Annotated in this window: 112 protein-coding genes, 2 tRNA genes and 4 other annotated features (1 of these 118 running past the window's edge); of the genes, 100 read left to right on the top strand and 14 right to left on the bottom strand. The window is 36.4% G+C overall.

Going from position 1 to position 115,343, the window contains the following annotated elements; translation table 11 throughout:
• From thiI to AHA02nite_RS08350, 7 genes are all read left to right on the top strand, one after another.
• A protein-coding gene (gene thiI / locus AHA02nite_RS08380; RefSeq protein ID WP_146816261.1) for a tRNA uracil 4-sulfurtransferase ThiI crosses the window boundary here: on the top strand, positions 1–94 show its final stretch. It extends 1,109 nt beyond the left edge of the window; 94 of the gene's 1,203 nt are visible here — the last part of the coding sequence; its start codon lies beyond the left edge, outside the window; the stop codon is at positions 92–94.
• 78 nt (positions 95–172) lie between these two features.
• A complete protein-coding gene (locus AHA02nite_RS08375; RefSeq protein ID WP_017186443.1) occupies positions 173–361 on the top strand; it encodes an alpha/beta-type small acid-soluble spore protein in 189 nt (62 codons plus the stop codon).
• A gap of 172 nt (positions 362–533) precedes the next feature.
• Positions 534–2,135, top strand: a complete 1,602-nt coding sequence (locus AHA02nite_RS08370) for an amidohydrolase (RefSeq protein WP_146816259.1) — start codon at positions 534–536, stop codon at positions 2,133–2,135.
• Between the two features lie 143 nt (positions 2,136–2,278).
• On the top strand, positions 2,279–2,938 hold the full coding sequence (locus AHA02nite_RS08365; RefSeq protein WP_146816257.1) for a DUF2953 domain-containing protein: 660 nt from the start codon (positions 2,279–2,281) through the stop codon (positions 2,936–2,938).
• Complete coding sequence (ytfJ, locus tag AHA02nite_RS08360; RefSeq protein WP_146816255.1) at positions 2,916–3,347, top strand: GerW family sporulation protein; 432 nt, start codon at positions 2,916–2,918, stop codon at positions 3,345–3,347. Before AHA02nite_RS08365 ends, ytfJ begins: the two co-directional genes overlap by 23 nt.
• A 74-nt stretch (positions 3,348–3,421) precedes the next feature.
• Positions 3,422–4,402, top strand: coding sequence for a class I SAM-dependent methyltransferase (locus AHA02nite_RS08355; RefSeq protein ID WP_146816253.1), 981 nt, complete (start codon positions 3,422–3,424; stop codon positions 4,400–4,402).
• A 15-nt stretch (positions 4,403–4,417) separates the two neighbouring features.
• Complete coding sequence (locus AHA02nite_RS08350) at positions 4,418–5,233, top strand: EcsC family protein (protein ID WP_146816251.1); 816 nt, start codon at positions 4,418–4,420, stop codon at positions 5,231–5,233.
• Positions 5,234–5,261: 28 nt separating this feature from the next.
• Here AHA02nite_RS08350 and AHA02nite_RS08345 read toward each other — a convergent pair whose 3' ends face one another.
• Positions 5,262–5,711, bottom strand: a complete 450-nt coding sequence (locus tag AHA02nite_RS08345) for a universal stress protein (protein ID WP_146816249.1) — start codon at positions 5,709–5,711, stop codon at positions 5,262–5,264.
• Between the two features lie 153 nt (positions 5,712–5,864).
• Between AHA02nite_RS08345 and AHA02nite_RS08340 the strand changes: the two genes are divergently transcribed.
• The 4 genes from AHA02nite_RS08340 (at position 5,865) to AHA02nite_RS08325 (ending at position 10,704) form a co-directional block, all read left to right on the top strand.
• On the top strand, positions 5,865–6,623 hold the full coding sequence (locus tag AHA02nite_RS08340) for an SDR family oxidoreductase (RefSeq protein ID WP_146816247.1): 759 nt from the start codon (positions 5,865–5,867) through the stop codon (positions 6,621–6,623).
• 83 nt (positions 6,624–6,706) lie between these two features.
• The gene (gene ald, locus AHA02nite_RS08335) at positions 6,707–7,819 is read left to right on the top strand and encodes an alanine dehydrogenase (protein WP_146816245.1); all 1,113 of its coding nucleotides are present in this window, start codon (positions 6,707–6,709) and stop codon (positions 7,817–7,819) included.
• A gap of 175 nt (positions 7,820–7,994) precedes the next feature.
• The gene (locus AHA02nite_RS08330) at positions 7,995–9,299 is read left to right on the top strand and encodes an aspartate aminotransferase family protein (RefSeq protein WP_146816243.1); all 1,305 of its coding nucleotides are present in this window, start codon (positions 7,995–7,997) and stop codon (positions 9,297–9,299) included.
• A gap of 13 nt (positions 9,300–9,312) precedes the next feature.
• Positions 9,313–10,704, top strand: a complete 1,392-nt coding sequence (locus AHA02nite_RS08325; protein ID WP_174758187.1) for a YjiH family protein — start codon at positions 9,313–9,315, stop codon at positions 10,702–10,704.
• A gap of 38 nt (positions 10,705–10,742) precedes the next feature.
• On the opposite strand, the gene AHA02nite_RS08320 is transcribed toward AHA02nite_RS08325, so the two are convergent.
• Complete coding sequence (locus AHA02nite_RS08320) at positions 10,743–11,837, bottom strand: M24 family metallopeptidase (protein ID WP_146816241.1); 1,095 nt, start codon at positions 11,835–11,837, stop codon at positions 10,743–10,745.
• A 120-nt stretch (positions 11,838–11,957) separates the two neighbouring features.
• Here AHA02nite_RS08320 and AHA02nite_RS08315 point away from each other — a divergent pair, with 120 nt between their 5' ends.
• Entirely contained in the window at positions 11,958–12,638 is a 681-nt protein-coding gene (locus tag AHA02nite_RS08315) for a metal-dependent hydrolase (protein WP_146816239.1), read from the top strand.
• A 123-nt stretch (positions 12,639–12,761) separates the two neighbouring features.
• On the top strand, positions 12,762–14,066 hold the full coding sequence (locus AHA02nite_RS08310; protein ID WP_146816237.1) for a DRTGG domain-containing protein: 1,305 nt from the start codon (positions 12,762–12,764) through the stop codon (positions 14,064–14,066).
• On the opposite strand, the gene AHA02nite_RS08305 is transcribed toward AHA02nite_RS08310, so the two are convergent.
• Positions 14,067–14,366, bottom strand: coding sequence for a YtpI family protein (locus AHA02nite_RS08305; protein ID WP_146816236.1), 300 nt, complete (start codon positions 14,364–14,366; stop codon positions 14,067–14,069).
• A 91-nt stretch (positions 14,367–14,457) separates the two neighbouring features.
• On the opposite strand from AHA02nite_RS08305, the gene AHA02nite_RS08300 reads away from it, so the two are divergent.
• Positions 14,458–15,402 (top strand): DHH family phosphoesterase, encoded by a 945-nt coding sequence (locus tag AHA02nite_RS08300; protein WP_146816234.1) that lies wholly within the window; start codon positions 14,458–14,460, stop codon positions 15,400–15,402.
• Positions 15,403–15,446: 44 nt separating this feature from the next.
• Here AHA02nite_RS08300 and AHA02nite_RS08295 read toward each other — a convergent pair whose 3' ends face one another.
• The 3 genes from AHA02nite_RS08295 to AHA02nite_RS08285 all read right to left on the bottom strand — a co-directional run bounded on the left by AHA02nite_RS08295 (position 15,447) and on the right by AHA02nite_RS08285 (position 16,603).
• Positions 15,447–15,629 carry a hypothetical protein gene (locus tag AHA02nite_RS08295; RefSeq protein WP_146816232.1) on the bottom strand — a complete coding sequence of 61 codons (183 nt, stop codon included), beginning with the start codon at positions 15,627–15,629 and terminating at the stop codon, positions 15,447–15,449.
• A 136-nt stretch (positions 15,630–15,765) separates the two neighbouring features.
• The gene (gene ytrI / locus AHA02nite_RS08290; RefSeq protein ID WP_146816230.1) at positions 15,766–16,272 is read right to left on the bottom strand and encodes a sporulation membrane protein YtrI; all 507 of its coding nucleotides are present in this window, start codon (positions 16,270–16,272) and stop codon (positions 15,766–15,768) included.
• 1 nt (position 16,273) lies between these two features.
• Positions 16,274–16,603 (bottom strand): YtrH family sporulation protein, encoded by a 330-nt coding sequence (locus AHA02nite_RS08285; protein WP_146816228.1) that lies wholly within the window; start codon positions 16,601–16,603, stop codon positions 16,274–16,276.
• A gap of 138 nt (positions 16,604–16,741) precedes the next feature.
• Between AHA02nite_RS08285 and dnaE the strand changes: the two genes are divergently transcribed.
• From dnaE to AHA02nite_RS08245, 8 genes are all read left to right on the top strand, one after another.
• Positions 16,742–20,074: a DNA polymerase III subunit alpha gene (gene dnaE / locus AHA02nite_RS08280; RefSeq protein ID WP_146816226.1), complete on the top strand. Its 3,333-nt coding sequence runs from the start codon at positions 16,742–16,744 to the stop codon at positions 20,072–20,074.
• Between the two features lie 132 nt (positions 20,075–20,206).
• Entirely contained in the window at positions 20,207–21,436 is a 1,230-nt protein-coding gene (locus AHA02nite_RS08275; RefSeq protein ID WP_146816224.1) for an NAD(P)-dependent malic enzyme, read from the top strand.
• Between the two features lie 22 nt (positions 21,437–21,458).
• On the top strand, positions 21,459–22,070 hold the full coding sequence (locus AHA02nite_RS08270) for a FadR/GntR family transcriptional regulator (RefSeq protein WP_146816222.1): 612 nt from the start codon (positions 21,459–21,461) through the stop codon (positions 22,068–22,070).
• 90 nt (positions 22,071–22,160) lie between these two features.
• Positions 22,161–23,018: an acetyl-CoA carboxylase, carboxyltransferase subunit beta gene (gene accD / locus AHA02nite_RS08265; RefSeq protein ID WP_146816220.1), complete on the top strand. Its 858-nt coding sequence runs from the start codon at positions 22,161–22,163 to the stop codon at positions 23,016–23,018.
• The gene (gene accA, locus AHA02nite_RS08260; protein ID WP_146816218.1) at positions 23,018–23,983 is read left to right on the top strand and encodes an acetyl-CoA carboxylase carboxyl transferase subunit alpha; all 966 of its coding nucleotides are present in this window, start codon (positions 23,018–23,020) and stop codon (positions 23,981–23,983) included. Before accD ends, accA begins: the two co-directional genes overlap by 1 nt.
• A 179-nt stretch (positions 23,984–24,162) precedes the next feature.
• On the top strand, positions 24,163–25,122 hold the full coding sequence (gene pfkA / locus AHA02nite_RS08255; protein ID WP_146816216.1) for a 6-phosphofructokinase: 960 nt from the start codon (positions 24,163–24,165) through the stop codon (positions 25,120–25,122).
• A gap of 32 nt (positions 25,123–25,154) precedes the next feature.
• Entirely contained in the window at positions 25,155–26,915 is a 1,761-nt protein-coding gene (gene pyk / locus AHA02nite_RS08250; protein WP_146816214.1) for a pyruvate kinase, read from the top strand.
• Positions 26,916–26,947: 32 nt separating this feature from the next.
• The gene (locus tag AHA02nite_RS08245; RefSeq protein ID WP_146816212.1) at positions 26,948–27,340 is read left to right on the top strand and encodes an FxsA family protein; all 393 of its coding nucleotides are present in this window, start codon (positions 26,948–26,950) and stop codon (positions 27,338–27,340) included.
• 47 nt (positions 27,341–27,387) lie between these two features.
• Here the strand turns inward: AHA02nite_RS08245 and ytvI are convergent, their stop codons facing one another.
• Positions 27,388–28,479 carry a sporulation integral membrane protein YtvI gene (ytvI, locus tag AHA02nite_RS08240; RefSeq protein WP_146816210.1) on the bottom strand — a complete coding sequence of 364 codons (1,092 nt, stop codon included), beginning with the start codon at positions 28,477–28,479 and terminating at the stop codon, positions 27,388–27,390.
• 79 nt (positions 28,480–28,558) lie between these two features.
• Here ytvI and AHA02nite_RS08235 point away from each other — a divergent pair, with 79 nt between their 5' ends.
• From AHA02nite_RS08235 to AHA02nite_RS08110, 26 genes are all read left to right on the top strand, one after another.
• Positions 28,559–29,029, top strand: coding sequence for a DUF441 domain-containing protein (locus tag AHA02nite_RS08235; RefSeq protein WP_407642734.1), 471 nt, complete (start codon positions 28,559–28,561; stop codon positions 29,027–29,029).
• Between the two features lie 212 nt (positions 29,030–29,241).
• Positions 29,242–30,357, top strand: coding sequence for a citrate synthase (citZ, locus tag AHA02nite_RS08230; protein ID WP_146816206.1), 1,116 nt, complete (start codon positions 29,242–29,244; stop codon positions 30,355–30,357).
• An 87-nt stretch (positions 30,358–30,444) separates the two neighbouring features.
• Positions 30,445–31,716, top strand: coding sequence for an NADP-dependent isocitrate dehydrogenase (gene icd / locus AHA02nite_RS08225; RefSeq protein WP_146816204.1), 1,272 nt, complete (start codon positions 30,445–30,447; stop codon positions 31,714–31,716).
• A 36-nt stretch (positions 31,717–31,752) separates the two neighbouring features.
• The gene (gene mdh / locus AHA02nite_RS08220; protein ID WP_146816203.1) at positions 31,753–32,703 is read left to right on the top strand and encodes a malate dehydrogenase; all 951 of its coding nucleotides are present in this window, start codon (positions 31,753–31,755) and stop codon (positions 32,701–32,703) included.
• A gap of 179 nt (positions 32,704–32,882) precedes the next feature.
• On the top strand, positions 32,883–33,107 hold the full coding sequence (locus AHA02nite_RS15115; protein ID WP_218025410.1) for a hypothetical protein: 225 nt from the start codon (positions 32,883–32,885) through the stop codon (positions 33,105–33,107).
• 102 nt (positions 33,108–33,209) lie between these two features.
• Positions 33,210–33,467 carry a transcriptional regulator SplA domain-containing protein gene (locus AHA02nite_RS08210; RefSeq protein ID WP_146816199.1) on the top strand — a complete coding sequence of 86 codons (258 nt, stop codon included), beginning with the start codon at positions 33,210–33,212 and terminating at the stop codon, positions 33,465–33,467.
• Entirely contained in the window at positions 33,460–34,488 is a 1,029-nt protein-coding gene (gene splB / locus AHA02nite_RS08205) for a spore photoproduct lyase (protein ID WP_146816197.1), read from the top strand. The genes AHA02nite_RS08210 and splB overlap by 8 nt, the downstream gene beginning before the upstream one ends.
• Positions 34,489–34,737: 249 nt before the next feature.
• On the top strand, positions 34,738–35,430 hold the full coding sequence (locus AHA02nite_RS08200; RefSeq protein ID WP_146816196.1) for a response regulator transcription factor: 693 nt from the start codon (positions 34,738–34,740) through the stop codon (positions 35,428–35,430).
• Positions 35,427–37,133: a two-component system histidine kinase PnpS gene (pnpS, locus tag AHA02nite_RS08195; RefSeq protein WP_146816194.1), complete on the top strand. Its 1,707-nt coding sequence runs from the start codon at positions 35,427–35,429 to the stop codon at positions 37,131–37,133. The genes AHA02nite_RS08200 and pnpS overlap by 4 nt, the downstream gene beginning before the upstream one ends.
• A gap of 51 nt (positions 37,134–37,184) precedes the next feature.
• Positions 37,185–39,809, top strand: a complete 2,625-nt coding sequence (gene polA / locus AHA02nite_RS08190; protein WP_146816192.1) for a DNA polymerase I — start codon at positions 37,185–37,187, stop codon at positions 39,807–39,809.
• A gap of 17 nt (positions 39,810–39,826) precedes the next feature.
• Positions 39,827–40,660: a DNA-formamidopyrimidine glycosylase gene (mutM, locus tag AHA02nite_RS08185; protein WP_146816190.1), complete on the top strand. Its 834-nt coding sequence runs from the start codon at positions 39,827–39,829 to the stop codon at positions 40,658–40,660.
• Between the two features lie 61 nt (positions 40,661–40,721).
• Complete coding sequence (ytaF, locus tag AHA02nite_RS08180) at positions 40,722–41,354, top strand: sporulation membrane protein YtaF (protein WP_170236023.1); 633 nt, start codon at positions 40,722–40,724, stop codon at positions 41,352–41,354.
• A gap of 10 nt (positions 41,355–41,364) precedes the next feature.
• A complete protein-coding gene (gene coaE, locus AHA02nite_RS08175; protein WP_146816186.1) occupies positions 41,365–41,973 on the top strand; it encodes a dephospho-CoA kinase in 609 nt (202 codons plus the stop codon).
• 110 nt (positions 41,974–42,083) lie between these two features.
• Positions 42,084–43,103 carry a glyceraldehyde-3-phosphate dehydrogenase gene (locus AHA02nite_RS08170; protein WP_146816184.1) on the top strand — a complete coding sequence of 340 codons (1,020 nt, stop codon included), beginning with the start codon at positions 42,084–42,086 and terminating at the stop codon, positions 43,101–43,103.
• A 209-nt stretch (positions 43,104–43,312) separates the two neighbouring features.
• Complete coding sequence (gene nrdR / locus AHA02nite_RS08165) at positions 43,313–43,777, top strand: transcriptional regulator NrdR (protein WP_017187430.1); 465 nt, start codon at positions 43,313–43,315, stop codon at positions 43,775–43,777.
• Positions 43,778–43,800: 23 nt separating this feature from the next.
• Positions 43,801–45,174, top strand: coding sequence for a replication initiation and membrane attachment family protein (locus tag AHA02nite_RS08160; protein WP_146816183.1), 1,374 nt, complete (start codon positions 43,801–43,803; stop codon positions 45,172–45,174).
• Between the two features lie 16 nt (positions 45,175–45,190).
• The gene (gene dnaI, locus AHA02nite_RS08155) at positions 45,191–46,126 is read left to right on the top strand and encodes a primosomal protein DnaI (protein WP_146816181.1); all 936 of its coding nucleotides are present in this window, start codon (positions 45,191–45,193) and stop codon (positions 46,124–46,126) included.
• Positions 46,127–46,203: 77 nt separating this feature from the next.
• Entirely contained in the window at positions 46,204–47,019 is an 816-nt protein-coding gene (gene ytxC / locus AHA02nite_RS08150) for a sporulation protein YtxC (protein ID WP_170236022.1), read from the top strand.
• Positions 47,020–47,103: 84 nt separating this feature from the next.
• Positions 47,104–47,326: a binding site (T-box leader), on the top strand.
• 66 nt (positions 47,327–47,392) lie between these two features.
• Complete coding sequence (gene thrS, locus AHA02nite_RS08145; protein ID WP_146816177.1) at positions 47,393–49,336, top strand: threonine--tRNA ligase; 1,944 nt, start codon at positions 47,393–47,395, stop codon at positions 49,334–49,336.
• A gap of 96 nt (positions 49,337–49,432) precedes the next feature.
• Positions 49,433–49,585: a sequence feature (ribosomal protein L20 leader region), on the top strand.
• A gap of 90 nt (positions 49,586–49,675) precedes the next feature.
• Positions 49,676–50,179 carry a translation initiation factor IF-3 gene (gene infC / locus AHA02nite_RS08140; protein ID WP_017187021.1) on the top strand — a complete coding sequence of 168 codons (504 nt, stop codon included), beginning with the start codon at positions 49,676–49,678 and terminating at the stop codon, positions 50,177–50,179.
• 36 nt (positions 50,180–50,215) lie between these two features.
• The gene (gene rpmI / locus AHA02nite_RS08135; protein ID WP_146816175.1) at positions 50,216–50,413 is read left to right on the top strand and encodes a 50S ribosomal protein L35; all 198 of its coding nucleotides are present in this window, start codon (positions 50,216–50,218) and stop codon (positions 50,411–50,413) included.
• A gap of 38 nt (positions 50,414–50,451) precedes the next feature.
• On the top strand, positions 50,452–50,808 hold the full coding sequence (rplT, locus tag AHA02nite_RS08130) for a 50S ribosomal protein L20 (RefSeq protein WP_017187019.1): 357 nt from the start codon (positions 50,452–50,454) through the stop codon (positions 50,806–50,808).
• A 68-nt stretch (positions 50,809–50,876) separates the two neighbouring features.
• Positions 50,877–51,128, top strand: a complete 252-nt coding sequence (locus AHA02nite_RS08125) for a DUF1294 domain-containing protein (RefSeq protein WP_146816173.1) — start codon at positions 50,877–50,879, stop codon at positions 51,126–51,128.
• A gap of 72 nt (positions 51,129–51,200) precedes the next feature.
• A complete protein-coding gene (locus AHA02nite_RS08120) occupies positions 51,201–51,779 on the top strand; it encodes a TVP38/TMEM64 family protein (RefSeq protein ID WP_146816171.1) in 579 nt (192 codons plus the stop codon).
• Positions 51,780–51,817: 38 nt separating this feature from the next.
• On the top strand, positions 51,818–52,306 hold the full coding sequence (locus AHA02nite_RS08115; protein WP_146816169.1) for a dUTP diphosphatase: 489 nt from the start codon (positions 51,818–51,820) through the stop codon (positions 52,304–52,306).
• Positions 52,307–52,409: 103 nt separating this feature from the next.
• Positions 52,410–53,495, top strand: coding sequence for a M42 family metallopeptidase (locus AHA02nite_RS08110; RefSeq protein WP_146816167.1), 1,086 nt, complete (start codon positions 52,410–52,412; stop codon positions 53,493–53,495).
• An 82-nt stretch (positions 53,496–53,577) separates the two neighbouring features.
• Here AHA02nite_RS08110 and sspI read toward each other — a convergent pair whose 3' ends face one another.
• Positions 53,578–53,790, bottom strand: coding sequence for a small acid-soluble spore protein SspI (sspI, locus tag AHA02nite_RS08105; protein WP_146816165.1), 213 nt, complete (start codon positions 53,788–53,790; stop codon positions 53,578–53,580).
• A 91-nt stretch (positions 53,791–53,881) separates the two neighbouring features.
• Here sspI and AHA02nite_RS08100 point away from each other — a divergent pair, with 91 nt between their 5' ends.
• The 3 genes from AHA02nite_RS08100 to pheT all read left to right on the top strand — a co-directional run bounded on the left by AHA02nite_RS08100 (position 53,882) and on the right by pheT (position 58,462).
• The gene (locus AHA02nite_RS08100; RefSeq protein ID WP_246118835.1) at positions 53,882–54,637 is read left to right on the top strand and encodes a TrmH family RNA methyltransferase; all 756 of its coding nucleotides are present in this window, start codon (positions 53,882–53,884) and stop codon (positions 54,635–54,637) included.
• A gap of 47 nt (positions 54,638–54,684) precedes the next feature.
• Positions 54,685–54,921, top strand: a binding site (T-box leader).
• Between the two features lie 61 nt (positions 54,922–54,982).
• A complete protein-coding gene (pheS, locus tag AHA02nite_RS08095; protein WP_146816161.1) occupies positions 54,983–56,017 on the top strand; it encodes a phenylalanine--tRNA ligase subunit alpha in 1,035 nt (344 codons plus the stop codon).
• Positions 56,018–56,032: 15 nt separating this feature from the next.
• On the top strand, positions 56,033–58,462 hold the full coding sequence (gene pheT, locus AHA02nite_RS08090) for a phenylalanine--tRNA ligase subunit beta (RefSeq protein ID WP_146816159.1): 2,430 nt from the start codon (positions 56,033–56,035) through the stop codon (positions 58,460–58,462).
• A 35-nt stretch (positions 58,463–58,497) separates the two neighbouring features.
• On the opposite strand, the gene rnhC is transcribed toward pheT, so the two are convergent.
• On the bottom strand, positions 58,498–59,415 hold the full coding sequence (gene rnhC / locus AHA02nite_RS08085; protein ID WP_146816157.1) for a ribonuclease HIII: 918 nt from the start codon (positions 59,413–59,415) through the stop codon (positions 58,498–58,500).
• Between the two features lie 136 nt (positions 59,416–59,551).
• Between rnhC and zapA the strand changes: the two genes are divergently transcribed.
• The 22 genes from zapA (at position 59,552) to AHA02nite_RS07975 (ending at position 79,750) form a co-directional block, all read left to right on the top strand.
• On the top strand, positions 59,552–59,815 hold the full coding sequence (gene zapA, locus AHA02nite_RS08080) for a cell division protein ZapA (RefSeq protein WP_146816156.1): 264 nt from the start codon (positions 59,552–59,554) through the stop codon (positions 59,813–59,815).
• Between the two features lie 2 nt (positions 59,816–59,817).
• The gene (locus AHA02nite_RS08075) at positions 59,818–60,351 is read left to right on the top strand and encodes a CvpA family protein (RefSeq protein WP_146816154.1); all 534 of its coding nucleotides are present in this window, start codon (positions 59,818–59,820) and stop codon (positions 60,349–60,351) included.
• An 85-nt stretch (positions 60,352–60,436) separates the two neighbouring features.
• Positions 60,437–62,161: a DNA polymerase/3'-5' exonuclease PolX gene (gene polX / locus AHA02nite_RS08070; protein ID WP_146816152.1), complete on the top strand. Its 1,725-nt coding sequence runs from the start codon at positions 60,437–60,439 to the stop codon at positions 62,159–62,161.
• Positions 62,151–64,505, top strand: coding sequence for an endonuclease MutS2 (locus AHA02nite_RS08065; RefSeq protein WP_146816150.1), 2,355 nt, complete (start codon positions 62,151–62,153; stop codon positions 64,503–64,505). Before polX ends, AHA02nite_RS08065 begins: the two co-directional genes overlap by 11 nt.
• A 401-nt stretch (positions 64,506–64,906) precedes the next feature.
• Positions 64,907–66,607: a long-chain-fatty-acid--CoA ligase gene (locus AHA02nite_RS08060; RefSeq protein WP_146816148.1), complete on the top strand. Its 1,701-nt coding sequence runs from the start codon at positions 64,907–64,909 to the stop codon at positions 66,605–66,607.
• Between the two features lie 106 nt (positions 66,608–66,713).
• Entirely contained in the window at positions 66,714–67,304 is a 591-nt protein-coding gene (locus tag AHA02nite_RS08055; protein WP_146816146.1) for a TetR/AcrR family transcriptional regulator, read from the top strand.
• A gap of 15 nt (positions 67,305–67,319) precedes the next feature.
• Positions 67,320–68,093: an enoyl-CoA hydratase gene (locus AHA02nite_RS08050; protein WP_146816144.1), complete on the top strand. Its 774-nt coding sequence runs from the start codon at positions 67,320–67,322 to the stop codon at positions 68,091–68,093.
• 18 nt (positions 68,094–68,111) lie between these two features.
• Positions 68,112–68,885, top strand: a complete 774-nt coding sequence (locus tag AHA02nite_RS08045; RefSeq protein ID WP_146816142.1) for an electron transfer flavoprotein subunit beta/FixA family protein — start codon at positions 68,112–68,114, stop codon at positions 68,883–68,885.
• 32 nt (positions 68,886–68,917) lie between these two features.
• Positions 68,918–69,889 (top strand): electron transfer flavoprotein subunit alpha/FixB family protein, encoded by a 972-nt coding sequence (locus AHA02nite_RS08040; RefSeq protein ID WP_146816140.1) that lies wholly within the window; start codon positions 68,918–68,920, stop codon positions 69,887–69,889.
• A 142-nt stretch (positions 69,890–70,031) separates the two neighbouring features.
• On the top strand, positions 70,032–70,346 hold the full coding sequence (gene trxA, locus AHA02nite_RS08035) for a thioredoxin (protein WP_146816138.1): 315 nt from the start codon (positions 70,032–70,034) through the stop codon (positions 70,344–70,346).
• 78 nt (positions 70,347–70,424) lie between these two features.
• Complete coding sequence (gene uvrC, locus AHA02nite_RS08030) at positions 70,425–72,221, top strand: excinuclease ABC subunit UvrC (RefSeq protein WP_146816136.1); 1,797 nt, start codon at positions 70,425–70,427, stop codon at positions 72,219–72,221.
• A 168-nt stretch (positions 72,222–72,389) separates the two neighbouring features.
• Positions 72,390–73,004, top strand: coding sequence for a succinate dehydrogenase cytochrome b558 subunit (locus AHA02nite_RS08025; RefSeq protein ID WP_146816134.1), 615 nt, complete (start codon positions 72,390–72,392; stop codon positions 73,002–73,004).
• Between the two features lie 52 nt (positions 73,005–73,056).
• Positions 73,057–74,811: a succinate dehydrogenase flavoprotein subunit gene (sdhA, locus tag AHA02nite_RS08020; protein ID WP_146816132.1), complete on the top strand. Its 1,755-nt coding sequence runs from the start codon at positions 73,057–73,059 to the stop codon at positions 74,809–74,811.
• 20 nt (positions 74,812–74,831) lie between these two features.
• Complete coding sequence (gene sdhB, locus AHA02nite_RS08015; protein ID WP_146816130.1) at positions 74,832–75,599, top strand: succinate dehydrogenase iron-sulfur subunit; 768 nt, start codon at positions 74,832–74,834, stop codon at positions 75,597–75,599.
• A 91-nt stretch (positions 75,600–75,690) separates the two neighbouring features.
• Positions 75,691–76,152 carry an acyl-CoA thioesterase gene (locus tag AHA02nite_RS08010; RefSeq protein WP_146816128.1) on the top strand — a complete coding sequence of 154 codons (462 nt, stop codon included), beginning with the start codon at positions 75,691–75,693 and terminating at the stop codon, positions 76,150–76,152.
• 113 nt (positions 76,153–76,265) lie between these two features.
• Complete coding sequence (locus AHA02nite_RS08005; RefSeq protein WP_017186316.1) at positions 76,266–76,490, top strand: helix-turn-helix domain-containing protein; 225 nt, start codon at positions 76,266–76,268, stop codon at positions 76,488–76,490.
• A 123-nt stretch (positions 76,491–76,613) separates the two neighbouring features.
• Complete coding sequence (locus AHA02nite_RS08000) at positions 76,614–77,093, top strand: MarR family winged helix-turn-helix transcriptional regulator (RefSeq protein WP_146816126.1); 480 nt, start codon at positions 76,614–76,616, stop codon at positions 77,091–77,093.
• A gap of 3 nt (positions 77,094–77,096) precedes the next feature.
• Positions 77,097–77,903: a glutamate racemase gene (gene racE, locus AHA02nite_RS07995; protein ID WP_146816124.1), complete on the top strand. Its 807-nt coding sequence runs from the start codon at positions 77,097–77,099 to the stop codon at positions 77,901–77,903.
• A gap of 180 nt (positions 77,904–78,083) precedes the next feature.
• A complete protein-coding gene (gene rph / locus AHA02nite_RS07990) occupies positions 78,084–78,824 on the top strand; it encodes a ribonuclease PH (protein WP_146816122.1) in 741 nt (246 codons plus the stop codon).
• A 10-nt stretch (positions 78,825–78,834) separates the two neighbouring features.
• Positions 78,835–79,437: an XTP/dITP diphosphatase gene (locus AHA02nite_RS07985; protein WP_146816121.1), complete on the top strand. Its 603-nt coding sequence runs from the start codon at positions 78,835–78,837 to the stop codon at positions 79,435–79,437.
• Between the two features lie 134 nt (positions 79,438–79,571).
• A tRNA-Gly gene (locus AHA02nite_RS07980) sits at positions 79,572–79,645 on the top strand.
• 28 nt (positions 79,646–79,673) lie between these two features.
• Positions 79,674–79,750: transfer RNA gene (locus AHA02nite_RS07975), tRNA-Arg, on the top strand.
• A gap of 152 nt (positions 79,751–79,902) precedes the next feature.
• Here AHA02nite_RS07975 and AHA02nite_RS07970 read toward each other — a convergent pair.
• A complete protein-coding gene (locus tag AHA02nite_RS07970; RefSeq protein ID WP_146816119.1) occupies positions 79,903–80,292 on the bottom strand; it encodes a tyrosine-type recombinase/integrase in 390 nt (129 codons plus the stop codon).
• A gap of 331 nt (positions 80,293–80,623) precedes the next feature.
• A complete protein-coding gene (locus AHA02nite_RS07965; RefSeq protein WP_146816117.1) occupies positions 80,624–80,827 on the bottom strand; it encodes a hypothetical protein in 204 nt (67 codons plus the stop codon).
• A gap of 288 nt (positions 80,828–81,115) precedes the next feature.
• Between AHA02nite_RS07965 and AHA02nite_RS07960 the strand changes: the two genes are divergently transcribed.
• Entirely contained in the window at positions 81,116–81,574 is a 459-nt protein-coding gene (locus AHA02nite_RS07960) for a hypothetical protein (protein ID WP_146816115.1), read from the top strand.
• 70 nt (positions 81,575–81,644) lie between these two features.
• Here the strand turns inward: AHA02nite_RS07960 and AHA02nite_RS07955 are convergent, their stop codons facing one another.
• Entirely contained in the window at positions 81,645–82,001 is a 357-nt protein-coding gene (locus AHA02nite_RS07955) for a hypothetical protein (protein ID WP_146816113.1), read from the bottom strand.
• Positions 82,002–82,286: 285 nt separating this feature from the next.
• Here AHA02nite_RS07955 and AHA02nite_RS07950 point away from each other — a divergent pair, with 285 nt between their 5' ends.
• The 9 genes from AHA02nite_RS07950 (at position 82,287) to AHA02nite_RS07910 (ending at position 94,660) form a co-directional block, all read left to right on the top strand.
• Positions 82,287–83,522: a C40 family peptidase gene (locus AHA02nite_RS07950; RefSeq protein ID WP_146816111.1), complete on the top strand. Its 1,236-nt coding sequence runs from the start codon at positions 82,287–82,289 to the stop codon at positions 83,520–83,522.
• 82 nt (positions 83,523–83,604) lie between these two features.
• Positions 83,605–84,471, top strand: coding sequence for a fructosamine kinase family protein (locus tag AHA02nite_RS07945; protein WP_146816109.1), 867 nt, complete (start codon positions 83,605–83,607; stop codon positions 84,469–84,471).
• Positions 84,472–84,532: 61 nt separating this feature from the next.
• A complete protein-coding gene (locus AHA02nite_RS07940) occupies positions 84,533–85,993 on the top strand; it encodes an aldehyde dehydrogenase family protein (RefSeq protein WP_146816107.1) in 1,461 nt (486 codons plus the stop codon).
• Between the two features lie 201 nt (positions 85,994–86,194).
• Positions 86,195–87,190, top strand: coding sequence for a hypothetical protein (locus AHA02nite_RS07935; protein WP_146816105.1), 996 nt, complete (start codon positions 86,195–86,197; stop codon positions 87,188–87,190).
• A gap of 132 nt (positions 87,191–87,322) precedes the next feature.
• Positions 87,323–88,609 (top strand): trigger factor, encoded by a 1,287-nt coding sequence (tig, locus tag AHA02nite_RS07930; RefSeq protein WP_146816103.1) that lies wholly within the window; start codon positions 87,323–87,325, stop codon positions 88,607–88,609.
• Positions 88,610–88,927: 318 nt separating this feature from the next.
• The gene (gene clpX / locus AHA02nite_RS07925) at positions 88,928–90,205 is read left to right on the top strand and encodes an ATP-dependent protease ATP-binding subunit ClpX (RefSeq protein ID WP_146816101.1); all 1,278 of its coding nucleotides are present in this window, start codon (positions 88,928–88,930) and stop codon (positions 90,203–90,205) included.
• A gap of 279 nt (positions 90,206–90,484) precedes the next feature.
• On the top strand, positions 90,485–92,740 hold the full coding sequence (lon, locus tag AHA02nite_RS07920) for an endopeptidase La (RefSeq protein ID WP_246118836.1): 2,256 nt from the start codon (positions 90,485–90,487) through the stop codon (positions 92,738–92,740).
• 5 nt (positions 92,741–92,745) lie between these two features.
• Positions 92,746–93,327 (top strand): ribosome biogenesis GTP-binding protein YihA/YsxC, encoded by a 582-nt coding sequence (yihA, locus tag AHA02nite_RS07915; protein ID WP_146816097.1) that lies wholly within the window; start codon positions 92,746–92,748, stop codon positions 93,325–93,327.
• Positions 93,328–93,526: 199 nt separating this feature from the next.
• Positions 93,527–94,660, top strand: a complete 1,134-nt coding sequence (locus AHA02nite_RS07910) for an MFS transporter (protein ID WP_146816095.1) — start codon at positions 93,527–93,529, stop codon at positions 94,658–94,660.
• Between the two features lie 56 nt (positions 94,661–94,716).
• Here the strand turns inward: AHA02nite_RS07910 and AHA02nite_RS07905 are convergent, their stop codons facing one another.
• Entirely contained in the window at positions 94,717–95,196 is a 480-nt protein-coding gene (locus tag AHA02nite_RS07905) for a LiaI-LiaF-like domain-containing protein (protein ID WP_146816093.1), read from the bottom strand.
• 201 nt (positions 95,197–95,397) lie between these two features.
• Here AHA02nite_RS07905 and hemA point away from each other — a divergent pair, with 201 nt between their 5' ends.
• The 7 genes from hemA to spoVID all read left to right on the top strand — a co-directional run bounded on the left by hemA (position 95,398) and on the right by spoVID (position 102,896).
• Positions 95,398–96,762 carry a glutamyl-tRNA reductase gene (gene hemA, locus AHA02nite_RS07900; RefSeq protein ID WP_146816091.1) on the top strand — a complete coding sequence of 455 codons (1,365 nt, stop codon included), beginning with the start codon at positions 95,398–95,400 and terminating at the stop codon, positions 96,760–96,762.
• 21 nt (positions 96,763–96,783) lie between these two features.
• Positions 96,784–97,614, top strand: a complete 831-nt coding sequence (locus tag AHA02nite_RS07895; protein ID WP_146816089.1) for a cytochrome C assembly family protein — start codon at positions 96,784–96,786, stop codon at positions 97,612–97,614.
• 10 nt (positions 97,615–97,624) lie between these two features.
• Positions 97,625–98,557, top strand: coding sequence for a hydroxymethylbilane synthase (hemC, locus tag AHA02nite_RS07890; RefSeq protein ID WP_146816087.1), 933 nt, complete (start codon positions 97,625–97,627; stop codon positions 98,555–98,557).
• The gene (locus AHA02nite_RS07885; protein ID WP_146816085.1) at positions 98,557–99,318 is read left to right on the top strand and encodes a uroporphyrinogen-III synthase; all 762 of its coding nucleotides are present in this window, start codon (positions 98,557–98,559) and stop codon (positions 99,316–99,318) included. The genes hemC and AHA02nite_RS07885 overlap by 1 nt, the downstream gene beginning before the upstream one ends.
• A 1-nt stretch (position 99,319) precedes the next feature.
• Complete coding sequence (gene hemB, locus AHA02nite_RS07880) at positions 99,320–100,297, top strand: porphobilinogen synthase (RefSeq protein WP_146816083.1); 978 nt, start codon at positions 99,320–99,322, stop codon at positions 100,295–100,297.
• 13 nt (positions 100,298–100,310) lie between these two features.
• The gene (gene hemL / locus AHA02nite_RS07875; protein WP_146816081.1) at positions 100,311–101,591 is read left to right on the top strand and encodes a glutamate-1-semialdehyde 2,1-aminomutase; all 1,281 of its coding nucleotides are present in this window, start codon (positions 100,311–100,313) and stop codon (positions 101,589–101,591) included.
• A gap of 168 nt (positions 101,592–101,759) precedes the next feature.
• Entirely contained in the window at positions 101,760–102,896 is a 1,137-nt protein-coding gene (gene spoVID, locus AHA02nite_RS07870; protein WP_170236021.1) for a stage VI sporulation protein D, read from the top strand.
• Here spoVID and AHA02nite_RS07865 read toward each other — a convergent pair whose 3' ends face one another.
• Positions 102,897–103,085: a hypothetical protein gene (locus AHA02nite_RS07865; protein WP_146816077.1), complete on the bottom strand. Its 189-nt coding sequence runs from the start codon at positions 103,083–103,085 to the stop codon at positions 102,897–102,899.
• Positions 103,086–103,193: 108 nt separating this feature from the next.
• Positions 103,194–103,430 (top strand) — a binding site (T-box leader).
• A 61-nt stretch (positions 103,431–103,491) separates the two neighbouring features.
• On the opposite strand from AHA02nite_RS07865, the gene AHA02nite_RS07860 reads away from it, so the two are divergent.
• The 10 genes from AHA02nite_RS07860 (at position 103,492) to minD (ending at position 115,310) form a co-directional block, all read left to right on the top strand.
• Positions 103,492–106,143: a valine--tRNA ligase gene (locus AHA02nite_RS07860; protein ID WP_146816075.1), complete on the top strand. Its 2,652-nt coding sequence runs from the start codon at positions 103,492–103,494 to the stop codon at positions 106,141–106,143.
• A gap of 88 nt (positions 106,144–106,231) precedes the next feature.
• Entirely contained in the window at positions 106,232–107,524 is a 1,293-nt protein-coding gene (locus AHA02nite_RS07855; RefSeq protein WP_146816073.1) for a bifunctional folylpolyglutamate synthase/dihydrofolate synthase, read from the top strand.
• 37 nt (positions 107,525–107,561) lie between these two features.
• Positions 107,562–109,286 (top strand): sensor domain-containing diguanylate cyclase, encoded by a 1,725-nt coding sequence (locus tag AHA02nite_RS07850; protein ID WP_170236020.1) that lies wholly within the window; start codon positions 107,562–107,564, stop codon positions 109,284–109,286.
• 177 nt (positions 109,287–109,463) lie between these two features.
• Positions 109,464–110,297 (top strand): hypothetical protein, encoded by an 834-nt coding sequence (locus AHA02nite_RS07845; RefSeq protein ID WP_146816069.1) that lies wholly within the window; start codon positions 109,464–109,466, stop codon positions 110,295–110,297.
• A gap of 157 nt (positions 110,298–110,454) precedes the next feature.
• Positions 110,455–111,141 carry a RadC family protein gene (radC, locus tag AHA02nite_RS07840; protein WP_407642732.1) on the top strand — a complete coding sequence of 229 codons (687 nt, stop codon included), beginning with the start codon at positions 110,455–110,457 and terminating at the stop codon, positions 111,139–111,141.
• Between the two features lie 241 nt (positions 111,142–111,382).
• Positions 111,383–112,408, top strand: a complete 1,026-nt coding sequence (locus AHA02nite_RS07835) for a rod shape-determining protein (protein WP_146816344.1) — start codon at positions 111,383–111,385, stop codon at positions 112,406–112,408.
• A 17-nt stretch (positions 112,409–112,425) separates the two neighbouring features.
• Positions 112,426–113,295 (top strand): rod shape-determining protein MreC, encoded by an 870-nt coding sequence (mreC, locus tag AHA02nite_RS07830; RefSeq protein ID WP_146816065.1) that lies wholly within the window; start codon positions 112,426–112,428, stop codon positions 113,293–113,295.
• Entirely contained in the window at positions 113,295–113,819 is a 525-nt protein-coding gene (gene mreD / locus AHA02nite_RS07825; RefSeq protein ID WP_146816063.1) for a rod shape-determining protein MreD, read from the top strand. Before mreC ends, mreD begins: the two co-directional genes overlap by 1 nt.
• Before the next feature lie 23 nt (positions 113,820–113,842).
• A complete protein-coding gene (gene minC, locus AHA02nite_RS07820; protein ID WP_170236019.1) occupies positions 113,843–114,514 on the top strand; it encodes a septum site-determining protein MinC in 672 nt (223 codons plus the stop codon).
• A 1-nt stretch (position 114,515) separates the two neighbouring features.
• A complete protein-coding gene (gene minD / locus AHA02nite_RS07815) occupies positions 114,516–115,310 on the top strand; it encodes a septum site-determining protein MinD (protein WP_146816059.1) in 795 nt (264 codons plus the stop codon).
• Positions 115,311–115,343: the final 33 nt, after the last annotated feature.

The following is a 115,343-nucleotide window of genomic DNA, read 5'->3' as shown; positions in this document are numbered from 1 at the left end:
CGACGATATCGCAAAAGCTGTTGAAGGTACAGAAACGGTTATGTTTAGTCCATCGAATCCAAGTCAGGAAAGCGAATTTGACGAGTTATTATAGGCTTGTAAAACTTCCATGATTTGCATTGTATGAATCACCCCTAGTTATCTCAAAATAGTTAACGAGGAGGTGAAAGAAATGGCTAACAACAACTCTAACAACTTAGTAGTACCAGGCGTACAAGCTGCATTAGACCAAATGAAAACTGAGATCGCTCAAGAATTTGGTGTACAACTAGGTCCAGATTCTACATCTCGTTCTAACGGTTCTGTAGGTGGCGAGATTACAAAGCGTTTAGTACAACAAGCGCAACAGCAAATGCACTAAGTAGAAAACAATAAATAGTGAATTGAAGCTTTATGACATTCTAATCAGTTGTAAAAACGATGATCACAACTTTTAGATTTAAAAGTGTATGTTTTTACAGCCGGTATAGAATGGTGGAGGGGGCAGTCAATCAAGCTGCCCTTTTCATATGTCTAAAATGGGAGGACTTAATATGGGGAAAATTTGGTATGGTGGTACAATCTATACAATGAATCGTGAAGGGGAAAGTGTTGAAGCTATCTATGAAGTTAATGGAAAAATTGCTGATGTAGGCACAGTTGATCAATTGATGGACCAGTATAAAGAAAAGGTTACAGAGCAAGTGTATTTTGATGGTGTTATGCTGCCCGGATTCATCGATAGTCATTTACATATTATAGGACATGGTGAGCGTTTAATTCGGTTAGATATTACATATGCTCAATCAAGAGAAGAACTTATTAATAAAGTAGAGGAATATTCCCGATCATTAGCCGATCATAAATGGTTGATTGCAGAAGGGTTCAATGAAAACAATTGGGAAGAACCGGACGTGATTCATCGTGATGAATTAGACGCTATTTGTCCAAATCATCCAGTCATTTTAACACGTGTTTGTCGTCATGCAATGGTAGCAAATAGTAGAGCAATGGAGCTTGCAGGGATTGATGAACTGACTGAAGAACCTGATGGTGGTGTAATCGAAAAGGATGACCAAGGACGGTTGACAGGCTATTTTCATGACCAAGCTCAAGAATTGTTAAAAGAAGCAATGCCTGAACCAGACCAAGCCTATTTAGAGCGTGCAATCAATGCTTCGGTTGATGATTTATTATCATATGGTTTAGTCAGCGGTCATAGTGAGGACTTAAGCTATTATGGTGGGTATGAAAAAACAGTACAGGCTTTTCAAAATACTGTTGAAAAGGATCAGCGTTTCCGTGCCCATTTACTAGTCCATCATGAGATTGTAGAGGATTATGTTGAAGATCAAGGAAAGGGTCATACTACTGATGATTGGTTAGAATTTGGGGCTATGAAATTGTTTGTTGATGGAGCATTAGGAGGAAGGACTGCACTTCTTTCTCAAGCTTATCATGATGATCAATCAACAAATGGCGTAGCGATTCATTCTGATGAAGATTTAGACAAGCTGATTCAACAAGCAAGAAGTTATGACATGGCCGTAGCTGTTCATGTTATAGGAGATTTGGCAACAGAGAAAGTGTTAAATGCCATTGCAGCTAATCCTCCTAAACAAGGCTTAAAAGATCGAATAATTCACGCACAAATAATGCGTTCAGATCTTATAGAACGTATGAAGCAGCTACCTATTGTTATTGATATCCAGCCAACATTTGTGTCTTCTGATTTTCCATGGGCAATTGAAAGAGTTGGTTACTCATTGATCAAAACTTCGTATGCTTGGAAAACTTACTTAGAAGAAGGAATATTATGTGCAGGTGGATCTGATGCTCCTATTGAAGAAGTAAATCCGATAAACGGAATTGCTGCATCAGTTAATCGTCGTTCAATGTTCGATGGTAATGTCTACTTAGAAGATGAGTCGTTATCTGTTTACGAGGCGATTAAACTTTATACTGTGAATCCAGCGAAAGTAATAAATAAAGATCATGTTCAAGGCAAGATTAGTCCAGGACATTTTGCAGATTTCGTAGTGTTAGACAAAGATCCGTTTGAAGTTGAGAAGTCAAAACTTGATGAGATAAAAGTAAATCAAACTATTGTCAATGGAAGAGTAGTTTATGACGATCAAGCAGTAAATATAAAATAAATTAATATAATTTAAGTATTGTTACCCTTTTAGCTGTAATTAGCTGAAAGGGTTTTTAATTGAGATTAGACTGTCACAAAAAAATCATATGTATAATTTACCAATTTAAGCTGAATATAAAACTAGAAGGTAGGTGAATTTTGTTGGTTATTGTTGGGGGTATACTAGTCATTATATTAATTACGATTATTTTTATTCTGTTTAGCAAAGTAACCGTTGAATTGATGGCTACATATGCGAACAAGCAGAATGACATCTTTATAACTGTAAAATGGATGAACATAAAAGTGTTTCGTCGATCTATACCAGTTATAGACCTTAACAGTGATTTGTCATTAGATATTGTAGAAAAAGATGAAATGTTAAATCATCAAGTCCCAGATAAAGAGAAACATTACACCCCTCAATACATGGAAGAACAATATCACATCATACAAAAAGTATTTGATACTACAAGAGATGTTGTACCACACGTGTTAAATGTTGTTAGAGCCTTCCGATTACACCACTTTAAGTGGGTGAGTGAATTAGGTGTTAAAGCAGCTAATCAAACAGCTGTTCTAGTTGGGACAGCTTATTCATTAAAAAGTATGGGATGTCACTGGATGGTTGTTCTAATGCAAAGTGATTATAATCCCGAATTTGAAGTTAGACCAAATTATCAAAAACCGACCCTTCAGTCCGAGCTGGAATGCATATTATCAATCAGAATCGGTCAAATTATGCGTAATGCGTTATCTATAGCGTGGCAATATCAAAAATTAAAGAGGTGGAATGGAAATGAGCGAGCATCCAATTCATAATATGATGGAAACAGCAATGGAAAACTTAAAAGAAATGATTGATGTCAATACAATCATTGGAGATCCAATTGAAACACCAGACAAATCTGCGGTTATTTTGACCGTATCTAAAGTCGGTTTCGGTTTTGCTTCTGGTGGTAGTGAATTTAATAACTCAGGAGGAAACCATGACGATTCATCGCAGTCTAATATGCCTTACGGTGGAGGTGCTGGCGGTGGTGTATCTATTACACCAATTGCTTTTTTAATTGTCAGATCACACGATGTAAAAATGGTGCATCTAGATGAAGGGACTCATATTGTTGAGAAGTTAATTGATTTAGCGCCTCAAGCAGTTGAGAAAATTCAACATATGGTCCAGCAGAACAAACATACAAACCATTATGGAACAACAAATACGCCTGACTAAAGCGCTGAAACTATCATAGTCCCGACAAGTTTGCTAAAATGAATAGTGTATAAAATAGTGACGGAGGGACTTTGATGGAGCAACAAATAAACGAGTTGTTCAATTGGTTAGATGAAACAAGTACAATCATTGAGCAGGAAGAAAACACACCTTATATCGAAGCATTAATAGCGAGTAGTAATTTATTATTTGAACAACAGGTCCCTGAAGACCTTGAACCGACTTATCAAAAGCAGTTAACAGATAAGGTCAATCAAATACAATTTAATCAGTATGATCGTGAAGCTAGACGTAAAGCGATGCAGTTAGCTATTTTAAAAGGAATGAAAGGTGCTACTCAACAGCACCACTATATTACTCCTGATACAATTGGCGTATTTGTTGGCTATCTTATTAATAAGTTCTTAGAAGGGGAACAGTCATATCGTTTATTTGACCCTGCTTGTGGTTCGAGTAATCTGTTACTGACCATTTTAAATCAACAAGAACACTTAACTGTAGATACTTACGGAAGTGAAGTGGATCCTACCTTAATTCGCTTAGCATTTAATAATACGAATTTACAAGAACGTCAGATTGAATATTTCCATCAAGATAGCTTGAAACCAATCCTTTTAGAGCCAGTAGATGTTGTAGCATCTGATTTACCAGTTGGCTATTATCCTGATGACCAAACGGCAAGTTCTTACGAGTTAAAAGCAGAAGAAGGACATTCTTTTGCACACCATTTATTTATAGAACAAAGTGTAAAGTATATTAAAGAAGGAGGGTACTTATTCTTTGTTGTACCTAGCTTTCTTTTTGAAAGTGAACAGAAAGAGCAACTACAGGCCTTCTTAAAAGATCAAGTTCACATTGTTGGTGTGTTAGAATTGCCGAAAACAATGTTTAAAGATGAAAAATTCTCAAGAAGCATATTAGTGTTACAAAAGAAGGGTGAAGGTACAAGAGATCCGAAGAAAGTCATGCTAGCACAACTACCTTCATTTAAAGATGTTCATGCAACGAACAATGTTATTAAACAAATCGATCAGTGGTTTAAGAATGACCGATAAAGGAGCCGTGTTTTAATGGGAGAGGAACGCGTCTTAAAGGAGATCGAACGTTGGGAACGTGAAGTGTCTTCCTATGTATCAAATGATTTTGAAAAAGTGTATGAACTGTGGGTGCAAGATCAGTTTAATAAGTTACCGAAACCGGTTCAACGTAAGTTTTTTGAAAGTATTGATCAATGGCTTTTGTATACGTATACGTTTTTACAAGGGACTAATGCACAAGCTGAAGCTTACAACCGTATTCTACAAGTCGGCAGAACTTATGATGAGGATATTCAACAAATTGAAGATTTAAGAAAGTTATCAATTGAGAAGTTAACCTACTTATCAGATCAACAAGTTGCTCGTAATCGTGTATATTCATTTGTTCAAGGTGGAGCAACAGGAGCTGGTGGCTGGTTATTGCTAGGTGTCGACTTACCGATGATGATCGGGTTAAATTTGAGAACAGTGCAATTAGTAGGAACGAGTTATGGGTATAACATGCACAACCCTATTGAAATGGTAGTAGCTCTTAAAGTATTACACGCAGGTGCCTTACCAAAACGACTTCAGTATGAGGCTTGGGAAGAGTTGAAAGGAGATATTGAGCAATATGATCGATTAATGTCACAAGAAAAACAACTCACGAACTCGTCGTGGATTGAGCAACCTTTAAGAAATGTATTTAAGACAATTGCCATTTTAATGTTCCGCAAAAAGCTATTCCAAGGTGTTCCGTTAATTAGTGTTGGGATTGGTGCAACGGTCAATTATAAGACGGCTAAAAGTGTAAGTGACTTTGCTAAACGATTTTATCAATATCGAGCTATTCAAGAACGTCATCATTAAAAAATGGGGGTATCTCACCCCCATTTTTTTATTTAGAATCTTCTGGACGAATAACTAACACATCAACCTTTGAATAGCGTGTAATGTGTTCAGAAACACTGCCAATAAAGAAACGTTCAACGGTGTTCATACCTGTAGCACCGCAAATAATTAAATCGGCATTATGTCGTGGAGCAACTTCTTTAGCAATTTTCACTTTTGGAGAACCATGTTCAAGGTCAGTCACCACATTTTCGACGCCAGCTTCTTCAGCTCGTGTTTGGTAAGTTCGTAAAAGTTCAAGAGCATCATTTTGCACACGATCAGAAACGCTTCGATCGTACGCTTCGATTGTTGAGTATACTCGGGTGTCAACTACGTGAGAAATAATGAGTTTGGCATGGTTTCTTTTGGCGATGTCGATTGCTTTTAAGAAAGCATATTCAGACGCTTTAGACCCATCTACCGCAATGACAATGTCATGATATTCAAATGCCATCAAGACACCTCCTTGTCTAATTAATTGTATTGTACCATTATTATCTGAATATTCATACTAATATTAATATAGACTTTAAAGTTGTTTCGTTCATTTTCCAAAATAATCATGGTAAAATAAAAAGGTAGGCAAAGAATGATTGGAGGCCTTTAAATGAGACATGCAATTGTAACTGCAGGAACAAAAGGCTTAGGCAAAAAGATGACAGAAGCGTTATTAACAAAAGGTTATAGTGTAACAGCTACATATAGAAGTGATCGAGAGAAAGCTGAAGCATTATTAGATGAATTGGCAGAGTATCAACATCGTTTACATATTGTTCAGTTAGATACGATGGACGTATCATCAATTAATGAAGCAGTAGATCAAGCATACGAAAAGTTTGGACGTGTGGATTCTTTAATTAGTAATGCTGGTCCGTATATATTTGAGCGAAAAAAACTGTTTGATTATACAGACCAAGAGTGGAATGAGATGGTGAGGGGAAATCTCGATGCTTCGTTTTATTTATTGAAGCGTTGCTTACCGATTATGAGAAAACAACAGTACGGTAGAATCGTTTTCTTAGGGTTTCAAGGTGTTGACCATAGTTCTGGTTGGATTTATCGATCGGCTTTTGCATCAGCTAAAGTTGGACTAGCTTCGCTAATGAAGACAGTAGCATTAGAAGAAGCGGAGAATAGAATTACCGCGAACATGATCGCTCCAGGAAAAATCGTTGATGATATGAAGGAAGCGGATATTGTAAATGCTAGAGAAATTACTGAAACAGAAACACCGATTGGCAGGCCTGGTACAGGTGAAGATATCGCAAGGGTTGTATCCCATCTAAGTGATGAAGACTCTGATATGATCACAGGTACAGTCGTTGAAGTTACAGGGGGCCTAGATGTGATTCACCGTCATTTGTAAATTTAGTTTCCACTTTTTATATATCATGTTATAGTTAAAGCGGTTACATAAATTTAATAACTTTTAGCATTGGAGGATTAATTATGAAAATAGGTGTACCAAAGGAAATAAAAAATAATGAGAACCGTGTTGCCTTAACTCCTGCTGGTGTTATGTCCTTAATAAAAGCTGGGCATGAACTTTATGTTGAAACAAATGCAGGCGAAGGATCGAATTTCACGGATGAACAATATAAGGAAGCTGGCGCTACTATAGTGTCGACTGCTAAGGAAGCATGGGACCAGCAAATGGTTATGAAAGTTAAAGAACCACTGCCTGAGGAGTATGATTACTTCTATGAAGGTCAAATTTTATTTACATACCTTCACCTTGCAGCAGAGCCGGAGTTAACTAAAGCACTAACTGAGAAGAAAGTAATCGGAATTGCTTATGAGACAGTTGAATCTGCTCAAGGCACATTACCGCTTTTAACACCTATGAGTGAAGTAGCTGGACGAATGGCTTCACAAATTGGAGCTCAATTTTTAGAGAAATCTCGTGGTGGAAAAGGAATTTTATTAGGTGGTATTCCTGGTGTTACACGAGGTAAAGTAACAATTATTGGTGGTGGCGTAGTCGGGACTAACGCAGCTAAGATTGCAGTCGGTTTAGGTGCTGACGTTACAATAATTGACCTAAGTCCAGAGCGTATGCGTGAACTTGATGACATCTTCGGTAAGCAAATTAAGACGGTTATGTCTAATCCGTTAAATATCGAAGAACATGTGAGAGAGTCTGACTTGTTAATTGGTGCTGTGTTAATCCCAGGAGCTAAGGCACCAAAGCTTGTAACAGATGAAATGATTCAACAGATGAACCCTGGATCAGTCGTTGTTGATGTAGCGATTGACCAAGGTGGAATTGTTGCAACAAGTGACCGTATTACAACACATGATAACCCAACTTATGAAAAGCACGGTGTACTCCATTATGCTGTTGCTAACATGCCCGGTGCAGTTCCTAGAACATCAACAATTGGGTTAACAAATGTAACAGTACCATATGCATTGCAGCTAGCTAATAAAGGGTACAAGCAAGCCGTTCTAGATAACGCTAGCTTATCTAAAGGTGTAAATACACTTGACGGCTATGTGACATACAAAGCTGTAGCTGATGCACATGAGTTAGAGTATAAAGATTTAAACGATTTACTATAAAATTAAGTTCACAAAAATAATCAACGGAAAGTGACCTCTTTAATGGGGTCACTTTTTTTATGTTCTTTTTAGTAACCATAAAAAAATTAATACATGCTATTGAATTTTTATGCATAAATATGTATTATTATAAAATATCAAAAGACAAAGTATTTAAAGGTTTAGGAGGATCTATATGCACCAAGATCAAAGTTGGGTGAAGTTAACAGAATCGATTGGAGATTATTTAGCTCCAGGGATGGCTAAAGACCACCCGAACCTTCCAGTTGAAAAAGCTGAGGGGTGCTATTATTACGGAATTGACGGAGAGAAGTATTTAGATTTCACTTCAGGAATTGCTGTTGAAAATGTTGGGCACAGACACCCTAAAGTCGTTCAAGCAATTAAAGATTCAGCAGACCATTTAGTTCATGGACCATCGGGTGTCATTATATATGAGCCAATTCTTAAACTTGCAGAGCAATTACAATCCGTACTACCTGAACCACTAGATAATTTCTTCTTTGGAAATAGTGGAACCGAAGCTATTGAAGGTGCGATCAAGCTAGCGAAGCATGCTACAGAACGTCCTTACGTTATATCATTTACGGGTTGTTTTCATGGTCGTACAGTAGGTGCTTTAAGTGTCTCGACTTCTAACAGTAAGTACCGCAAGTTTCTACAACCTTCATGGTTAACATATCAGTTACCATATGCAGACCCAAGTAGTTGTCCTGTTGATGAAGATCCAGACGTTTATTTTGCCAATCAACTAGAAGAAGCAGCTGAGAGCTTATTCAATCACCAAGTTGAAGCAGAAGAAGTAGCTTGTATGATTGTTGAACCTGTACTAGGTGAAGGTGGATATGTCATTCCACCAAAAGGTTGGTTGCAAAAAATGAGAGAAATTTGTGACCGTCACGGGATTCTGCTGATCTTTGATGAAGTGCAAACAGGTTTTGGACGAACAGGTGAATGGTTTGCAGCTCAGACGTTTGGAGTAACACCAGACATCATGGCAATTGCTAAAGGAATAGCTGCAGGCATGCCGCTAAGTGCTACAGTTGCTTCAAAAGAACTAATGTCTAAGTGGCCATTAGGCTCTCATGCGACAACTTTTGGTGGCAATCCAATTGCTTGTGCTGCATCAATTGCTTCACTAGATGTTATTAAAAACGAAAATTTAATAGAGAACACGAAAGACGTCGGTCAATATGCATTTGAACGGTTACAAAAATTAGCTGAAAAGCATGGTGTCATTAAGGACGTCCGTGGTGTCGGATTAATGATAGGGATTGAAATGCAATCTTTAGGTGAACAAGAAGTAGGGGATCTTGTTATGGATATATTAAATAGTTGTTTACAAAAAGGTGTCCTATACTACTTGTGTGGTCAGAAGGGTCAAGTAATCCGTATGATTCCACCGTTAGTAGTAACGAAAGAAGAAATTGATTTTGGACTTAATGTATTAGACGAAGTGTTGACTGAATTAACGAAATAAGGGGAGAAGTTTTATGGGGGGATTACAACAAAAGTATGATGTTGAAGGAAATATTAAAGGGTCTAATTCATTAAAAGTAAAGTTGACGTTTCTTATACCATCTTTAATCGGTATCTTACTATTTTTAGTTCCAATTTCTGTTGACGGACAGTACACAATTGGGATCGGACTATTAGCAGATTATTTATTAGAGACATTTAGTGATCATATGCCCTACTTTGTCGTTGGTCTTTTAGGGGCATCTTTTATCTTGTCGTTATTAGCTACATTTATGAAGATAGAATTTATAGAGAAGAGCGACTTTTTAACTAACTTGTTCAAAGTGACATCACTTGGTTTGATAGTACGAGGTTTTGGCTTTTTAGTTGGTTTATTAACAATTATGACTTTGGGACCGACGATCATTAATTCACCAGGTACTGGTGAAGTTGTACTTTACGACTTAGCCCCTGTTTTATTAACCTGGTTTTTATTCGCAGGTTTGTTTTTACCATTACTAATGCAGTTTGGATTAATGGAATTCATTGGTTCATTATTAAATAAAGTGATGCGCCCGTTATTTACTTTACCAGGGCGCTCATCAATCGACAGTATGGCTTCTTGGATGGGAGCAGGTCCAGTAGGTGTATTAGTTACATCGAAACAATTCGATGAAGGGTATTATAATCGTAGAGAAGCGGCTGTTATTGCGACAACATTTTCAGTAGCTTCAATCGCCTTTAGTTTAGTAATTGCTAACGTCATTGGAGTCGGTCATTTATTTATACCTTTTTATTTAACAGTTGTAGCTGCTAGTTTAGTTGCGGCTATCATTATGCCTAGAATCCCGCCATTATCAAGAAAGAAAAACACTTACAGAGAAGATGTCGGGAAACAAATAAATGATGCGAGTCCAGAAGGTGTTTCAGCATTGAAATGGGGTTGGATTCAAGCGACACAAAAGGCAAGTCAAGCTAAAGGGTTCATTCACCAATTCAAAAGCGGTTTAAAGACTGTTGCAGATATTTGGTTTGGGTTAATTCCTTTAGTCATGAGTTTAGGTGTAATAGCACTTATTTTGGTAGAGTTCACACCTATATTTAATGTTTTATCATACCCATTAGTTCCTTTATTGGAATTGTTGAGAATTCCAGAAGCAAGTGCAGCAGCTCCAGCAATGCTCGTTGGTTTTGCAGATATGTTTTTACCAGCTGTAGTTGGTAGTAGTATTGAAAGTGAGCTAACACGATTTGTTATAGGCGCACTATCAGTTGCTCAAATAATTTATATGTCTGAAATTGGTGTGTTAATTTTAAAATCTAATATTCCAGTTAAATTACACGAACTATTTATTATTTTCTTGCAGCGTACATTAATTTCATTACCAATCATAGCTTTAATTGCACACTTATTAATATTCACTTAAATAAAGCCCCTTTCCAAATGGAAGGGGCTTTAAGTTTATTAAACTTTCTGTAGTGTCTTTGGGAATTTGGTTAGTGTTTTAGGACCGTTTTCTGTCATTAATACATCATCTTCAATGCGGACACCTCCGACACCTGGAACGTATATACCAGGTTCAATGGTAAAAGACATTCCAGGCTTCAATGGATCTTCGTTATTTGAAGCCATCGATGGGAATTCATGAACATCGATGCCAATTCCATGACCAATTCGGTGCGTAAAGTATTCACCGTAACCAGCATCTTCAATCACACTACGTGCAGCACGGTCAATTTGTCCCAAAGGTGTGTTGATCTCACAAACATCAAGTGCGTTTTGTTGTGCAGCAAGAACAGTGTTATAAACTTTCTCTTGTTCTTCACTAATATCCCCTACGGCTACTGTACGTGTAATGTCTGAACAATACCCTTTATATACGACACCTAAGTCCATTAAAACAAATTCTCCGTCTTCTATTGGTTTCGTACTTGGTGTCCCGTGGGGAGCAGCTGTTTTAGCACCTGAAAGAACTAATGTTGAAAAGGACATGTGGCGAATACCTTGTTCTTTAAGCGCATATTCAACTTCTGCAATAATTTCTAACTCTGTCTTACCTGGTTTAATATGCTTAACAGCAGTTTCAATACCGAAATCAGCGAAGCGAGCAGCTTCTTGTAAAATCTCAACTTCATCGTCACCTTTAATGACGCGCAGCTCATTCAAAAGTCGTTGGCCGTATTGAATATCTTCGCTTTTCGTTAGGTTTTGCAGTTGTTGAAAGCGCTCAACGTTTAAGTTCTCTTCTTCAATTGCTAGATTACGTGGTAAACCACCTGAGTGGGATAACCACTTCTCGAACTTTTCCCACGGGTTTTCGTGGTCGAAGTATGTAATGACCTCGCTTGTCCATCCAGCATTTTTTATATCTTCCAATTCTAAAGCAGGCGCAATAATTGTTTTTCTGCCTTGTACGTCTATGTATAAAGCAATTAAACGTTCGTGTGCTTCAGCGTACAGGTTACTAAAGTAAAAGACATTAGCTTTTGATGTAATGAAAATACTTTCTAAGTTATTATTTTGTAAGCTCTCAATTAACTGATTAGTTCTTTGTTCCATTTAATCCACCTCTAAAATTTTTTGTCTTTATGTGTTATCTTAACGGATAAAGGGAAATAAATGAATGATGACGAAGTAATTATTTAAGAAAAATTTAAAAAATTCAGGAGGTTGATTGTGATGAAAGTATCTTTTCACGGTCATTCAGTAGTTAAAGTTGAAACATCAAACCACACTATTTTAATTGATCCATTTATTTCTGGTAATGATAACTGTGATTTACAGGCAGAGGGTTTAAAAGCTGACGTAATTTTATTAACTCACGGGCATAACGATCACGTTGGTGACACAGAGAAGATCGCAAAAGACAATGATGCATTAGTTGTTGCTCCATTTGAGTTAGCTACCTATTTAGGAAATAAAGGCTTAAATACTCACCCAATGCACATTGGTGGTGGGCATAACTTTGAATTTGGGCATGTTAAATTAACTCAAGCCTTTCACGGTTCAGCATTCACAGAAGACGACGGCACCATTGTTTATACAGGAATGCCTGCTGGACTTCTATTAACAGTGGAAGGGAAAACAATTTATCATGCTGGTGATACTGCATTGTTCTCAGATATGAAGTTAATTGGTGACTTAAACGAGATAAATTTAGCCTTTTTACCAATTGGTGATAATTTCACTATGGGGCCTAAAGATGCGAAATTAGCGGCTGAATGGATTAAGGCTGATCGAGTTGTACCAATGCATTATGATACGTTCCCATTAATTGAACAAGATGGAGAAGCGTTTGCTAACTCTTTACAATCAGGTGTAGGTCATGCAATGAAACCTGGAGATGGGATTGACTTATAGGAAGTTTGTTCAAACCACGCAAATTACTTGCGTGGTTTTTCTCATTTATACAGCAATTGCTGAACGGCTTAACTCAAGGTATAATGTTAAACATATGAATGCGGAAGAAATTGGGTGAGGTGTATGAGTACAAAGCACGAGCAAATTTTGAATTACATAGATGGGTTGCCAGTTGGCACGAAAATTTCAGTTCGAGCTGTCGCGAAAGAGTTAGATGTTAGTGAAGGTACGGCTTATCGTGCTATTAAAGAGGCCGAAAACATCGGATATGTTAGTACGATTGAACGTGTAGGTACAATTAGAATTGAACAGAAGCGTAAAGAAAATATCGAAAAGCTAACATTCGCAGAAGTCGTTAACATTATTGACGGTCAAGTACTAGGTGGGCGAAGTGGTTTACACAAAACTTTAAATAAGTTTGTAATCGGTGCAATGAAACTTGAAGCTATGATGAAATACACGGAGAAAAGCTCACTTTTAATTGTAGGTAACCGTGTCAAAGCACAAGAGAAAGCATTAAATGCAGGTGCAGCCATTTTAATTACAGGTGGTTTTGATACGACTGATTATGTAAAAAGCTTAGCTGACCGATATGAACTTCCTGTTATTTCTTGCTCATACGACACGTTTACAGTCGCTGCTATGATTAATAGAGCAATATATGACCAATTAATTAAAAAAGAAATTGTCATTGTTGATGATATTTATACGTCGATTGATGAGACGCACGTGTTGTATGAAGATGATCTAGTATCTACTTGGCATGCATTAAACGAACAAACGAAGCATAGTAGATATCCTGTATTAAACAGGCAAAATCAAGTCGTCGGGATTGTTACGTCAAAAGACATTATTAATAAGCGGATCGATTTAAAAATTGAAAAAGTGATGGCAAAAAAACCAATCGTAACAAAGGCGACTACATCCTTAGCTAGTGCTGCACATACAATGGTTTGGCAAGGGATTGAGTTAATGCCAGTTGTTGATGAGGATTACACGTTCTTAGGCGTTATTAGTCGTCAAGATGTTATTAAAGGGTTGCAAAGCAGTCAAAGGCAGCCGCAAATCGGTGAGACTATTGATGACTTAATTCATAAGCAACTCGTTTCGAATGATGAATTTAGTGGCTTTACGACAGAGATCTCTCCTCAAATGACAAATCAGTTAGGAACACTTTCGTACGGTGTGTTTGCTTCATTTGTAGCAGAGGCTTGTAATCAAACGTTGAAAAAAGAAAAGACAGGAGACATGGTGATTGAAAATTTATCAATCTTCTTCATGAAACCTGTCCAGATTGGAAGTCAACTTAGAATTGTCCCGCAAATACTTGAACTGGGAAGAAAGTTTGCTAAAATCGATGTTCAAGTATTATCAGACGAAGAACTCGTTGGAAAAGCGATGGTTATGGCCCAATTCATTAACCGTTAATTAATTAGCTGTTTGCTCAACTTTTAAAATTTCTTGACGGTAATGTTTAAAGATCTTAAAACCAAACACAATTTGTGCGATCCCAACAGCTAAGAAAACAATGGTTAAATATAAAACGATTTGTGTTGGATAAGCTACGTATTGATTCATACCGAATGTTGCCATAAATACCCCTAAGGCGATACGAGCTTTACCATTTGTATATTGCATATAAAGAGGATTTTTATAGTTAAAAATTCTTACTTTAAAATATAAGTACAATACAATTGATATAACAAAGATGCTAATTAAGATTGGCAATGTTAACTCTCCTTTTTCACTTCAATTCGAAGTCTATTGTAACGATTTTTAATTAAAATTGCTAGTGTATTGCGATGAAAGGGTGCTGAAAATGAAAACAGATATTATAAAAGCCATCAATGATTACAACACTATTATTATCCATCGTCACGTTAGACCTGACCCTGATGCATACGGGTCACAGGTAGGTTTAGCAAAAATCATTCAAGAAACGTATCGTCATAAAGACGTTTATGTTGTAGGTGAAGAAGATACCTCTCTAAATTACTTAGCGCGTTTGGATGATATTGAAGATGATCAATATAAAGGTGCCTTAGTCATTGTATGTGACACAGCGAATGAAGAACGCATATGTGATCAAAGGTACAACCAAGGAGCTAAACTGATAAAAATTGATCACCACCCTAATCGTGAGCCATATGGCGATATGATGTGGGTTGATACAGATGCATCATCAACGAGTGAAATGATCTATGAACTGTACTTAGAAGGTAAATCTGAAGGTTGGACGTTAAATCAAGAATCAGCTAGACTACTTTATGCTGGAATAGTCGGCGATACTGGAAGGTTTTTATTCCCTAGCACAACAGAACGGACTTTTAATGCAGCGCAAGAATTAGTCACTTATAATTTTGATCGAAAAGCTTTGTACGACAATATGTACCAAGTCTCAATCAATATAGCCAAGTTTAAAGGAGAATTATTAAGTTCACTTGAACCACGTGAAAGTGGCTTAGCAGTATTTAAGTTGCCTAAAGAACTATTAGATGAGTATGGTGTGTCAGCAGATGATACGCATACTTTTGTTGGTATAGCAGGTGATATAAAAGGTATCCATGCATGGGTGTTTTTTGTTGAAGAAGATGATGTCATAAGAGTGCGTCTAAGGTCTAAAGGTCCAGTCATCAATGAAGTTGCTGCACAATTTAACGGTGGAGGACACCCGATGGCTTCTGGAGCGAAAGTGTTTAGTTGGGATGAAGCGGATCAATTAGTTGAGTCTTTAGATCAAGTCTGTCGTGAGTTTGAAGGGTAATTGAAAAAGCTGCTCTTATTTTAAGAGCAGCCTTAATTATAGTATTAACTTCTAGGAATAAACCAGCAACCAATATCCGTTTGATCTTCATAAATATCGAGGTTGTTTGAATTAATTCTACGTTTCATTAGTCGGATGAGTTCTTCAGTTTCTGCATAAGCGGAGTAACCGTTCCTTAGATTGTTGACCTTCTCATTAGCCATGCGTCTTTTACATACAACAAACATACATTACTCACCTCATTTTGACATTTGTCCCTCAAATTGTTGTTAATTTTAAGGAGTTCTACTATATATTGTACCCCAAAACTTTAGAAAAATAGCTTTTCTGACAAAAGTTTCAAAAAAAAGTCAAATAAGCAAGCTATGAACTTGTTATATGGACTTTAATGGTAATGATTAATGTTGTAGAAATCGTAATGTGATGCACTTCTAATTGATATCTAATATCTCTAATATTGTAAAGTTTGTTCTCAATTGTTCTAATGATTAATTCTCTTTGGTCAGACACAGACTGGATATTTCGGCCCATAACGGTTTGCAATTCTTGTAATACGTTTTCGTTTAACTCATGCAAGGTGAAACGATCAAGGTCTAACTCATCAGCGTTATGCCAATTAAGCTCAATATCTTGAATGGTTAACCTTTCTTCATTAGCACGATTTAAATCATCTTTATCTTGTTTTAACAGTTCATTTTCTTGTTTAACTTGACTTAGTTCGTTTCGTAGTGTCAGGTTTTCCTCAATCCACCTTTCAGTATGCTGTCCATACACATATAAGAAAAACATATAACCAATGACAACACCTGTTAAAATTCCAATAAAAAACGCTTGCCACGTTGTTTTCTTATAAAATGGGGGTATGTGCATGTTAAATGTCCCCTTGTGTGATCCAGCTAATTAACATGAGGGCTGATTTAACCCCTCCCATAGCTGAAATGATTAATAATATTTGTTTAATTAGATCGACGGTTGATGCTTCAAATATTCCTTTTTCAAAAGTAGAAATCGCATCAAAGGTGCCACCAATTGCTGCAACAATTGCCCAAATCCTTAATTTCTTTGCTGCTAACATCATTTCAGAAATGGGTGGTTGTCCAGTTAAATAGGCGCTTAAACTACCAAATAAAGCACCGCCAGTTAATACGCCAAAGGCAATAAAAAAACATTTTATAATTGAGGCAATAAATCGTTCTTCCATATAATCTACGACCTTTCAGTGTAGAGGTTGTCTTATAAACTATATGATTTCTTAGGCTTTTATATGTGAATGAATTCAATAGAAATGTATAATAAGAAGTGAATGGAATAGATTCACATGATTGAAGGTGAATAATTTATGGACTTTGTTCATTTACAAGTACACTCTAGCTATACATTAATGAAAAGTGCTATTCATATAGAACAATTAGTCAAGAGGGCTTCTGAGCTTGGCTTTGAAGCAATTGCTCTAACTGATGAAGAAGTGCTACATGGGTCATATCAGTTTATTAAAGTTTGCCAGCGTTATAACGTTAAACCTATTACTGGTATGACTTGTCATGTTTATTTACCTGACGAGCAACGACCGACTAAGTTTATTCTTTTAGCGAAAGATAAGGTTGGTTATCAATCACTCGTTCAGCTTTCAAATGCTATACATATTAATGAAGGTCAACCAACATTGTCGCAATTAGTGGAATTAGAAGGTATTATACCGATTGTTTCCTTCTATCAAAACTTTATGGAAGAGTTAATTCACTTAAATGATTTCGAGCGACTTCATCAGCTGGTCGATTACATTGATCAAGGATTTGAACAATGGTATATCAACGTCCAACCAAACCAACAAGGACATGTCATAAGCTGGTTACAAAATGAAGGGAAACAGTATTTAGAGAAAGCCGTTGTGACCGATGATGTCCGTTATGTAAACGAAAAAGATCGAGTTGGTTATGAAGCATTAAGAGCGATGGAGCACGGCGCTACAATTAATCAAAGGTCTTCAAAAGAGGATTCGGCAACTTACTTAAAACGTACTACTGATTTCGATCCATTGTTTGCTCAACAATGGGAAGGTGCAATTAATAGAACTAAATTTATTGCTCAACAATGTGAGGTCCCAATTACAAGTAAGTGGTTTACACTACCTACTTATCCAAATGAAAAAGATCAATCATCAGAACAGTTGTTAAGTGAGTTGTGCTATAAAGCTATACATGTAAAATACAGTGACGCCCAACAACAAAAGGCAAAAGAGCGTCTCGAGCACGAGCTATCTGTTATTAATAGTATGCAGTTCGCTGATTACTTTTTAATCGTCTGGGATTTAGTTAAATTTGCGAAGCAATCAAACATCTTAACTGGTCCAGGCCGTGGTTCGGCAGCAGGTTCAATTGTAGCTTATTTATTAAACATTACAGAGGTTGATCCAATTAAACATAACTTACTATTCGAACGGTTTTTGAACCCTGAAAGAAAAACAATGCCTGATATTGATATTGATTTTTCTGATTATCGACGAGATGAAGTTTTACACTATGTCAAAAATAAATATGGCGAAAATTATGTTGCACAAATCATTACGTTTGGTACCTTCCAAGCTAAATCAACGATCCGTGAATTAAGTAAAGTGTTCCAGCTTAGCCGTGAGCAGTTAACATATTTGTTAAAACAGTTGCCGCAACAAATGTCATCGCTAAAAGAAGTCATCTTAAACAATGATTCTTTAAAACATTATATTAAGCAATCACAACAATTAATTGAAATGTTCCAGGCGGCTTTTGTCATTGAAGGTTTACCTAGACACCACTCTGTGCATGCTGCTGGGGTTATTATTAGTAATCGTCCAATGCTTGAAAAGATTCCAATGTTTAAAGGTGCAGAAGGTGTATTGTTAACTCAAATGCCAATGAATGAGTTAGAGTCTTTAGGTCTACTAAAAATGGACTTTCTTGGTTTACGTAACTTAACGTTAATTGAACGTATGATTAAACAAATTGAAGAGCGAGAAGGAAAGAAGGTCTCTGTTGAGCAAATTCCGAAACAGGATGAAAAAACGTTTCGTCTATTACAATTTGGATATACAACTGGAGTATTCCAGTTAGAATCAGATGGGATGAAAAACGCGTTAAAGTCAATTAAACCAACAAAGTTTGAAGATATCGTAGCGGTAATTTCACTTTACAGGCCAGGTCCAATGCAGTTCATTGAAACATTCTCAGAACGTAAACATGGTAAGACACCTGTAGAATATATCCATTCTGACCTAAAACCGGTTTTAAACGAAACGTATGGGGTATTAATATACCAAGAACAGATTATGCAAATTGCAAGTAGACAGGCAGGTTTTTCACTTGCACAAGCTGACCTATTAAGAAGGGCTATTAGTAAGAAAGATCGTGAGGCTATTGAACAGCTTAAAGCTGCATTTATTAACGGTTCATTAGAAAATGGATATGACCAACATGTTGCAGAGCAAGTCTTTGACTGGATTGAGCGCTTTGCAGATTATGGATTTAATAAAAGTCACGCTGTAGCTTATTCGATGATTTCTTATCAAATTGCTTATTTTAAAGCCAACTATCCTGCTTACTTTTATGCTGAACTGTTAACATCAATGATGCATGACTCAAATAAGTTAGAACGCTATTTAAAAGAAGCGAGGCAAGTAGGATTAAGAGTGCTTCCGCCTTCTGTTAATGAAAGTTTTGGGAAGTTCACTGTGAACGATCAACAGACGATTCGTTTCGGGTTATTAGCCGTGAAAGGTTTTGGAAAACAAGCTTTAGATGAAATCATTCGTGCACGTAAGCAAAAACCATTTAAAAGCCTTTTTGATTTTTGTATGCGTGTCTCATTACAAGTCGTTAATCGTCCTATTATTGAGTCATTAATTATTGTAGGAGCCTTTGATGATATTCATCCTAACCGTGCTCAATTACTTGCGTCAATTGTACAAGCTATGGACCAAGGTGAATTATTTTCAGCTATGGATGATCAACTAAATTGGGAAGATGATTTATTTAATATGGAAGTTGAGTACACTAAGGTTGATGCCTTCCCGATCTTAAAAGAATTAAGTTTGGAAAAAGAAGTCATGGGTTTTAGAATTAGTGAGCATCCAATTAGTCAAATAAGACGTACGCTTATAAGAAATGGTGTTCTCTCAATTAATCAAATGTTAAAACAACCAGTTAAGAATAACTACAACATTGTTGCGTCGATCAGTCGAATGAAAGATATTAGAACGAAGCGTGGAGAACAAATGGCCTTTGTCACTTTAGAAGATGAAACGAATGAAATAGAAAGTGTCGTGTTTCCTAAGGTGTATCGGGAAGTTAGCCGTGAACTAGAAGAAGAGCAAATGGTTAACGTTCATGGTAGATTGGACGAAAGACAAGGTTCGAAGCAACTGATCGTTGAAAAAATCAAGCCTTTTAATTATGAAACTATACCAAAAGATCGTCATGAGCAGTTATACATTAAGTTACACCCTGAGGATGAAGAAGAACAACTTTCCTATATTAAGCAAGTTCGTAATCAGTTTCCAGGGACAGTTCCAATTGCTGTTTATTCTATTAAGTATAAAAAGGTTTATCAATTATCTCCTAATTATGATATAGATGTAACAGAAGATAGTTTAAGTCAATTAAAAAGATTTTTTCATGAAGAGCATGTCGTTTTAAAATAGAAGCATGTAAAGTGTAATAGTGGGTGCAAATTTATTATGCGATTTCAAATAACACTTTACATGCATTCACTATTTGTTATAATAAATTCGATTAGTGGTCAGACCATTTTCGAAATTAAAGGAGCGGTATAAGTGGCTAACTTAAAAGCAGAAGCATTACACATTCATAAGGCAAACCAAGGAAAACTAGCAACACACTCTAAAGTTCCAATCAAGAACGCTAGGGATTTAAGTTTAGCTTACTCACCAGGAGTCGCTGAACCTTGTAAAGCTATATATGACAATAAAGAGACGGTTTATGATTATACAATGAAAGGCAATATGGTAGGCGTTGTGACTGACGGTTCTGCTGTATTAGGACTAGGTAACATTGGTGCAGAAGCTTCGCTACCTGTTATGGAAGGTAAATCTGCATTGTTTAAAGGGTTTGCTGGTGTTGATTCTTTTCCAATTGCACTAAATACTCATGATGTCGATGAGTTTGTCCAAGCTGTTAAACTTATGGAGCCTACTTTTGGCGGGATTAACTTAGAAGATATTGCAGCTCCAAACTGCTTTATCATAGAAGAACGTTTAAAGAAGGAAACGAATATTCCAATATTCCATGATGACCAACATGGTACTGCAATTGTAACAGTTGCAGGTTTAATTAATGCACTCAAATTATCAGGCAAGAGCTTTTCCGAGATTAAAGTTGTTGCAAATGGTGCAGGTGCAGCCGGAATCGCAATTATTAAATTACTTTATAATTTCGGTGTTCGAGATATGATTATGTGTGATTCAAAAGGTGCGATTTTTGAAGGTCGTACATATGGTATGAACGATGTGAAAGATGAGATTGCACGTATGACGAATAAAGATCGTAAAGAAGGTTCATTAGAAGAAGTTATGCAAGATACTGATGTATTCATTGGAGTATCAGTAGGTGGCGCTTTGTCAAAAGAGATGGTTGAAAGCATGAATGACAACCCCGTTATTTTTGCGATGGCTAATCCAGATCCTGAAATTATGCCAGAAGATGCAAAAGAAGCGGGAGCTAGTGTAATTGGTACAGGGCGTTCTGACTTCCCTAACCAAGTGAACAACGTATTAGCATTCCCAGGGATCTTCCGCGGTGCTCTAGATGTGCGAGCAACACGAATTAATGAAAAGATGAAGGTGGCAGCAGCAGAAGCTATTGCATCTTTAGTAGGTGATGAGTTGTCATCTGACTACGTCATCCCTGAACCATTTGATTCACGCGTAGCACCGGCTGTAGCAGGAGCTGTAGCAAGAGCTGCAATGGAATCAGGTGTTGCAAGAGTACACGTCGACCCTGACGATGTTGTAAGACATACTGAACAGTTAACTAAACAAGATTAATTATATTTATGAGGTGCGTAAAATGACGAATCAATCCAAGATGAAAGTTTATCAAGAAGTGCTTAACCAAATTCGTCAATTCATCGAAGAGCAAGAGTTAAAAGATGGAGACCGATTGCCTTCTGAGCGTGAATTATCAGAGCAATTAAACGCCAGTCGTGCATCTATTCGAGAAGCATTACGTGCAATTGAGTTACTTGGCTTAATCGAGACACGTCATGGGGAGGGCACATTTTTACGCACCTATAAACCTTATCATTCTGTTGAATTGTTATCGACTTTTGTTTTACGAGAAGTAAAGACGAAAGGCGAATTACTTGAAGTGAAGTTTTTACTAGAACAAGTTTGTTTAAATCAATTGTTTGCTGATGAACAGTGGGATTATTCACAAGTTGAAGACATATTGTTTGAGTCTAATGATATACATACAGACTTGTTTTTAAGGTTATTTGAAGCTTATGGCAATCGACTGTTGTTAAAAATTTGGCATTTAGTTACAGGTTTTGTTGAAACAGTTGATCCAAAAGAAGTGAATCAGGTTCAATATGAAGAGCTTCTTAAACTAATTAGTCAACGTCAATATAATCAAGCATTAGATCATCACGCATCGCTTTATGAGAAACAGTGTAGTTAAATTATTATGCTTGTCTAAAATACGACAGTTTTTTTATTTTTATTAAGTTATGATGTTTTGAGAGTGTCAGGGCTAAAAGGAGGAATCAGCTTGATTAAGGATATGTTTAATAAAAAAAGAAAATATGCCACCATTTCCAAGCAAGAAGAACATGAAGATGTTCCAGAAGGGTTAATGGTAAAGTGCCCCTCTTGCCGAAAGATTTATTATCGAAAAGAGATCGAAAAGAACCTATTAACGTGCCCAAACTGTGATCACCATCATCAAATGTCAGCACCTGAACGTATTAATTACTTGTTAGATGATGGATCATTCCAAGAGTGGGATGAAGATATGGTGTCAGAAAACCCTTTAGAGTTTCCTGATTACCTCCAAAAACTTGAAAAAGACCAAAAGAAGACAGGAATTAACGAAGGTGTCGTAACAGGACAAGGAACGATCAACGGGTTCCCTACTGCAATAGCTGTTATGGACGCGCGCTTCCGTATGGGAAGTATGGGGTCTGTTGTTGGCGAAAAAATAGCTCGTGCAATTGAGAAAGCTAACGAGTTGAACATACCGTTAATTTTATTCACTGCTTCTGGCGGAGCTAGAATGCAAGAAGGTGTATTAAGCTTAATGCAGATGACAAAAACATCGGTAGCCTTAGAACGATTTGATCGTGCAGGAGGGCTGTTCATATCGTATATGACTAACCCTACTACTGGTGGTGTTTCCGCAAGTTTTGCATCACTAGGTGACTATAACTTTGCAGAACCACAAGCTTTAATCGGTTTTGCGGGTAGAAGAATCATAGAACAAACAATTAGAGAGAAGCTTCCTGATGATTTCCAAACGGCGGAATTTTTATTCAAGCATGGGCAGCTAGACCGTGTCGTCCCTCGTCATGAGATGAAAGACACTCTCTCAACGATATTAGAAATCCACCATGTTGGAGGTGGGCAGTAATGAAACATGTATTACCATTTGAGAAACCTGTTGTTGAGTTAAGACAGAAGATTGCAGAGTTAAAAAGCTTTACGAGTGAAAGTGATGTCGACTTAACTGAAGAGATCGCAACGTTAGAAAACCGTTTAGAGCGTTTAGAGCAAGAAGTATATGGGAATATGACACCTTGGGATCGAGTACAAATGGCTCGTCATGCTGAACGCCCGACAACGCTTGATTATATTAACCATATTTTTACTGACTTTATGGAGATGCATGGCGATCGTTATTACGGTGATGATGAAGCCATTGTTGGTGGTATTGCGAAATTCGGTAATCAGCCTGTTACGATTATTGGACACCAACGTGGTAAAGATACTAAAGATAACTTAAGAAGGAACTTCGGTATGCCACACCCAGAAGGTTACCGTAAAGCGTTACGGTTAATGAAACAGGCTGAGAAATTCAATCGTCCAATTGTGACGTTTATAGATACGAAGGGTGCATATCCAGGTAAGGCGGCAGAAGAACGTGGCCAAAGTGAGGCTATTGCTAAAAACTTGCGTGAAATGGCAGGTTTAACAGTGCCAGTCATCTGTATCGTAATTGGTGAAGGTGGTAGCGGTGGAGCGTTAGGCATCAGTGTAGGAGACAAACTGTACATGCTTGAAAACTCTACTTACTCAGTAATTTCACCAGAAGGTGCTGCTGCACTACTTTGGAAAGACTCAAACTTGGCACAAAAAGCTGCTGAGTCGATGAAGATTACATCTTACGACTTGAAACAACTTAATATTATTGATGATGTAGTCGAAGAAATTCAAGGTGGGGCTCATCGTGACTTAGAAAATCAATCTAATCATATTTCTAAGTGTATTGAAGATAGTTTGAAAGAACTAAAAGCCTTACCGACAGAAGAATTGTTAGAAAAACGTTGGGAAAAGTATAAAAAGATTGGTGCTGTTACAACTGTTGTACAATCTTAAAAAACATGGAGCTGTTAATCAGCTCCGTTTTTGTTTCTAAAAGTAAAGCCAATAAGGGTTTAGAGTGAATTTTCATAAGATTGATTCAATAAATATGTAATTCCTTATGCATGGCATTTATAGAAATTTTAATTTACAATATGATATACAATTGATCGATAGCAAAACGAGGTGTGGATATGAAAGCAATAGGTGTTTTGACTAGTGGTGGAGATGCTCCAGGGATGAATGCAGCCATTCGCTCAGTCGTAAGAAGTTGTATTTATCATGATATTAAAGTGTTTGGAATTTATTACGGTTATCAAGGTTTAATAAACGGTAATATTGAAGAGTTAACAATCGGCTCTGTAGGTGATATTATTCAAAAGGGTGGAACGATGTTGTACTCTTCTCGTTCTGAAGAATTCAAAACCCCTGAAGGTCAAAAGAAGGCCATTGAACAATTGAACAACTATGGAATTGATGGCTTAGTCGTTATTGGCGGTGACGGTTCTTTTAAAGGGGCAACGAAATTAACTGAACAAGGGTTCCCTTGTATTGGTGTTCCAGGAACAATTGATAACGACATACCAGGAACAGATTATACGATCGGTTTTGATACTGCGCTGAACACAGTTATTCAAGCAGTTGACAAAATAAGAGATACGGCAACTTCACATGAAAGAATTTATGCCATTGAAGTGATGGGAAGAGATGCTGGTGACCTTGCACTTTGGGCTGGCCTAGCTGGCGGTGCTGAAAGTATTTTAATTCCAGAACGCGAATCGAATATGGATGAAGTGCTTGAAAAAATCCAACGTGGACATGAACGTGGCAAGCGTCACAGCATTATCATGGTGGCAGAAGGTGTAGGAAGTGCGGTTGATTATGCTGAGCAAATACAAGATAAATTAAACTTATCAACTCGTGTAACAGTATTAGGCCATACTCAACGTGGTGGATCACCTACAGCTAATGACCGTGTACTAGCTAGTCGTTTAGGGGCTTCTGCCGTTGATCTATTGTTAAATAACAAAGGTGGACTAATGGTTGGAATTGAAAATAACAAAGTTGTTCATCATGATATTATAGAAGCATTACAAAGAGAACATAAAGTAGATGAAGGTCTTTATCAGTTGTCTAATCAACTTTCTATATAAGTTTGAACATAATTTAGGAGGAAGCAAAACATATGAAAAAAACAAAGATAGTATGCACAATAGGCCCAGCATCAGAGTCAATTGACACTTTAAAACAACTCATCAGTGCGGGGATGAATGTCGCGAGGTTAAATTTCTCTCATGGTGATTTCGACGAACATCGTGCTAGAATAAAAAATATCCGCCAAGCAGCAGAAGAAATGAATGCTACTGTCGGAATTCTTTTAGATACGAAAGGGCCGGAGATTAGAACAGGTACTTTTGCAGAAGAAGAAGTGGAACTTCAAGAAGGTTCAACGGTGTACTTATCAATGGATGAAGTAGAGGGAACTGCTGAGCGATTCTCAGTCACTTATCCAGGCTTAATCGAAGACGTTGGTCCAGGAAATACAATTCTTTTAGATGATGGTCTAATTGGCTTAGATGTCATTTCTGTCGATCAAGGTAAAAATGAAATCGAAACGAAAGTTATGAATACAGGCATAATCAAAAACAAAAAAGGTGTAAACGTCCCAAATGTGAGCGTTAATTTACCTGGTATTACGGATAAGGATGCAAATGACATCTTGTTCGGTATTGAAGAAGATATTGACTTTATTGCAGCCTCATTTGTAAGACGTCCTTCTGATGTGTTAGAAATACGTGAGCTGTTAGAGAAACATCAAGCAGATCATATTCAAATTGTCCCTAAAATTGAGAACCGCGAAGGTGTAGAAAACATTGAGCACATCATCAAAGTAAGTGATGGTTTAATGGTTGCACGTGGTGACTTAGGTGTAGAAATACCGGCAGAAGAAGTACCGCTAGTACAAAAAGATTTAATTTATCAATGTAATGTAGCAGGGAAGCCAGTAATTACAGCAACTCAAATGTTAGATTCAATGCAACGAAACCCTCGACCTACTCGTGCAGAAGCGAGTGATGTTGCGAATGCGATCTTTGATGGAACAGATGCCATTATGCTTTCAGGTGAAACAGCAGCTGGTGATTACCCAGTCGAAGCGGTAAAAACGATGAATAACATTGCTGTTTACACTGAAAATTCAATTGAAGAACAAGTGTCCGTTAATGCTTACTTAGAACAAGGTGACATGAGCATTACTGATGCGATTAGTCACTCAGTTGCAAACCTAGCTGAAGACTTAAGTGTTAAAGCTATTGTAACTCCAACTGAAAGTGGAAATACAGCTCGTAACGTATCAAAATATCGACCAAAAGCGAACATTGTAGCGGTTACGTCCAAAGGTTATGTTAATCGTCAGCTTTCACTAGTATGGGGTGTTCATGCAATGAAAGGTGACCAAGTTTCTTCTACTGATGAAATGTTGGCTCTAGCAGTAGAAAAAGGTCTAGATTCTGAGCTTTTCCAACATGGAGACAGGATTGTCATCACGGCAGGAGTACCTGTAGGTGAAAGTGGTACAACTAACTTAATAAAAGTCCATGTTGTCGGCAATATTGTAGCTAAAGGTCAAGGTATTGGAAAAGTTGGTTCTGTAGGAAAAGCAGTTCATGCTACAAACTTAGAAGAGCTTGAGAAAAATTTCAATGACGGAGATATTTTAGTTGCTCATGGTACGGATAAAGAAATGATGAATTATATTGAAAGATCAAGTGGAATCGTTACAGAAGAAGGCGGGTTAACGAGCCATGCAGCTGTCGTTGGGATCAATGTAGGTAAACCAGTAATTGTCGGTGTATCTGGCGCTATGAAATTAATAGAAAATGGGGAAGAGATTACGATTGATCCAACGAACGGAAATATTTATCAAGGACGTACATCTGTCCTGTAAGCCAATGGTGACTAGCTCGAAAGGAGCCAATTATGTTTCGTTTATTATTTGTGTTAATTATTGTCGTCTCAGCTATTGAGATTGCGTTATTCGTATGGTTAGGTAATATATTAAATATTTGGTTTGTGTTGTTAGGTATTATTACAACAGGATTTTTAGGAGCTATATTGGCTAAGCAACAAGGAGTTGAAACACTTAATCGTGCCAGGTTAGAAATGGCGAATGGACGAGCACCGAAAGAAGAAATCTTTGACGGTGTGGCCATTTTATTAGGTGCTGTCGTCTTGTTTACTCCAGGGTTCTTAACAGATGCTTTCGGCTTTATGTTATTGATCCCTGTAACGAGACGACCTATGAAGAAATGGGCACAAGGTGTTGTCTATGCGATGATTAAGAAGGGAACTGTCACCGTTATTAGAAGGTAATATCGAGGAGTACATGAACGCATGTTTGTGTACTCCTTTACTTTGTCTTACTTCACAATATAATTTTTTACGTGTGTCAAAAGGTTAGCCCGCATGAGAGCGACTATGATAATCATAATAATTGGACTTAAAAATATACCTAAAATACCAAATGTACTTATTAATATGAATAGTAGTATTAATACAAAGAACGGGTGAGTGCCTAGCTGAGCACCAATCAGTTTCGGCTCTAATAAATTACGAGTTATAATGATCACAATTAACAATAAGCTGAGCTGAACAGTTAGCGTAAATTGATCAGTCATAAATAAGTAAATAAGCCATGGAATAAATAACCCACTAACACCAACGAGAGGGATTAAGTCTAAAAACATAGCAACAAAAGCTATAGCTAATGCATGTTCGACAGAAAAGAATAGTAAACCCGCATAGACAATAAGACCGGTAATAACGATTAATAAAAACTGTGCAAATAAATATTTTTTTATTAAGTAAGTAATTTCCGACTTTGTTTTCGAATAGATCGAAAACGTGCGTTCAGGCATATGCTCTAGTATATTTCTAAACCATTTTGGACCATCTTTACTTAAGAAGTAAGTACCGATTAAAACGAAAAATAAAATATAGCCCCCTTGTATAATGTAAGTTAATTGGTTCATCGCCGATTGTAACAAATTAATTAACCAATCTTTACTTACCTCTTTCATAGAGTTAGTCGTATCGGATAGTAAGTTTTTCATTAATTGGCTAGATTCTGGATGAATAGTTGAGGCGAAGTTTTCAATCGTTTGATATACTTGTTCAACAGTTTGTGTCGTATACTGTTCGACTTGTCTGAACAAATCTTCGAGTATGACAGGTGTAGTCATGGTTAAGTGTTGGAGTAGATGAATGAACTCTACGATACTTAATGAAATAATCGAAATAAAACTAATAAAGAAAAAGCATAATACAAAAAGAACAGATAAAGCTCTATTTCTTAAATAAGCTTGTACAAAATTAACGAGAGGGTTTATGAGGAAAGCTAGTATGACACTTAATAAGATCGGAAATAAGTAATAAAAACCAAAGTACATAACTGTGACGAACCCAATTGTGAAGGTAAGCAGTTTAATTAAATTAGGGTAATTTAATTCCATATTATAACTCCTAAACAGACGCTCGACTTTTATATGGATTAATCATAGAAATAAAATAGCAAAGGTTGGTATTGTTGTGTTGTCATCTTCGACTTTATTTTTACTTGTCCTTTTAGCGTTAGGTTTTATCGCAAAAAATCAAGCTATATTAATCGCTGTATACATATTGTTAGGGATAAAATTGTTAAGTTTAGAAGATCGTATATTACCGTTATTTGAGTCAAAAGGTATTTTTATAGGTGTTATTGTCATTACAATTGCTGTATTAGTCCCAATAGCAAATGGAGAAATTGGCTTTTCAGATCTTTTTGAAAGTATGAAATCATACTATGCATGGATTGCAATTGCTGCTGGTGCGTTCGTAGCTTATGTTGCCAAAGATGGGGTTGATCTTATGGCAAGTGATCCCCATTTAACAGCCGCATTAATAGCCGGTACTATTTTAGGGGTTGTCTTATTTCAAGGAATCGCTGTTGGACCTGTCATCGGTGCAGGAATTGCTTATTTAGTCATGCAATTAGTTGATGGTGTTATGAAGTTCTTTTCATAAATGACGAGATGTTTAAATACACATTCTAAGGGAATATATATTAACAGTTATGCAGGATTGTTGATATTTATGAATTTTGTATAGCGAAATAGTTTCACTTCTACAGAATTTTGTTTATAATGGTCTTTGAGATGTATAATAATAGCTATGTAAATAGAAGTGTATACATACACACTAATGTTTTCATTATTTTTTAGAGAAGGAGAGATTGTATGTCTAGCACTAAAGGTCTTGAAGGTATCGTTGCAACACAATCATCTATTAGCTCGATCATCGATGACAAGCTAACTTACGTTGGTTATGACATTGATGATTTAACTGAAAACTGTAGCTTTGAAGAAGTAGTTTATTTACTTTGGAATTTAAAGCTACCGACTAAAGAAGAGTTAGACGCTTTTAAACAAGAAATCGCTAACGAAATGGAAGTTCCTCAAGGAATTATTGATCATTTGAAATCTTATAACTTAGATTCTGTACACCCAATGGCTGCACTTAGAACAGCAGTTTCTATGTTAGGGTTATACGACGATGAAGCGGATGAAATGAATGAAGACGCTAACCGTCGTAAAGCACTTCGTTTACAAGCTAAGATCTCAACAATCGCTACAGCATTTGCACGTATTCGTAATGGTAAAGAACCTGTAGCACCAAAGAAAGATTTAAGCTTCGCAGGTAACTTCTTATACATGCTAAATGGTAAAGAACCAGAAGCAATTGAAGAAGAAGCTTTTAATAAAGCGCTAGTATTGCATGCTGACCACGAATTAAACGCATCAACATTCACTTCACGTGTATGTGTGGCAACATTATCTGATGTGTATTCAGGTGTAACAGCAGCAATTGGTGCTCTAAAAGGGCCACTTCACGGTGGAGCTAACGAGCGCGTTATGCAGATGCTTTCAGAGATTGGCGAAGAAGAGAACGCAATCCCATATATTAAAGAGAAGTTTGCAAACAAAGAGAAAATTATGGGTATGGGCCACCGTGTTTATGAAAATGGTGATCCTCGTGCGAAACACTTAAGAGAAATGTCTCGTCAATTAACTGAAATCACTGGTGAGACTAAGTGGTACAACATGTCAGTTAAAATTGAAGACTTTATTAAAGAAGAGAAAGGTTTACCTGCAAACGTTGACTTCTATTCAGCGTCTGTATACCACAGCTTAGGCATTGATCATGATTTATTTACACCAATCTTTGCTGTAAGTCGTGTATCAGGTTGGTTAGCTCACATTTTAGAGCAGTACTCAGATAACCGTCTAATCCGTCCTCGTGCAGAGTACGTTGGACCAGGTAAACAGCAGTTTGTCTCTTTAGAAGAAAGATAATGAATTCCAAAAGCCGGGAAACCGGCTTTTGTGTTGTTCATTCCTTTAATATATAATGGCTCTAGAACATAATAGGAGGTTTTGAAATTGACACAAGGTGAAAAAATCACAGTAGAAAACGGACAAATGAACGTTCCAAATCAAGCAATTATCCCATTTATCGAAGGAGACGGTACAGGTCCTGACATTTGGGCAGCAGCGTCTCGAGTATTAGAAGCAGCAGTAGAGAAAGCTTACAACGGTGAAAAAGGAATTGAATGGACAGAAGTATTAGCTGGTCAAAAAGCTTATGACAAAACAGGCGAATGGTTACCAGAGGAAACTTTAGAAACAATCCGTGATTACAAAATCGCAATTAAAGGACCTCTAACAACGCCAATTGGTGGAGGAATCCGTTCACTAAACGTTGCTTTACGTCAAGAGTTAGATTTATTCACTTGCTTACGTCCAGTACGCCACTTTAGCGGTGTACCATCTCCAGTTAAGCGTCCTGAAGATGTAGATATGCAAATTTTCCGTGAAAACACAGAGGATATTTATGCAGGTATTGAATGGCAAGAGGGTACTGAAGAAGTAGGTAAAGTTATTGACTTTATCCGTAATGAAATGGGAGTAGACAAAATCCGCTTCCCTGAAACTTCTGGTATCGGTATTAAGCCTGTATCAAAAGAAGGTACTGAACGTCTAGTTCGTTCTGCAATTGAATATGCATTAAATGAAGGTAAACAGAGCGTTACTCTAGTACACAAAGGTAACATTATGAAGTTTACTGAAGGTTCATTTAAAGCATGGGGTTATGACTTAGCTGAACGTGAATACGGCGATAAAGTATTCACTTGGAAAGAGTATGACCAAATTACTGAAGAAAAAGGCCGTGACGCAGCAGATCAAGCTGAAAAAGAAGCTGTTGACGCAGGTAAGATTGTTGTTAAAGATGCGATTGCTGATATTTTCCTACAACAAATCTTAACTCGTCCAAAAGAGTTTGATGTAGTTGCGACAATGAACTTAAATGGTGACTATATCTCAGATGCACTAGCTGCACAAGTTGGTGGAATCGGTATTGCACCAGGTGCGAATATTAACTACGAGTCTGGTCATGCTATTTTTGAAGCTACTCATGGTACTGCACCGAAGTATGCTGGTCAAGATAAAGTTAACCCATCTTCAGTTATTTTATCTGGTACGCTAATGTTAGATCACTTAGGTTGGAGAGAAGCTAGTGAGCTAATCCACAAAGCGATGGATAAAACAATTGCAAGCAAAGTTGTAACGTACGACTTCGCTCGTCTAATGGATGGTGCAAGAGAAGTTAAATGTTCTGAGTTCGCTGATGAACTAATCAAGAACATGGACTAATACAAATCTTATAGTGGAATATTGAGGAGGAGTGCAATGACGATTAAACGTAAGAAAGTATCAGTTATTGGCGCTGGTTTTACAGGGGCGACAACAGCACTGATGACCGCTCAAAAAGAACTAGCTGACGTAGTGTTAGTGGATATTCCAGATATGGAGGATCCGACGAAAGGTAAAGCACTCGATATGTTAGAAGCTAGTCCGGTACAAGGGTTTGATTCAAACATTGTAGGTACTTCAAATTATGAAGAGACAGCTAACTCCGATGTAGTAGTCATTACAGCCGGTATCGCAAGGAAGCCTGGTATGAGTCGTGATGATTTAGTTGCAACAAACTCTAATATTATGAAACAGGTGACACAACAAATTGTGAAGTACTCACCAGATTGTTTCATAATCGTATTAACGAACCCAGTCGATGCAATGACTTATTCTGTGTTTAAAGAATCAGGTCTACCGAAAAGTCGCGTCATCGGTCAATCTGGGGTATTAGATACGGCACGTTTCCGTACATTTGTTGCACAAGAGCTAAATGTCTCTGTTAAAGATGTAACAGGGTTCGTACTTGGTGGTCATGGTGATGATATGGTACCAATGCTACGTTATTCATTCGCCGGAGGTATTCCACTAGAGAAATTAATTTCCAAAGACCGTCTAGATGCAATCGTTGAACGTACACGTAAAGGTGGCGGTGAAATTGTTGGATTGTTAGGCAATGGTTCAGCTTATTACGCACCAGCTGCGTCAATAACGGAAATGGTTGAAGCAATATTGAAAGACCAACGTCGTATTTTACCGTCCATTGCATATCTAGAAGGTGAATATGGTTACCATGATATGTACTTAGGTGTACCAACAATTTTAGGCGGAAATGGAATTGAGGAAATTCTTGAACTAGATTTAACAGAAGAAGAAAAACAGCAGCTAGACAAATCAGCTGACTCTGTTAAAAATGTCATGCAAGTATTAGCCAATACAGAAGCTTAAAAGTAACTTCTAATTTAATCATAAAGCGATAGACTAACCGTAAATAACGGTCGGTCTATCGCTTTTTTCTATTATGAAGTTGATATCTAATTAATATTAATATAAAGGTCTTCCGCAAATACAGTGTCTTTTTATGAAACAAGTATTGGATAATAATTCACAACATCTTGGCTTAGGTTTTGGCTTGCAAACAAATTCTATCTGACATGTACATTTACATTTACAGCAACATTTTGGTTTATGGTGGTGGTCGCCATGATGACCATGGTGATCACCATGATGGTGGTCGTGGTGGTGTCTTCTGTGATGGTGTCGTCCATGGTGGTGATGATCGAGTCGATGACCCCAGATCATATCCTCCCCCTCCTTTTTACCTTTTACTATATCTTATAGTTTTTCTATAGAATGGCTTATAGTAAATGTCTAGTTTTAAGAAAATATTTCATATAATTTTTTTGTAGTTTAGTCTCATACTAATGTTAAATGAAGTGAAAGGTGGAGCTATAATGTACTTTGAGCAAAACCATAATTTTGAACCTGGCGATGTTGTCTATGTTTTATATCGAAATCCTCATGCTCAAGATGTCGCACAAGTTCAAGAAGCAGCTGTAGTAGAGAATCCAGATCAACCTGGAGAATTAAGTTTATTTATGTACGATACTTATTATCCATTAGACGAAGAAATTGCAGTTTTTCCAACAGAAGTAGAGGCGATGCGTGCTTACAATTATCACTTTGGGGAAGATGGTAACTTGTATGGTTAAACCATTTATGCCAGAGTTAGTATACGTCGAACCAAAGGCAATGGAGTACCCTTTAGGAAAGAAATTAATAGACCGTTTTCAAGATATGGATATAGAGATTCGTGAGACGACGTCACATAACCAAGTACGTAACTTGCCAGGAGATAACCATTTTCAAAAGTATCGAATGGCTAAATCGACTTTAGTCGTCGGTTTGAGGAAAACGTTAAAGTTTGATACATCTAAACCGTCTGCTGAGTATGCAATCCCACTTGCTACAGGGTGTATGGGGCATTGTCATTATTGTTATTTACAGACGACTATGGGAAGTAAGCCGTATATTCGAACATATGTCAATGTTGAAGAAGTGTTGGAACAAGCAGACAAATATATGGCTGAAAGAGCACCGGAATTTACTCGTTTTGAAGCTTCATGTACATCTGACATTGTTGGTATAGACCATTTAACTCATTCATTGAAGTATGCCATAGAACATTTTGGTGAATCAGAGTATGGAAAATTACGTTTTGTAACGAAGTTCGCGCACGTTGACCACTTGTTAGATGCCAAACATAATGGAAAAACAAGATTTCGATTTAGTATTAACGATGATTACGTTATAAAATATTTTGAGCCTGGTACTTCAAAATTGGATGAGCGCCTTGAAGCGGCTCGGAAAATTGCAGAGGCTGATTATCCATTAGGCTTTATCGTTGCTCCGATATACCTTCATGATGGATGGAGAGAAGGTTACGCAGAGATGTTTGAGAAGTTGGATAACCAAATTCCTGAGTTTGCGAGAAAGGATCTAACTTTTGAATTTATTCAGCATCGCTTCACACAGCCTGCTAAAAGAACAATTGAACAAAATTATCCGATGACAAAGTTAGAACTAGATGAGACAAAACGTAAGAAGAAGTTTGGTAAATACGGTATTAGTAAATTTGTTTACAAAGACGAAGAGCAAGAGGAAATGAAAAATAAAATGCAAGAGTACTTACAGAGGCATTTCCCAACAGCTAAATTTGAGTACTTTACTTAAGTATAAACAAAACACAGTCAGACAGGCTGTGTTTTGTTTTATTTGAATAAGCATTAGACATATAATTATTGCATAGCCATGTGAATACGCTACTTATATGTTTAAGAAAGGATTTTTGCACTGTTATAACGAATTACTTATATTAACCTAAAAATATAAGCATGATGTTTTCATTGTTTACAACAGTTTTATATTATGAAAGTATGGAATACATACAAAAACTTAATGATCTTTTAGGGGCTGTATAAAATGACAACAAAAGTTTTAATCGTTGATGATGAAGAATCCATTACTACGTTAATAGATCATCATTTAAATCAAGAAGGATACATGACGACAATCGTTCATGATGGTGAAAGTGCTATTCAAAGTTTATATAATAATTCTTATGATTTAGTCGTCCTTGATTTAATGCTACCTAAATTAAGTGGCATTAAAGTATGTGAAACGATGAGATTAAATCAAGATGATACTCCAGTTATTATGTTAACAGCAAAAGGAGAAGAAGCCGATAAAATTAAAGGATTAAATGTTGGAGCAGATGATTATCTTACAAAGCCTTTTAGCCCTAAAGAATTAGTTGCTCGTATTCAAGCTGTTTTAAGAAGGTTAAATCGGGTTCAAACGGAGAGTAGAAAAGTTATTAATATACAAGATGTAGAAATTCATGAAGATTATTATGAGGTTTATAAACAAGGTGAACATGTAAGCTTCACACGTAAGGAGTTTGAATTGCTGCTGTATTTAGCTAAACAAATTGGAAAGCCTGTAAAACGAGAAGTACTGCTAAGAGATATTTGGGATTTCGACTATATTGGTGATACACGAATTGTCGATGTTCATATTAGTCATCTTCGTGAAAAACTAGAAGATGACCCTAAAAAACCGACGTTAATTAAAACAGTAAGAGGTGTCGGGTACAAAATTGAGGGATTAACATGAAAAATATTATTGAAAAAAGAACGATTATTTTATATATCATATTAAGTATTTTATTTATTGTAGTTATTGGAGCGATTTTTAATCAAATCGCCAAACATTATGTTATTAGTTCATATGAAGGGCAGTTGCAATCTAACGGTGAATATATTTCTGATCAATTAGAAATGACATCAATTGAAGCTTTCCAACATGACTTAGTATTTTATCATGAACAATTTAATGTCGATTTGTTTTATGAATCTGAAGTAGAGGAACAACTTCTACATACTTTTAATACAACAGAACTTAATGTATTACGCCACTTAAGAGGTAACTTAGAGTATGTTGGTGAAATAGAACTTATTGAAGATCGTCTTATCACGACCTATCAATTAGAAGATGGTGAGTTTCTAACTATAGCGACTGAACGGTTACCATTAGCAGCTTTAAGCACGACCATTTGGTGGGGAGTATTTTTCTTCTCATTATTTGCAACTGTATTGCTATGGAGTTTCGGAAACCGCTTATATGATAGTTATGTTAAACCAGTAATAAAAGCAACTGAGACTTCAAAAGAATTAGTAGATGGTAATTATCAAGCCCGTATCCATGATGCACCATACGGTATTGCTGCTAGCTTAAGCCAATCAATTAATCGATTGGGACGTTATTTGGAGTATATTACGTCAAAGTATGAAAACCAGAACTCAAGATTGAAAACAGTTGTTAATAATATGGAAAGTGGTGCGCTTCTAATTAATGAAAAAGGTGTTACCCGTCTTGTGAATGAATCATTTTTACAACAGTTCTCGATTGAAAAAACACCATTTATTGGTGAAATCTATTACGAAGTAGTTGAGCAAGACGAGTTAAATGGAGTAATTCAAGAAGCAATCTTTACTGAAACAAAACAACATCAATCAATTGAATTGAAAGATGGACGTTTTATTGAAGTGTTTGTGGCCCCTATTAAAGATCAAGAAAGTCATCAGGCTCGTGGTGTTGTAGTCGTTTCACACGATATCACTGATTTAAAGAGGCTTGAGCGAGTTAGAAAAGATTTCGTAGCTAACGTATCTCATGAATTACGAACTCCTATAACATCGATTCAAGGCTTTGCTGAAACACTATTAGAAGATGATTCGATTGATGAAGATAAACAGAAACAATTTTTAAAGATTATGAAGAAAGAAAGTAAACGTTTAAACATTCTCGTCCAGGACTTATTAGATTTGTCTGTATTAGAAAAGGATGAGTATGAATTAAAATTATCCACATTTACAGCGTCTAAATTAGTTAATGATATAAAAGCTATTGTAGACCAACCAGCTGAAGAAAAATCGCTAAACTTAGTTTTCAATGTAGAAGGTGATTTACAGATTCATGCTGATTATTACCGTTTGTATCAGCTAGCATTGAATTTAATCTCTAATTCAATTCAATACACAAATGAAGGCGGAGATATTACGTTAACGATTGAAAAAGACGGTGACAATGTTTTAATTGAAGTACAAGATAATGGGATTGGCATAGCAGAGAAATTCCACAATCGAATCTTTGAACGTTTCTATCGTGTTGATAAAGCAAGAAGTAGACATTCAGGAGGCACGGGTCTTGGACTGTCCATTGTAAGACACATTACAGAAGCACATGATGGTCAAATTCAGATTGAAAGCCGTGAAGAGGAAGGAACAACAATAAAAGTTACTCTTCCACAAAAATAAACTAATCATTTGTTATAATAGTTACAACAGGAGATAAAGAGGTGTTTGAACGTGTCAAAAGAATTAGTATTAATCGACGGTAATAGTATTTTGTATCGTTCGTTCTTTGCTTTACCTTTATTAAGTAATGATCAAGGTGTGCATACGAATGCAGTGTTTGGATTTACGAAAATGATGTTAAAAGTATTAGAGGACCACGATCCTTCTCACATTTTAGTCGCATTCGATGCGGGTAAAACCACTTTTAGACATGAAACATATAAAGAATACAAAGGTGGTCGACAAAAAACACCACCAGAGCTATCAGAACAGTTTCCTATTATGCGAGAGCTTTTAGATGCTTTCGGTGTTAAGTATTATGAACTTGATCAATATGAAGCGGATGATATTATCGGAACTATGGTTAAAGAAGCGGACGGTCAAGGTCAAAAGACGATCGTTTATTCAGGTGATAAGGACTTATTACAGCTCGCTTCAAACCATACTACTGTATCTTTAACAAGAAAAGGTATCTCTGAGATTGACCATTTCACCCCTGAATCGATCGAGGAAAAGATGGGGATTTCAAAAGAGCAAATTATTGATTTGAAAGCTTTAATGGGTGATCAATCAGATAATATTCCAGGTGTACCTGGTGTTGGTGAAAAGACAGCAGTTAAGTTGCTTAAACAGTTCGGCACGTTAGAGAACATATATGAAAATATTGATGATGTAAGTGGTAAAAAGTTAAAAGAAAACTTAATTAATAATCAAGATGAAGCATTAATGAGTAAAGAGCTTGTAACTATTAACCAAAGCTCTCCAGTGGAAATCTCACTTGAAGACTTAAAGTATGAAGGTTATCAATCACGTGAACTAGTATCAGCTTTTAAAGCTTACGGGTTTCAATCATTAATGGGGCAAGTTGAAGGGGAAGACTCAGAACAAGAGTATGATGAGATCGATTTTGAAGTAGCAAGTGAGTTTGACCTATCACTCGTAGATGACTCCCATAATATTCTTTACGTTGAAATGTTAGATGATAATTATCACAACAGTAATATTGTTGGATGTAGCTTAGTTAACGAAAAAGGTAATTACTATATTCCAACTGACTTGTTAGAAGACCAAACATTTATTAATTGGCTAGAAGATGAGCAATCGCCTAAAACAGTGTTTAATAAAAAACAATTATTAGTCGCATTAAAATGGCGAGGGGTTGAAGTTAAAGGTATTACATTTGACTTGCAACTAGCTGCATATATCGTAAACCCTGCTAGCCACGATGGCGACCTTTCATCTATTGCTCATAGTTACGGGCTTACAGAAGTGTCTTATGATGAAGAAGTGTACGGTAAAGGTGCAAAACAACAACTACCTAATGAAGAAGTTTATCAAGAGCATATAGTGCGTAAAGGCTTAGTCGGTTTTAAACTAAACGACCTTCTAAAAGACGAGCTAAAACAGAATGAACAAGAAAATCTTTATTACGAATTAGAAATGCCTTTATCAGCTGTATTAGCAGAAATGGAACATACAGGCGTAAAAGTTGATGTCGACCGTTTAGATTCAATGCAAAAGGATCTTAGCAATCGTTTATCAGATATTGAAGCGAAAATCCATAACTTAGCAGGTAGTGAATTTAATATTAATTCACCAAAACAGTTAGGGAAAGTTCTATTTGAAGACTTAGAGCTTCCTGTTATTAAGAAAACTAAAACAGGTTATTCAACTTCAGCTGACATATTAGAAAAGCTACAACATGAACATGAGATCGTTGAACAAATTTTACACTACCGTCAGCTTTCTAAGCTTCAATCGACTTATTTGGAAGGTTTACAGAAAGTTGTTCATGAAGGTACACATAAAATTCATACCCGATTTAATCAAGTGTTAACTCAAACAGGTCGTCTTAGTTCAGTTGAACCTAACTTGCAAAACATTCCGATTCGATTAGAAGAAGGACGTCGAATTAGACAAGCCTTTGTACCTTCTGAAGAAGATTCGGTCATTTTAGCTGCAGACTATTCACAAATTGAGTTACGTGTATTAGCTCATATTGCTAAAGATGAAAAACTTGTACAAGCATTCAATGAAGGTAAAGATATTCATACGCAAACCGCGATGGACGTATTTGATGTTAAAGACGATGAAATCAATGATTTAATGCGACGACAAGCAAAAGCGGTTAATTTCGGCATTGTTTATGGCATTAGCGATTATGGATTAAGTCAGAGCTTAGGAATCACACGTAAAGAAGCTGAGCAATTTATTAATAAATATTTTGAAAGCTACCCTGGTGTTAAAGCTTACATGGACGATATTGTGACACAAGCTAAACGAGATGGTTACGTTGAAACCATTATGAACCGTCGCCGTTATTTACCTGAAATTAACAGTCGTAACTTTAATCGTCGCAGCTTTGCTGAACGTACTGCAATGAATTCACCTATTCAAGGTAGTGCAGCAGATATTATTAAACAAGCAATGCTTGATGTTGTTCATAGTATGGAAGGTACGAACTTGAGCGCAACGATGATCCTTCAAGTTCATGACGAATTAATTTTCGAAGTGAAGAAATCAGATGTCGAAGCACTACAAAAGTTAGTTAAAGAAGCTATGGAACAAACAATCGAACTATCTGTCCCACTGTTAGTTGATAGTTCTTATGGCAACACGTGGTATGATGCGAAATAAAAAGGGGTAAACGAGACATGCCAGAACTACCAGAAGTCGAAACAGTAAGAAAAACATTAGAACCTATTGTCACCGGGAAGTCAATTGCAGATATCGATATACGCTACCCTGGAATTATTAAAGAACCAGAAGATGTGGAACGATTTAAATTTCAAATTAAAGGCCAAACGTTTCGATCTATTAAACGTTTAGGTAAGTTTTTATTGTTTTATTTAGATGAAGATGTGTTAATCTCCCATTTACGTATGGAAGGTAAATATGGAGTGTTTAACGAATCAGATGAAGTAGATACCCATACACATGTAATCTTTAAGTTAGACGACGGGCAAGAATTAAGGTATAAAGACGTACGTAAGTTTGGAACGATGCATTTAAAACCTGTAAAAACAGAATTTAATACACCGCCGATTAATAAGTTAGGTTTAGAGCCTTTTAGTGAAGAATTTACAGTCGACTATCTTTACGAAAAACTTCAAAAAACAACTCGTCTTATTAAGCCTACTTTGTTAGATCAAACGATTGTAACAGGTTTAGGCAATATATATGTTGATGAAGCTTTGTTTAAAAGTCAAATCCATCCTGAAAGAGTAGCTTCATCAATTAATCGTGAAGAATGTTACAATCTTCAAAAGGCGATTGTAGAAGTTTTAAGTCGAGCAGTTGAAAAAGGTGGAACATCAATTAGGTCTTATTTAAATTCACTCGGTGAAATTGGGATGTTTCAATTGGAATTAGCTGTCTATGATCAAACAGGAGAGCCTTGTGTAGTATGCCTAAGTCCTATCGTGAAAACAAAAGTAGGTGGAAGAGGAACCCACTTTTGTCCAACATGTCAAGTGGTTGGTGATTAAACACAGTATATAAGCTCTTTTCATAAGATATTCTGAACCCTTATGGAAGGAGCTTTTACTGTTGCTTGATTTAATACTCCTGACGTTGTTGCTAAGTTTTGCTGTGAGTTTTGATAGTTTCTTTTTCGGTTTAACATATCGAGTTAGATCGATTACTGTAAAACCGTATGCGGTGTTAATGATAGGTGTATTTACAGCGTGTAGTTTTTTATTAGGCGGATGGATCGGTGAACTTGTCATGTTCATCATGCCGTTTATTTCTCATATTTTAGGTGGGTTGATCTTTATTGCGATTGGTTCTTGGGTGCTGTGGCAATGGTTACAAGACCAAAAGGAAAAGGTGAAATACTATTACCGGGTTCAAGAAATGACATTAAACATCCGAACAATATGGGAAATTTTGAAACGACCACAAGTTGCTGACCGCGACAAGTCTGGCTCCATTAGTGGAATGGAAGCAGTCGTTGTCGCTATTGCATTATCGTTAGATTCATTTGCAAGTGGTATAGGTGCTGCTTTTTTTGAGATCCCTGCATTAGCTGTCGCAATCGTTGTTGGTTTTTCATCAATGTTTTTCTTAATGTGTGGAATTGGATTAGGAAAATGGATGCATCGTTTCACTTGGGTACACCCACTTTCATTTATACCAGGATTAATACTAATAAGTTTAGGAATCTGGAATTTTATAAGGTAGGCGTTGAACTATGACATTAGTAGTAGGATTAACAGGAAGCATTGCAACAGGAAAATCAACCATATCAAACATGTTTGTACAATGGGGCGTTCCAGTCATAGATGCAGACAAAATCTCAAGAGAAGTTGTTCAAGTAGGTGAAGAAGCCTATGAACAAATCGTTGCCACATTTGGTAGGCAAGTTTTACATGAAGATGGAGCCTTAAACCGTGAAGCGTTAGGTAACATTGTCTTTAAAGATGAGGCAGAACGGAAAAAACTAAATAATATTATGCACCCACAAATACGTAAGAGAATGTTACAAAAACGCGATCAGTATGTCGTAAATAAAGAACCGTTAGTTGTAATGGATATACCGTTACTATTCGAAAGCGAATTATTTCATTACGTTGATCAAGTATTGGTCGTTTATGTAGATCCAGACATTCAGTTGGACCGCTTAACTAAACGTGATGAAGTATCGGCAGATAAAGCATTAGAACGGATAAATTCACAAATTCCAATTACAGAAAAGCGAGATCGTGCTGATGCAATTGTGAATAATGGTGGTTCAGTTGAAGAAAGTGAAGAGCAATTAAAGGCTATATTAAAGCAATGGGGTATAGAAATTAACACATAATTTTTTGTTTAAATTTTTATAAATTGCCCTCACATTTTATTTTTAATGTGTTATACTAATCTTAAATAAAGATAAAAAAGTATAACATAAAGCGATGAGGGGGCTTTTAAATGAGTGTAACAAAAATTGCAATAAACGGTTTTGGACGTATCGGTAGAATGGTGTTTCGCCGTGCGATGAAAGACGAGAAAGTAGAAATTGTAGCAATTAACGCTAGCTATCCTTCAGAGACATTAGCTCATTTAATTAAGTATGATTCAGTACACGGAGCTTATGACGGTTCTGTTGAGGTCATAGATGATGAACTTGTGATAGACGGAAAAAGAATCGTGAAAGTTTCTAGCCGAAATCCTGCTGAGTTGCCTTGGGATGAGTTAAATGTTGATATTGTTGTAGAAGCAACAGGCGTGTTTAACTCAAGTGACAAAGCAGCAGCACATATTAAGGCAGGCGCTAAAAAAGTAGTACTTACTGCCCCAGGAAAGCCAGCTGACCAAACGATTGTAATGGGTGTTAATGAAGAATCATATGATCCAGAAGAACATCATGTCATTTCGAATGCATCGTGCACGACTAACTGTTTAGCACCAGTAGCTAAGGTGCTTCATGAAAACTTCGGAATTGAAAACGGTTTAATGACGACTGTACACGCATTTACAAATGATCAACAAAACTTAGATAATCCTCATAAGGATTTAAGAAGAGCTCGTGGGTGTACACAATCAATTATTCCGACATCAACAGGTGCAGCAAAAGCAATTAATGAAGTGTTACCAAGCTTAACTGGTAAGTTACACGGTATGGCTCTAAGAGTTCCTACTCCGAATGTTTCATTAGTCGATTTAGTTGTTGATGTTGAGAAAGATGTAACAGAAGAAGAAGTCAACCAAGCGTTTTACGATGCAATGAATGGAGAATTAGAAGGGTATTTATCGATTAACAATGATCCGCTCGTTTCCATCGATTATACGACTTCACCATATTCCTCAATTGTTGATGGATTATCAACGATTGTAATGGACGATCGTAAAGTGAAAGTTTTAGCATGGTATGATAATGAGTGGGGCTACTCATGCCGTGTTGTGGACTTAGTGAAATTTGTTGGCAATCAGCTATACGTTCATCAATAATACAATCTAAAATAGTGAGTGAAATGATCCCGGTTTATTCCGGGGTCATTTTTTGTTCTATACGTAATAATTGTAAATTTCCTATATGCCTTGGCGATTCCTTCTGTTTTTCTTTATAATAAAATTAGGTAGAATCAACTAAAATTAATGAACTTTTTGTTATAATAGGTAGAATAGTAAATTGAAATAAACGTTGAGGTGGCTAATATATGAAATGCCCAAATTGCGACGCTAAAACGACAAAAGTATTAGACTCAAGGCCAATTGACCAAGGCAAATCAATTAGGCGTCGTCGTGAGTGTGATGATTGTCAGTATCGTTTTACTACATTTGAACGTGTCGAGGAGATTCCACTTATTGTCGTTAAGAAAGAAGGGACAAGAGAAGAATTTAATCGTGAGAAATTAAAGCGAGGCTTAATAAAAGCTTGTGAAAAACGCCCAGTTTCATTAGAACAGATTGAACAAGTCGCTTTTGAAGTAGAGAAAGATTTAAGAGATCAAGGTAATTCAGAGATCTTAAGTCAAGATATAGGAGAACATATTATGGACCGTTTAGCTGAAGTAGACGAAGTCGCTTATGTTCGTTTTGCTTCAGTTTATCGACAATTTAAAGATATTAATGTCTTTATGAAAGAATTACATGATATGATTAACCGTACAAAGAATAGCTAGAAAAAAAGAAGGGAGTGGTGATTGTGCAAGAACGGATGAAGCATTTACTACCAAATGACCAACTCAAGATTATTAAACAAACAACTTTTTTTGAAGATGCTGACTCTGTTTTAACCTTACTATATCAACCTCTAATTGGTATGGAAAGTGTATCAGTATTCCAAGCTCTATGGCGTGAAGCTGACTCCAGTTCATCACAATCGCAAAGCTCTCACCATTATTTAATGAGTATTTTAGATATTACTTTAGATGATTTGTATGAAGCAAGAAAAAAACTAGAAGGAATTGGGTTGTTAAAAACTTTTAAGGAAGAAGGAAGCGTTAGAACATTTTATTATTTAATTCGACGTCCAGCATCGGCCTATCAGTTTTTTGAAAACCCGACTTTATCGGTTTTGTTAGAGCATCATGTCGGAAAAGATGTTTATCAACAATTACAAAAGAAGTTAGCACCGAAACCGACCGTCTCCTCTTCTGTAGAGGAAGTTACTTTTCATTTTGATGATGTATTTACGACAGTAGCACATAAGAAGCAACCACCGAAAAAAGACTCAGATGAATCAGTAGCAATAAAAACAGACTTGCCGTTAGAATGGTTGTATAAAATGTTAACCCAACAAAAAGTCGAACCGAAAAACATTTTAACGAACCATAATTTAAATTATATGGAAAAGATCATTAAAATTTATGATGTTGATTATTTAGAGTTAGAAAAAGCGTTGTTATGGGCAGTAAATGAAGATGCTGAGTTTGATCGGCAAGAGTTCATAGATATGTGTAAAGATATTTATTATAAAAAACACGGGTCTGTTCCACCTCGGTTAAATACAAAAGGACAAGTTCAAGAGTCTGAAGAACAACGTAATGAATCAAATGTAGAACATCAACCAGAGTCTAAAGAAGACCGCATTATTCAACACTTTAACGGAATTACACACCGTGAATTGTTAGAGGACCACTCTAATTCAGGTGTCGCATCGATGAAAGAAGTAGAAATGATTACTGACTTAATGGAAGAGCACGGACTATCTCAACCAGTCATGAATGTTTTAGTTCACTACGTTTTAAGAAAAAATGGTAACAAATTGAACCGTAATTATATTGATACAATTGCAGCTCATTGGAGTCGTGAAGGGGTTACGACAGCAAAAACTGCTATGGATATGGCTAAGCGTGAACATAAAATGTATCAAACATGGCAGCAAAAGAAGCAACAAAAACAACAAAAGCAGTCTAAAGCATCCGGTAAATCCAAAGAAGTTCTTCCTAAGTGGTTTAAGGAACAGAAGCAACAACAGTCAGAGCAACAAACTGAACAAGAACCACCAGAAAATAGTGAAGCTAAAAACGAAGAATTAACCGCATTTTTTAAAAGCTTTTCACAATCGAAACAATGAATGAAGGATGATTTAAATGGAACACATCCAGTCTGCACTCCAAAGCTGGTTGAAAAACAATGAAGATTTTCAAACCTCTTTTAATGAAATGAGGAAAAAGATCTTATCCTCAGATCGCATTAAAGCCTTTTTAAAGGAGCATCCAGAGTTAACTGAAAAACAGATCGATTCACAACTAATGAAGTTGTATGAATACGATTCTCAGTCAGTTAAGTGTGAGAAGTGTGCTTCGTTAGATAGTTGTATTAACGTCATGAAAGGCTATGTACCAGAAGCTCGTGTACAAAATGGAAGAGTTAAATTAATTTATCATGAATGCCAACGAAAAGAGCGAGAATTACAGTTACAAAAACAACGCTCCTTTGTCCAAAGTTTGCATATGCCAAGAGAGATTCACGATGCCACTTTTTCGCAAATTAAGTTGGAAGCAAACGGAAGAGAAGAAGCGCTACAAAAGGTTCGTCAGTTTTATGAAGATAGTGGCGACACCCCACCGAAAAAGGGTGTTTATTTACACGGAAGTTTCGGTGTCGGTAAAACTTACTTATTAGCTGCATTAGCTAATGAATTAGCTAAAAAGCAAATCGATACGCTATTAATTTATATGCCTGAGTTCGTTAGAGAAATGAAAGCATCTATTACTGATTCAACGATTAATCAAAAGATCGATCAATTTAAACGCGCGTCAGTCTTAATTTTTGATGATATTGGTGCTGAATTTTTATCACCATGGTTTCGTGATGAAGTGTTAGGTGCGATTCTACAATTTAGAATGATGGAACGTCTGCCTGTATTTTTTACATCAAATTATGACTTAAGTGAGTTAGAATCAATGTTATCAAAAGCAGGTCGTGGAGACGTTGAAGAACTTAAAGCTGCAAGGATTATGGAGAGAATTAGGCAAGTAAGTGAACCCGTTGAAGTTACTGGCCAAAATCATCGCGACCAATAATTTTGGTCGCTTTTTTCATGTTTCCGCTCTTTCTTTCATAAAATGTATTACCTTGTTCTATGAAAGAGGGATGTGGAGTGAAAGAAACAGCATTTTTATTTAGAAACGAGCAAGAAGCTAGACAGTTCTACTTGTACTTATTAGCGGCCAATTTTAAAGGCCAAATTAGACTGGATGAGAATTTCGTTTGGTTGTCCAATTTCTTATTTGTTAAACGGACAAGTTTAGTTGATTTAATTTTCCCGTTTATTTTAGAGGCTTATGTGCCTAAAATATCACAAAAGATTTTACGAGACACTTATTATTTTGATGACGATGAAATTGAGCAAATTATTCCATTCGTTGTCTCTTTAAGTACCGCCCCAAAAATGTTGCATAGCGAGTTAAATGATTCATTATACGAAAAGTTAGTACACTTTATTTATGGACAAGGTGATGTCGCTAAGATCAACATGGAATACATGTATAATGAATTATTTTTAAGAGAAGATGACTGGCTAGAAATTGTTGGGTTTGGTATTGAAGAATGGCAAGATGAACTGCATTTTCAAGATCAAATGGAGCAGTTAAGAAGTTTTATTGACGGACAAGAGCCTTATTATAAACATGTGACCGTTTATTATAAGAACGAAGTGCTTTTATTTGATGATCACGGGAAATTAATTCAAGACCAGTTTATTACATCAGCAACAACACCTTTTCAAGAAATAATGGACCAAACGAAAGTAATTGGGAAGCTTTTGGCGATTGCGCCAGAACGAGTAGATGTTTATGCTTCAAATGATCGGATTCATGAAATTTATAGTGTAATGAATATCTTCCAAGAAAGAGTTTGTTTGTATCCTATTAACCAGTTTCCTTACGTTCAGGAAATGAAAAATATTTTTAAATAGGTAGTATTAATTTGATTGTCTAAAGAAAGCTCTTGATTTTCCTTGTTAACATCGTTATAATACGTACATAATATAATAAATACGTTTTATGCTTTGATGAGGACAAGAGCAGTTTGAAACAGCATTACAGAGAAGGAAGCCTTGGCTGCGAGCTTTCTAGCATGACAAATTGTTTACCACCTCTGAGCATTCATTGTGAACTTAATTACAATATTAGCAATGAACGTAAGTCGGCGTTAACGACTTTCTTGAGAGCTGCATTTTGCAGAATCAGGGTGGAACCACGGGTATAACACTCGTCCCTTTTATATGATTAGGGACGAGTGTTTTTTGTTTTTCATGATTATAATCTAATTAGAAAGGTGGAAGCAGTATGAGTGATCTAATTCAAATTACGTTCCCAGACGGAAATGCTAAGGAGTTTCCAAAAGGGACAACGACTGAAGATATAGCTGGCTCGATTAGCTCCGGCCTTAAAAAGCAATCCTTAGCCGGAAAGTTTAATGGTGAAATGGTCGACTTACAGGCTGAACTACATGAAGATGGCGAAATTCAAATCATTACTTATCGTGATGATGAAGGGTTAGAAGTGTTAAGGCACTCAACAGCTCACTTAATGGCTCAAGCTGTTAAACGTCTATACGGAAGTGACATAAGATTAGGAGTCGGTCCTGTAATTGAAGGTGGCTTCTATTATGACATTGATATGGAGGAAACAATTACTCCTGAAGATCTGCCTAAAATCGAAAAAGAAATGAAAAAAATTGTTGATGAAGCGTTAGAAATTAGAAGAGTTGAAGTATCACGTGACGAAGCAAAACAACGCTATGAAGAAGTTGGAGATCACCTTAAACTAGAACTATTAGATGATATTCCAGAAGGTGAGCAAGTATCAATTTATGAACAAGGCGAATTTTTTGACCTTTGTCGTGGTGTCCACGTACCGCATACAGGTAAGATTAAAGTTTTTAAGCTACTATCAATTTCAGGAGCTTATTGGCGTGGAGATAGTAAAAATAAAATGCTACAACGTATTTACGGTACAGCGTTTGAGAAAAAAGGTCAGTTAGAAGAGCATTTAAGACTTTTAGAAGAAGCAAAAGAGCGTGACCACCGTAAATTAGGTAAAGAACTAGAGATCTTTACTGTGTCACAAAAGGTCGGTCAAGGACTCCCTCTTTGGTTACCTAAAGGTGCAACAATCCGTCGTACAATTGAGCGTTATATTGTCGACTTAGAAGAACGTTTAGGTTATGACCACGTTTATACACCAGTACTGGGTAGTGTTGACCTATATAAAACAAGTGGTCACTGGGATCATTATCAAGAGGATATGTTCCCAACAATGGAGATGGATAACGAAGATTTAGTTCTTCGTCCGATGAACTGTCCACACCATATGATGGTTTATAAAAACCAATTATACAGCTACCGTCATCTACCTGTACGTATCGCTGAATTGGGTACAATGCACCGCCATGAAATGTCAGGCGCATTAGCCGGTTTACAACGTGTTCGTGGTATGACATTAAATGACGCACACATCTTTGCTAGACCAGATCAGCTTAAAGAGGAATTTACGCGTGTTGTTCAATTGATCCAAAACGTGTATAAAGACTTTGGTATTAACGATTATTACTTCAGGCTTTCTTATCGTGACCCAGAAGACCAAGAGAAATATGTGGACAACGATGAAATGTGGAATAAAGCTGAAGCGCTGTTAAAAGATACAATGGAAGAGATGGATGTCGAATACGTTGAATCAACAGGAGAAGCGGCATTTTACGGACCGAAATTAGACGTTCAAGTAAAAACAGCACTAGGAAAAGACGAGACTCTATCAACTGTTCAGTTAGACTTCCATTTACCTGAACGCTTTGACTTAACTTACATTGGTGAAGATGGTAAAGAACATCGCCCTGTAGTTATTCACCGTGGTGTTGTTTCAACGATGGAACGTTTTGTCGCTTTCTTAATTGAGGAATACAAAGGTGCATTTCCGACTTGGTTAGCACCAGAACAAGTCCGTATTATTCCAGTTTCACTAGAAGCACATATGGATTATGCGAAAAAAGTTCAAGAGAAATTACAGTATGCAGGAGTACGTGTTGAACTAGACGTTCGTGATGAAAAACTAGGTTATAAAATTCGTGAGTCACAAACACAAAAAATCCCATACTCTCTTGTACTTGGTGACAATGAAATGAATGATGAAGCGGTTAATATTCGTAAGTACAGTGAAAAAGACAGTGAAACAATCTCATTAGACGAATTTACACAATCTATTGTTGACGAAATTAATAATCGTAAGCTATAATTTTGAGGCAGCCTTATTCGAGGGCTGCCTTATTTAGTGCTTGACATTAATGTGAGTACTCGTTATACTAGGTAAGGTAATTAAATAAGGCGAATTAAAGACAAGTAGAAGCACCCGCTTCTCACCTGATTGACGCTTCTGGCAGTTGACAGGTCAGATTAATTTTCTATTTATACGTCATGACTACGTATAGATTAATGAAATTAGTGTGTGTGGGTGCCGTATGTGTACCGACACTTTTTTTGTGGTTAAATACCTAAATTAAATTCTACAGTCACTTGTCAAATGACGCCTTAATTTTCTAAGATTTTTTGGAGGTGGCTCACTATTAGCAAGGATATGAATCTCAATGAGAACATTCGCGCCAAGGAAGTGCGACTCATTGATGTGAATGGTGAACAATTAGGAGTAAAATCACGTCAAGAAGCATTGGACATTGCTGAAAATGCAAACTTAGACCTTGTCTTAGTTGCACCAAATGCAAAACCGCCAGTTGCTCGTATTATGGATTACGGTAAATACCGTTTCGAACAACAGAAGAAAGAAAAAGAGCAGCGTAAAAAGCAAAAGATTATTAACGTTAAAGAAGTACGCTTAACACCACAGATTGAAGATCATGACTTTAATACTAAAGCGCGTAACGCACAAAAGTTCCTTAAAAAGGGCGATAAAGTAAAAGTTAGTGTTCGTTTCCGTGGTCGTGCAATTACGCACAAAGATTTAGGCCAAAAAGTACTTGAACGTTTTGCGGATGCATGTAGTGAATTAAGTACAGTTGAAACGAAACCGAAAATGGAAGGTCGTAATATGTTCTTAATGCTTGCTCCAAAGAACGAAAAATAAAAGTGAGCAACAACATCATTTAAGGAGGAATAAATCATGCCAAAAATGAAGACGCATAAAAGTTCACAAAAGCGTTTTAAGAAGACTGGTACAGGAAAGTTCAAGCGTTCTCACGCTTTCACAAGCCACTTATTCCGTAATAAGACAAAGGCTCAAAAGCGTCGCTTAGCTAAGAGCAACTTAGTAGCTAAGAGTGATGAAGATCGTCTAAAGAAATTAATGCCTTATAAATAGGTCCGTATAAATACTAGAAAGATTCAGGAGGGATTACCATGCCACGTGTAAAAGGTGGAACAGTTACTCGTCAGCGTCGTAAACGTACGTTGAAGTTAGCTAAAGGTTATTATGGTTCTAAAAGAACGTTATTCAAAACAGCAAAACAGCAAGTGATGAAGTCAGGTCAGTACGCTTATCGTGACCGTCGTCAGAAGAAGCGTGACTTCCGTAAGCTATGGATCACTCGTATTAACGCAGCAGCACGCATGAATGACTTATCATATAGCCGTCTGATGCACGGTCTAAAGCTTGCTGGTATTGAAGTTAACCGTAAAATGCTAGCAGATTTAGCTGTAAATGACGAAAAAGGCTTTGCTGAACTAGCTGACAAAGCTAAAGCAGCTTTAAAATAAACGTTTAAAAAGAGTTGTCCCATATTAGGGCAACTCTTTTTCTATATTAAGATAAAGAGGGATGAATTGTGGAGATCTTTTTATTTGTATTAGTAGGGGTTGCAAGTATAATCGCATTTATTATGATGGGATTAGATAAAAGTTACGCTAAAAAAGGAAAGTGGCGTATACCAGAACAAACATTATGGGTCACTTCATTAGTCGGCGGTGCACCTGGAGCTTGGTTTGGAATGATTTATTTTCGACATAAAACTAAACATAGTCTATTTCAATTTGGTATGCCGTTATTAACAATTACTTGGATGATCATTTTACTCTAGTTTTTCTATGTCATAAAGGCTCGTCTATTGTCATATGGTTTATTGATACCTTTAAATAATGGAGGGCTCAGTATGGAAAATATCATGACTTGGATTCAACAAGCTGATCACCATGTCGCATTGTTTGCACCTGCTGTGTTTATTTTGTTCCATATTATACGCCCTTTTTTATTTATCCCTGTTGCTTTTATATGCATAATGGGTGGGCTGTTTTTTGGTATTACTTATGGGGCGATCTACTCGATGATTGGAATTACATTGTCGAGCATCATGTTTTATTTAATGATGCAGAAGATGCCAGTTGTTTGCGACCGAATGAGTCGGTTGAAAGAAAAAATGTTCGGTCAACATCGTCAATTAAGCATCCCTCAAGTTGTTTTATTAAGAATTACACCATTTATTCATTTTCATCTAATTTCCTTACTTATTATTGAAATGACTAGAAACTTTAAAGAATACACAAAGCTTTCGATTTTATCGAACATACCGTTAGCTATTATTTATACGACTTTTGGTCAATGGATTCAATCATTACAATGGCAGTATATTTTAGGTATTTTAATTACAATATTACTGATGTTTTACTTATTACGTAAAAAAGAAATCGTACTAAAATGGGATGACTTTTTTGCAACGAATGTTGAAAGGTGACACAATAAATCTATAAAAAATTAAAGGTGGTAACTATATTGGATTGGAATCGGTTATATGACTTACAACAACAACTCGACGAAAGAATTCTTGATACCATCCCACAGTCACGCTCTGACATTTACTTAGATAAAGTGCTTGCTTTAAAGGTTGAAGTTGGGGAATTGGCTAATGAAACGCGTTGTTTTAAATATTGGAGCCAAAAAGGTCCAAGTGATCGTGATGTCATCCTTGAAGAGTATGTTGATGGCATTCATTTTATTTTATCGCTTGGACTAGATTTTGGTTATCGATTTAATGGTGACGGTAAAAATAGCCAATCAATCAGTACATTAACTGAAGGATTTCATATAGTTTATGAGTGTATAGAGCTATTTAAACAGAGTAAAACACAAGATGATTATATGAAGCTAATGAACAGTTATTTAGCTCTTGGTGAGCATCTATCCTTCTCTACGAATGAAGTTGTACAAGCTTACCTTAACAAAAACGAAGAAAATCATAATCGCCAACAATCAGGCTACTAAAAACCGAGAAACTGCTCTATAATTAAAGAAATTTTGAGAAATTGCTGTAAAAACGTTATAATAGACAAGGTGTCGAAAAATTTAAAAAAGAGGAGGATTCAGCATGGCAAAATTAGACGAACAATTAACAATGCTGAAAGACTTAACGGACGCAAAAGGGATTCCAGGTAATGAAAAGGAAGCTCGCGAAGTTATGGAAAAATACATAAACCCTTATGCTGATGAAGTTAAGACAGACCATCTTGGAAGCTTAATTGCTAAAAAGGTTGGTCAAGAAAATGGCCCAAAAATTATGGTTGCTGGTCACTTAGATGAAGTAGGCTTCATGGTCACTCGAATTGATGACAAAGGCTTTTTATACTTCCAAACAGTCGGTGGTTGGTGGAACCAAGTTATGCTTGCTCAACGTGTTACGATCACAACTCGTAATGGCGATGTAACAGGCGTGATTGGTTCAAAGCCTCCACATATTTTATCTGCTGAAGCACGTAAAAAGCCAGTAGAGATTAAAGATATGTTTATCGATATTGGTGCTTCTAGTAAAGAGGAAGCTGAAGAATTCGGTGTACGCCCTGGTGACTCTGTTGTTCCTTACTTTGATTTTACAGTAATGAATAACGAAAAATTATTACTCGCAAAAGCTTGGGATAACCGTATTGGCTGTGCGATTGCCATTGATGTATTAAAGCAATTACAAGGTGAAGACCATCCAAACGAAGTATATGGCGTTGGTACAGTTCAAGAAGAAGTAGGCCTTCGTGGTGCGCGTACATCTGCTCATGCTATTAAGCCAGATATTGGCTTTGGTGTTGACGTTGGTATTGCTGGTGATATGCCAGGCTTATCAGACAAAGATGCTGCAGCTAAGCTTGGTGATGGTCCTCAAGTTATTTTATACGATGCATCTATGATTTCACACAAAGGTGTACGTGACTTCGTAGTCAATACTGCAGAGGAAAATGATATTCCGTTCCAATATGATTCAATGGCTGGTGGCGGAACAGATTCTGGTGCGATCCACCTAACAGCAAATGGTGTTCCATCATTATCAATTACAGTTCCAACACGTTATATCCACTCACATGCAGCAATGTTACATCGTGATGATTATGAAAATGCAGTAAAACTTATTGTAGAAGTCATCAAAAAGCTAGACGCAAAAACAGTTGAAAACATTACGTTTAACTAAGAAAAGTCAACCCCGAACGAATTCAAAATATGATTCGTTCGGGGTTTGTTTAATATAACTTCTGTTTTTCATAAGTTTGAAATTACAACTTCCCAACTTCTTCTTCTAACTTATTTAGTATGCCTTCTTTTTCATCTTCAGAAGCTTGTTGCCAGTACATTTCAAACAAAACACCTAAACCAGGCAACATTTTCTCTTCACCACTTTGAATTGCTTCAGTGATCGTCGCTTCTAATTGTTCTTCATTATGGCCAGCGACATTATTTTGAATAGCTTTTCTTAAATTTAAGTCCATATGAACACCTCTATTCTCGCATTTACCTTTAGTTTGACCAAACTTCTATGTAGTATGTATGATATATATACGAATAAAAGGAGTTTATGTAATGTTAATTGAATCTAAGCAGAATAAACGCGTAAAAAATTGGAAAAAACTACATAAAAAGAAGAATCGTGATCTAGAAGGATTATTTTTAATTGAAGGTTGGCACCTCATAGAAGAAGCAATAAACAGTGATTGGACCATTGATGAATTGATTGTGTTAGACGGGGTTGATTACCCTGAAAGATGGAATACTTATAACTTAACGTTCGTGACAAAAGCTGTACTTAATGAAATTGCTCAAACAGAGTCCCAACAAGGCGTCTTAGCAGTCGTAAAACAACAAACACATGATGAGCAAGAGCTGGGACAAAAGTTTTTGTTTGTCGATGCTGTACAAGACCCAGGTAACGTTGGAACAATCATACGAAGTGCATTAGCTTTTAATGTCGATGCGGTTATATTAGGAGAAGGTTCTGTTGATTTGTATAACGATAAAGTCGTTCGAGCAACTCAAGGTGCTTTGTTTCATGTTCCTGTCATAAATGGGGGTGACCTGTCACGGTGGGTGGCACACTGTCATACGCATAATATTAACATTTATGCTACTGCCCTTGATGATCAAGCAATGCCATTACAACATGTTAATCCAAATGGAAGCTATGCTATAATTGTTGGAAATGAAGGTGAAGGTGTTGATTCAAAACTAATCAATGGGGCTAACGAAACAGTTTACATTCCAATCGCACATGAAAGTGAATCGTTAAATGTCGGTGTAGCAACAAGCATTGTTTTGTATCATTTTTCACAAGCTACTTGATAATTATGTTAAAGTTATCTATAATACATGATTAGATGAAGTGAATATTAAAAGCAAGGAATGAGCAAAGTAGTCATCCGATTTATACGATATAAAGGGATGGAAAGTCATTGACTGAAAGCTTTCCAATTCGTACGGAATGATGAATTTCACTCAGGAGCTGGCACTTAGACCTGCCTAGCAGTAAAGGTGTCCCGGGGAATAACCTCGTTAACAAAAAATGAGTGGGTATGAAATTTTATATACCAACTAGGGTGGTAACACGGTAATAACTCGTCCCTTCTATAGGGGGCGAGTTTTTTATGTTATTAAACGAGTTCGTTCAAAGTAAAGGAGGATATTAAGATGAAAGAACGTTTACAAACGTTAAAAGATGAAGCGTTGAACCAAGTGAAAACAGTTACTGATCAACAAGCTTTACAAGACATAAGAGTACATTATTTAGGTAAAAAAGGTCAGATCACAGAAGTACTTAAAGGGATGGGGAAATTATCGAAAGAAGAGCGCCCTGTTATTGGCCAACTAGCTAATGAAGTAAGAGACGTCATTACTGAAGCGATTGAGGAGAAAAAATCAAAGCTTGAAGAAGAAGCGATTGAAAAGCAGCTTCAAGAAGAAACGGTTGATGTCACTCTTCCAGGTAAACCAACACAAGTTGGCGGGTCACATTTGTTAATGAATGTAATTCGTGACATTGAAGATCTATTTACGAGTATGGGGTATCAAGTTGCAGAAGGGCCAGAAGTTGAAACAGATTATTACAACTTTGAAGCACTAAACTTACCAAAAGGTCACCCAGCACGTGACATGCAAGATTCTTTTTATATTACTGAAGAACTACTTATGCGTACACATACGTCACCAGTTCAAGCGAGAACGATGAATAAACATGAAGGTAAAGGCCCAGTTAAAATCATTTGTCCTGGTAAAGTTTATCGCCGTGACACAGATGATGCGACTCACTCGCACCAATTCACACAAATTGAAGGGCTTTATGTTGACGAAAATGTTCGTATGAGTGACTTAAAAGGAACTTTAAATGCTTTAGCAAAACATTTATTTGGTGAAGAACGTGAAATTCGTTTACGTCCAAGCTTCTTCCCGTTTACAGAGCCATCTGTAGAGATGGATATTTCTTGTAAAGTGTGCTCAGGTAAAGGCTGTTCAGTTTGTAAGAAGACAGGTTGGATTGAAATTTTAGGTGCAGGATTAGTTCATCCCAATGTGTTAGAGATGGCTGGCTTTGACCCAGAAAAATATTCAGGTTTCGCGTTCGGTATGGGGCCAGAGCGAATTGCTATGTTGAAGTACGGTATTGAAGATATTCGTCATTTCTATACAAATGATGTGCGCTTCTTAAAACAATTCCATCGCGTATAAAGGAGGAAAATTGAGATGTTTGTTTCGACGAATTGGTTAAAACAATATGTTGATATTGATCACGTATCAGTTAATCAACTTGCTGAAGATATTACGAAAACAGGTGTGGAGGTTGAGCAAGTATTCCCACCGACAATGGATAGTGAACATTTAGTTGTAGGTTATGTTACACAGTGCGAACAACACCCTAATGCTGATAAATTAAATTTATGTCAAGTCGATGTTGGTCATGGTGAAACGGCACAGATCGTTTGCGGTGCTACTAACGTGGCAGAAGGGCAATACGTCATTGTAGCTAGACCGGGTGCTGTTCTACCAGGTGACTTTAAAATTAAGAAAGCAAAATTACGTGGTGAAACATCAGAGGGTATGATTTGTTCTCTTCAAGAATTAGGTGTAGACGAGAAGTATATTGATGATGAGTTCAAAGACGGTATTTACGTCATTCAAGATGATGTTGAAGCAGGTCAGCTTGCTGCTCCTCTACTTAACTTAAATGACTCAATTATTGAATTTGACTTAACGCCAAACCGTTCAGATTGTTTAAGCATGATCGGCATGGCTTATGAAGTAGCAGCGATGTACAATCAAGATGTTAAATTACCTGAAGTCAATGTTAAAGAAGATCAAGAACAATCAAGTGATTACATTGATGTTGAGATTGAAGACGAACAAGCTAACCCGTATTACGGAGCTTGGATTATTAAAGACCTTGAAGTGAAACCATCTCCATTATGGTTACAAAATAGACTGATCAGTTCAGGTATTCGTCCGATTAACAATGTCGTCGATGTGACGAACTATGTTTTATTAGAATATGGCCAGCCGCTACACGCATTTGATTATAACCGATTTGGATCACAAAAAGTCGTTACCCGTTTAGCTAAAGAAGGCGAAACCATTAAAACATTAGACGGTGAAGAGCGCTCGTTATCAAGTCATCACCTTGTTATTACTAATGGAGAAGAAGCGCATGCCATTGCTGGTGTAATGGGTGGAGAAGACTCAGAAGTTCAAGAAGATACTACGGCAGTTCTACTTGAAGCGGCTTATTTCGGCCCACAAACCATTAGACAAAGCTCTAAGGAACATGGCATTCGTAGTGAAGCGAGTGTTCGTTTTGAAAAAGGATTAGACATTACCCGCGTTAAAGAAGCTACAAGCCGTGCAGCACAATTATTAGCTGAAGTTGGTGGCGGCAAAGTATTAGGTTCGATCGTCGAGGAAGGTTCAACAGACTGGACGCACGATCAAGTGTCATTCAGTCAATCAGAAATGGAACAACGAATTGGTGCAGAAATTTCATTAGATGAAATGAAGCGTATTGTTGATCGTCTACAATTTGACTATGAAGTCGACGGCGAAACGATTACTGTGACAGCACCACCACGTCGACAAGATATTAAAATTAAAGAAGATATGATTGAAGAGATTGCGCGTTTATATGGGTATGACAATATTCCGTATACGTTACCTACAGGCGAGATGAGACAAGGTGGCTTAACACAACACCAGAAATTGTTACGTCAAGTCCATCAATATTTACAATCAACAGGACTTTATGAAGCAGTGACTTACTCATTAACGACTGAACGAAATGCAGAACGTTTTATGAGCCCTGATGTAGCAAGTTTAAATGTTACACCTGTTCAGTTAGCTATGCCAATGAGTGATCTTCATAGTCACTTAAGGTTAAGTGCGATCCCAGAACTATTAGCTAGTTTACAGTACAACGTCGCTCGTAACCAATATAATGTTGGGCTTTATGAATTAGGGTCTGTTTATACTCAAATTAATGGTCAAGGTACGCAGCCAGAGGAACGAACTAGAGTGTCAGCTGCTGTTACAGGCTTATGGGAAAATCATCCATGGCAAGGTGTGAAAAAGCCTGTTGATTTCTTTGCTCTAAAAGGAATCGTTGAAGGGTTGTTAGAATACTTGGCGGTTGACGGTGCCCAATTTGAGCGTGGCCAACTAGAAGAATTACACCCTGGACGTACAGCTGTTGTGAAATTAAACGGTGACGTTATTGGTTATATTGGTCAAGTACACCCTACAGTGCAAAAAGAACATGATTTACAAGAAACTTACGTGTTTGATTTAAATCTTGAAGCAATTTTAGAAAGCTCAAATACTAAAGAAGGCTATACACCTATTACGAAGTATCCTGCTATAGCGCAAGACTTAGCTTTTGTAGTAACTCAAGATGTACCTGCAGCACAGTTAGAGCAGGCAATTATGACACAAGGACAACCTCATCTCCATTCTGTCAAAGTGTTTGATGTGTATGAAGGTGAACATATGGAAGAAGGTAAGAAGTCAATTGCCTTTAACCTTATTTTCCAAAATAATGAACGCACGTTGAAAGATGAAGAAATTGAAGAGGCAAGAGAATCAATTGTTAAACATTTAGAATCTGAGTATAATGCTGTTTTAAGAGGTTAATAGTTCAATAATGCAGTCGTAACGTTATTAGACGATTACGACTGCATTTTTTTAGCTTTTTGAGTATTACCGAAATGGACTTTGCCGATCTCGTCTAAAAACGGCTCGCCTTTCGTTTGTATAATCCGTTTAATTTGTTGGTCGACTTTGTTCGAAGCGCCTTTTTGCAGCTCAAACCCAACTTTTTTTGATAACTTGTCCATCTCTTGCACGAATCGGTAGCGAGCGAGCATGGAAGCCGCTGCAACACACGTTGACTGACTTTCAGCTTTCGTTAGAAATGTAATGTTAGAATGCGGTGTGTCGTTAGAAGCTTTAATCTTATTATAATAGACACCAGGTTCACAAAATTGATCAATAACAATACCACTATGTTTAGTGGAATCTAATTTATTGATTACATGTTGAATAGCATGGTGGTGCATCCAAGCTTTCATTCGAACTTGAGACCAATTCTTTTGTTTGAGTTTATTATACCTTTCGTTATGAAGTGTTACAGTACTATAAACGATATCTGTTTTTAAAATGTCTTTAACAATTGATGTGATCGTTTTGTCGTTCATACTTTTGGAGTCTTTAACACCTAACTCGCGTAATAGAGCTTGTTGTTTTTCAGTTGCATAAACGGCACCAACTGTAATCGGCCCAAAATAATCACCAGTGCCAGCTTCATCTGAACCAATATGATCAAGCGATAACACTTCTTTTGAAGCACTTGAAATAGTATGTTGTTTCTTTTTAGTTTCCGGGTTAACATCCCAGTGTGATGCTTCCTCTGCATGAGTTGCACCTTGAAACATAATTTTCCCTGAAGTATAGGCGGTTATTGTACAGCCGTTTTGTTTAGCGACAAATACTGTGTGCGGTGGTTGTTTATTTGTTTTATTATTGGCATAATGTTTTTCGATACGATCTAACGTTTGTTGATCGACTTTTATAACTGTTTGTCCCATAAAAATCTCCTTTGGAATCGAACTATTATTTAGTATATCATTAGAAATAAAGGTTCGCACGTTGCCAGAGTACTTCCCTAAATAGATGAAAACGTGTTACTATATGGTTTAGAATAACGTTGAGGAGGACCACTTGATGTCTGATTCTGAAAAAAATAAAGTTACTGTAGAAGTACATAAACGAAAATATACAGTTGTAGGTGAAGAATCTCAAGAACAGATAAAAATGGTAGCGAGTCTTGTTGACCAGAAGATGGATGAAATACAATTCTCAAAGCCTTCATTTGATACGACGCAATTAGCTGTTTTGACAGCATTAAACACGATGAACGATTATTTAAAGTTAAAACAAGATTATGATGCACTTGTACAAAAAGAGAGGAAAGAGGATCGGAAATAGTTATGCTTGATATAATACTACTCATTCTACTAATTTTAGGTTTTTTAATCGGTTTAAAACGAGGTTTTATTTTACAGTTAATGCATTTAGCTGGCTTTGTTGTTGCTTTTATTGTAGCACGTTTATATTATGAAGATTTAGCAGGTTTGCTTGAGCTTTGGATTCCAAATCCGAATACAGCTGATGAGCACTTTTGGGGAACATTAATCAGTGGAAGTGGACTAGTTGACGCTTTTTATAACGGTGTTGCATTTATTATTATCTTTATTATTGTGAAAATCTTAATGCAAGTATTAGCAAACATGTTAGATTTCGTTTCTAACATTCCAATTTTAAGTAGTATCAATAATTTGTTAGGGTCGATATTTGGATTAATTGAAATGTATGTCATTGTTTTTGTTGTATTGTTTTTACTATCGTTAGTCTCAGTGGATTTTGTTCAAGACTTCATCCAAGATTCGTCGATCGCATCATTTATGATCGAAAATACGCCATTGTTATCTGATATGATAAAGAGTGCTTGGTTTGAAGATTAAGTGTGTTTTGAGAGGTTTGCTCACAATGGGTTAACCTCTTTTCTTTTGTTGTAAGTACTGATTTAAAAGTTAAGGGTGGTACGTTATGGATAAAAAACAAGTGATTAAACATTTAGAGACAATTGCAATTTACTTAGAACTAAAAGGTGAAAATGCTTTTAAAATATCTGCCTATCGTAAAGCAGCACAAGCGTTAGAGCGCGATGACCGCTCTTTAAGTGAAATAGATGATTTCGGTTCACTACAAGGTGTTGGCAAAGGGACGAAAGCAGTTATAGAAGAATTTGTTGAAAGTGGAGAAACTGAAACTTTAAATGAGTTAGCAAAAGAAGTTCCAGAAGGTTTAATACCTTTATTAAAACTACAAGGTTTAGGTGGTAAAAAGCTTTCACGTTTGTACCATGAATTAGGTGTAGTCGATGGAGCAACATTAAGAGAAGCTTGTGAAAGCGGTCAAGTGGAAGCGTTAAGTGGTTTTGGAAAGAAATCAGTAGAAAAGATTTTAAAGGCAATTGAAGATTACGGCTCTCAACCAGAACGATTACCTATTTCTTCGGTAATCCCATTATACGAAGCAATTAGTGCTCAACTTGAGACAACTGATGGCGTACAACGTTATGCTATTGCTGGGAGCTTTCGTCGTCTTCGAGAGGACGTAAAAGACTTAGATTATATTATAGCTACGAATGAAGCTGGGCATGTCGCTGATCAATTAGTAGAATTAGCAAATGTTAAAGAAATTGTTTCTAAGGGGACAACAAAAGTAACAGTCGTTATTTCTGGCGAATGGGATATTTCAGTTGATTTTCGAATGGTTGAGCCTGAAGCATTTATTACGACTTTACATCATTTCACAGGATCTAAAGACCATAATGTTGAAATGAGACGTCTAGCTAAACAACAAGGATATAAAATTAGTGAGTATGGAATTGAAGATTCAGAGACGGGCGAAGTTCACACATTTGAAACTGAAGAACAGTTTTTCGAGTTTTTAGGTGTCGACTACATTCCACCCGAGTTACGTGAAACAGGTGAAGAAGTTGAGGCTGAAATTCCTCAACTCGTATCTTTACCAGACATTAAAGGTGATCTTCACATGCACACGACTTGGAGTGACGGAGCACAATCGATTGAGGAAATGGTTAATAAAGCCCGCGATTACGGTTATCAATTTATGGCGATTACCGATCACTCAAAGTATTTGCAAGTCGCCAATGGTTTAAACGAAACGAGACTAAGAAAGCAACGTGAGGCCATTGCTGAAGTGAATGAGAAGTATGATGATATACAAGTTTTATCAGGAGTTGAAATGGATATTTTACCAAATGGTGACTTAGATTTCGACGATGAGTTTTTAAGTGAGATGGATTTTGTCATTGCTTCTATTCATTCTCATTTTAACCAAAGCGAAGCAGAAATTATGACTCGTTTAGAAAATGCTATTAAAAACCCATACGTTGATATGATCGCGCACCCAACTGGTCGTTTAATTGGTAGAAGAGAAGGGTACGCTTTCGATTATGAACGTTTTATTCAATTAGCAGTTGAAAATAATACGATAATTGAATTAAACGCCAACCCAAACAGACTTGATTTAGCATGGAGCTGGTTACAAGTCGCACAAGAACAAGGGGCAACGATTGCTATTAATACAGATGCTCACAATTATCGCATGTTACAAGATATGAAGGTTGGGGTACAAGCTGCAAGGAAAGGCTGGATTAAGAAAGATACAGTCATTAACACATGGGATTTTGAAGATCTCCAACACTTCTTACGAAAGAAAAAAGGTGAGGTTAGTGAACGATAAAATATTAAATCAGCTAGAATTTAAAAAAATTATAGAACAATTAGTGACACATGCTGAGACAAGCATAGGTAAAAAACTTGCATCTAGTACAACACCGTCATCAAGTTTATTAGAAGTGAAGAAATGGCATGAAGAAACAGATGAGGGTGTGCAAGTTCTTCGCTTAAAAGGCCATGTGCCTCTTGGGGGGATTAGTGATATTAGACCCCACATTAAGCGAGCGAGCATAGGTGGTATGTTATCAGCTGCAGAATGTTTAGAGGTCGCAAGTACGATTTATGGTGGTCAACAATTAAAGAAGTTTGTTGATACTTTAGAGGAAGAAGAGATTGAAATACCAATTTTAGAAGAATGGTGTGAACAAATCTCTAACTTAAATAATTTAGAGCGTTCTATTAAAAGTTGCATAGATGAAAATGGTCAAGTCATGGATGGTGCTTCGAGCAAGTTACGTACAATTCGTTCACAAATTCGTTCATATGAAAGTCGAGTGCGTGACCGTTTAGAAGGCTATACGAAATCTAAAAGCCAAATGCTTTCAGATGCGATCGTAACCATTCGTAATGAGCGTTACGTAATTCCTGTAAAATCAGAATACCGCGGTAGCTTTGGTGGTATTGTACATGACCAATCTTCATCTGGTCAGACACTTTTTATCGAGCCACAATCAGTTGTTGATCTAAATAATAAATTACAGGAGTCTCGAGTCGAAGAACAACACGAGATCGAACGAATCTTAGTGTCACTTTCAGGTTTAATCGAACAAGACGCTGAGTTTCTACGTCAAAATGTAGATGCATTGCAACAGGTTGATTTTATGTTCGCAAAAGCTAAACTATCAAGAAGTATGAAAGCAGCAAAACCTGAAATGAACGAAGACGGTATCATTCATATGAGACGAGCTCGTCATCCGTTAATTGCTGATGATGAAGTTGTCAGCAACGATGTAGAGCTAGGAGAAGACTTCACAGCAATTGTCATTACAGGGCCAAATACTGGTGGTAAAACAGTGACATTAAAAATGGTAGGACTTTGCACATTAATGGCACAGTCGGGATTACAAGTGCCAGCTTTAGATGGCTGTCAGATGGCTGTTTTTGACCATGTGTTTGCTGATATTGGAGATGAACAGTCAATTGAACAAAGTTTAAGTACTTTCTCATCCCATATGACAAACATTGTTGATATTTTAGATCGAGTTAACAACAATTCTTTAGTGTTGTTCGATGAGCTAGGAGCAGGTACAGACCCACAAGAAGGTGCAGGTCTTGCGATGTCAATTTTAGACTTTGTCATATCGAATAATGCAAGGGTAATTGCTACAACTCACTACCCAGAATTAAAAGCTTACGGCTATAATCGTAATGAAGTAACAAATGCTTCAGTTGAATTTGATGTCGAAACTTTAAAGCCGACTTACCGCTTACTTTTAGGCGTCCCTGGAAGAAGTAATGCATTTGATATTTCCAAACGATTAGGATTGAAAGATGAAATCATCGAACAAGCACAATCAATGGTTAGTGACGATTCCCGGTCTGTTGAAAATATGATCGCATCACTAGAACAATCGAGACATAATGCAGAGCGTGACTATGAAAAAGCCTCTTCTATTTTAGCTGAGGCAGAACAATTTAAAGACTCATTAAAACATGAGTATAACCAGTATTTAAATAAAAAGGAACAGTACGAAGAGAAGGCAAAAACGAAAGCTCAAAAAATTATCGAAGAAGCTGAAGTACAATCTAAAGAAATATTAGAAGAGTTAAAAGAATTAAAAGAAGATGCGACCGTTAAGGAACACCACTTTATCGATGCACGAAAAAAACTTGAGGAACAAAAAGATCAGCTAAAAACAGATCAAAAATCCAATCAATCAGTTAAAACAGAAAAGAAAAACGAAAAATTATTACCTGGTGATGAAGTCCATGTAGCTACTTTTAATCAAAATGGGCACATTGTTGAGCAAGTTAATGAAAAGGAATATGAAGTCCAATTAGGAATTATGAAAATGAAGGTGTCTAAAGACCAGCTTCAGTTCGTTAAACGTCCTGAACCAGTGAAGACAAAACCGTTAGCAACAGTCAAAGGAAGTCAAGTTCATGTCAAACCCGAACTTGACCTTAGAGGCCAACGCTATGAAGATGCTATTCATAAGTTAGAAAAATATATCGACGATGCGTTATTAGCTGGATATCATCAAGTATCAATCATTCACGGTAAAGGTACAGGAGCGCTAATGAAAGGTGTACAGCAGCTTGCGAAAGAGCACCGTTCGATTAAAGGTAATGAATTTGCAAGTGCAAATGAAGGTGGAACAGGTGTTACAATCTTAAAGTTAAAATAGTCTAAAATCAGTTGTTATGTCATAACATGTTAGAAAGGGAATGATCATGGAAACACTTGCGAAAGTATTATGGGTCGTCGCAGCATTATTTATAATCGTTGGTGTCATCTTTTTAATCGCAAATTAATATAGTAACCAATTAAAGCTCTGTTATATGTCGTACTTTTGATTTGATTAAAACTAACAATGTTTAATCAGCACGAAGTCAATTGTCGTCATGAACAGAGCTTTTTCAAAATTTCTTTTTTAATTAAAAGGTGTAGTTAAAGTAAGGCTTGAGACATACTTTCTGAGCAAAATTGACCAAATTATGTTCAGATAATTTTAAATAATGTTTTAAATTTGATAATTTTTGTGTTTATAATATTTATAAATATAGTTTTAAAGGAGGATGTCATTTCATGGGGGTTGAAGTAATGAAACCTTGGTTAAAGCATTACCCAGAAGAAATCCCACAGACGATTGATTATGACAACAGGACGTTACAAAGCTATTTAGTCGAGAGTACGGAAAACTATCCAGACAAAACGGCAATCAATTTTTTAGGGAAAGACTTAACATTTCAAGAGTTATTTGATTCGGCTAGAAAAGTAGCAAACTATCTACAAAGTCTTGGTGTAGAAAAAGGTGACCGTGTAGCCATTATGCTACCGAATACACCACAGGCTGTGATGTCTTACTATGGTGCGTTATTAGCAGGAGCGGTTGTAGTTCAAACGAACCCACTTTATACAGAGCGTGAATTAGAATACCAAATGAAAGACTCTGGAGCTAAAGTTATTGTTTGTTTAGATATTTTACTTCCGCGTGTAAACGCTATCAGAGAAGAGACAGATTTAGAACATGTGGTTACGACTAGAATTAAAGATTACTTACCGTTTCCAAAGAATGTCGTACAACCAATTTTACAAAAAAGAGAATACGGCATTGTTGTAAAACCTGAACATGGTGGCGATACACATGTATGGACTAATATTATGGATGATGCAACAGTAGAGTATGAAGAGCATGATCTTGACCCACAAAAAGATTTAGCTTTACTACAGTATACGGGTGGTACAACAGGTTACCCTAAAGGTGTCATGTTAACGCATGGTAACTTAGTATCTAACACGCAAATGTGTCAAAAATGGTTGTACAAAACGGAATATGGGAAAGAGACAGTGCTTGGTATTTTACCGTTCTTCCATGTTTACGGTATGACAACAGTTATGATTCTATCTGTCATGATGGCACAAAAGATGGTACTTATTCCGAAGTTTGACGTTGATAATGTGTTAAAAGCTATTCATAAAGAGCGTCCGACGTTATTCCCGGGTGCACCAACAATATATATCGGTTTATTAAACCATCCTAAACTAACTAAATATGACCTATCTTCAATCGAAGCTTGTATTAGTGGATCAGCACCATTACCAGTCGAAGTTCAAGAGCAGTTTGAGAAAGTGACGGGTGGACGATTAGTTGAAGGTTATGGATTAACAGAAACGTCACCTGTAACTCATGCTAACTTCGTTTGGGAAAACAGACGTGCAGGTACGATTGGGGTACCTTGGCCAGATACTGATGCTAAAGTATTTAATGCTGATTCAAATGAAGAACAGCCAGTTGGTGAAGTAGGAGAGATTGCAGTTAAAGGGCCGCAAGTAATGAAAGGTTACTGGAATAAACCTGACGAAACAGAGCAATCACTTAAAGATGGTTGGTTCTTCACTGGTGATATGGGTTACATGGATGAAGATGGTTACTTTTATATCGTCGATCGTAAAAAAGACATGATTATTGCTGGTGGCTTTAACATTTACCCACGAGAAGTTGAAGAAGTACTTTATGAACACGAAGGAATCCAGGAAGCTGTTGTAGCAGGTATACCTGATCCATATCGTGGAGAAACAGTAAAAGCATATATTGTACTTAAAGAAGATGTTGAATTAACTGAAGAAGAGTTGGATCAATTCTGTAGGGAAAATTTAGCAGCCTTTAAAGTACCTAAGTTATACGAGTTTAGAGATGAACTACCAAAAACCGCGGTAGGAAAGATATTAAGAAGGAAGTTAGTCGATGAAGAAAAAGAAAAATTACAAAGTAATCAGACAGATTAATATAAATAGTTGACACTTTCCACTTTTCTTTATATTATGATAAATGAATGACCATTCATTCACCTGAGTGTTTGGTCGTTCATTAGAATTACAGGAGACTTAATTTATGGAAAACAAATCAAAGCCAAAATACAAGTTAATACTAGATGCTGCTGTTGAAGTGATCGCCGAAAATGGTTACCACCATTCTCAAGTATCAAAGATTGCGAAAAAAGCTGGAGTGGCTGACGGAACGATTTATCTTTATTTTAAAAACAAAGAAGATATATTAGTCTCGCTTTTTGAAGAGAAAATGGGACAATTTGTTTCAAAGATTAAAGATGAAATCGAGCAGATTGATGAAGCTGACCAAAAGTTGTACAAGCTTATCGAAATGCATTTTCAACAACTATCAGAAGATCCAGATCTAGCAATTGTAACCCAGCTTGAGCTAAGACAGTCTAATAAACGTTTAAGATTGAAAATTAATGAAGTGTTAAAAGGTTATTTAACGTTAATGGATGACATCTTGCACGAAGGTATGAAAGATGGAACTTTTCAAGACCAATTAAACGTGAAATTAGTTAGACAGGTGCTTTTTGGCACTTTAGACGAAGTTGTAACGAACTGGGTTATGAAAGAACAGCGGTACAATTTAGTAAAACAGGCTAAGGAAGTTCACTATTTAATTTATAACGGTTTACGTAAACATAATTAGAAGGGGGATGGCGTCATGGACCATCTATCATGGGAGAAACAAGACCAAATAGCTAACGTATTAATTCAAAGTCCTCCTGCAAACGCTTTATCTTCTGGAATTCTTAAAGATCTAAGTAAAGTTTTAGATGAAGTAGAGGCGGACAAATCTATTAAGCTAGTAATCTTAAAAGGTGAGGGGAAATTCTTCTCAGCGGGAGCTGATATTAAAGAGTTTACCTCTTTCCAACAACAAGATGATTACAAAAACTTAGCTCAAAAAGGTCAACAACTATTTGATCGAATTGAGCGCTTCCACATTCCTGTAATCGCTTCAATTCATGGAGCAGCATTAGGTGGTGGTTTAGAGTTAGCGATGGCATGTCACGTCAGAATTGCAACAAAAGAGACGAAATTAGGTTTACCAGAGTTGAACTTAGGCATTATCCCAGGTTTTGCTGGTTCACAAAGGCTGCCACGTTATGTTGGTATTCCGAAAGCTTATGAATTGATTTTATCAGGAGATCCAATCTCAGGTGTTGAAGCTGAAAGGTTAGGCTTAGTGAACCACGCTGTAGAAGAATCCGAGTTAGAAGAGAAAACAATGTCATTAGCAAACAAATTTGTTGCTAAAAGTGGGCCTTCAATTCATGCGATCATGAGCCTACTACCTTATGCACAAACATCGCAGTTTTCAGAAGGTGTTAGTGCAGAAGCAGACCAATTTGGTAAAGTGTTTGGTAATGACGACGCAAAAGAAGGCGTACAAGCTTTTATTGAAAAGCGTCGACCAAACTTTAAAGATCAATAGATATAAGGAGGTAATCCAATGAACATTTACGTTCTAATGAAGAAAACATTCGATACAGAAGAAAAGATCCAAGTTAGCGGAGGCGCTATTGAACAAGACGGTGCGGAATTCATTATTAACCCTTATGATGAATACGCAATTGAAGAGGCAATCAACATTCGTGATGAGCATGGTGGCGAAGTGACAGTTGTAACAGTAGGTGATGAAGACTCTGAACAACAGCTTCGTACAGCTCTAGCGATGGGTGCTGATAAAGCGACATTAATTAATATTGAAGATGATGTTGAAGATGGTGATCAGTATACGACATCTACAATTCTAGCAACATATTTAAAAGACCAAGAGGTTGATCTTATTTTAGCTGGTAACGTAGCGATTGACCAAGCAAGTGGTCAAGTAGGTCCTAGAGTTGCTGATCAGTTAGACATTCCTTATGTCACTACGATTACGGGTATTACAATCGATGGTGAACAAGTCAACATTGAGAAAGACGTTGAAGGTGATGTTGAAAAGGTTCAAACATCACTACCACTATTAGTGACTTGTCAACAAGGTTTAAATGAACCGCGTTACCCATCATTACCAGGAATTATGAAGGCTAAGAAGAAGCCTTTAGAAGAATTAGAATTAGATGATTTAGATTTAGATGAAGACGATGTAGAAGCTAAGACAGAAACGACTGACGTATTCCTTCCACCTGAAAAAGAAGCAGGTAAAGTGTTAGAAGGCGAAATTGACGATCAAGTGAAAGAACTTGTTTCACTACTACGTACAGAAGCGAAAGTACTTTAATTTAACAGGTGTAGAAAGGAGATTATATAGTTATGAGCACAATTTTAGCATTTGCAGAAGCACGTGACGGAGAATTAAGAAATGTATCATTTGAAACAATTGCAGCAGCAAAACAAATAAATGAAGATGCACAAGTTGTAGGAGTTGTTTTATCAGACCAAAAGACGGAAGCATTAGCGGATGAAATGATTCATCACGGTGCAGACCGTGCGTTAGTTGTAGAGCATGCTGATTTAAAGGAATATACTTCAGATGCATACACTCAAGCAGCAATGGCTGTTATTAACGAAGAAAACCCAGCAGGCATCGTAATGGGTCACACTTCAGCAGGTAAAGATTTATCACCTCGATTAGCGAGTAAGTTAGATAGTGGTTTAGTATCAGACATCACTGGAATTGAAGGAAGTGGAGATGATACTGAATTTGTTCGCCCAATCTATTCAGGTAAGGCATTCGAGAAGAAAAAGTTAACTGATGGCGTTACATTTGTAACGGTTCGTCCTAACAACATTGCTCCACTAGAGAAGGACACAAGCCGCTCAGGTGAAGTGAGTTCGTTAGATGTTGATATTAAAGACTTACGTACAGTAATTCAAGAAGTCATCCGTAAAGCTTCAGAAGGTGTTGATCTATCAGAAGCAAACATTATCGTTGCAGGCGGACGTGGTGTGAAAAGTGAAGAAGGCTTTGAACCACTTTATGAATTAGCTGATGAATTAGGTGCCGCAGTTGGTGCATCTCGTGGTGCATGTGACGCTGGTTACTGTGACTATTCACTACAAATTGGACAAACTGGTAAAGTGGTAACACCTGACCTTTATATTGCAGTCGGTATTTCAGGTGCAATCCAACACTTAGCTGGTATGTCAAACTCTAAAGTAATCGTAGCAATTAACAAAGACGCTGAAGCGAATATTTTCAACGTAGCAGATTACGGAATAGTAGGCGATCTATTTGATGTTATCCCTAAGTTAACTGAAGAAATTAAAGCATTAAAAGTATAAAAGAAAGATAGGCTCTTCATCGTGAAATACGTTGAAGAGCCTGTTGTTTAGCGTATTTTTAGTTTGCAAACAAAGTATTGGCATGGATTAAGATCAACGTGCTATACTATGTTTGAATTAGAAAGTTTAGGAGGAATTACAAATGGCAATTGTAAACGCAACAGACCAGAATTTTAACGAAGAAACATCTGAAGGACTAGTTTTAGTAGACTTTTGGGCACCATGGTGTGGTCCATGTAAAATGATTACTCCTGTTTTAGAAGAACTAGATGCAGATATGAGCGATAAAGTTAAAATTGTAAAAGTAGATGTTGATGAAAACCAAGAAACAGCACAAAAGTTTGGTGTAATGAGTATTCCAACATTACTTCTATTTAAAGATGGCGAACAGGTAGATCAAGCACATGGCTTCCAACCTAAAGACGCTCTAGCAGAATTAGTAAATAAAAACGCATAATTTTTCTTTTCTAAAGGGCTGACTCATTAGTGAGTTAGCTCTTTATTTCAGTTAAGTGAATAAAAGGGGGTGAGTGTAATGAATGAACATATACAAGAGAAGTTAGCGATTTTACCTGACAAACCAGGTTGTTATTTAATGAAGAGCAAGAAAGATGAAGTGATCTACGTTGGAAAGTCTAAAGTATTAAAAAATCGAGTTCGATCATATTTTACAAGTGCTAATGACCTAAAGACCCAACGCCTCGTTAACGAAATTGTTGACTTTGAGTATATAGTTACAGGTTCAGAGATGGAAGCGTTAATTTTAGAAATGAACTTAATTAAAAAATATGACCCTAAATATAACGTCATGTTAAAAGATGATAAAAGTTATCCATTTTTGAAAATAACGAATGAACGACACCCACGCCTAATTGTCACTCGTAAAGTTAAAAAAGATCAGGCCAAATACTTTGGGCCATATACTAATGTTTATGCCGCGCGTGAAACGAAAAAGTTACTTGATCGACTTTATCCATTGCGTAAATGTAATGTCATGCCGAAACGTGTTTGCCTTTATTATCATATCAACCAATGCTTAGGCCCTTGTGAACACTTTGTAAGTAAAGAGACAAATGAAGAATTAGTTCAAAACATCTCTAAGTTTTTAAATGGTGGACACAAAGAAATTAAGCAAGAAGTTCAAGACAAAATGGTTAAGGCATCGGAGGCATTAGATTTTGAAAAGGCGAAAGAGTATCGTGATTTAATAGAACATATTGAAGCGGTCATGGAAAAACAAACAATGGACCTTCATGACCTAACTGACCGTGATATATTTGGCTACTCATATGATAAAGGTTGGATGTGTGCTCAAGTGTTCTTCGTTAGACAAGGTAAGTTGATTGAACGTGATGTATCAATCTTTCCTTTTTATAATGAACCATCTGAAGCGTTTATTAGCTTTATTGCTAGCTTTTACACTCACTCAAACCATATCAAACCAAAAGAAGTTAATGTGCCAGTTGGAGTTGATCATGACTTAATCCAACAATACCTCGAAGTGAAAGTAAAAACACCGTATCGTGGTCAGAAAAAGAAATTAGTAGACTTAGCTCAAGAAAACGCCCAAATTGCTTTAAAAGAAAAGTTTTCTTTAATCGAAAAAGATGAAGAAAGAACGATTAAAGCTGTTGAAGAACTAGGTGAAAAGCTTAACATTGAAATCCCCCACCGAATAGAAGCATTCGATAATTCAAACATACAAGGGGCTCACCCTGTATCTGCGTTAGTAGTGTTTATTGATGGTAAACCGAAGAAAAATCAATATCGAAAATATAAAATAAAAACTGTCGATCAACCAGATGATTATGAAATGATGCGAGAAGTCATTAGAAGAAGATATAAACGAGTATTGAAAGAAGGTCTTCCTTTACCAGATTTAATATTGGTTGATGGTGCTAAAGGTCAAATGTCAGCAGCGAAGGATGTATTAGAAAATGAGCTCGGCTTAGACATTCCGTTATGTGGCTTAGCTAAAAATGAAAAGCATAAAACGAGTGAACTTCTCTATGGTGAACCGCCTGAACCAGTACAAATGAAGCGTAATAGTCAACCGTTTTATTTAATTCACCGTATCCAAGATGAAGTGCACCGATTTGCGATCACTTTCCATAGAGAGCTTAGAGGTAAAGGAGCTGTACAGTCAGCTCTAGATGAAATCGAGGGAATTGGACCGAAGCGGCGTCAATTACTAATACAACACTTTGGGTCAGTTGAAGAGATTAAAAGTGCAAAGTTAGAGGAAATAACGAAATTAGGAATTCCTCAAAATGTAGCAGAGAGTATTACACAATACTTTTATAATAATTCGAATGATTCTCGTAAAGATTAAGAAAAAGGCAATCATTTTTGGATAACAAATAGTGCCAAAATCAGTCATAACTTTCTTGACGCTTTCACGCGTTAGAAGTACAATAAACATGTCATGTATACTAATTTTTGCATTCAGTATGTAAATCTTATCGATGAACTATTTAACATCAAATGAGGGGGGTTACACATGGCGGAAAACCGTGAGTTCTTTAATCGCAGGCTACATTCATTATTAGGTGTTTTTCCGATTGGTTTATTCTTGATGCAGCACTTAGTTGTTAACCACTTTGCTACATATAGTCCAGAAGCGTTTAACAATGCTGCTCACTTTATGGAAAATTTACCTTTAAGAGTTTTCCTTGAATTTGTTCTAATTTATATACCATTACTATTCCACGCAATTTATGGTGTATATATTGCATTTACAGCTAAGAACAATTTAAGACGTTATGGATTTTTCCGAAATTGGATGTTCATGTTGCAGAGAGCAACAGGAATTATTACATTAATCTTTATTGTATGGCACGTTTGGGAAACACGTCTGGCACATGCGATTTATGGAACAGAAGTTAACTTTGACATGATGGCGACGATCTTAGAATCGACATTCATGTTCTGGTTCTACGTAGTAGGTGTCGTAGCTGCTGTATTCCACTTTGCTAACGGACTTTGGTCTTTCTTTGTAACTTGGGGTATTACAGTAACACCAAGATCACAAAAGATCTTAACGTATGCCACATTAGGTATCTTCATTATCTTCACCTATATGGGTATTGCATCATTAATCGCTTTCGCTTATTAATTTAAAAGTTTTAACAATTTAGTAATTGGTTAAAAGGGAGTGAAACTTCATTATGAGTAATAAAAATATCGTGGTAGTAGGCGGTGGCTTAGCTGGTTTAATGGCTACTATTAAAGCTGCTGAAGCAGGCGTACACGTTGATTTAATTTCACTTGTTCCTGTAAAACGCTCCCACTCTGTATGTGCACAAGGTGGTATTAACGGTGCTGTTAATACGAAAGGTGAAGGTGACTCACCTTGGGAACACTTTGATGATACGGTATATGGTGGTGACTTCTTAGCAAACCAACCACCTGTAAGAGATATGTGTGAAGCAGCGCCAAGCATTATTCATATGCTTGACCGTATGGGAGTTATGTTTAACCGTACACCAGAAGGGTTATTAGACTTCCGTCGTTTTGGTGGAACACAACACCACCGTACAGCGTTCGCAGGAGCAACAACAGGACAACAGTTATTATATGCATTAGACGAACAAGTTCGTCGCCATGAAGCAAATGGACTTGTAACAAAATATGAAGGCTGGGACTTCTTACAAGCTGTAATCGATGATGATGGTGTATCACGTGGTGTTGTTGCACAGGACATTCAATCACACGAAGTAAGAGTATTTAAAGCGGATGCGTCAATCATTGCAACAGGTGGTCCTGGTATTATCTTCGGTAAGTCGACAAACTCTGTTATTAACACAGGTTCTGCTGCGTCAAATCTATATCGTCAAGGAGCAGTATACGCAAATGGTGAGTTTATTCAAATTCACCCAACAGCGATTCCTGGTGATGATAAATTACGCTTAATGTCAGAGTCTGCTCGTGGTGAAGGTGGCCGTGTTTGGACTTATAAAGACGGTAAACCTTGGTATTTCCTAGAAGAAAAATATCCAGCTTACGGTAACTTAGTACCTCGTGATATCGCAACTCGTGAAATTTTCGATGTATGTGTAAACCAAAAGCTAGGTATTAACGGAGAAAACATGGTTTATCTAGACTTATCTCATAAAGACCCAGAAGAGTTGGACGTTAAATTAGGTGGTATCATCGAAATTTACGAGAAGTTTGTTGGTGAAGATCCACGTAAAGTTCCTATGAAAATCTTCCCAGCAGTACACTACTCAATGGGTGGTCTGTGGGTAGACTATGATCAAATGACAAACATCCCTGGTATTTTCGCTGCAGGTGAGTGTGATTACACAATCCACGGTGGAAATCGACTAGGTGCAAACTCTCTACTATCTTGTATTTATGGCGGTATGGTTGCAGGACCAAATGCAGTTAAATACATTGATGGGTTAGAGGAATTAGCTGAAGATCAATCTTCAGAATTGTTTGAAGCGAAGAAGAAAGAAGAAGAAGAAAGATTCGAAAACATTTTAAATATGACAACTGGTAAAGAAAACGCTTATCAAATTCACCGTGAACTAGGTGAGTGGATGACAGATAACGTAACAGTTGTTCGTGAAAACGAGAGTCTATTAAAGACTGATGAAAAGATTCAAGAGCTAATGGAACGTGCGAAAGACATTAATGTTAATGATACTTCTAGGTGGAGCAACCAAACAGCAATGTTCGTACGTCAGTTAGATAGCATGTTACAATTAGCACGTGTTATTACACAAGGTGCTTACAATCGTAATGAAAGTCGTGGAGCTCACTATAAGCCAGAATTCCCGGATCGTAACGATGAAGAATGGTTAAAGACGACAAAAGCGACTTTCAACGCTGAAAAGAATGGTCCAGACTTCGAGTATGTTGAAGTCGATACGTCATTAATTGAACCGCGTAAGCGTGACTATTCTAAGACTAAATAAGCATAGAGGGGGTAAAGAGTATGGCGGAAGATCACAAAACAATTAGAATGATCGTTCAGCGTCAGGATGAACCTGAAGCTCAACCGTACGAAGAGGAATTTGAAATTCCATATCGTAAAAATATGAACGTAATCTCTGCTCTTATGGAAATCCGTCGTAACCCAGTAAATGCAAAAGGGGAGCAAACAACTCCAGTTTATTGGGATATGGGGTGTCTAGAAGAAGTTTGTGGTGCTTGTTCGATGGTAATCAACGGAAAAGCAATGCAATCTTGTACAGCATTAATTGACCAATTAGAGCAACCGGTACGATTAGAGCCAATGAAAACTTTCCCAGTTATGCGTGACTTAGCAGTCGACCGTAGTCGTATGTTCGACTCTCTTAAAAAGGTTAAAGCATGGGTTCCAATCGATGGTACTTATGATCTTGGAGAAGGTCCACGTATGCCTGAGAGTAAACGTCAATGGGCTTATGAATTATCAAAATGTATGACTTGTGGTGTTTGTTTAGAAGCTTGTCCAAATGTTAACAGCAATTCTGACTTTATTGGACCAGCTGCATTATCACAAGTACGCCTATTTAATTCTCATCCAACAGGTTCTTACCATAAGGCAGAACGTATGGATGCATTATTAGATGATGGTGGTTTACAAAACTGTGGTAACTCACAAAACTGTGTACAAGCTTGTCCAAAAGGTATTCCTTTAACAACGTCAATCGCAGCGCTAAACCGTGAAGCAACTTTACATTCATTTAAGAGCTTCTTCGGCAGTGACTACCACAACTAAAAAGCAAAAAAGGCTGACTACTGTCAGCCTTTTTTAAGGTTAACTTTAGTCTGATAATTCATAAATTTAAGTAAACAGGAGTGAATCTAACATGAAAACACCTAATTATATTGAAGACATGAATGAATGGATTGACGAGTTTTGCTTTTACATACCGATTAATATTCGCTTTTCAGAAACTGACATGTTTGGTCATGTCAATAACGTATCACCATTTATATATTTTGAAGAGGCAAGAATTGCATATATGAACGAAATTAACCTGTTTGGAGACTTAAAGCCAGGGGTTAGTAAAGTACCAGTTGTGAGTGACTTACAATGCGATTATTTAAAGCAAATTTATTTTGGTGAACAAATAAAAATGTACGTTAAAACTAATCATATAGGCAATAGCTCAATTGACATTCACTACATGGGCAAAAATAGTCAAGATGAGATCTGCTTAGTCGGTAGAGGGAGAATCGTTCAAATTGATTCATCCACAGGGAAAGCTGAACCATTCACTGAAGAACAAATAGAACGATTAAAAAGTAAAAAAGCGATAAATCAATAAAACAGTGACATATATCGCGAACATAGAAACGTCCACTGTCATAAACTATGGTGACTAATTAAAATCCTCATAAAAGAAGTAGCTCACTTCTTAAATGGAGGAGGGGTTACCGCTTGGACAGCAAAAAGTATCGACCTAGCAATATATTAACGAAGAGAGAGAGAGAAGTTTTTGAATTGCTCGTTCAAGATAAGACGACAAAAGAAATAGCTGAGGAGTTATTTATTTCTGAAAAAACAGTAAGGAATCACATATCGAACACAATTCAAAAATTACAAGTAAAGGGGCGTTCACAAGCTGTTGTTGAGTTAATACGGCTCGGTGAAATCGAACTTTAAATTGACCGGCTATTAACTTAGCCGGTTTTTCATTAATTTTGTAATAATTTAAGTTGACTTGCATTTTTCGAGAAAAAAAGTGAAAATAATATAAAAGGTACGTTTAATTAAGGGGGCAAACCATTGCATTCGACAATTGATTTAAAAGTGATTGCAGAGTTAGAAAAAGATGTAAGGTACATATCACACATGGTAAAACAAAGAGGACGTGAAATACTTAACCACTATCCAATTACTCCACCTCAATTTATAGCACTTCAGTGGTTATTAGATTCTGGTGATTTAACGATCGGTGAGTTATCTAAAAAGATGTATTTAGCATTTAGTACAACGACAGATTTAGTGGATCGTATGGAGAAAAATGAATTAATTGAACGTGTAAGAGACCCAAAAGATCGTCGAGTTGTACGAATACATTTATTAGATAAAGGTAAAGAGATCATTGATGAAGTAATTGAAAAACGTCAAGAATATTTACAAGAAGTATTGAAAACTTATTCTCCAGAAGAAGTAGAGAAATTACGCAGCTCAATGACTCAACTTTATAATGAAATGAAGGAGCATGAGGAAGCTCAAGAAAAAGACAGCAAGAAGGAGTCCTAAACATTGGAAAGACCAATAGGTGTGATTGATTCAGGAATAGGTGGCTTAACGGTTTTGTACGAACTTAAAAGACAGCTCCCTAAAGAGGAGTTTGTTTACTTAGGTGATACGTTAAGGTGCCCATATGGCTCTAAAGAAGCCGATGAAGTTAGGCAATATACTTGGGAAATAGTTGAATACTTATTAAAGTTTGATATTAAACTGCTTGTAGTTGCTTGTAATACTGCAACGGCGATCGTTTTAGATGAATTAAAACAGTACTTATCTATTCCTGTTGTTGGTGTAATCGAACCAGGGGCAAGAGCAGCTATTAAGTCAACAGAAACTGAGCATGTAGGGATCATTGGAACAGAAAACACAATCTCCAGCCAAGCGTATGAATATGCACTAAAGCAAATCAACCCGAACATACAAACAGTTGGAGTTGCTTGTCCAAAATTCGTTCCACTAATTGAGTCTGGAAGGATTTCAGGACCTGAGGCTAAACAAATCGTTCAAGAGAGTCTAGTCACTATAATGAATGATTCGAGTATTGATGCATTGATTTTAGGTTGTACACATTATCCAATTATTCAGCCTGTTATAGAAAACGTATTAGGAAAACGCGTCACAGTATTATCTTCAGCTTTAGAGACAGGTGCGGAAGTTAGTGCTAGTTTAACGTTTTATAACATGCATACAACTAAAGAGAAGTTTCCAATATCAGATCCGTTAATATTAACTACGGGAAGTTTAAGTGTTTTGCAACGATTAAAAGATGAAATATTTCATTTTACTAATAGCCAAGTAAAACAAGTTTCAATCTTGTAAAACTTATGCCATTTAACGTGGTATAAGTTTTTTTATGTTTAAATTGATCTAAATTGTAGATTACTGATAAATATAGAGCTGACATAGTTATGCGTATGTTATACTGTATGCGGTGTATAGCAATCAGAACTATAGATAAAATAATAGTCGATTGCTTATGGAAGTTTGAGGAGGCAAAAGATGAGAATTGATGGACGTCGAAATGATGAATTAAGAAATATGACAATAACAACCAATTTTACTAAGCACCCTGAAGGATCTGTTTTAATTACAGTCGGCGATACGAAAGTCATTTGTAACGCAAGTGTAGAAAAGCGCGTCCCTCCTTTTTTAAGAGGAGAGGGTAAAGGGTGGATTACTGCAGAATATGCTATGTTACCTAGAGCAACAGAACAACGTAACATTCGTGAATCTTCTAAAGGTAAAGTAGCAGGCCGTACGATGGAAATACAACGCTTAATTGGACGTTCGTTAAGAGCTGTTATTGATCTTGAAAAAATCGGTGAGCGTACAATTTGGGTAGACTGTGACGTGATCCAAGCAGACGGTGGAACAAGAACTGCTGCTATTACAGGAGCCTTTGTTGCAACAACATTGGCATGTGTTAAATTATTAGAAGATGAGCTAATTAAAGAAATGCCAATTACCAACTTTTTAGCAGCAACTTCTGTCGGTATAACACCAGAGTCTGAAGCAATATTGGATCTATGTTATGACGAAGATTCAAAGGCTAATGTAGACTTAAACATGGTTATGACAGGTCAAGGTGAATTTGTTGAACTACAAGGTACAGGAGAAGAAGCGACATTCACGCCAAGCCAGTTAAATGAAATGCTTCAATTAGGTACAAGTGGACTTAAGCAAATTATAGACATACAAAAAGATGCATTAGGTGAAGCAGCTAATTCAATTCATAGTTAGGGGAATTTCGATGAAAACAATTTATGTTGCAACGACTAATAAAGGTAAAATAAAAGAGTTCGAACAAATTTTATCAGGTTTATCGGTTGAAATTGAAAGCCTTCAAGATCATGTGACAAACATGGAAGATGTAGAAGAAACGGGTGTAACTTTCGAAGAGAATGCCGTCTTAAAAGCCAAAACTTATGCTAAAAGACATAACTTGGCCGTCATAGCAGATGACTCAGGTTTAGAAGTTGATGCTTTAAATGGAGAGCCTGGAGTATACTCAGCTCGCTATGCAGGTGAAGAAAAAAGCGATGATGCGAACATTGAAAAAGTACTTACAAAGTTAGATGAAAAAAATGCGGACGATCGAAGTGCCGCTTTCGTCTGTGTTATGGCATATGCAGAACCGGGAGAAGAAGTACTAACGACGAAAGGTAAATGCCATGGAAAGATCACAAACGAGCGACGTGGCATTAAAGGCTTTGGTTATGACCCGATTTTCCAACCAGATGGATATGATCAAACATTATCTGAATTAGGGTCGACAGTGAAAAATGAAATTAGTCATCGTCGAATGGCATTGAACGACATGGTTAAAGTACTCTCAGAAAAAGTTTCAGGTTAGGGCCAAGTCCCTACCTGAAACTTAAACTTTAAATTTTTATAGGTTGTGTGTTGACATTAGAGGTCGTTCTTTTATATAATAATCTTTGTCCGCAACAGAGGAATTAAACATTGTTGCAAGTCACCGTTCATTATGCGGGTGTAGTTTAATGGTAAAACCTCAGCCTTCCAAGCTGATGTTGTGGGTTCGATTCCCATCACCCGCTCCATTTAATACATAAGTCAACTTTTTGAGAGGTCCCGGTAGCTCAGCAGGATAGAGCAACAGCCTTCTAAGCTGTCGGTCGCAGGTTCGAATCCTGCCCGGGACGCCATTTTTATAAGATAGCGTAATTTGATTACATACACTAAGATACTTCAATCCTTGCTACATAAGGTTTTGAAGTATTTTTTTATGTAAAACCGAACAGACAAGAATACGTTAGAATAAGGTGAAAAAATAATTTTTTTTACACATCTTTTACACCTAAATAGATTCAAAAACTTGAATAGTTTGTTGTTCATCTTTCTCACATAATTCTTTTATCAAGTGTGCATAGTGGTTCATAGTAGTTTCAATTGTAGAATGTCCTAAGCGTTCAGATACATAATACACTGAAATGCCTTCATAAAGTAAGACACTAGCATGAGTATGCCTTAAACCATGAACTGAAATACGATTTGCACCAATTTCATCTAATAGCTTATGAAGTGTTTTGTTTGCACTGGTGTTGCTAATAACTTTGTACTTAGACGATCCACTATAAAATACTAATTGGTTTAGGTTACTAGGCATCTTCATGAACAACTTCTTAAAAGATTGCATTGTACGGTTGTCCATTTTAACAATCCTTTTAGAACTTTGATTGGAAAGCATATTGTAGAGTTAAAAACGACATAAGGTGATCCATATAACGAGCATGATGTATAACAGACGGATAAAGCAAAAGAAAGGGTTGAATTAAATGAGTTAATCCACTTTTGTTTTAAATTTTACAACTGAAAATAGCGAATGGAGAGAACACCTTAATAGAGCATTAAATCAACTATGTAAAGATACTGATGGTGGAATCTCTATTTATGAAATTGAATGAAGAAGGAAAACAAAAAGTGGAAAAAATTATTACTGGGAATTTATAAGCATAAAAAAACCCACGACCTTCCTTTTATGTGCTATAGATAAGGAATGATACTAAGGTATTGATCATTTATTTATTTCTAAATTTCTCATTGTAATATAGATAATTAACTTTATTTTTAGTTGCCATTAATTGAGATGCTAAAACAGCTGTGTAAACAGTTGTTAACAATATTCCTGATATGGCTATACCGAATAGAGGGTAATTTCTATTGTTAGCGTTAAGTAAACTTCCTTGATTACTATTGTTGATGTTTTGGTTTCCGTTATTCAATTTATTCACTCCATTATTAAATATTATATAAGTAGTTTGCCGAAAGATTAAATAGATATACAGAAATTATTGAACTACTTGACCAAAATAGGAAATGACGGATATTACGGAATTAATAGCAATTCATTAAGTACTGTTAAATTACTTTATATCAATGCTTAGAGCTTGGTTTTTAGGTCTGCCCCTGGACGCCATTTATATAACATAGTATGATTAATTACATACACTAGATGCTTCAGACCTAATAAGGTTTGAAGCATTTTTTTATATTAATTTTGAGTATGGAAGGTGGTTTTAATTATTCAAAAGAAGTATACAATCATAATCGTTAGTATTGTAATTGTATTGTTATTAATTTATTGGGTTTATCATTCCATAAATGAGCCAGAGATCTGGGTCGGTGAAAGCAATGAAGGATGGGTTGTTCATTACGAATATACTTATGGTTCAAAAGATACTTGGGAAGTAACAATCTTTTGGAGGGGAGAAGGGGATGTTACGCTTCATGAAGCTAAGCTCGTTAGGGGTGGTTCATTCAACAATACGCGAGAATTAAATCATGAGTTCAGTAGTGGTTTCAGTAGTGTTTTCAGTGGTGGTTCTTCGAGGGAATTCTTAACAAGAGCTGGCGCAGCAAGTCATGAAGAAGAATATACATTTTATCTAAATTGGTCAAACGATGAAGGCACCTATGAAGATGAAATTAAATTAAAGCCAAGGACAAGGTACTTTATTCCTTTTCATTAATCCATAGCATGGTGACACTAACAAAAAAACGACCAATTAAGGTCGTTTTTTAATTGATTTATAATGTTAGTTACCACTTTAGTAACATCGTCAGTACACAGCAATTGCCAGCATTGGCACTAGTCCTCATCCTAAGTGTTATACCACTTGGTGTAAACTCTACATCCAGATCATGAGTTACACCTGTTGCTTGAAGCAATTCCTGTACACGATTAATGTCATTGACTTGAGCTGCTTCCATCACTTCAAATGCTAATTCATCAGATTGTGACAGTTCATCAAGCATTAAGCTTCCGTCCGCCATTAATTGACTAAAAGCCTCAGCTGATTCTTTAAATTTTGATGGATCGATTTCAGGGAATTCTTGTCGCTGTTCAACAGTGAACTCAGGTGAATAAATAAAACAGTTATAAGGCCTGTGTTTCATCACGTATCCTCCTTATATTTCCATTCTTCTTATCAACATATGTCATGGATTTTTAATTGTGAGATGATAAAATGGTTACGTGCATTAAGTCTTATTAGGTGAGCCACCATACATGTAAAATAGACTAGAATACATTAGTAATAAATAGAGGAATATCGACAAAATGATACTTTATATATGATAAAATGAAATATAATTGTAATAACTCTATTATCTATTTGAAAAGATATGTATGTTATAATCAAAAAAAGAGATTTAATAGATTAGTATTTGGGGGAAGCGATCGTGAATAAAATTACCTATTCAATAGTTTTAACTCTTGTCTTGAGTTTAACTTTTGCAGCAACTACATATGCCGATACTGATGAACTAAGGGATCGAGAATCAGATTTATCAGATGAACGCTCAGAGTTAAGTGAAGAGTTGTCTGAAGCTGAAGCAGAGCTAGCCGAAGTTTTAACTGAATTAGAAGAGTTAAATCAAGAGATTGATCGCATTAATGAAGCAAGAGAACAAAATGAGGCAAAGCTAGAAGAAACAGAACAACAAATAGATGAAACACAAGAAGAAGCAGATTACTTAGAAAATGAAATTGAAATAATTCAAGAGAGAATTGATATACGCCAAGAAGTGTTAAGTGAAAGGTTATCGACGTTACAAAGAAACGGTGGTAATGTAAATTATATTGATGTCATACTAGGTGCTAGTAATTTTGGTGATTTTGTTAGTCGTGTAACTACCGTAAACAAAATTATGGATTCTGATAAAGATTTAGTCGATCAGCAAGTATCTGATAAAAATGAAGTCGAAAGCAAGCAGCAGACTTTATTAGATCAAGTGGATGAATTAGAAGCAATGGAACAAGAACTAGTTGGAATGAATGAATTGCTAGAGGACCAAAAAGATTCTAGTGAACAGAAACAAGATGAATTACAAGATAAACAACAAGAGTTAGTCGCTTTACAAGAAGAATTAGAAGTTCAAGACAGAGAGTTGGCTTCTTTACAAGAAGAGGTTAGACAAGATATTGAGCGTTCGGAAGCTGAAACAGTAACTCTAGCTTCTAGTAATAGTTCTAGTAGTAACTCGAATAATGGTGGAAACGTAAGTAATTCAGTTCAGTCCTCGTCTTCGTCCAATGTTAGCGGGAACGGAAGTATGGAAAGTGTAATTGAAGCGGGTATGACACAAACAGGAACACCTTATGTTTGGGGTGGTACTTCTCCTTCAGGTTTTGACTGTTCTGGTTTCTTAACATGGGCGTTCAGTCAAGGTGGACTCAATGTGCAAGGGCGTAGTACTGATGACTTCGTTCATGTAGGTACAAGAGTATCACCAAGTGAAATGCAAAGAGGAGACCTGGTCTTTTTTGATACGTATAAACAAGATGGACATATTGGAATTTATTTAGGTAACGGTCAGTTCTTAGGTGCACAAAACTCAACAGGTGTAGCTGTCGCTAATATGACATCTGGTTACTGGGATCAAAACTTTAACGGTCACGTTCGCCGTATTCAATAATTGTTAATGAGAAATACCAGTCGAGATGGTTAACATCACGATTGGTATTTCTTTTTATAAGAAGTGCTTTTGGAGGTATCGTATGAAAAATATCATTGAACAATCATTAATAGACTTTGGTGATTACTCTGGTGTTATTGAAATTAAAAGTGTATCAGGTGGTGACATTAACGATAGCTTTTATATTCAAACTAATGAGAATGAGTACTTTATTAAGTTAAACGACCAATCGCCAGAAAGATTTTTTGAGTTAGAAGCTGAAGGGCTTCAAAATATTAAAAATACGAATACAATTAATGTTCCTCAAGTTTATTCTTATAGTGACAAACCTAATGAATCTCATATGCTGTTAGAATGGATCGAACAAGGACAGAGTTCACAAGAGGATATTTTAGGTGAGAAAGTGGCCATGTTACATAATTCTTATTCATCTAAACATGGTTATGAACACGTCACTTATATCGGAACGTTAGAACAACCGAATGGCCTTTATGCAAATTGGCCTGAGTATTACAGTTCTTGTCGCTTAAAAGCTCAATATGATATTGGCGTAGCACGAGGAAGCATAAAAGGAAAAAGACAAAGCCAGTTATGGGATGTTATCGATCGATGTGAAGAGGTTTTACCTAAAAATGTTACTGCCTCATATTTGCATGGTGATTTATGGAGTGGAAATTGGCTATATAACAAAGAAGGGGTGCCTTATTTAGTAGACCCTTCGTTTTTGTATGGTGATCGACATTTTGAATTAGCTTTTACATATTTATTCGGCGGTTTCTCTGAGGCTTTTTACGAAGGGTACAAAAATATAGGTGTTATAGAAGATTATTTTGACGATGTTAAACCTTTATATCAGTTATATTATTTACTCGTTCATTTAAATATTTTCGGGGAAATGTATGGTTCATCAGTAGATTCTGTTCTCAATCATTATTCAAAGATTAAATAGGAATAGGAACTCTCTTATTAGTTCATTCTATGTATTAGGTATGATTGAAAGGGGAGTTTTAATGGAACAGTTTGAGAATTTCAATAAAAGCTATATTAACGGTGAATGGGTTGAAGGTGAAAGTGGTCGTAATTATGAAAATCAGAACCCTTACGATCAATCGGTTATTAATACTATTCCGTTGGCGACTAAGCAACAGTTAGAAGATGCATATGTTAAGGCTAAACAAGCACAAAAAGAATGGGCTCAATCGACTGCAGAAGAGCGTAAAAGCATTTTAGAAAAAGTGAGTTCTTATTTAGATCAACACCGGGATGAAATTGTCCAAATTATTGCTCGAGAAACAGGTGGTAGTTTGATTAAAGCTAGTGTTGAAGTCGACCTGACGATCGCTTTAGTTGAAGAAGCCACTAATATGCCAGATGAGCTTAACCGTGTGGATGAAAAAGGAGCTGCGGTTGAAGGTAAAGTTAATAAAGTCCATCGATTACCACTAGGGGTTATTACATCTATATCTCCGTTCAACTTTCCAATGAACTTATCGATGCGAACAATTGCACCAGCGATTGCTTTAGGAAATGCTGTTGTTCATAAGCCAGATAATCAAACGGCATTAACGGGTGGGTCCATTTTGGCTAAAGCTTTCGAACATGCTGGACTACCTAAAGGGGTGTTTAATTGTATTTTAACAGACCTTGATGAGATTGGAGATTATATGATCGAAACACCACATTCTCCTTTAATAAGTTTCACTGGTTCAACACCTGTTGGGAAACACATCGCTGAAAAGGCAGGCGCTATGTTGAAGCGTGTTGCTTTAGAACTTGGAGGAAACAATCCATTTATTGTACTTGAAGACGCTGATCTCGACCGAGCTGTTGATGCAGCTATTTTTGGTAAGTTTATTCATCAAGGACAAATTTGTATGATTATAAACCGAATAATCGTACATGAAAAGCTCTATGATTCATTTATTGATCAATTTGTCGAGCGAGTTAAAGAGATACCTTCAGGTGATCCGACAGAAGAAGGTGTCATTGTCGGTCCGTTAATTAATGAGGACCAAGTTAACGACGCCCTTGAAATTATTGAAACAGCCAAAAAAGAAGGAGCGAACTTAGTATTAGAAGGTAAAAGAGAAGGAAACTTATTAACGCCATATGTCTTTACGGATGTTAAAAATGACAGTGAGTTAGCACAAACCGAGTTGTTTGCTCCGATTGCAACGATTATAAAAGCAACTACTGATGATGAAGCAATTGAGATGGCAAACGATACACCATATGGTTTAAGTTCATCGATCTTTACTCAAGACTTAGAAAAAGGGGAGCAACTAGCACTTAAAGTTGAAAGTGGTATGACACATATTAATGACCAAACAGTAAATGACAACCCAACCATTCCATTTGGCGGAACGAAAGAAAGTGGTGTCGGGAAGTTTGGGAACCCATGGATTGTTGAAGAATTCACAATCACTAAATGGGTGTCTATACAAGAAGAATATCGTGATTTCCCGTTTTAATTTATAACTAACGCTTTAGAGCACGTAGAACAATGACTTCAGTCTTTTCTCTACGGTGCTCTTTAATATTTATTAAAGTTTGAGGAGAAGCCATATTTTTGGTCATTATTTTGTTACAATTAAGTTATCCCTTATTTATGTGTTTTTTTATGTCTTATTAAGGGTAGATTATATAGTAGAATTGAATAAGGAGGTGAGAACATGAGTACTGAGCGTCAAGATGTTGTGATGTTTCCAGGTTGGAGGAAAGAGCTGGAACAGAAAACTTTTGATGCTATTCAACAGAAATATTATGAGGAAGCCTTATTACATATTAAAAAGTTAGAAGATTTTAAAGAAGCTTCGAATGATATTTTAACAGCAAAAGTTATCTGCTTTGTTGAGTTAGCAAGATATGATGAAGCGATTAGTTTATGTCGTCGTCTAATGAAAGAGGATGATGACCATTATTATAAGTATCTACATATTTATTTAACAATTCTTTTCCAAACGAGTCAGTATACAGAACTGATTGAATTATTAGATGAGATTTTTGAAAATGAGACTATACCATATGAGTATGAGGAAGCTTTTAAACAACTTTATGATGTTAGTAAAGATATGCGAGATTCTGCTACGCAACAAGAAGCAGAAACACATATGAATCACTTTCTCGATTCCCTAGAGAACGGCAATTTTCAAGAACAGTGGAAATTATTATCGATGCATAGAAAGCATGACGTAGAACCTCATTTAGATGCTATAAAGCCGTATTTAAGTGATGCAAGGTTGAACCCTGTTATTAAAACAGGTATCATCCAATGGTTAATGGATTGTGAAATCGATCAAAAAATCGAAGTTGAGAAATTTGATCACTCGGACTATGTCATTCCAGCTCAATTAAACGATATTTTGGATACATACTTTGCACAGAGCGTTTTAGATTACCTTGAAAATGTGGAACAAGGTGATCCAACATTGTATGAGTTCGTAAAACAAATTTTATATCGTTACCTTTATATTAAGTATCCCTTTGAACCACAATCAGACCGTCAAAGCGTTCAAAACTTAGGTGAAGCTGTTTTAATGCTTGCCCAGAAGTATTTACACTTGAATGAAGATACTAACTTAACTGAAGAAGCTTCAAAAGAACAACAAAAATGGATGGAAGAAATCGAACGTTTAGAGAAAATATATTTTTCTCAAGTGGAGGACTAAATTTACTATTTCATGAGTATTGAACGTCGGAATTTCTATGTTATAATATAGTGGTTGCATTATGCATGAGCGCAAATATGCATGAAAACATACGACAATAATTAGTATGAATAGATGTTGGAGGGAAGAATTATGTCAGCAAAATGGGAAAAGAAAGAAGGTAATGAAGGTGTTCTTACTGTAGAAGTTGATGCTTCTGAGTTTGATCAAGCCCTTGACCAAGCCTTTAAAAAAGTTGTTAAAGATGTACAAATACCTGGTTTCCGTAAAGGTAAAGTACCTCGTCCAATGTTCGAACAGCGTTTCGGTGTAGAATCTCTATATCAAGATGCGGTAGATATCGTATTACCTGATGCATATATGAAAGCTGTTGAAGAAGCAGGTATTACACCAGTAGACCGTCCAGAAGTAGATGTTGAACAAATCGAAAAAGGACAGCCGCTAATCTTCAAAGCTACTGTAACAGTTAAGCCTGAAGTAGAGTTAGGCGAGTATAAAGGTCTAGAAGTGGAAGAACAAGAAGCAACTGTTACAGAAGAAGAAGTTGAAGAAGAGTTAAAAACTCAACAAGAAAAGCAAGCTGAACTAGTTGTAAAAGAAGAAGGCAAAGTTGAAAACGGCGACACAGTTGTTATTGACTTTGAAGGTTTCTTAGACGGTGAAGCATTTGAAGGTGGATCTGCTGAAAACCATACATTAGAAGTAGGTTCAGGTTCATTTATCCCTGGATTTGAAGAGCAATTAGTAGGTAAGACTGCTGGAGAAGACACAGAAGTAAGTGTGACTTTCCCAGAAGATTACCATGCAGAAGAATTAGCTGGTAAAGAAACGACTTTCAAAGTAAAAATCCATGAAGTAAAAGCTAAAGAAGTACCTGAATTGGACGATGAGTTCGCTAAAGATGTAGATGAAGAAGTAGAAACTTTAGAAGAACTAAAAACTAAAACAAAAGAGCGCCTACAAGAGCAAAAAGAAACAGAAGCTGATAATCAGAAGCGTGAAACTCTAGTAGAGAAAGCTTCTGAAAACGCAACGATCGATGTTCCAGATGCAATGGTTGATTCTGAGCTAGATCGTATGCTTCAAGAGTTCGAACAACGTCTACAAATGCAAGGTATGACATTAGATATGTACTACCAATTCTCTGGTCAAAGTGAAGATGACCTTAAAGAGCAAATGAAAGAAGATGCTGGAAAGCGTGTTCGTACTAACTTAACGCTTGAAGCGATCTCTGCTCAAGAAGGGTTAGAGGTAACAGAACAAGATGTAGAAGATCAGCTTCAAGAAATGGCTGCTATGTACCAAACTGATGCTGAGCAGTTAAAGCAAATGTTAGGTGGCAACACTGACGCATTAAATGAAGACTTAAAGCTTAAGAAAGCAATTGATTTCTTAGTAGAAAACGCTAAAACTGTATAATTTCACAAGTGTATAAGCAAGGCGCGTAATTTTACGTGCCTTGTTTTGCACTATAATTAATGTTTTGGCAATTTCGAACATAGGCTATAGTAATATTGACCAATCAATGATAAAATTATTCGAACAAATAGTTTTTTTGCACATATAATATGAATAAGTTTTTCTTTTGACTTAATTGATTTAGAAGTACATAATGGAGAATGTGAAGGTTAAAGCTTAAGAAATAAGATCAAAAATTACCTGTTTAAGACCATGCTTTTTTATTAAAATTAATGATAATTCGTAGTGGTTAAATATAGATCATTATGGGGTGAATGTATGTTTAAATTAAGTGATGAAAAAGGGCAGTTAAAATGCTCATTTTGTGGAAAGACCCAAGACCAAGTTCGCAAATTAGTTGCAGGGCCTGGCGTTTATATATGTGATGAATGTATCGATTTATGCACAGAAATTGTAGAAGAAGAATTAGGTACTGTAGAACAGGAAGACTTTAAAGAAGTGCCAAAGCCAAAAGAGATCTGTGACATTTTAGATGATTATGTTATTGGTCAAGAAGAGGCGAAAAAGTCATTATCTGTCGCAGTTTATAACCACTATAAACGTATTAATTCTAATGTAAAAAATGATGATGTTGAGGTCTCAAAAAGTAATATCCTTCTTTTAGGACCAACAGGTAGCGGTAAAACATTACTAGCACAAACGTTAGCGCGTATTTTAAATGTACCATTTGCAATTGCAGATGCTACATCATTAACAGAAGCGGGTTACGTTGGTGAAGATGTTGAAAATATCTTATTAAAACTAATTCAATCTGCTGATTACGATGTTGAAAAGGCAGAAAAAGGTATTATTTATATTGATGAAATTGATAAAGTTGCTCGTAAATCTGAAAATCCGTCCATTACACGTGACGTTTCAGGTGAAGGTGTACAACAAGCACTATTGAAAATTCTTGAAGGTACACAAGCAAGCGTACCGCCACAAGGTGGAAGAAAGCATCCTCATCAAGAATTTATTCAAATTGACACGACTAACATTTTATTTATCGTTGGTGGTGCATTTGACGGGATCGATCAAGTTGTTAAGCGTCGTCTAGGTGAACGTGTAATTGGTTTCGGTTCTGAATCCACTGGTGAACAGTTAGAAGAATCTGAACTGTTAACAAAAGTGTTACCAGAAGACTTATTACGTTACGGACTAATTCCAGAGTTTATCGGTCGTCTACCGGTAATTGGTAGCCTAACACCGTTAGATGAAGATGCATTAGTTGAAATTTTAACGAAGCCTAAAAATGCATTATCTAAGCAATATGAGAAGTTGTTTGATATTGATGGCGTTGAGTTAGAACTACAAGATGAAGCACTTCGAGCAATTGCGAATAAAGCCATTGAGCGTAATACAGGAGCAAGAGGTTTGCGTTCAATTATTGAAGGTATCATGCTTGATGTAATGTTCGAATTACCATCTAGAGATGATATTGAGAAATGTATTATCACAAAAGACACGGTTGAATTAGAAAAAGGTAAACCGACACTTGTGATGGAAGATGGGTCTGTAGTTGATCAAAATAAAGAAAGTCCAAAAGAAAGTGCATAACATTAGTTAAAGTGTTTTAGAGGGTACTCTCCTCTTCGAAGTGAGAGTACCTTTTTATTTTGTATTCTTTTCATGGATAAAATTGGTTGCTTTTTGAGAAAGAAGTTACTACATTTTATTTCATAAACAAAATAGATTAAAATGAAATGTATATAATAAACATAAGCAATGTAGGAAGATGAGTTGTAACCGTAGTTGGAGGTGTGACTTAAATTGAACAATGACATCAGTCAAGCAATCCCGTTATTACCATTAAGAGGGGTTATTATATACCCGTCAATGGTTCAACATTTAGATGTAGGACGAGAACACTCAGTTAAAGCGCTTGAACAAGCCATGGTGCAAGACCATAAATTGTTATTGGCAGCACAACGAGATTCGTCGTTAAATGAACCAAAAGAAGAAGATATTTATCAATTTGGAACTATTGTTTATATTAAACAAATGGTCAAGCTCCCAAATGGCACGAACCGTATATTAGTTGAAGGTTTAGATCGAGCTGAAATAGAATCGTTTGAACAGCTTGAGCCATATTTTACTGTTACATATAAAACAGTTGAAGATGAGCACGGTGATGGTGTTGAAGAGCAGGCCTTAATGCGTACATTAGTAAACCAATTTGATGAGTATACAAAAGTGTCTAAAAAGACGAAACGAGAAACGTATGAAACAGTTAAAGATATTACTGAATCAAGTCGTTTAGCTGATATCGTAACTTCTCATTTATCACTAAAAGTCCAACAGAAACAACAAATTTTAGAAACACCGTACGTGCCAGATCGTTTAGAACAATTACTTCAAATGATTCAAAACGAAAAAGAAGTCCTTTCGATGGAAAAGAAGATCGGCCAACGTGTAAAGAAGTCGATGGAACGTACTCAAAAGGAATATTACTTGCGTGAACAGTTAAAAGCCATTCAAAAAGAGCTAGGCGATCAAGATGGAAAAACTGGTGAGGTTGAACAATTAAAAACAAAAATTGCTGAAGCCAGTATGCCAGAACGAATTGAAGAAGTGGCTTATAAAGAGTTAAACCGTTATGAAAAAGTTCCACAAAGCTCTGCTGAAAGTTCTGTTATTCGAAATTATATTGAATGGTTAGTTGCTTTACCATGGACAGACGAAACAGAAGATAACTTAGATGTAAATCGTGCTCAAGGTGTGTTAGATGAAGATCATTACGGTTTAGATCGAGTGAAGGAACGAGTGTTAGAGTATTTAGCGGTACAACAGCTAACTGAATCTGTTAATGGGCCTATCTTATGTTTAGTTGGTCCTCCAGGTGTTGGTAAAACATCATTAGCTAAGTCAATTGCTCGTTCAGTTGGGCGTAACTTTGTACGTGCTTCGTTAGGTGGTGTGAGAGATGAAGCTGAAATTAGAGGCCATCGTAGAACTTATGTAGGCGCTATGCCCGGTAGAATTATTCAAGGGATGAAAACAGCAGAAACCGTTAACCCTGTTTTCTTATTAGACGAAATTGATAAGATGGCAAGTGATTTCCGTGGAGATCCATCTTCAGCTATGTTAGAAGTCTTAGACCCTGAGCAAAATCACTCATTTAGTGATCATTTTGTTGAAGAACCTTATGACTTATCAAAAGTAATGTTCGTTGCAACAGCTAATAATTTAGCAACTATTCCAGGTCCATTATTAGACCGTATGGAAGTTATTACTATTGCCGGTTATACCGAGTTAGAGAAGCTTCATATTTCTAAGCAACATTTAATTCCGAAGCAAATTAAAGAAAATGGCTTAACGAAATCAAAAGTGCAGTTTCGTGACGAAGCGATCCTTAAACTGATCCGTATGTATACGAGAGAAGCAGGTGTTCGTAGTTTAGAAAGAGAGATTGCTTCTGTCTGTCGAAAAGCTGCAAAACTTATTGTGTCAGGTGAGAAAAAACGAGTTGTCATTACTGAGAAACAATTAGAAGAACTTTTAGGTAAACCTAAGTTCCGTTATGGACAAGCTGAGGCTGAACACCAAATTGGTGCGGCTACTGGATTGGCGTATACACAAGCAGGTGGCGACACACTAGCTATTGAAGTTTCTATTGTACAAGGTACAGGAAAACTGACGTTAACAGGAAAACTCGGCGATGTAATGAAGGAATCTGCCCAAGCAGCCTTTAGTTACGTACGTGCTAGAGCAGAAGAGTTTGAACTTGAACATGACTTTTATGAAAAGTATGATGTTCATATTCACATTCCAGAAGGTGCTACACCGAAAGATGGACCTTCTGCTGGTATTACGATTGCTACAGCTTTAGTTTCGGCATTTACTAATCGTCCAGTTCGTAAAGAAGTAGGTATGACAGGTGAAATTACGCTAAGGGGTCGTGTGTTACCTATTGGTGGGTTGAAAGAAAAATCATTAAGCGCACACCGAGCTGGGCTAACGAAGATCCTTATGCCAGCTGAAAATGAAAAAGATTTAGAAGATATCCCTGAAAGTGTGCGTGATGGTTTAACTTTCGTCCAAGTAAAACATTTAGATGAAGTGTTAGATCACGCTCTTTTACCAAAGGAGTAAGTAATATGAAAGTAAATCAAGCTGAAATCGTTATGAGTGCAGTAAGTAAAGCCCAGTATCCTGAAGATCATCTATCAGAAATTGCATTATCTGGTCGTTCTAATGTTGGTAAATCATCGTTTATTAATAAAATGATTCAACGTAAAAGTTTAGCTCGTACGTCATCTAAGCCTGGAAAAACCCAGACGTTAAACTTTTATTTAATTAATGAATCTTTTTATTTTGTTGATGTACCAGGTTACGGATACGCTAAAGTTTCTAAAAGGGAACGAGAAGCTTGGGGACGTATGATGGAAGAGTATTTTACGACTAGAGAGCCGTTAAAAGCTGCTGTTCTATTAATTGATATGCGTCACCCTCCAACAGAAGATGACTTAATCATGTATGACTTTTTAAAGTATTATGATTTACCGGTTATTGTAGTTGCAACTAAGTTGGATAAAATCTCAAAGTCTAAACGCCAAAAACATCTCAAAGTGATAGAAGATGATTTAGAACTTGAACCAGAAGATGTTGTTATGCCATTCTCAGCGGAAACGGGAGAAGGAAAAGATCAAGTATGGGGAAAGATTAAAGGTTTTCTATAACCTGGTTAAAAGAGGTGCTGATTTAATTCAGCACCTTTTTTTATTTCATATACTGGAGGTGCTTGTTACAACTACAATGATATTGTCCTAGTCATAAGCTTAAGTAGACAATATGTTTTATGAAAGTCACGATAATTGTTGTTATTTGTTTTATAATGTAGTTATTAGCTTTTGAATAAAATTCCGGAGTGCTGCTCATATGGTTAAATATATTTATTTTATAATCGTTGTTGCCTTTATAGATACTTTTATTCAATTACCCATCATTACCCCATATGCCTTAAGTTTAGGTGCTAGTGAGGTGCTTACAGGGCTTATAGTGGCTATTTATTCATTATCTAATGTAATAGGTAATATAGTAGGTGGACATTTTGTAGATCGTGTCGGAAGAAAACGTGTACTAATCATAGGGATGGTTTTAGTTAGTATCATTTTGCTATTTTATCCATTAGTACAAACAGGAGAACAATTGCTGATCATTCGTTTTCTGCATGGTATTGCTGGTGGAGTTTTAGTACCTGGAGCATTCGCATTAATTGGAGATCGCTCTAAGCAAACTGAAGATGAAAATTCAATGGCGTTTGCAGGTGCTGCAATAGGTATTGCAGCGATATTAGGCCCTGCATTAGGTGGTGGTCTTGCAGCTGCTGGGCGAATTGAATATGTATTTATTTTTGTAGCTTTATTATTTCTTTTTAGTGCTTTATTCGGTGTTAAATTAATACCTGAATCGATCACTCATAGTGAGCGCGGGAAGATATCAGTAGCAACTTTTATACCTTTGTTAAAAAATAATAAATTATTACAAGCCTGCTTAATTGCTTTTAGCTTAATGGTTAGTAACGGTACTTTAGCATTTGCTTTACCTATTATCATTGAAGGTATGGGATATACATCAACTGCAACAGGTTTGTTACTTAGTTTGTATGGAGTTACCGCGTTAATCTTTTTTATAACAAGTTTAAATAGAGTTTATAAACGATTTTTACCAAGAAGTCTATCTATAGCCGGTCTAATTACGATTGCTAGCTCAATGCTTTTACTAAGTTTAGCGACGAATATAGTATTGGCAATTGGAGCAATGGTTGTTTATGGGATTGGTTTTGCTTTTATATTCCCATCAATGAACCAAATGGTCGCTAATGCTACTGATGAATTAAACCGTGGAAAGGCATATGGCGTTTTTTACGCGTTTTTCTCAGTTGGTGTGATTACAGGGTCTAGTTCATCTGGGTTTATATCACAATTGTTTGGCTTACCGTTTGTATTTACTATCTTATTGATGGTTGTTGTTGTTTTTACGCTTCAATTAATGAATAGAAAAGTCTTATAAATTGTTTCTTTGTTAGTTGGATAATTTATGAACTAAAGTTTCATACTAAAAAAGAATTATTTTTTAAATAATAAAATTAGACCAAAAATAATGAGTAAAATCGGCCAAAATTGCTCAATCATGTTAAACATGTAATCAAACCAGCCGAACCATGTTGGCATTGCAAATGAAGTAAGGGCAATAAACGATAAAATAATTAATACAATACCAATCACTGTCCCTTGGCTCGTTTTTTGCGCACGTAATATAAATGCTATACCAATTATTAAAGTATACATGCCCCAATGGTCAATCCAGCTTGCGCTATAATTTAAAGCATGGAAATGAATACCTAACCCAAATAGGATCACACCTGGTACGATATTATCATACTGTCTATTTCCGTAAGCATTAAATATGAAAGCCGTGCCGATAATAACTAATATGCTAGGCCAAGTATTAAATTGAGATATAAAAGGTATATGATATTGTTGAATTAAAAAGTAAATACCAAAACCAATAAGTATAATGGCAAGAAAGCTTTTAGGTTGCTTCATAATAAAATAGTCTCCTCTATAGACAAAATTCTTGATGGTTCGATACCGATATGATAGTCTACATATAGTTATTAATAATTATTCTAAATAAATCTTATCATAAATTTTCATAATTTGTTCATTCAAATAAAGGTTTTGTACTATTTTTTCTTGTTATAATAATAATTAGATTAGTTCGAGCGATGCAAGGGGTGAATTGGCATGAATTTTGTTGTAGTTACAATTAATTATCGAACAGCCCCAGTAGAAATAAGGGAGAAGTTAACTTTCTCTGAAGACCAAATAAGCGAAGCGATGACAAGATTAAATGAAGAGAAGAGCATTTTAGAAAATGTGATCGTCTCTACTTGTAATCGTACAGAATTATATGTCGTATCTGACCAGTTACATACTGGTCGTTATTATGTAAAGAAATTTTTAGCTGATTGGTTCTCAATGGATGTTGACTATGTTGCTAATTTCATTGAATTAAAAGAAGAGAAAGAAGCAATAAAACATCTATTTAATGTTGCTGCTGGGTTAGACTCGATGGTATTAGGTGAGACTCAAATTTTAGGACAAGTTAAAGATTCCTTTAACAAGGCCCAAAATGATGGTGCATCAGGTTTAATGTTTAATCAGTTGTTTAAACAAGCTATTACAACAGCTAAACGTGCACATAAAGAAACAGAAATCGGTGAAAATGCTGTATCAATTAGTTATGCAGCAGTAGAATTAGCTAAAACAATCTTTGACCAGTTAAGAAACCAACATGTCGTCATTTTAGGCGCAGGTAAAATGGGTGAATTAGCTGTACAAAATTTACACGGCTCAGGCGTTCATAACATTACAGTTGTTAACCGAACAGTGGAGAAAGCTGAAGAAGTAGCTTCTAAATTCTCTGGGAGAGCTAAGTCAATGGACGAGCTAAATGAAGTGTTAGAAGAAGCGGATATCGTAATCACTTCTGTTGGGACGGACCACTATATTTTACAACAAAGTGATTTAAAGTCTGTTGTTAAAAAGCGTAATGGTAAACCATTATTTATGGTTGATATTGCGGTGCCACGCAATTTAGATCCAGCTATAGAACAATTAGATAGTATGTTCTTATATGATATTGATGACTTACAAGGAATAGTTGATCAAAACTTAGAAGAACGGAAACAAGCTGCTGCAGAAATCGATCAAATGATTAATGTTGAAATGACTGATTTTGATGAGTGGATTAAAACATTAGGTGTTGTACCAGTTATTTCAGCATTACGTAAAAAAGCATTAACAATTCAACAAGATACGATGGAATCAATTGAACGCAAAATGCCAGATTTAACACCAAGAGAGAAAAAAGTGCTTAATAAACATACGAAAAGTATTGTCAATCAAATGCTTAAAGAGCCGATTCTACAAGCGAAAGAAATGGCTGGCGAGGAACATGCAGATGATATGATGAAACTTTTTGTACGAATGTTTGGAATTGAAGCAGAAGTACAACAAGAGTTAGAAGAACAGAGTAAAAAGCACCCAAGTCACGAATCAGTTAATCAGTCACTACCAATTGCAAGCTTAGTTAGAGCAATGCAGTAGGTGAATGAGAGGGGTTCTCTCATGGGGATATTCGAACAGTTTAAACTTTACGAATTAATAGTAATACTATATGGCTTAAGTGTAACCTTTTATTTCTATGACTTTGTTGAACGTAACCGGAAGGCGAACAAGATAGCCTTCTGGTTACTTTTATTGGTTTGGATTTTACAGACAGTTCTTCTCTTTACGAATATTTACATACATGGATTTATTCCTGTTTTTAGCATTTTAGAAGGTTTATATTTTTATGCATGGTTAATATTATTAGTATCAATTGTTGTTAACTATTTCTACAAAATGGATTTAGTCGTTTTCATTGTTAATATCATTGGCTTTTTAGTGATGATGATGTTTTTAATGAGCTATGCAACGAGTGATCAATCACAGTTAACAGGGAATTTCGTGGGTGAAATATTAGTGGCTCATATTGTGCTTGCATTTGTTGCCTATACGCTTTATACACTTTCTTTTGCATTTGCAACCCTGTATTTAATACAGTTTTACTTGCTGAAGAAGAAAAGGTGGCGTCAACTAGTCAAGAGGATTGGCAATTTAGAGCAACTAGAGAAGATATCATTTTTACTCGTCGTCTTTGCCACACCGATTCTTTTAATTTCTCTAGTGTTTGGATTGTTGTGGGCTTATACAACTGACGATTTATTTTATTGGTTAGACGCAAAAACGGTAGGATCATTTGTCGTGATTGGGATTTATTCTATCATTATATATATAAGAGTAACGAAAAAGTTAGTAGGCAAATCTGTTGCAAGACTAAATATTATAGCTTTTTTAGTGCTATTTAGTAATTATTTAATTTTATCAATGCTATCAAATTTTCATGGATTAAACTAGGAGGCAAAATATGCGTAACATTATTATCGGTTCAAGAAGAAGTAACTTAGCTTTAACTCAAACTCAGTGGGTTATTGATCAATTAAACAAAGTATCTGATGAGTACAGTTTTGATGTGAAGAAGATTGTGACTAAAGGTGATCAAATCTTGGATGTTACTTTATCAAAAGTTGGAGGAAAAGGCCTGTTCGTTAAAGAAATTGAACAAGCGATGTATAACCATGAGATCGATATGGCTGTACACAGTATGAAAGACATGCCATCACAAGTTCCTGAAGGCTTAACGATTGGTTGTGTGCCAGAACGTGAAGACCACCGTGATGCTTTTATTTCTGAAGATCATGTTAAGTTAGACGACTTAAAAGAAGGCGCATTAATAGGTACGAGTAGTTTACGTCGTGGTGCACAATTACAAGCATATCGTCCAGACCTACAAGTTCAATGGATTCGTGGAAATATTGAAACTAGACTACGTAAGTTAAAAGAAGAGAACTTTGATGCCATTATTTTAGCAGCAGCTGGACTTAAACGTATGGGTTGGTCAACAGAACTAGTTACAGAGTTTTTAGACCCAGAGATCTGTTTACCAGCAGTAGGACAAGGTGCGCTAGCGTTAGAGTGCCGTGAAGATGATGAAGATTTATTACAGCTTATTAATAAAATCAATAATGAGTATACGGCAAGAACGGTTCAAGCTGAGCGTAAGTTTTTAAGTTTATTAGAAGGTAGCTGTTCAGTACCGATCGCTGGCTACGCTGTACTAGAGGAAGATGAAGTTGTATTACAAGCCTTAGTGTCTTCATCTGATGGAAAGACCGTACTAAAAGAAACAGTACGTTCAAAAGATCCAATCGAAGCTGGTGAAAAAGCTGCGGAATTACTCATTAATAGAGGTGCAAAAAAGTTAGTAGAAGAAGCGAAAGAGGAGTTAGAAGGGCAATAATGGGGAATGAAAGTAAGGAAATACTGCTTTCAAGAAGCTTAGATCAACTAAATCCCTTTACTAATTTGGACCTTGATCAAGTAACGGTTAGAGGAGTACCACTTATTAAGTTCGCTCAGTATGATGATCAAGATGCTGAGCGTACCCTTAACTCACTTCATTCATTTGATTGGATTATTTTCACAAGTCATAATGGTATAAAATATTTCTTTAACTTACTAGAACAGCACAATATATCAAAAGAAGTATTGCATCATAAAAAACTTGCAACTGTTGGAAGTAAAACAGCTGAAACGTTAAAAGGGTTTGGTTTTGTAGCTGATTTTGTCCCAGACGTGTACGACGCTGATCGCATGGGAATTCAAATGTTAGAGGAAGAACAATTAAATAATGTGCTTTTAGTTAAAGGAACACGGTCCAGAAGTGTATTAGATGATTTATTTTCAAAGCATCATATAAGCTATTCAACACTTACTGTTTATGATTCGGTAACTAATCAAGATGAAGAAGAATCTATTATGGAAGTCCTAACTGCAAGACGATTATCAGCTGTAGTTTTTACATCACCTTCATCGATTGAAGCGTATTTTGCATTAGGTGGAACATTAGCTCAGAAAACTGTCCATTTACCTTGCTTTTGTATCGGAGAGACGACAGCTAATTATGCTCATAAAGTCGGTTTTAATCAAATAATTGTCCCAGAAACTTATACACTCGATGCTTTAGCTATAGAAGTAGAAAAGTACTTTAAGGAGGAATAGCATGTCAAATTTACCATTTGCACGGCATCGCCGATTAAGAACATCCAACCAACTTAGAGATTTAGTACGTGAAACGAAATTACATACAGAAGATTTAATTTACCCAATCTTCGTTCTTGAACAGCCAGGACAAAAGAATGAAGTGGCTTCAATGCCTGGTGTATACCAAGTATCATTGGACTTTTTATTAGATGAAGTTAAAGAAGTTGTTAATCTAGGGATTCGTTCAATTATTTTATTTGGAGTTCCAGAGGAGAAAGATGACGTCGGTTCTGAGGCGTACAATGATGAAGGTGTCGTACAGAAGGCAACACGAATTGTAAAAGAACAGTATCCAGACTTAGTTGTCGTAGCTGATACGTGCTTATGTCAGTATACATCTCATGGACATTGTGGCGTAATTAAAGATCAGTTTGTAGATAACGATGAAACATTACCATTATTAGTTGAAACAGCTGTGTCACAAGCGAAAGCAGGAGCAGATGTGATCGCTCCATCTAATATGATGGATGGATTTGTTATTGAAATTCGTAAAGGACTAGATCAAGCAGGATTTGAGAACATCCCAATTATGTCCTATGCTGTTAAATATGCATCAGCATTTTACGGTCCGTTTCGAGATGCTGCTCATAGTACACCACAATTTGGTGATCGTAAAACATACCAAATGGATCCAGCTAACCGATTAGAAGCACATCGTGAAGCTGAGTCGGATGTTGAACAAGGTGCAGACTTTTTAATCGTAAAGCCAGCTTTAAGTTATTTAGATATTATGCGTGAATTGAAAGACCGTTATAACCAACCGATCGTCGCTTATAATGTAAGTGGTGAGTATTCTTTAATTAAAGCAGCTGCACAAAATGGTTGGGTAGATGAAAGAGAAATTGTGTTAGAAAAAGTCACTTCAATGAAACGAGCTGGAGCAGACTTAATTATAACTTACTTTGCAAAAGATATCGCGAAATGGATTAAAGAATAAGGAGGACGTTCCAATGACTAATCGTTCACAACAACTATTTTCAGAAGCTGTCGACCTATTTCCAGGTGGGGTTAACTCACCAGTAAGAGCTTTCAACTCTGTAGATGTTGATCCTATTTATATGGAAGAAGGTAAAGGTTCAAAAATTAAAGACGTAGATGGAAATGAGTATATCGACTATGTATTAAGTTGGGGCCCATTAATTGTAGGGCATGCACATGACCAAGTACTTGAAACGTTACAGGAAGTAATGAAGAAAGGGACAAGCTTTGGAGCTAATGTTGAGTATGAAAACAAGTTAGCTAAACTGCTGATCGACCGTGTACCTTCTATTGAAATGATCCGTATGGTTAACTCCGGTACTGAAGCAACGATGAGTGCTTTAAGGTTAGCCAGAGGTTATACGAAACGTAGTAAGATTTTAAAATTTGAAGGTAATTACCATGGCCATGGTGACTCATTATTAATTAAAGCAGGATCTGGTGTAGCAACGCTTGGTTTACCAGATAGCCCTGGTGTACCTGAGTCCATTGCAAAAAATACAATTACGGTGCCATATAACGATCAAGAAAGTGTAAAGTATGCATTTGAACAATATGGTGATGATATTGCAGCTGTTATTGTTGAGCCTGTTTCAGGTAACATGGGCGTAGTACCACCAGTTAATGACTTTTTAAGTTTCTTACGTGATGTTACGAACGACAATGGTTCCTTACTCATATTTGATGAAGTCATGACTGGGTTTAGAGTAGGCTATAATTGCGCACAAGGTCACTTTGATGTAACCCCTGACTTAACATGTCTAGGCAAAGTAATTGGTGGCGGATTACCAGTAGGTGCTTACGGTGGTAAACGCGAAATTATGGAGATGATTGCTCCAGCAGGTGATATTTATCAAGCTGGTACATTATCAGGGAACCCATTAGCGATGGCTGCTGGATATGCGACTTTAAGTCTGTTAACAGAAGCTTCTTATGATGAAATAAATCGTAAAGCAGACCGTTTAGTAGAAGGTATTGAGAAGGCAGCAGAAGAAAACGGTGTTCCATTACAAGTTAACCGTGCGGGATCTATGTTAGGTTTCTTCTTCACAAACGAAGATGTTATCAATTTCGAAACAGCAAAAACTTCAGATCTAGAGTGGTTTGCTAAGTATTATAAAGTGATGGCTGAAGAAGGTATTTTCTTACCACCTTCTCAGTTTGAAGGTATGTTCTTATCAACTGTTCATACAGATGAAGATATTGAAAAAACAATTGAAGCAGTGAATAAAGCATTTAAACAGTATAAATAATCGGATTTTAATTATCTAACCAGTCGGGACTCAAACGAATCTCGGCTGGTTATTTATTTTCTCAGAACTTAGTAGATGTTTATAAAAGTGGACATAGTTCTGTATCTCCCGTAATAGACATATAGTAATTACTAATGGATTAAAGTGACCATAAGAGGGGGATTTAGATTGAGTAATTATGAACAAGTTCCATACCAATTTGAAGTTCGGGAAAATATCAATTTCAAACGAGGGGAGGAAATCGACGACCTTTACAGCATTGCGATCGATCCTGATGTAAAGGTCATTCATGAAAGTAATTATGTACAAATTAGAGGCGTCCTAGTCGTTCGTGGTGACTATCAAACAACGAATTATGATCAAGAATCACAGTACATTGTAGATGATGAGGATTTTAATACAGTACAACAAGTCCGCACGTTAGATAATGGGTTTATGGAGTTTCAATATCCTATCCCTATTGATATAACGATTCCACACAATAGAATACGTACAGATGACCACATTCAAGTTGTCATCGATTATTTCGATTACGAATTACCAGAATCTAAAACATTAAAAGTCTATTCTAATGTTCGTTTAGACGGTACAGAAATGGTTGAAGTAGCAGAAGAGCGCTATGATGAAGAAGAGGCTGATTCTGATTTTGAATTGAAAGAATTTCCGACTATGCAAGAACATGATGGTGACCATGGTCACGAACCTGATTATGAGTATAAAAACCATGACCATGAAGAGTATTATGATGACGATGAGACAAACGATGAACCAGAAGCTTCTGCAGATGAAGGTGAAGAGAAAGGAAGAGATCTTTGGAAAAAGAAAGAGAGTCAATCTCTTCATGATTTTTTTAATAAAAAGGATAACAAAGTCGATGAAGACACAACATCTAGTGTAGAGGAAGTAAACGTTTCACCGATGCCAGAAGAAGCAGATGGCGACGCTGATGCTGATGACAATCATGATTATTATGATCATCATGATGGAGACACAGACACAGACACAGATACAGATACAATAGCAGAAGCAGATGACGCTGAAGAAAAAGTTGAACAAAAAGAATCGAAAGCGAAAAAAGGTCTTAGCTATTTGTCTAAATTTTTCAGGGAAGATGAAGAGAAAGGCACAGTTCAAATGCGTATGCGTTTTGTCCAAGAAGATGATACGTTAGAGTCTATAGCTAATTATTATCAAGTCTCAGTAAGTAAATTAGAACGTTTAAATGGATTAGAAGCTGGTGATACATTAAGTGCTGGAGATGTAATATATGTTCCAGGCAATGTTAAACAATCGAGTGAACACTAATTATATCCATTCCAAATAAAAGGCAATAAAAATACCAACTAACGCACCTGATAAAAACACATCAAGTGTAGAAGGAAAAAGTAATGTCCTAATGAGCTGGTATATCATAATCGGTAAGATACATCTTTCAAATGTAAAAATGCATTGCCTTGCCCAAGGTGGTAAACGGTAACGATAATATTTACCCATAAAAATTTCCTCCTCTCTAGCTACATTATGTACGTAATAAAAAGTTGTGCTTTATATTTATTGACTTTTTCTAATGGTTTTGTATACAATAATAGCAAACTAAATGTTACGTAAATGCTAGTAAGAGAGGAGTACAGGTTTGATCCCGTACAGAGAAGGAAGCCTAGGCTGGAAGTTTCCTCGGGTTGAAAACTTGGAAGGTCGCTCTGAAATAAGCAGCTCCTTTGAACTAAAGTAGGAGGAGCCGGGAAGACCGTTATCCAGTATGAGTGTATGAGTAGAGTAAGTTAATACTCATAAACAAAGGTGGTACCGCGATTGAAGCCAAAGCTTTTCGTCCTTTATTGGGCGAAGAGCTTTTTTTGTTTTCAATGGTGATTAAATGATTATTAAGGAGGAACTTTTTATGGGTGAACACAACGAAACTTCCATGGCACCGAAATACAACCCAACTGAAGTAGAAAAAGACCGGTATCAGTTTTGGGTGGAAGGAAAATATTTTGAAGCAAAAAACGATGAGACGAAAGAACCGTTTACAATTGTAATCCCACCACCGAACGTTACCGGGCGCTTGCACTTAGGTCATGCTTGGGATACGACATTGCAAGATATTATTTCTCGTTATAAGCGTATGCAAGGCTATGATGTCCTTTGGTTACCAGGAATGGATCACGCAGGAATAGCTACACAAGCAAAAGTAGAAGGGAAATTGAAAGAAGAAGGTCAAAGTCGTCATGACTTAGGACGTGAGAAGTTTTTAGAAAAGTCTTGGGATTGGAAAGAGGAGTATGCTTCTTTCATTCGTGCTCAGTGGGAAAAACTCGGTTTAGGAGTTGATTACTCAAGAGAACGTTTCACTTTAGATGATGGATTGTCTCAAGCAGTTCGTGAAGTGTTCGTGTCACTTTATGAACAAGGACTCATTTATCGTGGAGAGTATATTATTAATTGGGACCCAAGTACGCAAACAGCTTTATCGGATATTGAAGTAATCTATAAAGAAGTTCAAGGTGCTTTTTATCACATGAGGTATCCATTGAAAGATGGTTCAGGACATATCGAAGTTGCAACGACTCGTCCTGAAACGATGCTAGGTGATACTGCAGTTGCAGTACATCCAGAAGATGAACGCTACAAAGATTTAATCGGCAAGACAGTTGTGTTACCAATTGTAGGACGTGAAATTGAAATTGTTGGAGATGATTACGTTGACATGGAATTTGGTTCTGGTGCTGTAAAGATCACACCGGCACACGACCCAAATGACTTTGAAATTGGCGAACGTCATAACTTAGAACGTGTACTAGTAATGAATGAAGACGGCACTATGAATGATAACGCAGGTAAGTATAAAGATATGGATCGCTTTGAATGTCGTAAGCAAATTGTTAGCGACCTTCAAGAAGAAGGTGTGTTATTTAATATTGAAGAGCACACTCACCAAGTTGGACACTCAGAACGTAGTGATGCTGTTGTAGAACCTTATCTTTCTACTCAATGGTTCGTTAAGATGGAACCATTAGCAGATCAAGCTGTTGAAATGCAGTCTACTGATGATCAAGTAAACTTTGTCCCCGATCGATTTGAGAAGACTTACTTACACTGGATGGAAAATATTCGCGACTGGTGTATTTCTCGTCAGTTATGGTGGGGACACAGAATTCCAGCCTGGTACCATAAGGAAACAGGCGAAGTATATGTAGGGCGTGAAGCTCCAGAAGATGTAGAAAATTGGGAGCAAGATGATGATGTATTAGATACTTGGTTCTCATCAGCATTGTGGCCATTTTCTACAATGGGTTGGCCTGATAAAGATAGCTATGACTTAAACCGTTATTTCCCGACAGATGTATTGGTAACAGGTTATGATATTATTTTCTTCTGGGTATCTCGAATGATCTTCCAAACGAAGCATTTCATGGATCGCCGTCCGTTTAAGGATGTATTAATCCACGGTCTTGTTAGAGATGCAGACGGTCGTAAAATGAGTAAGTCATTAGGGAATGGCGTTGACCCAATGGATGTAATTGATCAGTATGGTGCTGACTCATTACGTTATTTCTTATCAACTGGCTCATCACCAGGTCAAGATTTACGTTTCCATTGGGAAAAAGTTGAAGCGACATGGAACTTCAATAATAAGATTTGGAATGCATCGCGTTTCGTTATTATGAACTTAGAAGATTTTAAATATGAAGATATCGATCTATCTGGTGAAAAATCAGTTGCTGATGAGTGGATTTTAACTAGGTTAAATGAAACAATCGAAAACGTAACGAGAAATATTGATCGTTATGATTTTGGTGAAGCAGGTCGATACTTGTATAACTTTATTTGGGATGAGTTCTGTGATTGGTATATTGAAATGGCTAAGTTACCTCTTTACGGTGATGATGAAGCGGCAAAGAAAACGACAAAATCAGTGTTAGTTGTAACATTAGACAATATTCTCAGAATGCTACATCCGTTTATGCCGTTTATTACCGAGGAAATCTGGCAGCACATTCCTCATGAAGGGGAATCCATTACTGTACAAAGCTGGCCTGAGGTCGATGAGGTATATAACAATCAACAATCACGTAAGGAAATGGAGCGTCTTGTGTCCATTATCCGTTCTGTAAGAAACGTTCGAGCTGAAGTTGATACACCAATGTCTAAAGAAATTAAAATTATGATTAAAGCAAATGATGATGAAATTGTTTCAGAACTAAATAAAAACGAAGTGTATTTAAATCGTTTCTGTAACCCTGAACAATTAATGATCAATACGAATATTGATGTACCTGAACAATCTAAAAGTGCCGTTGTGACTGGTGCAGAAATTTTCTTCCCATTAGAAGGATTAATTGACATTGATGACGAAATAAATAGACTAAAGCAAGAATTACAAAAATGGAATAGTGAAGTTGAGCGTGTTCAAAAGAAACTAGCTAATGAGAACTTTGTTAGTAAAGCACCAGAGGCCGTAGTACAAGAAGAACGAGACAAAGAAAAAGACTACGTTGAAAAACAGAAGTTAGTTGAAGAGAGAATTGTGGAATTAGAGAAAGTTAAATAAATTCTTTTAAGTATGAGTTGCTCCATTGCATGTGTGGGGCAACTCGTGTTTTATCAATTACAAATATGATGAACTATGGGTGAAGCTAATGAACGAACAAGAAGCTATTAATTGGATTCATAAACAACTAAAGTTCGGGATAAAACCAGGGTTGAACAGAGTTGAAACATTGTTACAAAAGGTTGGTGATCCCCACAAACAACTTAAAACAATTCATATTGCGGGTACTAATGGAAAGGGTTCTACTACAACCTTTTTAAGAGAAATATTACAACAGCAAGATTTTAAAGTAGGAGCGTTCACCTCTCCATACATAGAAATTTTTAATGAAAGAATTAGTATTAATGGACAACCAATTCCAGCTAAGGATCTCGTCAAGTTAGTAGTACAAGTTCGTCCAATCTGTGAAGAACTGGCAGGAACTGAAGATGGTGCACCGACTGAATTTGAAATTATTACTGTAATGGCTTTTATGTACTTTGTTGAACAGTCTGTTGATTATGCCATTATTGAAGTTGGTTTAGGTGGAAGGTTGGACTCCACTAACGTCATTACACCTGTTGTTAGTGTTATTACAACAATCGGTTATGATCACATTCATATATTGGGTGACACTGTTGAAGAGATTACATACGAAAAAGCGGGGATTATTAAACCCTCTACCCCTGTAATTTCTGGTGTTAAACAAGTAGAAGCGCAAAACATTATTGAAAAGCGATCAAGAGATCATCAGACATCAGTATTACAGTTAGGAAATGACTTTAAAAATAATATTGTTAATACTAACAGTGATGAGCAGTGTTTCACCTTTGAATGGGGAAATGTAAAATTTGCTGATATAACAATGTCTATGAAAGGTTTTCATCAAATTGATAACGCATCCTTGGCAATTCAAAGTTATTTGACGATAGCAACTATTGAAGAGTTCCCCGTTCAAGCTGAATCTATTTATAAAGGTATTCATAATGCCTATTGGCCAGGTCGATTTGAAATGATTCAAAAAGGGCCTGATGTAATCTTGGATGGGGCTCACAATGTGGAAGCAATTAAGACTTTAGTCACAACAGTAAATAGTAGGTATGAGCGTGCGAACGTAACAGTTTTATGTTCTTTCATACAAAATAAACCAATTAATGAAATGTTGTCAATTTTATCAAAAAATTATAATAATATAGCGCTTACAACGTTTGACTTTTTTAATAATTATGGGTATTATGAACTAAAAGAAAAGTATGAAAATGGTAATGTTAAAGTAGAAGAAGACTGGAAAAAAGCGTACAACTCAACGTTAGAGGCTTTAGAGGCAGATGAAGTGTTAGTCGTTACAGGTTCTTTATATTTTATATCAGAAGTTAAAAAAGCTTTAAAGGAAAATAACTAAGATTGGGAGAATGATTTCCTTAAAAAGGGGCCTTTATATGTCAAGATCTAAAAATGTTGCCGTTTGGCTTATATGGTTAGCTGTTTTTCCTACCACATTGGCTTACTTATACATAGCAATTGAACCGAACTTTTCAGGGTATTGGTTGGATCTCTTAGCCTTTGCGATTGTGGTTAGCGCTGTAGCTGCTTTTCCAATTCAGGTGGGGTCTATTACAATCTTCTTTATTAACGGCGTAAGCTTTGCTGTGTTTTTATACTTTGGTTTATTTGCTGAGATTATAATAACTCAACTTGCCTTAGTCGCTCTATTTATAAAGATTAGGCTGAAAAAATCAGAGTTTCATCGAATAGCAACAAACTCAACGATGCTTCTCTTAACCTCGATATTTGCAGCAGTAGTATATTATGCATTAGGAGGAACTCACGGCGTTCTATCATTAAGTACACTTGATGAGATTATCCCATTAGTAGGTTATGTCGTAGGTTCGATTGTCGTTAACCAATTTCTTTTAACGATTATTGATGTTTATGTTAAAGGAAATAAATTTACTGCAGTTCCGAAATCATTATTTATCGATAGTTTAACTACAGCGATGATTACTCCAATTGGAATTATTCTTTATATATTATATTTAGAAATTGGTATACCTGGTATTCTCATTGTTAGTTTCCCTGCAATTTTACTATCAGTAGTTATCTCAACTTATCATAAAGGTAGACGAGTAAACACTTACTTGCATGAGACGAGTGAAATTGGTCACGAGTTATCGAAGAAGTTAAATGTGAAAGACGTATTAGATACGTTTATCGCAAGAGTTGAAAAGTTAATTCCGATGTCTTATATATATGTATATGATATTACCAATTCAACACAGTCGATGCATCTAATTCGTTATGTAGATAGCGAAGGTAAAGAGAAAGTTGATGAGATGTCTTTAAGTTATGGAGAAGGATTTGCTGGTGAAATTTATAAAAAGCAAAAAGCTTCGATCATTCTTAAGCGTAATCAAATAAGAAGTATACCTGGAATAGAACTCCCAGAGCAAGTTCACAGTGTGATTGGAGTTCCTATTTTAAGAAATAACAATGTTGTCGGTGTTCTTGTTATTGCATCGAAGCAAGTAAGAGCCTATGAAAAGTATCATCTAATGTTACTTGAGATACTTGGTAACTTTCTTTCGGTTGCAATTGAAAATGCAAGGCATTACCAGTCAGAGAAAAACAAGAGTCAACGCGATCGATTGACAGGCTTGTATAACTATCGATATTTTACTGAACATCTAGAAGGATATGCATTAGATTTAATGGAGAAAGGCTTAGAAGAAAAGCTATCTGTCATTTTATTTGATTTAGACTCCTTTAAGAAGCTGAATGATACATATGGTCATGAAGCTGGAAATGAAGTTTTAGTTGAATTAGCTAGGAGATTAGAAGATTATTTAGGCGATCGCGGTATTGTGGCTCGCTATGGTGGGGAAGAATTTACAGTATTAATTAAAGACATTGAGCATGAAGAAGCGATTAAGTTAGCTGAAGATATACGTTTTATGATTGCAAAAGATCCTTTTGTTGTTTATGAACATATGATTGAAGGGGAAGATTCAGTCAAAGTGTATGTAACAGCGAGTATTGGTGTAGCAACTTACCCTGATCATTGTGAATCACCTGAGGAACTAATTAGACAGGCAGATCGTTCAATGTATGTTGGGGCTAAACGTAGTGGTAAAAACCGTGTTGCATCAGCAGCTGTTGCGATGTGAGCCGTTGGAATGTTATTTACAAATTTTTAATTAATGACGCTATTAAACAAGACTCTCTATTTTGATTAGAGAGTCATTTTTTGTCTGAAATTGAATAAACTATATGACAGAATTTTATCTTTTTTTTAGTTGAAATATGGTAGGATTTCAACCAATAAGGATGAAGGTGGTTAAAATATGGACGAGCGTAAAAAGGTGAGAGTGACAATTAATCAGGATGATTCTAAAGACCATCGTTCACATGACTTAGAGAAAGTTTTGACACCGAAGAGTAAAGGTATACATAATTTTTCTGGTAAAAAGAAGTTTTCAGTTACCATTTTAAGAGCAGTTATATTAGCTGTTGCTTTAGGAACATTATTCGGTTTCGCAATGATGTATTTCTTTGATCTGTCAACTGATCAAACGCCTGTTGGTACTCCTGTTGAGACAATTGGGACTCAAGATGATGATGGAGAAGAAGGCACAAATGGTGGTACGAGTGACCAAGGTGATTCTACAGTGTTTCAAACAGACTTATCTACACATGAAGTTATCCAGTTAGGTGTTTTTTCTTCAGAGCAAAATGCTAGAGAGTTGCAGTTGCACTTAGACTTTGTTCCTTCTGTTGTAACTGAAGATAATGGTCAATATGTACTGTTAACGAGTTTGTTAAGAAGCTCATCTGTTGAAGAAGAAGTTATGAATTACTTTGAATCGAATGGTCTTGAAAGAAATGAAGATTATATAAGTAAAACTTGGGCATTCTCAAGTGAAGAAGTAGAAGTTCCTGATGGAGTGTATGAATGGCTTAATCAAGGCGAAGAGCTCATTCACGAAACTGAACTGAATGGTGAGTGGAGAGATCGTGTTGAAGACTGGTTATCACAACTGCCTAATCATTATAGTGATCACAACTATTTAGATGAAGCAATTAATATAATAACGGATCAACCAAGTAATGAAAGTGAGCAACTGTTACAAAACCAAACGTTACTTTTGGCAATTTATTTATTTTATGACGTAATTTAGTATAAATTATATAAAGAATAGAATTTTGTTTTTATAAAACAAATCTGCTCATTTATTTCAAGTTTACGAAAGGGAAAATGGTCTTTTCCCTTTTTGTTTTATTATAGCGACTTTTTTAAAATATACATGTCGACTTATTATGAGAGGAGCATGTATATTGAGTAATAATATTTTAATTAGAGATGTACCAGCGAGTGATCGACCAAGAGAAAGATTAATCGAAGTGGGGCCACAAGCGTTATCTAATCAAGAGTTAATAGCGATCTTAATTGGTAGTGGTTCTAAAGGACAATCAGCATTATCACTTGCAACACGTTTATTAAAGCATTTCGAAGGTCTATTACTGCTGAGGGATGCTTCGATTAATGAGCTAACAAGTATAAATGGTATAGGTGTTGCTAAAGCGGTCCAACTGATGGCAGCGTTAGAATTAGGTAAGCGAATCCATACTTATAAGACAAGTGATCAATATGTTATTAAGAGTCCAGAAGATGGTGCTAACTTTTTAATGGAAGATTTGCGTGGCTTAAAACAAGAGCACTTCGTGGCATTATACCTCAACACTAAAAATCAAATTATTCATAGGCGAACAATTTTCATTGGCAGTCTTAATTCATCCATTGTCCATCCTCGTGAAGTGTTTAAAGAAGCCATTAAACATTCAGCTGCTTCTGTAATATGTGCTCACAACCATCCGTCAGGTGATCCTTCACCATCAAATGAAGATGTCCATGTAACGAGAAGATTGTATGAATCAGGTAAAGTAGTCGGAATTGAACTTTTAGACCATTTGGTAATAGGAGATCACAAATATATCTCAATGAAAGAAAAAGGGTACTTATAGTTTAGATTATTTAAGACATTGTTAAAAAAATAGTTAAAAAATCACATATATTTGAGGCGTGTAAACCTATCTATTTTAAGTTATTTTTCGTATAATATATATAATAAAGTGTTTATAAGCACCACTAATTTAAGAGTTTTAAATAATTGTGGTGCTTATTCATGTTTTAAACATTATAAGCGTATTTTATAGTATCAATCTTATTTTTACAGAGGGGCGATCAAGATTGGGAACATCATTTATGAACCGTGATTTCGGTATAGATTTAGGTACAGCTAATACGCTTGTTTATGTAAAGAATAAAGGCATTGTGTTAAATGAACCAACAGTAGTAGCCGTGAATAAGCATACGAATGAAATATCAGCAGTGGGTAACGAAGCTAAGAAAATGGTAGGAAGAACTCCAGAAAACATTTCAGTAATTCGTCCGATGAAAGACGGTGTGATAGCAGATTTTGATACGACAGCTGCTATGATGAATTACTACGTAAGTAAAGTTCATAAAGCGAAGTCAATCTTCTCAGCTAAACCAAATGTCATTGTGTGCGTTCCTTCAGGTATCACAATGGTAGAAGAGAGAGCTGTATTAGATGCTACTAAACAAGCTGGCGCTAAAGAAGTGTATCCAATTTCAGAACCATTTGCAGCAGCTATAGGTGCTGACTTACCTGTTTGGGAACCAACTGGGAATATGGTAGTTGACATTGGCGGAGGCACGACAGAAGTTGCTATTATTTCTTTAGGTGGTACTGTTACTAGCAAATCGATTCGTATGGCCGGGGATCGAATGGATCAACAAATTATTACGTATATTCGTAAAAAACATGGTCTATTAATTGGAGAAACAACAGCAGAACAGTTAAAATTTGAGTTAGGTGCTGCACGTAATGATAATCTACGTGGTAAAATGGACATTAGAGGTCGAGACCTTGTTACAGGACTTCCTCAAACTGTTACAATTCAAAGTGAAGAAATAGTTGAAGCTATAAGTGAGACAGTAGAGGCAATTATCGAAGCAATTAAAAATACTCTTGAAAGCTCACCACCAGAATTATCCTCAGACATTATTAACAGAGGCATTGTATTAACAGGTGGGGGAGCATTATTAAAATATTTAAATGAAGAAGTAAGTTATGCTACTGATATGCCAGTTTTTGTTGCAGAGAACCCTTTAGAGTGTGTGGCGATTGGTACTGGTAAAGCTTTAGATCAACTTGAACACTTTAAAAATGCACCAAATGTTGCAGATAGAAATACGCTAAATTAAGAGAAGGTGTAACGTTTATGCCATCATTTTTAAGAAAGAGAAAGTTAATTGTATTTTTAGTAGGGATTATACTAGTTGTAAGTTTAATTGGGTATTCACTAAGGTCCGATAGTGGCGAGAGTTTACCAGCGCAATTTGCGATTGATACGGTCGGATTCTTTCAAAATATATTACACACACCACTTAATTATTTTGTGGAAATCTTTGATTCTGTTGGAGATATTAAAAGTGTTTATGAACAAAATCAAGTGTTAAAAGAAGAATTACAAGATTATAAAACGTTAGCTTATCAAGTTAGTGAGCTGGAAACTGAAAACGAAGAATTAAGGGCAATGGCTGAAGTTGATTCCACACTTACAGATTATGAAACCCTCAATGCAGCTGTTGTTGCTAGAAGTCCGGAAAGATGGTTTCAGCAAGTGACCATTAACCGGGGTAAACAACATGGTGTTGAAGCTAATATGGCTGTAAGGACAGCAGAGGGGATGGTTGGTAAAGTAATCAATGCTTCACAACTAACTTCTACTGTTCAGCTATTAAGTGGCTTTGGGACAGAACATCAAGTATCTGCGATTGTTGACGGTGATGACTCGATCTTCGGGTTAGTTGAAGGATATGATAGTGATACAGAGAAACTAGTTTTCCGTGAGCTTACAGGAGAAGACGAACTTGAAGAGGGACAAGCTGTTGTAACTTCTGGTTTAGGTGGCGTTTTCCCAAGAGGGATTCTTATCGGTGAAGTTAGCTCAATTGAATTAGATTCATATGGATTAACTAAAGTTGCTTATGTCGAGCCAGCGGCAAACTTACAAGATATTAGCCAAGTTATGGTCGTTGATCGCGACTTGCACTCCACTGTTATTGATGAAGAAGAGGAGGAAGAGTAATGAAAGTCTTCCTTCTACCTTTATTTATGTTTATATTTTTTGTAACACAAAGTGTAGCCGCTGAATTAATTCCACAGACCTTTTGGCTTGGAAGCTTATATTACATTCCTCATTGGACACTGATTTTTGCCATATTAATTATAACGTTTTATGACCGAGAGCATAGTTATGTTGGTCTTTTAAACGGACTAGCGTTCGCTTTTCTTACAGACTTAGTTTATACGAACCTTTTAGGCGTTTACTTTTTAGCCTATGGTTTGGCACTATATATGGTCCATGTGTTAAAGCGCTACCTTCATAAGAACTTTTTGGTCGTTTTGTTATTTTCTATTTTAGGGTTAGCAGCAGCAGAAGTTTTAATCTATAGTTTATACTTCATTATTGGACAAGTCGATTTAAGCTTCAATGCTTATATATTCAACCGTTTAATTCCAACATTATTAATAAATATATTATTTTTGTTAATAATATACCCTATTTTTATCAAAAAACTAGTAAAATGGAAGTATGAATTAGAGAAATAAAAGTAGTAATGGGGTGTCCCAAGATGACAGAAACTAATCTCTACCTTACAATGAAAGGTACAAATGAAGGGATTATCGTATATTTAGATGATCAATGCTCATTTACAAATTTATTAAATGAACTAGGGAACCAAGTGAAATCAGATACAATTGAAAATACGACAGAAGTAATTATAAATTGTCAGAACAGATACTTACAAGATTGGCAACGAGAAGAGATTAGGCAAGTGGTTGAAGAGCAGAGCTCATTAAAAGTAAAGTCAATTGAGTCAAATGTAATGTCGCACGAAGAAGCATTAAAATGGTTTGACCGATCGACAATCAAACCATTTGTTAAAACTGTCAGATCAGGACAAGTGTTACATGTTGAAGGTGATGCTTTAATATTAGGTGATATTAATCCTGGTGCAACAGTGAATGCAACAGGTAATATATTTGTAATGGGTCAGTTGAAAGGAATTGCTCATGCTGGTTATGCTGAAGGAACAGACCATGTAGTCGTGGCATCTTATATGAACCCAAATCAAATAAGAATTGCTAATAAAATTAGCAGGGCACCTGATTATGAGATGCAAGGCTCAAGTCGAGAGTTTGCATATATTAATCAAGAAACTGGGCAGATCGAGCTTGAACAAATACATAACCTTCAAAAAATCCGACCAAACTTAACGGATATAGTAGAAAGGGGATTATAAAATGGGGGAAGCAATAGTAATTACTTCTGGTAAAGGTGGAGTAGGAAAGACGACGACAACAGCCAATATTGGCACAGCGTTAGCTTTACAAGATAAGAAGGTATGCTTAATTGATACAGATATTGGTCTGCGTAATTTGGATGTTATTTTAGGTTTAGAAAATAGAATTATTTTTGATATTATTGATGTCATTGAAGGACGTTGTAAACTTCAAGCTGCATTAGTAAAAGATAAGCGATTTGATTGTTTGCATTTATTACCAGCAGCACAATCTAGCGATAAAAATGAAGTAACGCCTGAGGGTGTTAAAGAGTTAGTAGATGAACTAAAACCGGACTATGACTACATATTAATTGACTGTCCTGCCGGTATCGAACAAGGTTATAAAAATGCTGTAGCTGGTGCAGATAAAGCAATTGTCGTAACAACACCTGAGAAGTCTAGCGTTAGAGATGCTGACCGTATTATTGGGTTGTTAGAGCAAGAAGATTTAGAGTCACCTCACCTTGTTATTAATCGAATTAGAAAGCACATGATGGATAGTGGTGATATGTTAGACGTCGATGATATCGTCTCGACGCTGTCAGTTGAATTATTAGGGGTCATCATGGATGATGAAGATGTAATTAGAGCATCACACCATGGTAACCCAGTCGCTTTCCAACCAGATACGAAAGCTTCAATATGTTATCGTAATATTTCTAGACGTATTTTAGGAGAATCAGTGCCATTAATGTCTTTCGATGAAGACAAAGGAATCATGGTCAAAGTAAAAAAAATACTAGGTATGAAATAAGACTAAACGTGTGGTTACTAAACCACACGTTTT

This window comes from Alkalibacillus haloalkaliphilus (assembly GCF_007991275.1).
Classification (GTDB): domain Bacteria; phylum Bacillota; class Bacilli; order Bacillales; family Alkalibacillaceae; genus Alkalibacillus; species Alkalibacillus haloalkaliphilus.
This window is presented reverse-complemented; position numbering and strand designations above follow the sequence as displayed.

Excerpts from the sequence above, each read along its gene's own strand:
- polX (WP_146816152.1), top strand. The coding sequence starts at position 60,437 with ATGGATAAAAAACAAGTGATTAAACATTTAGAGACAATTGCAATTTAC.
- AHA02nite_RS07855 (WP_146816073.1), top strand. The coding sequence starts at position 106,232 with ATGAACGAACAAGAAGCTATTAATTGGATTCATAAACAACTAAAGTTC.
- AHA02nite_RS08025 (WP_146816134.1), top strand. The coding sequence starts at position 72,390 with ATGGCGGAAAACCGTGAGTTCTTTAATCGCAGGCTACATTCATTATTA.
- AHA02nite_RS07845 (WP_146816069.1), top strand. The coding sequence starts at position 109,464 with ATGGACGAGCGTAAAAAGGTGAGAGTGACAATTAATCAGGATGATTCT.
- AHA02nite_RS08310 (WP_146816237.1), top strand. The coding sequence starts at position 12,762 with ATGAGTACAAAGCACGAGCAAATTTTGAATTACATAGATGGGTTGCCA.
- mutM (WP_146816190.1), top strand. The coding sequence starts at position 39,827 with ATGCCAGAACTACCAGAAGTCGAAACAGTAAGAAAAACATTAGAACCT.
- yihA (WP_146816097.1), top strand. The coding sequence starts at position 92,746 with ATGAAAGTAAATCAAGCTGAAATCGTTATGAGTGCAGTAAGTAAAGCC.
- ytrI (WP_146816230.1), bottom strand. The coding sequence starts at position 16,272 with ATGCACATACCCCCATTTTATAAGAAAACAACGTGGCAAGCGTTTTTT.
- AHA02nite_RS07945 (WP_146816109.1), top strand. The coding sequence starts at position 83,605 with ATGAAAAATATCATTGAACAATCATTAATAGACTTTGGTGATTACTCT.
- splB (WP_146816197.1), top strand. The coding sequence starts at position 33,460 with ATGGTTAAACCATTTATGCCAGAGTTAGTATACGTCGAACCAAAGGCA.
- AHA02nite_RS08350 (WP_146816251.1), top strand. The coding sequence starts at position 4,418 with ATGGGAGAGGAACGCGTCTTAAAGGAGATCGAACGTTGGGAACGTGAA.
- ytfJ (WP_146816255.1), top strand. The coding sequence starts at position 2,916 with ATGAGCGAGCATCCAATTCATAATATGATGGAAACAGCAATGGAAAAC.
- AHA02nite_RS08270 (WP_146816222.1), top strand. The coding sequence starts at position 21,459 with ATGACGAATCAATCCAAGATGAAAGTTTATCAAGAAGTGCTTAACCAA.
- AHA02nite_RS08010 (WP_146816128.1), top strand. The coding sequence starts at position 75,691 with ATGAAAACACCTAATTATATTGAAGACATGAATGAATGGATTGACGAG.
- AHA02nite_RS07935 (WP_146816105.1), top strand. The coding sequence starts at position 86,195 with ATGAGTACTGAGCGTCAAGATGTTGTGATGTTTCCAGGTTGGAGGAAA.
- rnhC (WP_146816157.1), bottom strand. The coding sequence starts at position 59,415 with ATGGGACAAACAGTTATAAAAGTCGATCAACAAACGTTAGATCGTATC.
- sdhB (WP_146816130.1), top strand. The coding sequence starts at position 74,832 with ATGGCGGAAGATCACAAAACAATTAGAATGATCGTTCAGCGTCAGGAT.
- hemB (WP_146816083.1), top strand. The coding sequence starts at position 99,320 with ATGTCAAATTTACCATTTGCACGGCATCGCCGATTAAGAACATCCAAC.
- pheS (WP_146816161.1), top strand. The coding sequence starts at position 54,983 with ATGAAAGAACGTTTACAAACGTTAAAAGATGAAGCGTTGAACCAAGTG.
- AHA02nite_RS08355 (WP_146816253.1), top strand. The coding sequence starts at position 3,422 with ATGGAGCAACAAATAAACGAGTTGTTCAATTGGTTAGATGAAACAAGT.
- thrS (WP_146816177.1), top strand. The coding sequence starts at position 47,393 with ATGAGTGATCTAATTCAAATTACGTTCCCAGACGGAAATGCTAAGGAG.
- AHA02nite_RS08315 (WP_146816239.1), top strand. The coding sequence starts at position 11,958 with ATGAAAGTATCTTTTCACGGTCATTCAGTAGTTAAAGTTGAAACATCA.
- hemC (WP_146816087.1), top strand. The coding sequence starts at position 97,625 with ATGCGTAACATTATTATCGGTTCAAGAAGAAGTAACTTAGCTTTAACT.
- pfkA (WP_146816216.1), top strand. The coding sequence starts at position 24,163 with ATGAAAGCAATAGGTGTTTTGACTAGTGGTGGAGATGCTCCAGGGATG.
- AHA02nite_RS07860 (WP_146816075.1), top strand. The coding sequence starts at position 103,492 with ATGGGTGAACACAACGAAACTTCCATGGCACCGAAATACAACCCAACT.
- coaE (WP_146816186.1), top strand. The coding sequence starts at position 41,365 with ATGACATTAGTAGTAGGATTAACAGGAAGCATTGCAACAGGAAAATCA.
- lon (WP_246118836.1), top strand. The coding sequence starts at position 90,485 with ATGGTTCAACATTTAGATGTAGGACGAGAACACTCAGTTAAAGCGCTT.
- AHA02nite_RS07940 (WP_146816107.1), top strand. The coding sequence starts at position 84,533 with ATGGAACAGTTTGAGAATTTCAATAAAAGCTATATTAACGGTGAATGG.
- AHA02nite_RS08075 (WP_146816154.1), top strand. The coding sequence starts at position 59,818 with ATGCTTGATATAATACTACTCATTCTACTAATTTTAGGTTTTTTAATC.
- hemA (WP_146816091.1), top strand. The coding sequence starts at position 95,398 with ATGAATTTTGTTGTAGTTACAATTAATTATCGAACAGCCCCAGTAGAA.
- dnaE (WP_146816226.1), top strand. The coding sequence starts at position 16,742 with ATGGACTTTGTTCATTTACAAGTACACTCTAGCTATACATTAATGAAA.
- AHA02nite_RS08100 (WP_246118835.1), top strand. The coding sequence starts at position 53,882 with ATGTTAATTGAATCTAAGCAGAATAAACGCGTAAAAAATTGGAAAAAA.
- AHA02nite_RS07910 (WP_146816095.1), top strand. The coding sequence starts at position 93,527 with ATGGTTAAATATATTTATTTTATAATCGTTGTTGCCTTTATAGATACT.
- AHA02nite_RS08345 (WP_146816249.1), bottom strand. The coding sequence starts at position 5,711 with ATGGCATTTGAATATCATGACATTGTCATTGCGGTAGATGGGTCTAAA.
- sspI (WP_146816165.1), bottom strand. The coding sequence starts at position 53,790 with ATGGACTTAAATTTAAGAAAAGCTATTCAAAATAATGTCGCTGGCCAT.
- sdhA (WP_146816132.1), top strand. The coding sequence starts at position 73,057 with ATGAGTAATAAAAATATCGTGGTAGTAGGCGGTGGCTTAGCTGGTTTA.
- dnaI (WP_146816181.1), top strand. The coding sequence starts at position 45,191 with ATGGAACACATCCAGTCTGCACTCCAAAGCTGGTTGAAAAACAATGAA.
- AHA02nite_RS08060 (WP_146816148.1), top strand. The coding sequence starts at position 64,907 with ATGGGGGTTGAAGTAATGAAACCTTGGTTAAAGCATTACCCAGAAGAA.
- mreD (WP_146816063.1), top strand. The coding sequence starts at position 113,295 with ATGAAAGTCTTCCTTCTACCTTTATTTATGTTTATATTTTTTGTAACA.
- zapA (WP_146816156.1), top strand. The coding sequence starts at position 59,552 with ATGTCTGATTCTGAAAAAAATAAAGTTACTGTAGAAGTACATAAACGA.
- rplT (WP_017187019.1), top strand. The coding sequence starts at position 50,452 with ATGCCACGTGTAAAAGGTGGAACAGTTACTCGTCAGCGTCGTAAACGT.
- hemL (WP_146816081.1), top strand. The coding sequence starts at position 100,311 with ATGACTAATCGTTCACAACAACTATTTTCAGAAGCTGTCGACCTATTT.
- citZ (WP_146816206.1), top strand. The coding sequence starts at position 29,242 with ATGTCTAGCACTAAAGGTCTTGAAGGTATCGTTGCAACACAATCATCT.
- minC (WP_170236019.1), top strand. The coding sequence starts at position 113,843 with ATGACAGAAACTAATCTCTACCTTACAATGAAAGGTACAAATGAAGGG.
- AHA02nite_RS08295 (WP_146816232.1), bottom strand. The coding sequence starts at position 15,629 with ATGTTTGTTGTATGTAAAAGACGCATGGCTAATGAGAAGGTCAACAAT.
- AHA02nite_RS07865 (WP_146816077.1), bottom strand. The coding sequence starts at position 103,085 with ATGGGTAAATATTATCGTTACCGTTTACCACCTTGGGCAAGGCAATGC.
- AHA02nite_RS08045 (WP_146816142.1), top strand. The coding sequence starts at position 68,112 with ATGAACATTTACGTTCTAATGAAGAAAACATTCGATACAGAAGAAAAG.
- infC (WP_017187021.1), top strand. The coding sequence starts at position 49,676 with ATGAATCTCAATGAGAACATTCGCGCCAAGGAAGTGCGACTCATTGAT.
- trxA (WP_146816138.1), top strand. The coding sequence starts at position 70,032 with ATGGCAATTGTAAACGCAACAGACCAGAATTTTAACGAAGAAACATCT.
- AHA02nite_RS07955 (WP_146816113.1), bottom strand. The coding sequence starts at position 82,001 with ATGAAACACAGGCCTTATAACTGTTTTATTTATTCACCTGAGTTCACT.
- AHA02nite_RS08170 (WP_146816184.1), top strand. The coding sequence starts at position 42,084 with ATGAGTGTAACAAAAATTGCAATAAACGGTTTTGGACGTATCGGTAGA.
- AHA02nite_RS08320 (WP_146816241.1), bottom strand. The coding sequence starts at position 11,837 with ATGGAACAAAGAACTAATCAGTTAATTGAGAGCTTACAAAATAATAAC.
- AHA02nite_RS08325 (WP_174758187.1), top strand. The coding sequence starts at position 9,313 with ATGGGGGGATTACAACAAAAGTATGATGTTGAAGGAAATATTAAAGGG.
- AHA02nite_RS08110 (WP_146816167.1), top strand. The coding sequence starts at position 52,410 with ATGGCAAAATTAGACGAACAATTAACAATGCTGAAAGACTTAACGGAC.
- AHA02nite_RS08370 (WP_146816259.1), top strand. The coding sequence starts at position 534 with ATGGGGAAAATTTGGTATGGTGGTACAATCTATACAATGAATCGTGAA.
- AHA02nite_RS08210 (WP_146816199.1), top strand. The coding sequence starts at position 33,210 with ATGTACTTTGAGCAAAACCATAATTTTGAACCTGGCGATGTTGTCTAT.
- minD (WP_146816059.1), top strand. The coding sequence starts at position 114,516 with ATGGGGGAAGCAATAGTAATTACTTCTGGTAAAGGTGGAGTAGGAAAG.
- rph (WP_146816122.1), top strand. The coding sequence starts at position 78,084 with ATGAGAATTGATGGACGTCGAAATGATGAATTAAGAAATATGACAATA.
- pnpS (WP_146816194.1), top strand. The coding sequence starts at position 35,427 with ATGAAAAATATTATTGAAAAAAGAACGATTATTTTATATATCATATTA.
- rpmI (WP_146816175.1), top strand. The coding sequence starts at position 50,216 with ATGCCAAAAATGAAGACGCATAAAAGTTCACAAAAGCGTTTTAAGAAG.
- AHA02nite_RS07970 (WP_146816119.1), bottom strand. The coding sequence starts at position 80,292 with ATGCTTTCCAATCAAAGTTCTAAAAGGATTGTTAAAATGGACAACCGT.
- ald (WP_146816245.1), top strand. The coding sequence starts at position 6,707 with ATGAAAATAGGTGTACCAAAGGAAATAAAAAATAATGAGAACCGTGTT.
- AHA02nite_RS07895 (WP_146816089.1), top strand. The coding sequence starts at position 96,784 with ATGGGGATATTCGAACAGTTTAAACTTTACGAATTAATAGTAATACTA.
- clpX (WP_146816101.1), top strand. The coding sequence starts at position 88,928 with ATGTTTAAATTAAGTGATGAAAAAGGGCAGTTAAAATGCTCATTTTGT.
- AHA02nite_RS08040 (WP_146816140.1), top strand. The coding sequence starts at position 68,918 with ATGAGCACAATTTTAGCATTTGCAGAAGCACGTGACGGAGAATTAAGA.
- AHA02nite_RS08050 (WP_146816144.1), top strand. The coding sequence starts at position 67,320 with ATGGACCATCTATCATGGGAGAAACAAGACCAAATAGCTAACGTATTA.
- nrdR (WP_017187430.1), top strand. The coding sequence starts at position 43,313 with ATGAAATGCCCAAATTGCGACGCTAAAACGACAAAAGTATTAGACTCA.
- AHA02nite_RS08200 (WP_146816196.1), top strand. The coding sequence starts at position 34,738 with ATGACAACAAAAGTTTTAATCGTTGATGATGAAGAATCCATTACTACG.
- AHA02nite_RS07835 (WP_146816344.1), top strand. The coding sequence starts at position 111,383 with ATGAACCGTGATTTCGGTATAGATTTAGGTACAGCTAATACGCTTGTT.
- AHA02nite_RS07905 (WP_146816093.1), bottom strand. The coding sequence starts at position 95,196 with ATGAAGCAACCTAAAAGCTTTCTTGCCATTATACTTATTGGTTTTGGT.
- AHA02nite_RS07850 (WP_170236020.1), top strand. The coding sequence starts at position 107,562 with ATGTCAAGATCTAAAAATGTTGCCGTTTGGCTTATATGGTTAGCTGTT.
- pyk (WP_146816214.1), top strand. The coding sequence starts at position 25,155 with ATGAAAAAAACAAAGATAGTATGCACAATAGGCCCAGCATCAGAGTCA.
- AHA02nite_RS07885 (WP_146816085.1), top strand. The coding sequence starts at position 98,557 with ATGGGGAATGAAAGTAAGGAAATACTGCTTTCAAGAAGCTTAGATCAA.
- tig (WP_146816103.1), top strand. The coding sequence starts at position 87,323 with ATGTCAGCAAAATGGGAAAAGAAAGAAGGTAATGAAGGTGTTCTTACT.
- AHA02nite_RS08340 (WP_146816247.1), top strand. The coding sequence starts at position 5,865 with ATGAGACATGCAATTGTAACTGCAGGAACAAAAGGCTTAGGCAAAAAG.
- AHA02nite_RS08120 (WP_146816171.1), top strand. The coding sequence starts at position 51,201 with ATGGAAAATATCATGACTTGGATTCAACAAGCTGATCACCATGTCGCA.
- AHA02nite_RS08330 (WP_146816243.1), top strand. The coding sequence starts at position 7,995 with ATGCACCAAGATCAAAGTTGGGTGAAGTTAACAGAATCGATTGGAGAT.
- AHA02nite_RS08245 (WP_146816212.1), top strand. The coding sequence starts at position 26,948 with ATGTTTCGTTTATTATTTGTGTTAATTATTGTCGTCTCAGCTATTGAG.
- AHA02nite_RS08285 (WP_146816228.1), bottom strand. The coding sequence starts at position 16,603 with ATGGAAGAACGATTTATTGCCTCAATTATAAAATGTTTTTTTATTGCC.
- AHA02nite_RS07985 (WP_146816121.1), top strand. The coding sequence starts at position 78,835 with ATGAAAACAATTTATGTTGCAACGACTAATAAAGGTAAAATAAAAGAG.
- uvrC (WP_146816136.1), top strand. The coding sequence starts at position 70,425 with ATGAATGAACATATACAAGAGAAGTTAGCGATTTTACCTGACAAACCA.
- mdh (WP_146816203.1), top strand. The coding sequence starts at position 31,753 with ATGACGATTAAACGTAAGAAAGTATCAGTTATTGGCGCTGGTTTTACA.
- AHA02nite_RS08300 (WP_146816234.1), top strand. The coding sequence starts at position 14,458 with ATGAAAACAGATATTATAAAAGCCATCAATGATTACAACACTATTATT.
- mreC (WP_146816065.1), top strand. The coding sequence starts at position 112,426 with ATGCCATCATTTTTAAGAAAGAGAAAGTTAATTGTATTTTTAGTAGGG.
- accA (WP_146816218.1), top strand. The coding sequence starts at position 23,018 with ATGAAACATGTATTACCATTTGAGAAACCTGTTGTTGAGTTAAGACAG.
- pheT (WP_146816159.1), top strand. The coding sequence starts at position 56,033 with ATGTTTGTTTCGACGAATTGGTTAAAACAATATGTTGATATTGATCAC.
- ytvI (WP_146816210.1), bottom strand. The coding sequence starts at position 28,479 with ATGGAATTAAATTACCCTAATTTAATTAAACTGCTTACCTTCACAATT.
- AHA02nite_RS08055 (WP_146816146.1), top strand. The coding sequence starts at position 66,714 with ATGGAAAACAAATCAAAGCCAAAATACAAGTTAATACTAGATGCTGCT.
- AHA02nite_RS08375 (WP_017186443.1), top strand. The coding sequence starts at position 173 with ATGGCTAACAACAACTCTAACAACTTAGTAGTACCAGGCGTACAAGCT.